Source organism: Photobacterium arenosum, assembly GCF_014841115.1.
Lineage (GTDB): Bacteria > Pseudomonadota > Gammaproteobacteria > Enterobacterales > Vibrionaceae > Photobacterium > Photobacterium arenosum.
This window is the reverse complement of the sequence record NZ_JACYTP010000005.1, coordinates 113,670-229,012: the sequence shown is the minus strand read 5'-3', so window position 1 is coordinate 229,012 and position 115,343 is coordinate 113,670. Positions and strand designations below refer to the sequence as shown.

Sequence of the window (115,343 nt, the reverse complement as noted above, 5' to 3'; positions counted from 1 at the left end):
GAACGACGCAAACTGCCGGCAAAAGGCCACGGGATTCGTATTCAGGCCAATAGCATTGATGCCGACGCATGGGACAGCCTGGTACAAGAGATCATTGACAAGCAGCGGAACAGACCGGCAGCACAAACCGGTATTGAACTGCCATTACCCACGCGGATCAATGCCAGCATCCAGCAGCTTAAGCTGGCTGGGCTCAACTGGCACAATCTGGACTTGGCGGTACGCAAGCAGCCATCGCAGTGGCATGCGGTACTCGGCAGCCGCGAAGTCAGCGGCGAGCTTTTCTGGCCCGACTATAAGCCTCTGACGGTGAACCTGGAGCAGCTTCACCTCAATTTACCGGAAGATAAAAAGCCGCTGGAAACCCTGTCGGCTGAGCATAGGTATGTGCCGCAGCGAGCTATTCCACCTGTCACGGATTTTGACCGTAACATGATGGCTTACCTGCCGCAGATGAATGTCAAGGTTAAAGACTTGTGGCTGCAGGGATACCGGCTGGGCGCATTAAGTGGTCGGTTGCGACGCGATGCCCAAACGCTGATTCTGGAAGAGCTGCAGCTGGATTCCGGCACGACGTCGCTGAGTCTGGATGGCCACTGGACTATGAATCAGTACCAGAATGAAACACAGGTTGCCTTTGATATCGCCGGTGAGGACAGCTCTGAGCTGATGGGGCGGCTGGGGATCTCCGGCGGGATCCAGGATGCCCGCTTTACCAGCTACGCCTCGATTCAGTGGCAGGGGGCGCCATGGTCGATGCACCGTGAAACCCTGACCGGTGAACTCAAAACCGAAACCGGCAAAGGGGTGATCCGTGATGTAGGCGGTGCCGGCCGGATTCTGGGGTTATTCAGTCTCGATTCTATCATGCGCAAGATGCAACTCGACTTTACCGGGGTGTTTGATGACGGGCTGGCTTTTGACTACATCAAAGGGTCCGGGCGGATCGAAAATGGCCGCTTTGAAACGGACGATGTGGAAATGAAAGCACTGGCGGGCGATATGTACATTCAGGGAAGTGCTAATCTGGTTAATGAGACAGTGAATGCCAGAGTGAAATTTATTCCTGATCTGACATCCGGTATCCCGGTGCTGACAGCGTTTGCTGTCGCACCGCAGACGGCCATTGTCGTGTTTGCCATTTCGACCGCCCTGTCGCCTGTGGTGGATGTTTTTACCCAGATTAACTATGTCGTCAGCGGCCCGATAGAGTCACCCACAGTGACAGAACAGTCGCGCTTTACCGGTGAGTTTAAGGTCCCTGCCGCCCTGAAGCAGCAGGTTGAGCAATAATAAGCAAGGTGTTTCCGGCTTTGCCTGAGTGGTGAAGCTGAGGTAATAATAACAAGAAAATCAATTTGTAATGGAGTGCGTGATGGCTAGAGTGGGTGTAGTACAGATGAATTCCGGGCCTGATCCTGAACTGAATCTGCAACAGCTGAAAAAGAAGTTGAAGGGGCTGCAACTGCAGGGAGCGAAACTGATCGTCACTCCTGAAAACTGCCTGATTTTCGGTACACGTGCTGACTACGAACAACATGCCGAACCGCTGGGAGAGGGTGTGCTGCAACGCCAGCTCGCCGCACTGTCCCGCCAGCTGGGCATCTGGTTACTGATAGGATCTATGCCTATCCGGCGTGAAGACGGCAGCATGTCGACCACCGCCTTGCTGTTCGACGATCAGGGCCAGTTGCAGGCCCATTACGATAAATTGCACATGTTCGATGTTGAAGTCGCCGATCGTCACCACAGCTATCGCGAGTCAGACACCTTCCGGCCGGGAGAGGCGGTTAAGGTGGTGGAAACACCTTTCGGCAACATTGGACTGTCGATCTGTTATGATGTCCGCTTCCCACAGCTGTACAGTGCATTGCGGGCACAGGGGGCCGATATCATAGTGGTGCCGGCAGCGTTTACCAAAGTTACCGGCAAAGCACACTGGGATATTCTGCTGCGCGCACGCGCCATTGAAACCCAGTGCTGGATTGTCGCTGCCGCGCAGTGGGGTGAGCATAACCAGGGGCGGGAAACCTGGGGCCACTCGATGATTATCGATTCCTGGGGACAAGTCGTCGCCTGCCAGGAGCAGGGTACAGGTGTGATCACCGCAGATATCGATCTGGGTCTGAGCGCACAGATACGAATGAATATGCCATTGCTGCAACATAGCCGTTTTCAGGTGCAGCAGTGCAACACAGAAGAGTAAGGCAATGATGCTGGAAACCGTAGAACAGACCATGCTGGCCCAATCCGGGCTTGAGCGTGACGATCTCAGCCAGATTCTGGGGCTGATGGCCGCCCGGGACGTAGATTATGGCGATATTTATTTTCAGTCCAGCTGGCACGAATCACTGGTACTGGAAGACAGTATCATCAAAGACGGCTCCTTTAATATCGACCGTGGTGTGGGCGTTCGTGCGGTATCCGGTGAGAAAACCGGTTTTGCCTACTCAGATCAAATCAGTAAGCTGGCACTGACTCAGAGTGCCAAAGCGGCGCGCGGTATTGCCCGCAGTGGCGGCTCTGGTAAGGTACAGGCCTTTGCCTCATCGCCGGTAAAGCCGGTTTATGCCGGGGTCAATCCGCTGGAGAGCCTGGAGCGCCAGGAAAAAATTGCCCTGCTGCAGGAAGTGGATGCCTATATCCGTGCCAAAGAGCCCCTGGTGAAAGAAGTCTCTGTCAGTATTAACGGTGTCTATGAGCAGGTGCTGGTCGCCGCGATAGACGGCACCTATGCGGCAGATATTCGTCCCTTGGTGCGTTTTTCTGTCAGCGTGCTGATCGAGAAGAACGGCAAACGCGAAAGCGGCAGTGCGGGCGGCGGTGGCCGGTTCGGTTATCAGTACTTTATGACTGAAAACGACGGCAAGTCAGTCGCCTTGCAATATGCTGACGAAGCCTTGCGCCAGGCACTGGTCAACATAGATGCCGATCCGGCTCCTGCCGGTACTATGCCAGTGGTACTCGGTGCAGGCTGGCCGGGCGTCTTGCTGCATGAAGCCGTTGGTCATGGTCTGGAAGGCGATTTCAACCGCAAGGGATCTTCTATGTTCTCGGGCCAGATGGGGCAGCAGGTGACCTCAAGCCTGTGTACCATAGTGGATGACGGTACTCTGGCAGATCGGCGCGGCTCGCTGAGCATTGATGATGAAGGCACCCAGGGCCAGTACAATGTGCTGGTGGAAGGCGGCAAGCTCAAAGGCTACATGCAAGATAAGCTCAATGCCCGCCTGATGGGTGTAGCGCCAACCGGTAATGGCCGTCGTGAGTCTTATGCGCACCTGCCTATGCCCCGTATGACCAATACTTACATGCTGCCGGGCGAACATACGCCGGAAGAGATCATCGCCAGTGTTGAGAACGGGATCTACGCCCCGAATTTTGGCGGCGGTCAGGTCGACATTACGTCCGGTAAATTTGTGTTCTCAGCGTCGGAAGCTTACCTGATCGAAAAGGGTAAAATTACCCGTCCGATTAAAGGTGCGACTTTAATCGGCAGCGGCATTGAAGCGATGCAGAAAGTCTCTATGGTGGGTAACGATCTGGAACTTGACCGTGGGGTGGGCGTCTGCGGCAAAGCTGGGCAAAGCGTACCTGTTGGTGTCGGGCAGCCAACCCTGAAGCTGGCGTCGATGACAGTCGGCGGCACTCAGTAAGTGCATCTGTGCTGACTGAGGCCAATAAAAATGCCAGCGTTTGCTGGCATTTTTGATCATTGAGCGCTGATCAGTCTTTGATGTAGAGCGCTTTCAGTACCTGAAAGATTTCGCGGTAGGCTTTGGCCGGCTTGTTGGCGGCTTTTTCTTTAACGGCCATGCGCACCAGCTGACGCAGTTGCTGGCGGTCAGCATCCGGATGGGCCTCCATCACTTCATTGATCACGCTATCGCCGTCATCAATCATGCGGTCACGTAAAGACTCCAGCTTGTGCAGCTGAGCCGTTACCTGGGCATGTTTATTATTCAGCTTGTCCAGTGCAGCCTGAATCGGTTCTAGCTCAATGTTGCGCATCTGTTTACCGATAAACTGCAGCTGGCGGCGGTAAGCTTCCTGCTTAAATCGCTGGGCGTCTTTGATTGCCATACGAAGCTCGTCGCTCAGCGGGATTTTCGCTAATGCACCGGGTTTGAGCTTGACCAGCTCTTCGCCCAGCTTTTGCAGGGCTTCCATGTCACGTTTCATCTCGGATTTACTCACCCAGATGATTTCTTCTTCCTCTTCCCATGGGGCTTTTTTATTTTTACGGCTCATATCAGGCTCATGACAGACTTCAATGTCTCTATTTTATCAGTTTCAAGTTGAATTTGGGCGCATTTTAATTGCCTTGAGTGTTATCCTTAGGGGAAACCGTGTAAATAAAGTATGACTATGGATGTGAAACAACAAGTCGCCCAGCAGCGTAGCGAGCTGGAACAGGCGGTCGCCCGTGCTCTTGAGCTTGCCGGCCAGCAGGCTGATGCTGCCGAAGTGGCGATTAATAAATCCACAGGGATCAGTGTCTCTACCCACTTGTGTGAGGTTGAGAATGTCGAATTTAACAGCGATGGTGCGATGGGGATTACCGTCTACCGCGGCCAGCGCAAGGGCAGTGCGTCAACTTCAGATTTGAGTGAAGCGGCGATTGCACAAACCGTGGCAGCGGCGCTGGAAATCGCACGCCATACCTCGGAAGATCCCTACGGTGGGCCGGGACCGGCTGAGCTGATGGCCAAAAACATCCCGGATCTGGATCTTTTCTACCCGGATGAACCTGAGCCGGATCATGCCGCTTCTATCGCGATTGCCGCCGAGCAGGCTGCGCTGGATGCTGACAGCCGTATCAAGCAGAGTGACGGTGCCAGCTACGACAGTCACTATGGTATCCGGGTATATGGTAATACGCACGGTATGCTGGCCAGCTACCCGAGTAGTCGCCACAGTATCAGCTGTTGCGTGATTGCCGAGGGCAAGAATGGCGACATGGAGCGCGACTACAGTTATACCCTGGCCCGGCGTACCAGCGACTTGTGGACGCCTGAGAAAGTCGGTCAGCTGGCGGCAGAACGGACTGTCAGCCGGATTGACCCGCAGAAGCTATCTACCCGTCAGGCTCCTGTGATGTTTGCCTCTGATGTTGCGACCGGCCTGTTCGGCCATCTGGTGATGGGGATCAGCGGGTCGAATTTATACCGTAAGTCGACTTTCCTGCTGGATATGCTTGATGAGCAGATCTTTCCGTCCTGGCTTAACATCAGCGAGCGTCCGCACCTGCTGCGCGGCCTGGCCAGTACACCATTTGACAGCGAAGGTCTGGCAACCCATGACAGGGAAATCATTCAGGACGGGGTACTGAAAACCTATCTGATGACCAGTTATGCTGCCCGTAAGCTGGGGCGTCAACCAACCGGCCATGCCGGTGGTATCCACAACTGGCAGGTATCCAGTACCGGTGAAGATTTCAATGCCATGCTGCGCAAACTGGGTACCGGGTTCCTGGTCACAGAGCTGATGGGGCAGGGCGTGAATATCGTGACCGGTGATTACTCCCGCGGTGCTGCCGGTTTCTGGGTTGAAAATGGCGTGATCCAATACCCGGTCAGTGAGGTAACCATTGCCGGAAATCTGAAAGACATGATGGCAAACATAGTGGCTATCGGGACAGACACTGAAACCCGCAGCCAGATTCAGACCGGCTCCATGCTGCTGGAATCGATGAAAATTGCCGGTGAGTAATCGCAGGCTCTGAGTAATAAGAAAAGGTCTGGCTCGTGCCAGACCTTTTTTGTTTGTGCCTCATCAGGTGAGAAATACAGTCGCCAAGCCGAGAAACACAGACAGGCCGATGATATCGGTAATGGTCGTTAACGCCATGCCGCCCGCGAGCGCCGGGTCGACATTGAGTTTCTTCAAAATAATAGGCACCCCGACCCCCGCGATACCGGCGATCAGCAGGTTGGTCAGCATAGCACCGGCGATAATCGCGCCGAGCATCAGGTTGCCTTTCCACAGAACCACCACGCCACCAATGATCCCGGCCCACAAGAGGCCATTTATTAAGCCTACCCGGGCTTCTTTGCTGAGCAGCCAGCGGGTGTTGGAATCGCCGATATGACCGACCGCCAGACCGCGAATCACCAGTGCCACAGTCTGGTTGCCGGCAACCCCGCCCATGGAGGGCACTATCGTCATCAGAACGGCGATGGCGGCCATTTTATCGAGCGTGTCTTCAAACATGTTGGAGACAGAGGCGGCGGCCAGCGCGGCCAGGACATTCACACCCAGCCAGATGCTGCGCCGGCGGGCGGATTTCATGACAGGCGCAAAGGTGTCTTCATCGTCGTCCATACCGGCCATACTCATCATGGAGTGTTCGGCATCTTCCCGGATTATATCGACCACATCATCAATGGTGATCCGGCCAACCAGCTGGTTGCCGGCATCGACCACAGGCGCCGAGAGCCAGTTACGGCGCTCAAACAGATTGGCCACTTCACTGTCGTCCATCTCGACATTGATGGCTTCATCCGGATCGTCCATCACCTCATGAATTTGTACGTCAGGCTGAGTGGTGATCAGCGTGGCCAGCGAAAGGTGGCCAATCAGTACATTGTGCTCGTCAACCACATAGAGCGTATCTGTGGCTTCAGGAAGCTCGCCCCGCATGCGCAGATAGCGCAGGACCACATCGGCGGTGACATCGCCGCGGATGGTCACGAAGTCGGTACTCATGATACCGCCAGCGCTTTCCTCCGGATAAGCCATCGCCAGCTCGACGCGATGGCGATCAGCGGCATCCATTTGTGCCAGTACTTCACGGAAACGGCTGTCAGGCAGGCTGCGCAGCACGTAAGCCACGTCATCACTTTCCATGCCTTCAGTGACGGCCGCCAGTTTTTCCGGCGCCATCATGGCCACGATACCGTCTTTTACATCTTCAGACAGTTCGTCGAGGATCTCACCCTGCTCCTCAGGATCGGTCAGTTGCCACAGCACCTGGCGCTCTTTCGGCGGGCAGGCTTCAAGCAGGTGGGCGATATCCTCAGGCTCCATATCCTGCAACATTCGCCGGACGTGAACGAACATCCCTCGATCCAGGGCCTGGTTAACCTGCTGCAGTGTCTGGTGGGTTTGATCTTGCTCGAAAATGTCCGCCATAGAGAGAACTACCTTGCTTCGTGAATACACCCAGCTCTGTTGCGACAGCGGCAGCCGGGAAATGGCGCAATAAGCTGAATATTAACGTAATAGCGCGGTCTTTGTCTCACTGGATCTGAGATCTTGCTAAGATTTCACTTGGCTGTAAGAAAGGGAGGCTGAGGTACAAAAACGGTGATTTATCGTCGGTTGCCGGGTGTTTTGTCGTTGATCGGGACGGATACAGGCAAGATAGGGGCAGATCCTTTCAGCAGGCTGACGATTGAGCACCCGGGCGGGTATCAGTTGTCTTCATCAAAACCGTTTTCGATCAGCGAGGCGACCGCTTCCAGTGCGACGCTGGCGTCGCCCCCTTCGGCGCTGACGATGATCTTCTGGCCTTGTGCAGACTCCAGCATCAATAATCCCATCACACTGTCGGCGGTTGCGGACTTGTCTTGGTTGGTGACAGTGATAATAGCGTCAAAACTCTGTGCCAGTTCGACCAGTTTAATTGCTGCCCTGGCATGCAGACCAAGGCGGTTTTTAATGAATAATTCTCGACTGACAGTATTCATGCTCAATGCTTCAGGTGACCTTGTTTTTCCAGGGTGCGGTGACGAATCTGAACCTGTTGTCCCCGCTGGCGGAAATAATCAGCCAGTTGCTGGGCAACGTACACAGAGCGGTGCTGACCGCCGGTACAGCCGATAGCAACAGTGACGTAACTGCGGTTGTTTTTTTCAAGCAAAGGCAGCCAGCTTTCAAGAAAGTGCCGGATCTGGTAAATCAGTTGGCTGACTTCATGGTGGCTCGCCAGGTAGTCCTGCACTTCAGTGTCAAGACCGGTTTGTGGTTTAAGCTCAGGTACCCAGTGGGGGTTGGGTAAGAAACGGACATCAAAAACGTAATCCGCATCGGTCGGCAAGCCATGTTTGAAGCCAAAGGACTCGAACACCATTACCAGTTCGCGGGCTTGGCGTCCCAGCACTCGTGCACGCACGGTTTCACTGAGATCATGGATAGACAGCTGAGTGGTGTCCAGTACCAGATCGGCGGCTTCTTTCAGATTTGCCAGCCAGGCGCTTTCGGCCTGAATTGCTTCTTCCAGGCTCATATTCTGCCGTGAGAGCGGATGCAATCGCCGGGTTTCGCTGTAGCGTTTGACCAGGGTGTTGTCATCGGCATCAAGAAACAGAAGGTTGACATCAGCCTGCTGACGGACGGCTTCGAGGGCTGAGCTGGTAATGTCATGATCGGCCGGCATGTTACGGACATCAACACTGACCGCCACTTTCTGGGTATGAGGATCCAGGGTTTGGATAAGATCAGAAAGCAGATGTACCGGTAGATTATCGACACAGTAATAGCCGAGATCTTCCAGTACCCTGAGCGCCACTGATTTACCTGAGCCTGAGCGGCCGCTGACTATCATCAATTTCATGACAAACCCTTCCTGATGGCTGTTATGACGGCTCTGAGGTCATGATCTGGTAAAGCTCTTCATCGCTTTTGGCAGCTCTGAGCTGCTTGAGAACCGCTTTATCGCTGAGTTTTTCTGCCATGCCGGACAGCGTCTTCAGGTGTTCTTTGCACTGGGCATCGGGCACCAGAAGCGCAAAAAGCAGATCGACGGGTTGATTGTCAATCGCATCGAACTGGATAGGTTGCTGACACTGGATCAGCACCGCAATCGCTTGTTCGCTGTCGGTGACACGACCATGAGGAATGGCAATACCATTACCAATACCTGTACTCCCCATTTTTTCACGGTTGAGCATACACTCAAACAGTGGTTGAGGGTTCTGGTTTAAATGTTGGCCAGCAATTTCGCTGATGATTTCCAGCGCACGTTTTTTACTGGAGCAGTGGACTGCACTCTTGGTGCAGTCCAGGCTTAATACTCGACTCAGTTGCATGTTAATGACTATTGAGTTTGTCTTTATGTTTGTTCAGTTGACGGACCAGTTTATCAGTTAATTGATCAATTGCCGCATACATATTTTCAGAATCTGCTTTCGCGTGGATTTCTCCAGCGTTAATGTGCAGTGTTGCCTCGGCAATCTGCTGCATTTTTTCTACATTCAGAACAACATGCACGTTATTAATTTTGTCGAAAAAGCGTTCCAGCTTATCGAACTTTGTTGTCACATACTCACGCAGGGCTGGGGTAATTTCAATGTGGTGACCAGTGAGATTAATTTGCATAGACATCTTCCTCCTTAATCGCCGGCAATCAGAGCAGGCGCTTTCTTTGGCTTGACGGCGGGATACCCAGCGATTCACGGTATTTGGCTATTGTGCGTCTAGCCACCATGATGCCTTGATCCGCCAGTAATGTCGCAATTTTGCTATCACTCAAGGGTTTGGCCTGATTTTCGGCCGCAACCAATTTCTTCACCAGCGCGCGAATAGCCGTGGAGGAGCATTCTCCGCCGTTATCCGTACTGACATGGCTTGAGAAGAAGTACTTCAACTCAAAAATACCGCGTGGGGTGTGCATAAACTTCTGGGTGGTCACCCGGGAGATCGTTGATTCGTGCATTTCAACGGCCAGGGCAATATCGTTGAGGACCATAGGCTTCATGGCTTCCTCACCGTATTCAAAAAAATCTTGCTGATGTTCAACAATGCAGCGGGCCACTTTCAGCAGGGTATCATTGCGGCTCTCCAGGCTCTTGATCAGCCATTTAGCATCCTGAAGGTGGCTACGGATAAACTGGCTGTCGGCACTGTTGCGCGTTTGTTTGCTCATCGCGGCGTATTGTTCGTTGACGCGAAGGCGCGGCACACTGTCCGGGTTGATAGTCACCACCCATTTGCCTTTATCTTTGAACACAGAAACGTCAGGAATGACGTACTCGGTTTCCGAGGCCACCACGCGGTTGCCCGGACGGGGCTCAAGCGTGTGAATCAGCGCCATGACATTTTTTAGCTCATCTTCTTTGAGCTTAGTGTCGCGCATCAGCTGGCGATAGTCGCGGTTACCCAGTAAATCCAGGTGCTCAATCAGCACCATTTTCGCTTCACTCAGCCAGGGCGTATCTTCCGGGTAAGTGGCCAGTTGTAGCAGCAGGCACTCGCGCAGATCGCGTGACGCCACGCCCAGAGGATCAAATTGCTGGACGCGTTTGAGGACGGCTTCGACTTCATCGAGTTCGACGTTTTCATCGCCCATGCTTTCCAGAATATCGTCGCAGGTGCTTGTGAGATAGCCTTTCTCGTCAACGGCATCAATGATGGCAAAAGCAATCGCGCGGTCGGTGTCGCTGAACGGTGTCAGCTCCAGCTGCCACATCAGGTAATCCTGCAGGGTTTCTGTGGTTTCGCCCTGATAGACAGGCATGTCGTCATCCGGTGCAATCCCGGCACTGCCGGTACCGGCGCTGTAGACATCATCCCAGGTGGTATCAACGGGCAGCTCGGCCGGCATTTCCCTTTGTTCAATGACATCTGAGGTATCGAAGGAATCGCTGCTGATGTCCTCATATTGCTCTGCGGCATCGTTTTTGCCGTCGGTGTGAACGTCCTCAGCATCAGATGACGGGGTGTCGCCATCCGGGTGGCTTTCGTCAAGCTCCAGCAGGGGGTTGGCATCTAAGGCCTCCTGGATTTCCTGTTGCAGATCCAGGGTAGAAAGTTGCAGCAGACGAATGGCCTGTTGCAGTTGCGGCGTCATTGCCAATTGTTGGCCAAGCTTGAGCTGGAGCGAAGTTTTCATGCGTGTACAGACACCTTGTGATTATTGTATGAATCGCTTGTTTTGGGGTCTTTAGACCAGTCGAATCAAAACCTTCGACCAGCCTTGGCAGCTTACCTCGGTTGTGTCCTTTTATCTATAACTATAGACGGAACTGGTCTCCCAGATAGACGCGTTTCACGTGTTCATCATTGAGAACATCAGACGGTGTACCGTGAGCAATCAGCTGTCCCTGGCTGACGATATATGCGTGCTCGCAAACGTCCAGTGTTTCCCGCACATTGTGGTCTGTGATTAACACGCCAAGACCGCGATCTCTGAGGTGTTCGATGATCTTCTTAATGTCGATCACCGAAATGGGATCGACCCCGGCAAAGGGTTCATCCAGCAAAATAAACTTAGGGTTTGCCGCCAGTGCGCGGGCTATCTCTACCCGGCGCCGCTCACCGCCTGACAATGCCATGCCCTGACTGTTGCGAATATGCTGAATATGGAACTCATCCAGCAGTTCCTCAAGCTTGTCCTGGCGTTCGGCTTTGCTCAGATCGGAGCGGGTCTGCAAAACCGCCATCAGGTTGTCATGTACACTCAGCTTGCGGAAGATAGACGCTTCCTGAGGCAGATAGCCAATCCCCATACGGGCACGGTTATGCATCGGCTGCAGGCTGATGTCGTGGCCGTCAATGGTGATCTGGCCTTCATCACGGGCGACCAGACCGACAATCATATAAAACGACGTGGTTTTGCCGGCACCGTTCGGGCCAAGCAGACCGACAATCTTGCCAGATTCCACTTCCAGGCTGACATCGGAAACGACTTTGCGGCCGTTATAGCTTTTCGCCAGATGGGTTGCGGTTAACTTTGACATTCGTTCTCTTATTTATTGTTTTTGTTTGATCTGGTTCGGCTGCAGTATGGTGGTCACGCGCTGTTGATCACCACTGGTTGCCACCAGCTTCTGCTCATCAATTTTGTAACTGATGGTTTTGCCCTTAATTTCGCTGCCTTCCTGAATCAGCACGGCTTTGTCTGTCATCTTGAGAAATTCGCTTGCCGTTTCATAGCGCATTTGCATGGCAGAGCCGTTGATCGGTTTGCCGTCATCCATCTTCTGATAAAACGTGGCCGGAGAACCATAGGCATCTATGGTTTGCTGATCGCCATTCTGAGTCTGGCGCGTGACAATGATTTTGTCGGCCCGGATATCAATACTGCCCTGACGCAGCGAGACGTTGCCGGTAAAGGTCACCACATTTTTCTGGATGTCCAACTCCTGGCTGTCCGAGTTGATATATATCGGCTGCTCGGTATCGTTGCTTAATGCCCAGCCAGAGGTGCTGACTATCAGGCACAGCAGGGCGCTAATTTTGCAAAGCTTCATATCTACCTTTCACATTATTCATCAGGGTCGCCACACTGCGTTCCATGTTCCCTTTCATCCCAATACCTTCATTCTGAAAGGCACTGCCGGTAATAGTGACCGGATCGGGGGTGTCGAAATCTTTGCTGATTAAATCTAATCGCAGTGTATCTGTTTTTATCGCATTAATGGCGGAGTCAGGTAACAGATTGAAGATCCGCACATTACCAGACATCTGCAGAATGTGTTCTTTATCTAGTGTGGCGTGATTTGCACTGATGCGCCATTCACTTTCTGTACCTTCTTTGTATACCCAAATCACAGGTTGCTGGAATTCGGTATTACCACTGAGGTTGTAATACTCCAGCGTGTCTGATTCGATGCGGTAGCTGCGAATACCCGCTTCGTTGTACGAGGTATTTTTCACCCCGGTACCGGTAAAGATCGGCTTTTCGTTATCGGGTGCGGTCAGCGTGTCCTGCTGCCAGTGCTTTTGCAGCAGGTAGTAACCGGTCCATGCACACAGTATGGCCAGCACCACACAGAATAGCCGGTTTAACGTCATATACTCAGGCCCTTATGCTGATCCAATTCGCCGCGCGCCTCAAGTATCAGATCGCAGACTTCCCGTACCGCGCCATAGCCGCCTTTGATGTGGGTGGTCAGATCGGCACGCTGTGACAGCAGCGGGTGGCCATCGGCGACGCAAACGGACAGCCCTACTTCGGCCATCACTGGCCAGTCAATGAGGTCATCGCCGATATAGGCCGTATGTTCAGCCGCAATACCCAGTTTATTAACGATATCCAGATAGGCTGCCAGTTTGTTGTCCTGGCCCTGATAGATATGCTGGATACCCAGTGCCGACATGCGGTTTTCAACAATCTGCGAGCGGCGACCTGTGATGATGGCGACGTCGACGCCGGCGGCCATCAGAGATTTGATGCCATAGCCGTCCCGGGTATGGAAGGTTTTCAGTTCTTCGCCATTGTTACCCATGTAAATACGGCCATCGGAAAACACGCCATCAACATCGCAGATCAGCAGACGTATGTTTTTTGCCTGCTGAAAAAGATGCTGCGGGACCGGGCCGTACAGGGTGGATTGCATTGCTGTTGTCATTACATTACTCCGGCTCTGAGCAGATCATGCATATTCAGAGCACCTACCAGCCGTTGGTCATCGACAACCAGCAGGCCGTTAATTTTTCTTTCTTCCATCAGTTTAAGCCCTTCAGCGGCCAGTACCTGAGAGGAAATGGTTGCCGGATTCGCAGACATGACTTCACCTATACGCGTCTGATGGATATCAATGCGTTTATCGAGCAAGCGGCGAAGGTCACCATCGGTAAAGATGCCGCTTAACATTTGGTTATCGTCAACGATGGCCGTCATACCCAGTCCCTGGCGGGAGACTTCGAGCAGGGCATCTTTTATGCTGGCATCCTGATGGATAACGGGCAGGCGCTCACCGCTGTGCATCACATCGGCAATACGCAGCAGCAACTTACGACCCAGCGCGCCGCCGGGGTGAGAGAGAGCAAAATCGTCAGCAGTAAAACCGCGCGCTTCCATCAGCGCAATGGCCAGCGCATCCCCCATGGCCAGGGTGGCCGTGGTACTGGAGGTGGGGGCCAGGTTCAGCGGGCAGGCTTCCTGATTGACCGTGATTTGCAAATGCACCTGAGCCAGCCGTGCCATGGTGGATTCGGGTTTGCCTGTCATGCTGATTAAAGCAATGCCCTGGCGTTTAATCACAGGCAATAGCGTCAGAATTTCACCGGCTTCACCGGAATTGGAAATGGCCAGCACGATATCACGCTTATCCAGCATGCCCAGATCACCGTGACTGGCTTCTCCTGGGTGGACAAAAAATGCCGGAGTGCCAGTGCTGGCAAGGGTGGCGGCAATCTTACAGCCGATATGGCCGGATTTTCCCATCCCCATGACGATCACTTTTCCCTGGCAGCGGCTGATGAGCTGACAGGCTTCGCTGAAACTGCCATTGATATATTGCGACAGGCCTTTGAGGGCTTCCGCTTCAATGTCAATCACACGTCGGCCAATCTGGCCGTAGTCAAAGGAATCAGGCATAGTTTCGCTCTCGGTTAAGCCGCCATATTATAAAGCAGATAGCTCTGATAGGCGACAAAGCATAAAATCAGAATCAAGCCTTCCAGGCGGTTGATACGACGGCGTCTGCCCAGTGCCATCAGAACCAGCAGGACAGAGATACCCAGCATCACGTAAAAGTCACGCCCCATTGCCAGCGGACTGATCACTGAAGGGTTGAGCAGGCCAGGCAGCCCCATCACAGCCAGAATATTGAAGACATTAGAACCGATGATGTTACCTACGGCCATGTCGTCTTCGCCTTTGTGGATGCTGGCAATCGACGCCGCCAGTTCCGGCAGGCTGGTACCGACGGCAATGATCGTCAGGCCGATAACCAGATCGCTCATGCCGAAGTATTTGGCAATAGTCACGGCAGAATCAACCAGCATGTTGGCCGCATAAGGCAGTAATAGCAATCCAATCACAATCCATACTGACGCCGCCATATTGCTGACGCCCTGAGGAATTTCAGATTCCTGCTCTTCCAGCAGTATGTCTTGAGCGCCATTATTTCCGCTGCGGCTGATCTTCAGCATTGCCAGAATGAAAATAACAAACAGAACAACCAGTAAGACGCCTTCAAAAAAGCCTAAATAACTGTCCCACAGCAGTACACCGGCAATCAGTGTGACCACCATCATCAGCGGGAGTTCACGGCGAATGATGCCGGAACTGATGGATAAAGGCTTGATAAGGGCGGTTAACCCCAGGATTAACGCAATATTTGCAATGTTTGAACCCAGTACGTTACCGACGGCAGTGTCAGTTTTTCCCGCCAGTGCGGCAGTGGCAGAGACCATCATTTCCGGGGCGGAAGAGCCCATCGCCAATATGGTCATACCGATAATGAGCGGGGCAACCCCTAAATTCCTTGCTAAGGCTGCTGCTCCAAACACAAGTCGATCCGCACTCCATACCAGTAACGTAAGTCCGATACCGAGTAACAAGATGGCTTCAAGCATTATAAACCCTTATAGATTTTTCAATGAGCTGGTTTTTAAGGGGGTAATTTTGACGTTTCACTGACGAAAATGGAAGGAAAAGCCGAGAGTATTTGCTTTTGGGGCTGTGATCTTTATATGGGAAATAGGCCACTGATGCAAAGTGAGTGTGTTTATGGCACTGAATACACAGCGGGATTGGTTTCATTCAGGACTTTTATGTTATAAAAAACAAGATTCATAACCTGAACGGGTCTGTGCTATTCGGGCAACGGCCAAGAACGAAAAATCACAACGAGCTGACAGGTATTACCTTGAGTTGGTCAGGGAATCTACCTATGATCAACCACATGCAATATAACTAATTAATTACATTCAATTATGCTTGTATCGACGTGCATTCCGGATGAATCACTGATGCAAGGGTATTTAGGAAGGTTATGACAGCAACCGAAGCGCTAATTCGAATTAACAACCTGACGTTTTCCCGGGGTGAACGCAAAATCTTCGATGATGTGTCACTGGAGGTGCCGAAAGGCAAGATCACTGCCATCATGGGGCCGTCCGGCATTGGTAAAACGACCTTGCTTCGTCTGATTGGTGGACAGATTATGCCGGATCAGGGGGAGGTTTGGTTTGATGATAAAAATATCCCAGCCTTGTCGCGCAACGACTTGTACCGGGCGCGTAAGCGGATGAGTATGCTCTTTCAGTCTGGTGCGCTGTTTACCGACATGACAGTTTTTGACAATGTGGCGTTTCCTTTACGTGAGCACACAGATCTGCCTGAAGAGTTGCTGCGTACTTTAGTGCTGCTCAAACTCGAAGCTGTCGGGTTACGGGGAGCGGCTAATTTAATGCCTAACGAGCTGTCCGGTGGCATGGCTCGTCGTGCTGCGCTGGCGCGTGCGATAGCACTCGATCCCGACCTCATCATGTATGACGAACCTTTTGTCGGGCAGGATCCCATTACCATGGGAGTACTGGTCAAGCTGATCCATAGCCTGAACGAGGCCCTGAATATTACCTCAGTTATTGTGTCACACGATGTGCCCGAAGTGATGAGTATTGCCGACCATGTGTATTTGTTGTCAGGTGGCAAAATCATTGGCTGCGGCACCCCGGATGAACTGAACGCCAACCCCGATGAGAGAGTTCGCCAGTTTCTTGATGGAAACGCTGACGGTCCTGTGCCGTTCAAATTCCCTGCACAGGCACTGGAGCAGGATCTTTTCAGTCAGCTCTCGTCATAACCGCGCGCTCTATTCAGAGCCAGTGCGTTATCGCGAATAAGAAAGGTAATTCCATATTATGTTAACGGATTTTATCGTGCAGCTGGGCCAGAGTACGCTGTCCAGTTGTCGCACCATGGGACGGGCGACCTTGCTGTTATCCGGCGCACTGGTGAGTAAACCGCAACCTGCCAAAATGTTCCCATTGCTGTTAAAACAGCTTTATTCCGTTGGGGTGCTCTCAGTCGCTATCATTATGGTATCGGGCTTATTTATCGGTATGGTACTGAGTCTGCAAGGGTTTATTGTGCTGGTGGATTTTGGTGCAGAAACCAGCCTGGGCCAGATGGTGGCACTGTCGTTGTTGCGGGAGCTGGGGCCTGTGGTCACCGCCTTGCTGTTTGCCGGCCGGGCCGGCTCGGCCTTAACTGCTGAAATTGGCTTGATGAAAGCCACTGAGCAGATTTCCAGCATGGAAATGATGGCTGTCGATCCGCTTCGCCGTGTGGTCGCGCCGCGTTTCTGGGCGGGTGTTATTTCCATGCCGCTGCTGACAATGCTCTTTATTGCTGTTGGCATCTGGGGCGGCCAGCTGGTGGGTGTGAACTGGAAAGGTATTGATTACGGCAGCTTCTGGTCTGTGATGCAGTCATCGGTAGAGCTGGGCTATGACATAGGCAACAGCCTGATTAAGTCGCTGTGTTTTGCCGTCACCGTCACCTGGATTGCCGTTTTTAATGGTTTTGATGCCGTACCGACATCAGAAGGTATCAGCCGGGCAACTACCCGGACAGTCGTGAATTCTTCATTGGCGGTATTAGGTTTAGATTTTGTGCTGACAGCACTCATGTTTGGGAATTAATCATGCAACAGAACAGGCAACTAGAACTTTGGGTCGGCAGCTTTATATTAGCAGGCATTGTGGCGCTGCTGGTGCTGGTATTTAAAGTGGCGGATGTTAAAAGCTTCGGTAATTCTGAATCTTACGACCTGAAAGCGCGGTTTGAAAATATTGGCGGACTGAAAGTTCGCTCACCGGTCAAAGTGGGTGGTGTGACCATTGGCACAGTGAGTAATATCTCGTTGGATACAGAGTCTTATGTCCCCGTAGTGACACTCGCTATTGATAAGAAATACGGTTACTTTCCAGAAACCAGTTCCGCTGCCATTCTTACATCAGGCTTACTGGGCGAGCAGTACCTCGGGTTGTCTCCGGGCTTTATCGACGAAGGTATTGTGATGCTGGATGACGGTGACTTCATCGAAGACACCAAATCGGCACTGGTGCTGGAAGACATGATTGGCCAGGTACTGTACAGCATAGGCAACGACGGCGATAAATAAGGAAGAGTACAATGAAATTTTTGAAGATTTTATGCCTTACGATAGCGTGTATACCGCTCTTTGCCAGCGCCGCTACCGTAGATAAAACCGACCCCTATAAAATGATGCAGGCCGTGTCGCAACAGACATTTGCCCGTCTTAAGTCTGAGCAGGCTCAGATTCAGCGTAACCCTGACTATTTACGCACTGTAGTCCGTCAGGAACTGCTGCCTTATATCAACACCCGTTATGCCGCTTATAAAGTGCTTGGGCCGCAGTTGAAGCAGACAACCAAAGAGCAGCGCAATAACTTTGTTAATGCATTTACTGATTATCTGGTCGCCTCATATGCTCAGGTGCTGACTCAGTACACGGATCAGGAGATTCGGATGGAGCCGGTTAAGTCGGTGCCGGCCAGCAGCTCTATCGTGTCTATCCGTGTCGATATTCTGGATGCGCAACGTCCGCCTATTCGTCTGGATTTCAAACTGCGTAAGAATAAGCAGACCAATGAATGGCAAGGTTACGACATGGTGGCCGAAGGGGTCAGTATGATTTCAACCAAACAGAGTGAATGGAGTGGGCAACTGCGCACGCAGGGTGTCGACAAGGTCACGCAGGATTTACGTGCTCTGGCGGCTAAGCCAATCAAACCTGAGGAAAAATGACCATGGGGAATCCCGCCGTCCATTGGCAGGTGCAGGAAAATGGCTATTACCGCTTGTCAGGAGTGCTGGAACGTGACACAGTGCCAGCCTTTTGGCAGCAAAGACGTGAATGGATGCCACAAGATGCTAAGGTCACGATCGAACTGTCTGACCTGACTCGGGTAGACTCTGCGGGTATGGTTATGCTGCTGCACTTGCACCGGGAACTCACTCAGGCAGGACGTCATCTGGTGCTGCAAGGCGTGCCGCAACAATTGTTAACCCTGCTCCGCCTTAGTCATGTCGACACTGTGCTGGCTGCCTGTATGGAATGATCAACAGCTCAAGTAGAGGATAGCTTGTGGAAATATCTGAAATTAAACAAATTCTTGAAAATGCGTTGGAGCTGGATGAAGTCATAGTGAATGGCGAAGGCAGCCACTATCAGGTGATTGCTGTCGGTGCAATGTTTGACGGTATGAGCCGTGTGAAAAAACAGCAGGCAGTCTATGCACCTTTGATGTCGCATATTGCCAGTAATGCCATTCATGCCTTGTCAATCAAAGCCTACACTCCTGAAGAGTGGGCGCGTGACAAGAAGCTGATGTCTTTGTAAGAGATAACCAATGCAGAAGTTTCGAATTCAGGGCAATGGCCCACTCCGCGGTGAAGTCGCGATTTCGGGCGCAAAAAATGCTGCCCTGCCAATTTTGTTTGCCTCACTGCTGGCAGAAGAGCCGGTAGAAGTCGGCAATGTTCCAAAGTTGCGTGATATTGACACCACCATGGAACTGCTGAGCCGTTTAGGCGCAAAAGTGGAGCGCAATGGCTCTGTGTATGTCGATGCCAGCAATATCAATGAATATTGTGCCCCTTACGATCTGGTGAAAACCATGCGTGCTTCAATTTGGGCGCTCGGGCCTCTGGTTGCCCGCTTCGGTAAGGGCCAGGTGTCGCTGCCAGGTGGTTGCGCTATCGGTGCCCGTCCGGTTGATTTGCACATTCATGGCCTGGAACAACTGGGGGCAACTATCACCCTGGAAGAAGGCTATGTGAAAGCCGAAGTGGCTGGCCGCCTGCAAGGCGCCCGCATAGTGATGGATAAAGTCAGCGTTGGTGCGACTGTGACCATCATGTCGGCGGCGACGCTGGCACAAGGCAAAACCGTGATTGAGAATGCCGCCCGTGAACCGGAAATTGTCGATACTGCCGATTTCCTCAATACTCTGGGTGCAAAAATCTCGGGTGCCGGTACAGATACGATAGTTATCGAAGGTGTTGAGCGTCTGGGCGGTGGTTATCATGAAGTGCTGCCGGATCGCATTGAAACCGGTACCTTCCTGGTCGCTGCGGCTATTTCTGGCGGAAAAGTGGTGTGTCGTAACACCCGTCCTTCGCTACTCGAAGCCGCCCTGGCGAAGCTGGAAGAATCCGGTGCCCTGATTGAGACCGGTGACGATTGGATCAGTCTGGACATGACGGGTCGCGAGCTGACCGCAGTCAATATCCGCACTGCGCCACACCCTGGTTTCCCGACCGATATGCAGGCACAGTTTTCTTTGCTGAATCTGGTCGCCAAAGGTACCGGCATCATTACCGAAACGATCTTTGAGAACCGTTTCATGCACATTCCTGAGCTCATCCGCATGGGCGCGCATGCTGAAATCGAAGGTAACACTGTGATTTGTGGTGATACTGACGGCCTGAGCGGTGCTCAGGTGATGGCAACCGATCTGCGCGCCTCAGCCAGCCTGGTCATCGCCGGTAACATTGCCAAAGGTGAGACGATTGTTGATCGTATTTATCACATTGACCGTGGCTACGAGCATATCGAAGAGAAGCTGCGTGGTCTGGGAATGAAGATTGAGCGCTTCAGCGAGTAAGCTGCCAAAGTAATCTGGATGTCCAGTCACTGCTTTCAGTGTCTGGACATTGTCTACTGATCCTATCTCGCTATTCTTTTTCTGCTTATCTGTCCGGCTCATCGCCAATCAGCACAGTTAACTTCTTCGGTTTACCGTTGCGTAGCACCGTCATATCGACGTAGGTGCCAGGGCGCAGCTCTGTGACTATATCCAGCACATTGCGCATATCGGTAACCGGCTTGCCGTCAATCTCGACTAGGATGTCCTGAACCTTAAAGCCCGCTTTGGACGCAGGACCATCAGGATCCATGCCCATCACTATAATCCCTCTTACCTGCTCCGCATCATACAATCGAGCCATAACCGGATTGATTTCGCGGCCATCAATACCGATATAGCCACGGATCACCCGACCATCTGCGATGAGTTTATTCATGATCTTTTGTGTGAGCTGATAGGGAATGGCAAAGGAAATACCGTAGGTTTCAATGTCAGTCGCCTGCTGAAAAGAAGCGGTGTTGATACCGACCAGCTCGCCACGGGTGTTGACCAGTGCGCCACCTGAGTTGCCTTCGTTGATCGCTGCATCGGTCTGGAGAAAATCCTGCCGGCCATAGAAACTCATGCCGGAGCGACCGGTGGCAGAGATGATCCCGTAGGTGGTGGTCTGTCCCAGATTATAGGGGTTACCGATGGCCAGAACCACGTCGCCCACAGCAGGGGGATAATCCGGGTTTAGTGGAATGACAGGCAGATTTTCGGCCTGGATCTTCAATACCGCGATATCGGTGCGTCTGTCTTTACCAATCAGCTGGGCCGTAAAAATGCGGCTATCCTGCAGTGCCACGATCACCTGATCCGCTTCGGCAACCACGTGATAGTTGGTCACTATATAGCCTTTATCACTCATGATAACGCCAGATCCAAGGCCCTGAGTACTCAATTGCAGGCGGTCTTCAGCATTGTAGCGGCGGTTATAGATATTAACGACAGCAGGGGAGGCACGGCGGACGGCATAACTGAAGGAAATCTGCTGCGGAACATCAGGCTGGCCATTGAGAGCGGCATCCGGAGAAAACATCTGGCTGCGCAGACTGGGGAAAGCAAGTAGCAAGACTCCAGCCGTCAGCACGCCCATTAAGGCGGATCGACTTAAAAATGCCAGCATTGATGCTCCCCTGATTGGCTCAAGCTTTACCATTAAAGCAAAAGGTTAAAAACCGATTGAGAATAGCATTTACATCCAGTTATCAACAAGTCGAAGCGGGAAGGAGATGACAGAAATGCCGCAGGAAAAACAGTCCGGGCAATTGCCCGGACCAGATTGCGTCAGCGGATAATGAGGTAAAGCTCGTTATTGCCTCGTCTGATTTCCAGCGCCAGCACGGAAGGCTTACTATCGAGGGCTTTGCGCAGCTGCCCAAGATTACCGATAGGCTGGCGGTTGAGACCGATAATGATGTCACCTTCTTTCAGTCCATAGCGGGCCGCCAGTGACTGTGGATCTATTTTGGTGACTTTCACCCCTTTGGTGTTGTCGTCAGCCGTGGTGTTACTGAATTCGGCACCGGTCAGGCTTTCATGCAGGTGATCGGCCTTGAGGTTGCTCATCTCGGCTTCTTGTAAGGTGACGTTGAACTCTTTCTCTTTTCCGTCACGCAGTACGCCTAAGTTGACGTCTTTACCAGCGCCGAGCGTGGCGATTTTGGCGCGTAATTCGCTGAAGGTGCGAATTTCTTTGTCGTTGACTGACACTATGATGTCACCCGCTTTCAGGCCGGCTTTCTCAGCCGCGGAGCCGGGCATGACCTGATTGACGAAGGCACCGTGATTGGTTTCGTAGCCAAAGGCTTCAGCCAGTTCTGATGTCAGCTCACCGCCCTGAACGCCCAGCACGCCTCGTTTCACTTTGCCAAATTCCAGAATCTGGCTGGTCAGGTTTTTCACCATATTGGCCGGAATGGCAAAACCAATACCGACGTTACCGCCGTTGGGGCCCAGAATCGCGGTATTGATACCGATGAGCTCACCATTAAGGTTGACTAACGCCCCCCCCGAGTTACCGCTGTTAATGGCGGCATCTGTCTGAATAAAGTTTTCGAAATTCTCGATGTTCAGTCCGCTGCGGCCCAGCGCTGAAACAATCCCTGAAGTGACTGTCTGACCCAGCCCGAACGGGTTGCCAATGGCCACGGTGAAATCACCGACGCGCAGTTGATCCGAGTCGGCAACGTTGATGGCTTTCAGGTTTTTGGTGTTGTCCAGGCGCAGCAAGGCAATGTCTGACATGCCGTCACTGCCTATCAGCTCGGCTTTTAGTTCGCGACCGTCATGCAGCTGAACCAGGATTTTATCTGCGCCATCAATGACATGGTGGTTGGTAACTACATAGCCTTTATCTGCATCAATAATGACCCCGGATCCCAAGCCGCGGAATGGACGCTCCTGAACCTGTTCGCTGGGGAAGTCAGGGCCGAAGAAATAGCGGAATGCTTCGGGAACTCTTTGCTTGGCAACATGCTTGCCTTCTACTGCGATACTGACCACAGCAGGAGTCACTTGTTCCAGCATGGGGGCAAGGCTGGGAAGTTGCTGATCATTAACAGCCAAAGGAAGCGCAGCGGAAGCAGTGATTGGGGACATCACTGCGCTAATACTTAACGCCAGCGCAGTCATTACAAGTAAAGGTTTTTTCATCATTACTCAACTCCGGTTTAACAAGTGCTAATTGTGACTTGTAAACCGGAGCAAAGTTCCAATAAATGTCAAATTTGTAACAATTCTTAACTGGCTTTGGCTGCTTCTGCCTGCTTCTGTTCAGCTCGCAACAGGCCGGATGCGCCGTTGGCATAATCCCGAGGCTGATGCGTGTCCAGCTCTGGTGTTTCGGTTTCTGGCTCATCAGCGATAGGAGTGAGTGTGCTGATACGCTGAGAGAAGGGGTTATCCTGTTCCGGCAGATTTGGCATCAGCTCTGCGGAGGTTTTTGCCATGTGCTCGTACAATTTACTGTAATCTTTTGCCAGGTTGTCCAGCAGGTCAGAGCTGCGGGCGAAATGATCAACCAATTCCTGGCGATACTGCTCCAGTTGGTATTTGGTTTTATCGAGCTCTTTTTGTAATTCTTTCTGTTGTTTCAGGTTTTTGTTCCCCAAACGGGCGGCAAAGGCACCGACCAGCGCGCCGGCTGCGAAAATCAAAATCGCGTAGATCCAAGCCATGAAAAACTCCTTGTGACTGTGAGTACAACAGGTTGACCTGTTTTGTTATTTCAAAAGCGTTATGTGCTTATTGGGTGGTTATCTAGTTACTATACATGCACATGAAGTGTCGTGGTACTATCTACGACCAAAGATGGACATATTAGAAGCTGTGAGTCCGGCAAGTTTGTCACCGGGTGCACGGCTATCGGTGACTGAGCAGGATGAGGATGACTCCCGAACAACGCTATCAAGAAGATCTGAAAAAACCGGGCTTTTTGCCTGACGCTGCCCAGGCAATGGCAGTTTCTCACCTTAATGATCTTTATCATCGTATGCAGGCTCCGCAACCAGAGCCAGTAAAACCTTCTCTGGTGAGCCGGCTGTTCAAGCGCCAGGCCGCTGAACCGGTTAAACCGGTCAAAGGCTTGTACTTCTGGGGAGGCGTCGGGCGTGGCAAAACCTACCTGGTTGACACCTTTTTCGACTGCCTGCCGACTGAACGAAAAATGCGGATGCATTTTCACCGTTTCATGCACCGCGTCCATAAAGAAATGCAGTCGCTTGGCAGCCAGAGCGATCCGCTGGAAAGAGTGGCGGACAGGTTTAAGCAGGACGCAGACATCATCTGCTTTGATGAGTTTTTTGTGTCAGACATTACCGATGCCATGATACTGGGCACCTTGTTCGAGGCCCTGTTCCGCCGCGGTATTACCCTGGTGGCTACCTCGAATATCCCGCCGGATCAACTGTACCGAAATGGCCTGCAGCGTGCGCGTTTCCTGCCTGCTATTGCGTTAATTCAAGAACACTGTGAGGTGGTGAATGTAGATTCGGGTGTCGACTACCGTCTACGGACACTGGAGCAGGCTGAAATATACCACTGGCCGCTCGATGCCAGCGCAGAAGAGAATATGCACCGCTATTTCATGCAGTTGTCCGCTGATCCCCGGCATGAGGGGCAGGACATACTGATCAATGACAGGCCGATTGCCACCCGCCATGAAGCGGAGGGGGTGGTGCATTTTACCTTTGATGCGCTGTGCCGCGGCGCGCGCAGTCAGTCAGACTATATGGATATCGCGCATACTTATCACAGCGTTCTTTTGTCTGACGTACCTGTGCTGACCGAAAAAGACGATGACGCTGCCCGCCGTTTTATTGCCATGGTCGATGAGTTTTACGAGCGTCATGTCAAGCTGATCATTTCGGCGGAAGCAGAAATGGACAAGCTGTATCAATCCGGTCGCCTGAACTTTGAATTTAAGCGGTGTTGCTCGCGCCTGATTGAAATGCAGAGCCATGAATATCTGGCCAGGCCGCATCTGGCTTAACGGGAGCGCTATTTTAGCTGGAAAATTAGCTGAACTTTTTTGGAAAAAAAGATGATTTTTTCCCCATGCTTCCGTATACTCTCGCGACCCACCGTACCTGTGACGGCGTTATGCCGGGAGTGCCAACCACTCGAAGGGGTGATGACTGGGCTCTATATACAGAGAGAGCGCTTTGCGTTCTTGGAAAGTGAAACTATTTAAAATTGGGTAAGAATTAGCATGAAAACTTTCGTTGCTAAACCAGAAACTGTAAAACGTGACTGGTATGTTGTTGACGCTGAAGGTAAAACACTGGGTCGTCTGGCAACTGAAATCGCATCTCGTCTGCGTGGTAAGCACAAGCCTGAGTACACTCCTCACGTTGACACCGGTGACTACATCGTTGTTATCAACGCTGAGAAAGTAGCAGTTACTGGCGCTAAGCGTACTGATAAGATGTATCACCGTCACACTGGCTACATCGGCGGTCTGAAAACTATCAGCTTCGACAAGCTGCTGGAGAAAAAGCCAGAAGCGATCATCGAAATTGCTGTTAAAGGCATGCTTCCTAAAGGTCCTCTAGGCCGTGCTATGTACCGTAAACTGAAAGTTTACGCAGGTAGCGAGCACAACCACGCTGCACAGCAGCCACAAGTTCTAGACATCTAATTGGGGAACATGACAATGGCAGAGAATCAATACTACGGCACTGGCCGCCGCAAAAGCTCAGCTGCTCGCGTTTTCGTAAAACCGGGTACTGGCAACATCGTAATCAACAAGCGCAGCATCGAAGAGTACTTCGGCCGCGAAACAGCTCGCATGGTTGTTCGTCAACCTCTTGAGCTGGTTGATATGACTGAGAAACTGGATCTGTACATCACTGTTAAAGGTGGTGGTATCACTGGTCAGTCTGGTGCGATCCGTCACGGTATCACTCGCGCTCTTATGGAGTACGATGAGACTTTACGTCCTGCTCTGCGTGCCGCTGGCTACGTTACTCGTGACGCACGTCGCGTTGAACGTAAGAAAGTTGGTCTGCGTAAAGCACGTCGTCGTCCACAGTTCTCTAAGCGTTAATTCAACGCACCAGAGATTTCTCTGGTTACTGTGTACATCAAAGCCCAGCCATTGTGCTGGGCTTTTTGCGTTTACTCGCAAAGAGAAATTGCAGAGTGCCGGTGTGCTGTCAGCGTGCAAGTAGTGCTATGGGCACCAGCCAGGCTAGGGGTGATTTATCCTGAACGGGAGCCTTTGTTAAGGCGCTTAATGCTGTTTTGTCGGCGACATTCAGGGATCTTGTCAAAAAAAATTGAATAATTGACACCATAGTTTGCATTTTTTCATCTTGACGACCAAGGAAATTAACCCCACAAATCTCTCACATTTGCGGTGTTTACCTTGTCTTAAAGTGGGGTTTTCTTTATCATTTGCCGCGATAAATAGCAGCATGAAAATTCTTAATCAATAAGCTGTTGAGTCTTTCCGTAGAAAGTTAGCCGTAAGCTCCAGGGACGCAGATGGAAAGAATAATCCTGAGCGGGAGCACATGGGAGAATGTTGGATGAGCAAAGCGCCAGTAAGTAACGGCCGACGCCGCTTCCTGACTGCGACGACCTCGGTTGTTGGAGGCTTAGGTGCAGTCGCTGTCGCCGTACCCTTTATCAAATCCTGGAATCCTAGCGCCAAAGCCAAGGCTGCGGGCGCGCCAGTTGAAGTTGATATCAGTAAATTAGAAGAAGGCCAGATGATCCGCGTAGAGTGGCGAGGCAAACCTGTATGGGTTGTACGCCGTAGCCAGGCTATTTTGGATGAACTGCCGACACACGATGATCGACTGCGTGATCCGCAGGCCACTGAACCTCAGCAGCCTGCTTACGCACAAAACCAATACCGTTCAGTTAAACCTGAAATCTTTCTTGCCGTCGGGATCTGTACCCACCTTGGCTGTTCTCCAACTTACCTGCCAGATAGTTTCAATGAGCAGGTCAGTGGCGTACCAGCAGGCTTTTTCTGTCCTTGTCACGGCTCTAAGTTTGATATGGCTGGTCGGGTTTTCCAAGGGGTGCCAGCACCGCTTAACCTGGTGATACCGCCTCATATGTTCCTGAACGACAACACGATTTTAGTGGGTCAAGATGAGGAGACGGCATAATGGAAGGCTTGCTGGGTTGGATTGAAAAACGTCTGCCAGTGATGAATGCTTATAAAAAGCATATGTCTGAGTACCCGATGCCGAAGAACTTTAACTTCTGGTATCTGTTTGGCTCACTGGCCATGCTGGTCCTGGTTAACCAAATCCTGACAGGGATCTGGCTGACCATGAACTATGTCCCATCAGGTGATGGGGCATTTGCTTCTGTTGAATACATCATGCGTGATGTGGATTACGGCTGGTTGTTGCGTTATATGCACTCCACAGGCGCTTCGGCGTTCTTTGTTGTGGTATACCTGCACATGTTCCGTGGTCTGATTTACGGCTCTTACAAGAAGCCGCGTGAATTGCTGTGGCTGTTCGGCATGCTGATTTTCCTGGTACTGATGGCTGAAGCCTTTATGGGTTACCTGCTGCCGTGGGGTCAGATGTCTTACTGGGGTGCGCAGGTCATCATTTCTCTGTTTGGTGCTATTCCTGTCATCGGTGATGATCTGACGCTGTGGATTCGTGGTGACTACGTGATCTCCGGTGCAACACTGAACCGTTTCTTTGCATTGCACGTTATCGCACTGCCAATTGTCCTGCTGCTGCTGATTGTTCTGCACATTCTGGCGCTGCACGAAGTGGGCTCTAATAACCCGGATGGTATTGAAACCAAACTGCCGAAAGGCGAGAAAGGTGGCAACTCCCAGTCTCGGTTCAAGTTCCACGAGTACTACAGCAATAAGTACGACATCATTGATTCAGTGCCGTTCCATCCTTACGGTACGGTAAAAGATCTTGTTGGTGTGGCTATCTTCGCTTTCTTGTTCAGTTATGTGATTTTCTTTAACCCTGAGATGGGCGGCTATTTCCTTGAGCCACCTAACTTTGAAGCGGCTAACCCGCTGAAGACACCGGAACACATTGCACCTGTATGGTATTTCACGCCTTTCTATGCGATTTTGCGTGCGGTTCCTGACAAACTGCTGGGTGTAATTGCGATGGGCCTGTCAATTGTAATGCTGTTTTTGCTGCCTTGGTTGGATCGCTGCAAAGTGCGTTCTTACCGTTACCGCAGCAAGCTGCACCTGGCTAACATCGCTCAGTTCACTGTCTGCTTCATTGCATTGGGTATTCTGGGTGCGCTTCCAGCCACTGCGGTATACACCTTGATGGCGCAGATCTTCAGTCTCGGTTACTTCATGTTCTTCGTGCTGCTGTATGTCTACAGCAAGAATGAGGCGACGAAACCGCTACCAGAGAGGGTCACATTCAAATGAAAAAGCTGATGGTTATGCTGCTGGCTCTGTTGCCGTCTCTGGCAATGGCTGCGGGTGGTAATGTTCACCTTGATGCGGCAAACAATGATTTGTCGGACGAAGCTTCACTGCAGCGCGGTGCACGTACTTTTGTTAACTATTGTTTTGGTTGTCATGCCACTCAGTATCAGCGTTACCAGCGTGTAGCGGAAGATCTGGATATCCCGGCAGACCTGATGATGGAAAACCTGATCTTTGATGAAAATGCTAAGATCGGCGATCTGATGACCAATGCGATCTCAGAAGATTACGCCGCGACCTCATTTGGTGCCCCGGCGCCGGATTTGACTCTGGTAGCCCGTGTACGTGGTGCTGACTGGTTGTATACCTATCTGCGTTCTTTTTATGCAGATCCAAGCCGTCCGTTTGGTGTGAATAACCTGGTCTTCCCAAGTGTGGGTATGCCACACGTGCTGGAGGAGCTGCAGGGTACACCACGTAAAGTGTTTGAGACACGCACCATTGATGGTCAGGAAGTACAGGAGTTTGTTGGCCTGGAAACTGAAGGTAATGGTGAACTGAACCCTGAAGAATATGACGCAGTGGTTCGTGATTTGGTTAACTTCCTTGAATATTCGGCAGAACCTATGAAGCTGGAACGTCAGCGTCTGGGTCTGTGGGTGATGGGCTTTATCGTTATCTTCTTTGTTCTGGCCTTGCTGCTGAAGAAAGAATATTGGCGCGATGTCCATTGATCGGGTAATCTAGTGCGTTAAGAAACTCGCAATGGGGGCAAGAGCCCCCGTTGCTTTTTTGTGTATATGAGTATACTGGAGGGGTTGATGGCTGTAGCTGCCAATAAACGCTCTGTGATGACGCTGTATTCTGATGCTTCGGATATGTATAGCCATCAGGTGCGTATTGTACTTGCAGAAAAAGGTGTAAGTGTTGAGATCGAGCTGGTTGAGCCAGACAACCTTCCTGAGGATCTGCTTGACCTGAATCCATACAATTCTGTTCCAACTCTGGTGGATCGTGAACTGGCTCTGTATCAGGCCGGCATTATTATGGAATACCTGGATGAGCGTTTTCCTCACCCACCTCTGATGCCTGTGTATCCGGTTGCTCGTGGTAATAGCCGCCTGATGATGTATCGCATTGAGCGTAACTGGTATTCATTGGCGGAAAAAGTGCAGAAAGGCACAGCTGATGAAGCGGAAAAAGCGCGTAAACAACTGCGTGAAGAGCTGCTGGCTCTGTCACCGGTATTCGCTGAGTTCCCTTACTTCATGAGCGAAGAGTTCAGCCTGGTCGACTGTTACCTGGCTCCATTACTGTGGCGTTTACCTTCAATGGGTATTGAGCTTAACGGTGCTGGTTCGAAAGAAGTGAAGGCTTACATGACGCGCGTTTTCGAACGTGATTCATTCCTTGCATCACTAACAGAAGCTGAGCGCGAAATGCGTCTGGCTGGTCAGTGATGGAGATGGCCGAGATGACCCCGCGCCGACCCTATTTGGTGCGGGCTTTCTATGACTGGCTTGTGGATAATAATCTGACTCCACATCTGGTCGTTGATGCAACACTGCCTGATGTGCAGGTTCCGCAAGAATTTGTCAGCAACGGACAAATTGTGCTGAACCTTGCGCCACGTGCTGTGGGTAACCTTGAACTGGGAAATGATGCTGTTCGCTTCAGTGCCCGTTTTGGTGGACGTCCACATGCCGTGTCAGTGCCTCTTGCGGCTGTTTTGGCACTTTATGCACGGGAAAATGGAGCAGGCACTATGTTTGAACCAGAACCCGGCTATGAATTGGCAAACGGTGAACAAGAGGGGATTTTTGACGCAGCAGATGCTGTCGGCGATGAAGAGCATTTATCACCGGTCAGCCTGACTGATGCTGTCGAAGAGTTTGCCTCAGAGGAAGAACCACCTCGTCCACGCGGTCGTCCAAGCCTCACAGTGGTGAAGTAATCCACTTTGACGGACATAACAAAACGCAGTGTTTCTTTCGAAGCACTGCGTTTTTCTTTATCTGATGTTTCCTGAATACTGATGAAGTGGCTCAGTCCGTGTATTCAAACGCTTTGATCACGTGTTTAACCCCTTCCACATTGCGTGCGACATCCGCAGCAATATTGCCTTGCTCTCTGGTTACAAAGCCGAGCAGGTAAACCCGCTGGTTTTCCGTTGCCACCTGTACCGCTGAATCACGCAACTTTTTACTGGCGATCAGCTGTGCTTTCACTTTGGTGGTTAACCAACTGTCCAGACCGACATCTGAGAGTGTAGGGAGCGGACCAATCTGAAGCTGGTTATAGACTTCTTTTACGCTAGCCAGTTCTTGTACAGCGCCAGCTAATTGCCCGGCAGTCGTTTGATCCACTGCTTGGCCAACCAACAAAACCCGGCCTTCGGTCGATATCGCATTGACCCTGACTTTACCCAGATAAGGTGGCTTGTTGACTAAACCACCAACTTGCATGGCAATATGTTGATCTTGCCATTGTTGCTGCCCGCTGCGGGGATCGGTTTGCAGTATCGTACCGCAACCCGGCATCGACAAAGACAGAATCAAGATGAGAAGCAAGCGTTGCATGATCACCCTTCGTGTTGCGGGAAAAGAATCTGATCAATCAGATCACACAGGCAATGTACCGTCAGCAGATGGCCTTCCTGAATGCGGGCGGTTCGCTGCGACGGAATTCTGATCTCGACATCCTGCACACCCAGCAGCCCGGCCATTACGCCGCCGTCTTTACCCGTCATGGCTATGATGTTCATGTCGCGGGTCAGGGCGGCTTCCATCGCTTTGATGATGTTTTTGCTGTTTCCGCTGGTAGAGAACACCAGCAGTATGTCACCCGGCTGACCCAGGGCGCGAATCTGCTTGGAGAAAATTTCGTCCTGATGATAGTCGTTTGCGACAGCCGTCAGGGTGGTGGTGTCTGCGGTGAGTGCGAGTGCCGGCAGACTGGGACGTTCGGTTTCAAAGCGGTTAATCAGGCAGGAAGCGAAATGCTGGGCATTAGAGGCGGACCCCCCGTTACCACAACATAGGATCTTGTTGCCGTTTAGCAGGCTTTGCACCATCACCTGGGCAGAGCGGGAAATGGCATCAGGCAATGCTTCAGCCGCTGCAATTTGTGTCTGGATGCTTTCGGTAAAGTTTTCTTTAATGCTCTCTAGCATGTTTTACTCTTCAACTAAAGTGTTGGTCAGCCACGAGATTGCGTGGTCAGTCCCTTCTATGGTGACAACATCGAAACGCAGCAGGCTGTGTTCGGTGGAAATGCCTTTTGAATGCAGCCAGTACAGTGCGGCACGCTTGAGGCGTTGCAGCTTGCGCCAATTGACGGCCTCAGCCGCAGAACCGAAACGGTTATGGGCACGGTACTTTACCTCGACAAATACCCAGCAATCACCGTCTTTCATGATGAGATCAAGCTCACCACCCCGGCAGTGAACATTGCGGGCAATGGCAGATAGCCCCTGGCGTTGCAGATACTGCTCGGCCAGCGACTCGTAATGGTACCCCTGACGGCGCTTATTGAACAGGTGCAATGCCATTGGGTGTGAATACCGCCCAGTCTAACTGACGCTGAACAACACAATGATCATCTATGCTCAGCTGGCCGGTTTTACCTTGGGTGCTGTAATGCTCAACCACTTTCATCTGAGGCAGCTCAGTGATCATCCGGTACGCATCCATCCCAAAAGCATGAAGCCGGATGGCACTGTTCTTTTGCCCCGGCCACAGCTGTTCAAATTGCTCTGTGAAGGACTGATCCGGCGCTGCGAGCAGAGGGATATCACTAAATTCAATCCCGGACAGTTCACTGACGTTGGCGTTGTTGTCCGGGTTAGTCCGTGAACTGGCATACAGTTTTGGCGGAGTGACATCTGGATTGATCGCCACTTCGATAAATGGCTTGAGCAGGGTCACTTCATTCCGGTTGGCAATCAGGTACACCGCATCGGTATCGCGACGGCTGCGGGCCTGGGTTTCCAGTGACATACCCAGTACCTGCTCCATTTGCTGGCTGCGGGTCCGGCTGTCGGTTAAGCCAAACACTGCCGCCATCTGGTTCTGAATTTCACGACTGGAGCCAAAGGTCTGACGTTCTGCTTTAGTACCGGTCAGCGTTTCCCATTTCGTCATGAACGCCTGGCTGACCCGTCGGCCAAAGTCATTGGCCGGTGCCATGACCATGGGGCTACGGTGACCTTTGGCATATAAATGCTGCGCGGCTTGCTCGGCTTCCTGCTCGGGAGATAAGGAGAAATAACAAGTATTGGGCTGGCTTAAATCCAGGTTCTGCGGCTCATTAAGCGCCAGCTCTGTGATATTACCGCCTTCGGTGGACTGGAATTCGGTGATTTTTTCTTTCTGAAGCGGGCCAATCACCAGCTGAATGCCATCTTGCTGAAGTTTGTTGACAATACTGAACATAGGTTCGGATTCAGTATCGTAAATCGACAGTTCGGTATTCGGGTTACGCTCGGTATCTTCCAGCATGGCATTGAGGAAGCCATCGCGAACGGCTTTGCCCTGACTTTCAAACTTGCCTGACAAAGGCAGCAGGAGTGCGACTTTTTCCAGCTCTATCATTTCCAGACTCATGATAGCCTGCAGCTCTTTCGGCAGGTAGCTGTTGGCCGGGTGCTCCGGATGGTTTTGCAGCCATTGCTCGACCTCGGATTTCAGCCTGACAGGGCGCTGAGCTGAGGTGTTTTTAATCATGCTGAGTTCCACCCAGCCTTGCAGTACGGTTTCATCGGCACTGATGCTGGCGGCTTTAAGCTGGTGGTTATTATACTGAGACAAGTCTTGCCACAGATTCTGCCAGTTGACCTCTCTCTCACTGCTGTTGAGATACTGTGACAGTGAGGTGCGCTCTCTGGCGGCGGCAAAGTGTTGTTCCGTCTGCGTTAACAGCTCGGCACGCAGCAGGTGATAGCGTCGGTACTGACTGTCGGCCAGGGTCCACCAGGGCAGGAAGTTAAGCGTTTCCAGCGCGGTTTTGGGCTGACCTTGCTGGTAGCGCAGGGTTGCACGCGCTAGCTGCCATTCAGCCATTTGCACCGTAGACAGGTTCATGCCAGCCAGTTTATTGGCTTGCTGATCCGCCTGCGGCCAGCGGCCCTCTTTGATCAGTGCTTTAAGAGCCAGTATATGCCAGTCAATGCTAGCTGCACCTTCAGACGACTCTGCTTTGAGCAGGTAGCTGGCAGCGGAGTCAGAAGCAGGCGCCGTGATATCCGCAGAGTAAGACGTTGTCTGAGTGCCTGGCGCTGAACAGCCGGCCAGAATCACGGCAAGGGCTACAGGGGCCAGAATACGTGTTACACTTTTGCGCTTATGGGTAAAATTAAGCATTGAATTCATTCAACTGTGACAAATTACTCTCTATATTAATTGCAGATGAGATCATAGACAAATGAGTGAGACCAATTCGTGCTCGGTGGATGTCGCAACTTTGTACATCGTTCCGACCCCGATCGGCAATTTAGCAGACATTACCCACCGCGCGCTGGATGTTCTGGCCAATGTGGATTTAATTGCTGCTGAGGACACACGCCATACCTCACGCCTGCTGTCCCACTTTGCCATCTCTACCCGCACCTTTGCCCTGCATGATCATAATGAACAGCAGAAAGCGGATGTGCTGATTGAAAAATTGCGTCAGGGCAGCAGTATCGCACTGGTCTCTGATGCCGGTACACCTCTCATCAGCGATCCAGGATACCACCTGGTGACTCGCTGTCGTCAGGCGGGTGTTAAAGTTGTGCCACTGCCGGGGGCGTGTGCTGTGATCACCGCGCTGAGTGCCTCGGGCCTGCCGTCGGACCGCTTCAGTTTTGAAGGCTTTCTGCCTGCCAAAAGCAAAGGGCGGCAGGATACCTTCCGTCTGCTGATTGAAGATCCGCGTACCCTGATATTTTATGAATCACCGCATCGTATTCTCGACTCGCTGGCGGACATGCAGGCCGTACTGGGCCCTGATCGCCACGTGGTGCTGGCTCGCGAGCTGACCAAAACCTTTGAAACCATTCATGGCGCACCGTTAGGTGAGCTGATCCCCTGGCTGGGTGAGGACAGCAATCGTATCCGGGGGGAAATGGTGCTCTTGGTAGCAGGGCACAGGGCCGATAAAGATGCCTTGCCTGCTGAAGCGCTGCGAACGGTAAAGATTCTGGTTGCTGAGTTGCCGTTGAAAAAGGCCGCGGCCATGGCAGCAGAGATTCACGGTGTGAAGAAAAATGCGCTCTATAAATGGGGCCTGGACAATCTGGAATAAGCACAGAGCCGTTCAGCGCTGGCCGTTTTCTCGCCAGAGAAAGTAAGAAGTCTAACTTTCTCTGGTAACTCGGCCGGGAGTTTTATACAATCCGCCGCCTGAGTTGACCAGGTAACCGCTGCTTCGTTGATGTCCTTTGGGAGACTGACGGGGGGGAGGAAAGTCCGGGCTCCACAGGACAGGGTGCCAGATAACGTCTGGGGGGCGTGAGCCTACGACCAGTGCAGCAGAGAGCAAACCGCCGATGACTCGCTTGCGAGAACAGGTAAGGGTGAAAGGGTGCGGTAAGAGCGCACCGCGCGACTGGCAACAGTTCGTGGCACGGTAAACTCCACCCGGAGCAAGACCAAATAGGTCCCTAATGGCGTGGTCCGCGCTGGGGACGGGTAGGTTGCTTGAGCCTGCGAGCGATTTCAGGCCTAGAGGAATGGTTACCACCGCGCAAGCGGTACAGAACCCGGCTTATCGGTTAACTCACTTATTTTGGAAAGGTGGTGTTCGCAACATATGCGGGCATCACCTTTTATCGTTTCAGGGCCTGGGAACCAGAAAGTACGGCTGCATCAATTGTTTGTCAGAATCGCAGTATCTGTCTTGACAACTTTTTTGCTGCCTTCGTACACTTCGTGTTGGTTTTTTGTGGGAAAAAATGACGATTTTGTGGCAAAAATTGCAATTTCCCTGTTGCTTGCCCGACAAGGGCAGGTATAAATGAAAGAGGTGCACATGCATCGAAATCCGACGATTTCGGTGTGTTGCCACTGCTGCCTGTAGCGCAACAGGCAGAGCAGCGGAAAACCAACGACCCAGTAATCTCTGGTGGAGGCATCCGGCCGGTGTCTTCAGTTCGCTTATTATTCAGCTGAATCAATTATTATGTCCGAACAATTTGCTCACGTTTCCGTGCTGCTCCATGAGTCTGTCGATGGTCTAGCCATCAAACCAGACGGTATTTACATCGACGGTACCTTTGGCCGTGGAGGCCACAGCCGTCTGATCCTTTCCCACCTTGGCGAACATGGCCGTTTGTACGGTATTGACCGCGATCCCCAGGCGATTGCAGAAGCCGCCAAGATCAACGACCCGCGTTTCTCTATTATCCATGGCCCGTTTTCCGGTATGGCCGGGTACATGGAAGAGCTGGGCCTGACCGGCAAGATCGACGGTGTGCTGCTGGATCTGGGGGTCTCTTCTCCTCAGCTGGATGATGCCGAGCGTGGCTTCAGCTTTATGCGCGACGGCCCGCTGGATATGCGTATGGATCCGACATCCGGTATTTCTGCTTCTGAGTGGCTGGCCAGCGCCGAGGCGGACGATATTGCCTGGGTCCTGAAAGAGTTTGGCGAAGAGCGTTTTGCCAAGCGTATCGCCCGCGGCATAGTGGAATACCGCAGCAATCCGGACAATGTGCCGCTGGAGCGAACCACCCAGTTGGCTAAACTGATCGCTGACGTTTCACCATTCAGAGACAAGCATAAACATCCGGCCACCCGCAGCTTTCAGGCGATACGCATTTATATCAACAGTGAGCTTGAAGAGATAGATACCGCCTTACACGGCGCGCTGGAAGTACTGGCTCCTGGTGGCCGTCTGTCAGTGATCAGTTTTCACTCACTTGAAGATCGCATGGTGAAGCGTTTTATTCGTAAGCAGAGTAAAGGGCCTGACGTACCTGCCGGCTTGCCCCTGACCGAAGATCAGATCAAAGCGCTGGGCAGTGCCGATCTGAAAGCCGTAGGTAAAGCCATTAAGCCGACGGCTGCGGAGACTCAGCATAACCCGAGAGCGCGCAGTTCTGTGTTGCGTCTGGCTGAGCGCCTATGAGTACCCAGCCAGCAGCTGCGGACAGCCTGATTCGTCAGATCGGCCATGATCTGTTATCCGTCGGCCGTGTGCCTTTGGTGTTGCTGGTGCTGGTTCTCATTTCTGCCTTGGGGGTGGTATATATCACCCACCAATCCCGCCAACTGGTCGCGCAACAGGAGCAACTGCTCATTGAGCGGGACGATCTGGATATCGAATGGCGTAATCAGCTGCTGGAAGAAAACTCGCTGGCTGAGCATAGTCGAATTGAAACCCAGGCTGAGAAGGAGCTTGATATGAAGCGTCCTAATGCAGCGAATGAAATTGTTGTCCCGTAATGAAAAAAGCCGCCTCTTCACCTGAACCGCAGACGCCGCGCCCTTCGGCATCCACACCTGCGTTTATTCCCTGGCGTTTCGCCCTGATCTGTAGCTTGGTTGGTTTGGCACTGGTGGGTCTGATAGCCAGAGCCGCTTATATTCAGGTACTGGAACCCGGCAAGTTGATCCAGGAAGGGGATCTGCGCTCGTTGCGTGTGAAAGCCATGCCGTCGGCACGGGGCATTATTTCCGATCGCAATGATGAACAGCTGGCCGTCAGTGTGCCTGTTCAGGCCGTTTGGGCTGATCCGGTGGATATTTATAAGCATGGTGGTCTCTCGGAGCCGGCTCGCTGGCATGCGCTGGCAGATGTCTTGGGGTTGGATCGTCAGGACATGCTTGCCCGGCTGGAAGAGAATAAATCCCGTCGATTCATTTATCTGCAGCGTCAGGTCAGCCCGGCGATGGCGGCCTATGTCGGTAAGCTGAAATTACCCGGCATTGGCCTGAAAGATGAATCCCGCCGCTTTTACCCGGCGGGTGAAGTGAGTGCTCACCTGATTGGGGTCACGGGCATTGATGGTCGCGGACTGGAAGGTGTCGAGCGGACCTATGATGGCTGGCTGACCGGTGAGCCGGGCAGACGCACAGTACGTAAAGACAGGTACGGCCGTGTGGTTGAAAACATTTCGCTCAAGCAGCGCGAGCCGGGCAAACCGCTGGCGCTGAGTATTGACCAGCGATTGCAGGCGGTGGCTTACCGGGCCGTGAAGCAAGCGGTGGTAGATTACAACGCCACCTCAGCAACCATTGTCATGGCCGATGTGCGGACCGGCGAGATACTGGCCATGGTCAATGCGCCCTCGTATAACCCCAATAACCGCGATCAGCTGCAAAGTTTCCGCATGCGTAACCGTGCTATCACAGATGCGATGGAGCCAGGCTCCACCATCAAACCTTTTATCGTATTGGCTGCGCTGGAGAATGGCGTTGCCGATGAGAACACAGTCATCGATACCGGCAACGGGATTATGCAGGTAGGTGGCAGCCGGGTGCGGGATGTGTCACAGGTCGGCAAGGCCGATTTGGCGAGAATCCTGAAAAAGTCCAGTAATATAGGTGTCAGTAAATTATCTTTGTCTATGCCTGTTGATGCGGTGCTGGGTATGTACAGCGGTGTGGGTTTGGGTGAAGCGTCGGGCATTAACCTGATTGGCGAAGCGCTGGGATTGTTCCCGGATCGCCGTCGCTGGTCTGATTTTGAGCGGGCTACCCTGGCCTTCGGTTACGGTATTTCAGTCACCCCCATTCAGTTAGTACGTGCTTACGCTACCTTGGGGGGCTTAGGTATCAACCGGCCGCTGTCGATTTTGAAAACCGAAGCTGTGGTGCCGGGGCGGCAGGTGGTGTCGGCAGAAAACACCCGTAAAGTGCTGAACATGCTTGAAGGTGTTACGCAACCTGATGGCAGCGCCAAGCACGCGGCTGTATCTGGTTACCGGGTGGGCGCTAAAACCGGTACTGCTAAGAAAGCGGCGGCCGGTGGCTATAGTGATGAATATATCGCCATGACCGCAGGGCTGGCACCTATCAGTGATCCTCGTCTGGCTATGGTGGTGGTGATCAATGAACCTCAGGGTGATGCTTATTATGGTGGTCAGGTCGCCGCCCCTATTTTTGCAGAAGTGATGGGCAGTGCCCTGCAAATTCTCAATGTCAAACCTGATGCCGGAAAAGGCGATCAGTTGAATATCGTCCATAACAGAGGCAAGTCTGATGCCGGAACCTGATGTTTCAATTTCTTTGGGGGAGCTGTTAGCTTCCTGGTTTGCGCCTGAGGTCTTAGCCGCTTCAGTCTCTGCAGTGCAGGTCAAAGATCTGACCCTCGACAGCCGCGTTGTGGTGCCGGGCAGTATCTTTATTGCCATTAAGGGCCATGCGGTCGATGGTCGCCAGTATATTGATGCCGCGATCCAGGCCGGTGCGTCGGCTGTGCTGGCTCAGGCTGAAGATAACCAGCCAGATGGCGAGATACATTATCACAGTGGTATTCCTGTGATTGCGGTGTGTGATTTGCCGGCAAGGCTGTCCGCTCTGGCCGGTGCAGCTTACGGCCAGCCCGATCAACAGCTGCAGCTGGTGTCGGTCACAGGCACCAACGGCAAAACAACAGTCAGCCAGCTGCTGGCACAATGGGCTGGGTTGCTCGGCCGTACCGCCGGGGTGATGGGTACTACGGGCAATGGCCTGCTGTCCAGGCTGACACCGGCCATGAACACCACTGGCAGCGCCATTGATATTCAGAAAACCCTGGCTGAGCTGGTCAATCAGGGCGCAGATTTTGCGGCGATGGAAGTTTCCTCGCACGGTCTGGTGCAGGGGCGGGTGAAAGCCCTGCATTTTGCGGCCAGTATTTTCACCAATCTTAGCCGGGATCATCTTGATTACCATGGTGATATGGCAAGTTATGCGGCAGCTAAGCAAAGTTTGTTCACGGAACATAGCGCAGGTATTGCTGTCATTAATGCTGATGATGATGTTGGCAGACGCTGGCTGAACGAGTTGCATGACGCGGTTGCCGTCACGACAGAGTCATCGCATCTGTCCGGGCACAGCGGTAAGGCGTTGTGGCTGACGGCTGTCAGCTATTCCACTCAGGGGGTGACTGTATCTTTTGATTCCAGCTGGGGGCAAGGCGATTTTACCGCTCCGCTGGTTGGTGCTTTCAATGTCTCTAATCTGTTGTTGTCGCTGGCGACGTTACTGGCGCTGGGTTACCCCCTGAGTGTCTTGCTGGCCACGGCTCCCCGCCTGCAGGCGGTGATAGGTCGGATGGAAGTTTTTCAGGCCGCTGACAAACCTATGATGGTGGTTGATTATGCTCACACCCCGGATGCGCTGGAGAAAGCACTGGCAGCGTTACGCCTGCACTGTGAAGGCAAGCTCTGGTGTCTGGTCGGCTGTGGTGGTGAGCGTGATCGCGGTAAGCGGCCTATGATGGCTGCCGTGGCTGAGCAGTTAGCCGATTATGTGATCCTGACGGACGATAATCCGCGCAGTGAATCACCCCGGGAGATAGTGAATGATATGCTGGCCGGACTGGCACAGCCGGAACGCGTTCAGGTTATTCATGACCGGGCCGAAGCCTGCCAGCGGGCATTCAGTCAGGCGAAGGCGCAAGATATTGTACTGGTGGCCGGTAAAGGTCATGAGGATTATCAGGTACTGGCGGGGAAAACCATTCACTATTCAGATCGTGAAACCGTACAGGCCTTGTTGGAGACACATTAAATGATTCAGGTGACACTGAGCGAACTGGCAGCGGCGCTTAACGCCCGCTTGATTGGCCAGGATGTCAGTATCGATGCAGTTTCAACGGATACCCGGACAATAGTGCCGGGTACCTTATTTCTTGCGCTGAAAGGTGAGCGCTTTGATGCCCATGACTTTGCTGCGGATGCAAAGGCCAAGGGAGCATCCGCCTTGTTGGTGAGCCGTGAGCTGGATGTGGCTTTACCACAACTGCTGGTTAACGATACCCGCCAGGCTCTGGGCCAGCTGGGCTGCTGGCTGAAAGCAAAAATGACGCGCGAACATGGTCTCAAAACAGTGGCACTGACCGGAAGCTGTGGTAAAACCACGGTCAAGGAGATGGTGGCAGCAATTCTTTCACAATGTGGCCGTGTGCTGGCCACTGCCGGTAACTTTAACAATGATATCGGTGTTCCCCTGACGCTGCTGCGACTGACTCCGGCACATGAGTTTGCGGTGATTGAGCTGGGGGCCAATCATGAAAAAGAAATCGCTTACACCTCTGCACTGGTGAAACCCGATGCGGCACTGGTCAATAATCTGGCGGCGGCGCATTTAGAAGGTTTCGGTTCGCTGGAGGGAGTTGCAAGAGCCAAAGGCGAAATTTTCGAAGGGCTGATTCCCGGTGGCACGGCTGTGATCAATCTGGACTCACATGCCCTGGAGCGTTGGCAACCATTGCTGACCGACAAGCAGCTGGTAGGTTTTATTGCGGCGGACAAGGTACCTTTAGCTGCTGATGATTCTGACAGCAATTCTGTCGCAGGGTTCTCAGCCAGCGAGATTAGCGTTAACGGCCACGGCTGCCCTTGTTTTACAATGCACACACCTGCTGGTGATATTTCACTCACTTTGCCTCTGGCTGGCCGTCATAATGTAGCCAATGCGCTGGCTGCGGCGGCGTTGACTATGGCGATGGGAGCCACGTTGGCGCAAGTGGCGTCGGGATTAGCGCAGATGGAAGCCGTTAAAGGACGTGCTTTGGTACTGGAACCCAGGCAGGGATTGCGTCTGATTGACGATACCTACAACGCCAGTGTGGCCTCAGTGAAAGCCGCTATCGACTTGCTGGCGGATTTCAATGGGCAGCGCTGGCTGGTATTTGGCGATATGGCCGAAATGGGGCAAGAAAGTGAGCGGATGCATCGCGAGATAGCCGATTACGCTCAGCAAAAACAGCTGGATCGCGTCCTGACAGTAGGTAAAGCCAGTGCTATCGTGAGTGAAGTGAACCAGGGACAACACTTCAGTGATAATTTGGCATTGAAGGCCGCGTTGATCGCTCAGGTACAGCAATTTCATCATGAATCCGCACAGGATTCTCAACAACAACAAGAAATAACAGTGTTGGCAAAAGGGGCACGCAGCGCCCGTATGGAAGAAATTATTGCCGCACTGCAGGACTTATAACAATGATTTTTTGGTTAGCAGACTTATTAGAGTCGACTTTTCCTTTTTTCCGTCTGTTTGAATACTTGACGTTTCGCGCCATTATCAGCGTGTTGACAGCTTTGTTTATTTCATTATGGATGGGGCCTCGCCTGATTGCCCGTTTGCAGATGATGCAGATTGGCCAAGTGGTGCGCCATGACGGACCCGAGTCTCATTTCAGTAAGCGTGGCACGCCGACCATGGGCGGTGTCATGATTCTGGCGGCGATCACCATCACAGTACTGCTGTGGTCTGATATCAGCAACCCTTATGTCTGGGCTGTGCTGACCGTTATGCTCGGCTACGGTATCGTCGGCTTTATTGATGATTACCGCAAAGTGGTTCGTAAGAATACCGATGGTTTGATCGCCCGTTGGAAATATTTCTGGCAGTCGGTGATTGCCCTGGTTGTTGCCTTTGCCCTGTATGCCTACGGGAAAGACACGGCAGCGACCCAGCTGGTGGTGCCTTTCTTTAAAGATGTCATGCCCCAGCTTGGCGCGCTGTACATAGTGCTCACTTATTTTGTCATTGTCGGCACCAGTAACGCGGTGAACCTGACTGACGGCCTTGACGGTCTGGCCATTATGCCAACTGTGATGGTGGCGGCCGGTATGGCCTTTATTGCCTGGGCGACCGGTAATGTGAACTTTGCCAGCTACCTCAATATTCCGTATATCAGTAACGCCAGTGAACTGGTGGTGGTGTGTGCGGCCATAGTTGGTGCCGGTCTGGGCTTTTTGTGGTTTAACACCTATCCGGCACAGGTCTTCATGGGCGATGTCGGCTCGCTGGCGCTGGGTGGCGCTCTGGGGACGATTGCGGTACTGGTTCGTCAGGAGCTGTTGCTGGTGATCATGGGCGGTGTTTTTGTCATGGAAACTGTGTCTGTGATCCTGCAGGTGGGCTCTTACAAGCTGCGAGGCCAGCGAATCTTCCGTATGGCGCCGATTCATCATCACTATGAGCTGAAAGGTTGGCCCGAGCCACGTGTGATAGTGCGCTTTTGGATCATCACCCTGATGCTGGTGCTGTTTGCGCTGGCAACACTGAAGGTGCGCTAAATGAATCACTTGGCACAGGCAGGTAACGTTGTGGTCGTGGGTCTGGGTGTAACCGGACTGTCGGTGGTGAACTACCTGACAAGGCAGCCGTCACCGCCGGCAATTCAGGTGATTGATACCCGGGCCCATCCCCCGGGAGAGGATCAATTGCCAGACGGTGTCAGCCTGAGTGCCGGTCAGTGGCAGATGGACTGGCTGCTGGCGGCGGATCTGATCGTCGCTAATCCGGGGGTCGCCCTGAGTACGCCTGAGTTGCAAACCGCCATCGCGGCTGGCATTCCTGTGATTGGTGATATTGAATTGTTTGCCCTGGCAGCCGATAAGCCGGTGCTGGCGATTACCGGTTCAAACGGTAAAAGCACAGTCACCAGCCTGGTCGGTGCCATGGCCGCTGAAGCGGGTATCAAAGCGGGAGTAGGCGGCAACATCGGCCTGGCTGCCCTGGATATGTTAGAACAAGGTAATGAACTGTATGTGCTGGAGCTGTCGAGTTTTCAGCTCGAGACCACAGCTTCGCTCGAACTGGCTGCAGCGGCCTACCTGAACCTGTCTGAAGATCATATGGACAGGTACGACAGCCTTGCCGACTATGGTCAGGCCAAGCAACGTATTTACCGTCATGCCCGGCTGGCCATTAGCAATCGTGACGATGCGGCGACATTGCCGGATGGCTCATGGCAAGGTATGCGAACCAGTTTTGGCTTTGATGGGCAAGACTACGGACTGATTCAGCACCAGGGTGAAGAGTACCTGGCGGTGCATGGCATGCCTGTGATGCCAAGCCGGGACATTGCCCTGGTCGGCCGCCATAATGTGGCTAACAGCCTGGCAGCGCTGGCGCTGGCAGACGCGGCGGGTATTGACCGTGACGCTGCCTGCCGGACACTGCGCCGTTATACTGGTTTGCCGCACCGTTGTCAGCGTGTGGTACAGGCGCACGGTGTTGACTGGGTCAATGACTCGAAAGCCACCAATCTCGCCAGTACGCTGGCTGCGCTGAATGGTCTGTCCATTCCGGGCAAAGTGCATTTACTGGTGGGCGGTGACAGCAAGGGGGCGGACTTTACGCCGCTCAAACCTGTGCTGGAGACCCTCAACGTTCAGCTGTACTGTTTTGGCCGTGACGGTCACCGGTTCCTGACCTTGTCAAATGCCCCGGTCGTGGTGGAAACCTTAGATCAGGCGATGGCACTGGCAGCGTCGGAAGCGAGATCCGGCGACATGATATTACTGTCTCCGGCCTGTGCCAGCCTGGACCAGTATTCTAATTTTATGGCACGTGGCGACGCTTTTGCTGAGCTGGCTCACAGCCTGAAAGATCAGGTGCAGGGAGTGCAGGCATGCTGAAAGGGGTAAAAGATACCCTGTTTGAAATCAGCCAGTGGTTTAGCCGGCCGGCCCCGCCTTGTCAGTATGACAGACAACTGGTGTGGATCAGTCTGTCCCTGATGGTGACCGGTCTGGTTGTGGTCAGCTCCGCCTCTGTGCCTGTGGCCACACGCCTGACAGACATGCCGTTTTATTTTGCGCTGCGCCATGCCTTTTTTCTGTTCTGTGCCCTGATTATTGCCGCTTTCATGGTCCAGGTGCCGCTGGAGCGCTGGCGTCAGCTGAGTGTGCCTATGTTGCTGGTATCGCTGGCCTTGCTGGTGATTGTGCTGGTCGTTGGCCGTTCGGTTAACGGTGCGGTTCGTTGGATTCCGCTGGGGATCTTTAACCTGCAGCCAGCGGAAGTGGCTAAACTCTCGCTCTTTGTGTTTCTGTCCGGGTATCTGGTGCGCCAGTATCATCAGGTCAGACAAAGTTTTTACGGCTTTATCAAACCGCTGGCCGTGCTGGCGCTCATGGCTATTTTACTGCTGCAACAGCCGGATCTGGGTTCCTTTGTCGTGATGTTTGTCACTACAGTCGGCATGCTGTTTATTGCCGGGGCTAAGTTGTGGCAGTTCCTGGCCATGCTCTCGATGGCGTTACTGGGCATAGTAATGCTGATTGTGTTCGAGCCTTACCGCATGCGCCGGATCACCGCTTTTTTGGATCCCTGGGAAGATCCCTTTGGCAGTGGTTACCAGCTGACACAATCTTTGATGGCATTCGGTCGGGGTGACTGGATGGGACAAGGCCTGGGCAATTCCATTCAGAAACTGGAATATTTACCCGAAGCTCATACTGATTTCGTGTTCGCTGTACTGGCCGAAGAGCTGGGGCTGCTGGGGGTGACTCTGGTGCTTTTGCTTATCTTTACCTTGGTGTTCAAGGCACTGTTCATCGGAAAGAAAAGTCTGGAGTCTGGCCAGTTGTTCGGCGGTTTTCTGGCATTCGGCATCGGGTTCTGGTTTGCTTTCCAGACCTTGGTCAATGTCGGGGCGGCGGCCGGTATAGTACCGACCAAAGGGTTAACTCTGCCTTTGATCAGTTACGGCGGATCGAGCTTGTTCATTATGTCGACGGCCGTGGCCATTTTGCTGCGCATTGATCATGAACAACGGCATCAGGCTCGTTTCGGATCAGCGCAATCAAGTGATGAAAATGACAATGAAGAAAAATAAGCGTTTGCTGGTGATGGCTGGCGGCACGGGCGGCCATGTATTTCCTGCGTTAGCCGTGGCCCGTAAGCTGCAGCAGCAAGGCTGGGAAATTCGCTGGCTGGGTACGGCAGATCGCATGGAAGCCGACCTGGTGCCTAAACACGGGATTGAAATAGACTTTATTAAAGTGAAAGGATTACGCGGCCAGGGGATCAAAAAACTGCTGGCGGCGCCTTTTCAGATTGTGGGCGCGATATTGCAGGCCCGCCGCTATATCCAAGCCTGGCAACCGGATGCGGTGCTTGGCATGGGCGGTTATGTCAGCGGTCCGGGTGGCGTAGCAGCCTGGTTCAGCGGTATTCCGGTAATTCTTCACGAGCAAAACGCGGTTGCGGGCCTGACAAACCGCTGGTTATCGCGCATTGCGGCCAGCGTGTTACAGGCTTTCCCCGGCGCGTTTCCAGGCAAACCTGTGGTTGGCAATCCGGTTCGCCGCGATGTGACTGAGCTGGCAGCGCCAGCGCAGCGACTGGCTGAGCGAGAGGGTCCGGTACGGATCCTGGTAATGGGTGGCAGCCAGGGCGCACGAATACTGAACCAGACTGTACCGGCCGCCGCTGCGCAACTGGGCGGAGATGTCGACATCTGGCATCAGGCAGGTAAAGGAAATCAGGCCAGCACTGAGCAGCTATACAATAAGTGTGGTGTGCAGGGATATAACGTCACTGAATTTATTGATGATGTTGCGGCGGCTTATGACTGGGCCGACCTGGTGGTTTGCCGATCTGGGGCGCTGACCGTCTCTGAGTTGTCGGCGGCTGGCGTCGGAGCGATATTCGTGCCTTTCATGCATAAAGACCGCCAGCAGGCCCTGAATGCGGATCATCTGGTGGAGTGCGGCGCCGCACACATGATAGAGCAGCCGGATCTGACAGCCGATCGTCTGGCACAGCTAATTACAACCTTAGATCGCCCGGCTTTGCTGAGCATGGCCGAGGCGGCGAGACAGGCTGCGATCCTTGATGCGGATGTCCGAGTGGCTGATGTGATTAAGGCGCAGGCTAAGTAAAGAAGAGAACAGAGTGATGAGTAAACTGGATAACCAGCAAATAGCCAAAATCAGAACCATGGTGCCAGAGATGCGCCGCGTTGAGCGTATTCACTTTGTTGGTATCGGCGGGGCCGGAATGAGTGGCATCGCCGAAGTATTATTGAATGAAGGCTACCGTATCAGTGGTTCGGACATTACCCCGAACTCAGTCACTGAGCGTCTTGGCGAGCGTGGTGCAGAGCTGTTTTTTGGTCACGCGAGTACGAATGTTGAAGGGGCCAGCGTGGTGGTGGCCTCGACCGCAATATCGGCGGAAAACCCCGAGCTGAAAGCGGCTCGTGAGTTACGTATTCCCGTGGTCCGCCGTGCGGAAATGCTGGCCGAGCTGATGCGCTATCGCCATGGCATTGCGATTGCCGGTACGCACGGTAAGACAACCACAACAGCACTAACTACACAGATTTATTCCGAAGCCGGACTGGATCCGACCTTTGTTAATGGCGGCCTGGTGAAGAGTGCCGGTACCAATGCACGCCTGGGTTGCAGCCGCTATCTGATCGCTGAAGCCGATGAGAGTGATGCCTCTTTTATCCACCTGCAGCCCATGGTGTGTGTGGTTACTAACATTGAAGCTGACCATATGGAAACTTATGGCGGTAACTTTGAAAACCTGAAGCAAACCTTTATTGATTTCCTTCATAACCTGCCGTTTTACGGGCTGGCCGTGATGTGTATTGATGATCCTGTGGTACGGGAATTGCTGCCACGTGTGGGGCGTCAGGTCATTACCTACGGTTTTGCCGAGGATGCCGATGTCCGGTTGGTGAATTATCGTCAGCAGGGCCAGCAAGGACATTTCTCGATTCTGCGAAAAGGGAAACCGGAGCTGTCAGTCACACTCAATATTCCGGGACAGCACAATGCCCTCAATGCCGCCGCGGCCGTTGCTGTGGCGACGGAAGAAGGCGTAGAGGATGACGCTATCCAGCGCGCGCTGGTTGAATTTGAAGGAACCGGCCGCCGTTTTGATCACCTGGGTGAATTTGACAGCGGCAACGGCAACGTGATGCTGGTGGATGACTATGGTCATCACCCGAGTGAAGTGGATGTCACCATTAAAGCCGCTCGTGCTGGCTGGCCGGGTAAACGTCTGGTGATGGTATTCCAGCCTCACCGTTATACCCGCACCCGCGACCTGTATGATGATTTTGCCAATGTGCTGGAGCAAGTGGATGTACTGCTGATGCTGGATGTGTACAGCGCAGGTGAAGTCGCGATCCCCGGTGCTGACGGACGTTCACTGTGCCGTACCATTCGCGGACGGGGTAAGCTCGATCCGATTTTTGTGCCCAGCACAGCGGCATTACCGGGAGCTTTGGCCAATGTTATTCAAGAGAATGACCTTGTTCTGACGCAAGGTGCTGGTGACGTTGGTAAAATTGCCCGACAGCTGGCCGCGATGGCGCTCAGCGTGCATGAAATGAAGAAATAATATGCCGGTGTGGCATTTAAACGCTAAAATCTGGATTATTTTGTGTCACTTTCTTGCACTTCTTCGCTAAGCTTGAAGAGAAAGCCAGAATAATCCTGCTTTTGCATGCACTTTGATGTCTAAGCACAGGAAATTGCGAACAATGGTTGGAGAGCATCGAGTTGGTCGGTATAATCGGCCAGCTTTGTTGTTATATCCTGATTCTGGTGAAATTTTGTGGCTGATAAGTCATCACTTGTCTTGTCTGGTCCATAAAATAACGGCAGACTGACATGATTCAGGAAATAAAGTGTTAAACCATGACAGAAACAGCCTTGAAACAGAGTAACTTGATTGGCAGTACTTTGTCCCAGTGGCGGGGTTTAAGCTTTCTGGTGCTGGTCATAACCGCTATGGCTTGGTTGTTTGTCGCGGTAGTGCACTGGATGACAGATGCAAACCGATTGCCGTTATCCCAATTGATTATTCAGGGTGAGCTGCATCATCTGACCACAAATCAGGTCAGACAGGGCATTCTTGAAATGGGCTCACTGGGCAGTTTTATGCTTCAGGATGTGGACGAGCTTCAGCATGCCCTGGAGTCTTTACCCTGGGTTGCCCAGGCATCGGTACGAAAGCAATGGCCGGATACCGTAAAAGTGTATCTGGTTGAGCATCAACCAGCTGCTGTCTGGAATGACAAGTATCTGGTTAACCTGCAAGGGCAGGTGTTTCATGCCCCGTCTTCCGATGTGTCGGGCGAGCCTATGGTAACGCTGGAAGGACCGGATGGCAGCAGTGAGGAAATGCTCAAAACCTGGCGTGAAATGCAACCCGAGTTGCAGCGCGGCGGTTTAGAAATTGTCAGGCTGTCGTTAAATGAGCGGCGGTCATGGCGAATCTGGCTAAGCAATGGAATCCGGCTGGAGTTGGGTCGGGAAGCCAGAATTGAGCGTATCAAACGGTTTTTATGGTTATACCCGGATCTGGAACAGCAGGGTAAAGCCGTTGATTATGTTGACCTCCGCTACGACACAGGTGTTGCTGTTGGATGGCAACAGAATAATGAATAAGTGGTTCAGGAAAAGAGCGTGCGCTAATGACGAAGGCTACAGATAAAAAACTCATTGTTGGCCTTGATATCGGTACTTCCAAAGTATGCGCTTTGGTCGGCGAAGCATTACCTGACGGCCAGGTGAATGTCATTGGTGTGGGCAGCAGTCCGTCTAAAGGCATGGACAAAGGCGGCGTCAATGATCTGGAATCTGTCGTCAAATCTGTGCAAAGGGCGGTTGACCAGGCAGAATTAATGGCCGACTGCCAAATTGCCTCTGTTTATTTGTCGCTGTCTGGTAAACATATTCGTTGCCAGACCGAAAAAGGCATGGTGCCGATTTCTGATAAAGAAGTGACTCAGGATGACGTGGATAACGTCATTCATACTGCCAAATCGGTGAAAATCAGCGATGAGCATCGCACTCTGCATGTGATTCCGCAAGAGTTCGCCATTGACTACCAGGAAGGTATCAAGAACCCTGTGGGTTTGTCCGGCGTCCGGATGGAGGCCAGCGTTCATATGATCACTTGCCATAATGATATGGCACGTAACATAGTGAAAGCCGTAGAGCGTTGCGGCCTGAAAGTGGATCAACTGATCTTCTCCGGGCTGGCTGCCAGTTATGCTGTACTGACGGCAGATGAGCGTGAACTGGGTGTGTGCGTGATAGATATTGGTGGTGGCACCATGGACATGGCTGTCTGGACAGGTGGTGCATTGCGGCATGCGGAAGTGATTCCTTACGCAGGCAATGTGGTCACCAGCGATATCGCTTATGCCTTTGGCACACCGCCAGGTGATGCTGAGGAAATCAAAGTGAAGTACGGTTGTGCACTGAGCGAGCTGGTCAGTAAAGATGCCAAAGTCGACGTACCGAGTGTGGGAGGTCGGCCATCGCGCAGCCTGCAAAGCCAGACATTGGCCGAAGTCATTGAACCGAGATACAGCGAGTTGCTGGGTCTGGTTAATCAAAAGTTGGTGGAAATACAAGAACAATTGCGTAATACGGGTGTTAAACACCAGCTGGCCGCTGGGATAGTGTTAACCGGTGGAGCCTCACAGATGGAAGGGCTGGTCGAATGTGCTGAGCGGGTATTCCGTAATCAGGTACGTTTAGGCCGACCGCTGGCATTGAGTGGTTTAACGGACTATGTCCAGGCCCCGCATTACGCGACAGCAGTAGGCTTACTGCATTACGGAAAGGACAGTCAGACATTTGAAGATGGTGAACTTGAACCAAAACGGTCAGTTGCAGGTCTGTTCACTAAAATTAGTGGTTGGCTAAGAAAAGAATTTTAAACCTGATGCGAACAGGAAGAACGGAGAGAACACATGTTTGAACCGATGATGGAATTGTCTGATGAAGCGGTAATTAAGGTCATTGGCGTTGGCGGTGGTGGTGGTAACGCTGTCGATCACATGGTTCGTGAATCGATCGAAGGCGTACACTTTATCAGTGTTAACACTGATGCGCAGGCTTTGCGTAAGAGTAACGTCGGCACAGTGATCCAGATTGGTGGTGATATCACCAAAGGTTTGGGCGCAGGCGCTAACCCTCAGGTTGGTCGTGATTCAGCCCTGGAAGATCGTGAAGCGATCAGGGAAGCATTAGAAGGTTCTGATATGGTCTTCATCGCTGCAGGCATGGGGGGCGGCACAGGTACAGGTGCGGCGCCTATCATTGCTGAAGTAGCGAAAGAACTGGGAATTCTAACGGTTGCTGTTGTCACTAAGCCATTCAGCTTTGAGGGCAAAAAACGTTTGGCGTTTGCGGAACAGGGCATTGAAGAGCTGTCCAAACACGTTGATTCGTTGATTACGATTCCAAACGAGAAGCTGCTGAAAGTGCTGGGGCGTGGTATCACGCTGTTAGACGCTTTTGCAAAAGCAAACGACGTACTGAAAAACGCCGTTCAGGGTATTGCTGAGCTGATTACCCGCCCGGGTATGATCAATGTCGACTTTGCAGACGTACGTACTGTGATGTCCGAAATGGGTCATGCCATGATGGGTAGCGGTGTTGCGACAGGTGAAGACCGAGCGGAAGAAGCAGCAGAAATGGCGATTTCCAGCCCGCTGCTGGAAGACATCGATCTGGCTGGTGCCCGTGGTGTTCTGGTGAACATTACTGCCGGTCTGGATATGCGTCTGGACGAGTTTGAAACTGTCGGTAATACAGTGAAAGCTTTTGCTTCTGATAACGCAACTGTGGTGATCGGTACGTCTCTGGATCCGGATATGACCGATGAGCTGCGTGTGACAGTTGTGGCAACCGGTATTGGTAAAGAGTCTCGTCCGGATATTACTCTGGTCACCAGCTCAGCCAAGCCTGCAGCACAGGAAAAGCCTGTGATCCAGGAGAAGGAAGAACCGATCGCAGCTAAAACGCCGGCACAACCCGCTGTTGCTGAGAAAAGTGTTCAGTCAGGGTCAGCCGCTACGGCCGCTAAGCCTAAGCAGCAAGCCGATCATGACTATCTGGATATCCCAGCATTTTTGCGCAAGCAGGCAGACTAAGTTTAAAAAATTTGGGTTAGGTCACGTTTGGTGGTAATATGAGCGCCTGGCCGCCCTCAAGTTTGCAGATTGGTGGCCGATAAATAGTCATCAGTCAGTTGAGACGAGTAAGCAGATGATCAGACAACGTACACTAAAAAGCATCGTTAAAACGATTGGAGTGGGTTTGCATTCCGGGCGTAAAGTGACGCTTATTCTGCGGCCTGCTGCCGCAAATACTGGTGTAATCTATCGTCGTACGGATCTAAATCCGCCGGTGGATTTCCCGGCTAATGCAGATTCTGTGCGAGATACTATGTTGTGCACCGCACTGGTGAATGATCAGGGCGTACGCATCTCAACTGTCGAGCACCTGAATGCTGCCCTTGCTGGTATGGGTATTGATAACGTTATTGTGGAAGTGGACGCACCGGAAATTCCTATTATGGACGGTAGCGCCAGCCCCTTTATTTATCTGTTGCAATCTGCCGGCATTGAAACGCTGAATGCGCCTAAGCGTTTTCTGCGTTTGAAAAAAACTGTTCGCGTTGAAGATGGCGATAAATGGGCGGAGCTGCGACCGTATAACGGTTTCCGTCTGGATTTCGCGATTGAATTTAATCATCCGGCGATTGATTCCGAGCAGCAGCGTCTGGTACTGGATTTTTCCAGCCAGTCGTTTGTGAAAGATATCAGTCGTGCCCGTACTTTCGGTTTTATGCGTGATATTGAGTATCTGCAGTCTCAGAACCTGTGTCTGGGTGGCAGCTTCGATAATGCTATCGTGCTTGATGATTATCGCATTCTGAACGATGAAGGTCTGCGTTTCGACAATGAGTTGGTGACGCACAAAGTACTCGACGCTATCGGCGACCTGTATATGTGTGGTCACAACATTATTGGTGAAATGGTGGCTTATAAATCCGGTCATGCCCTGAACAACATGCTACTGCGCGCTGTACTTGCTGATCAGGAAGCCTTTGAATGGTCGACATTCCAGGACGAAGCCGAAGTACCGGTAACCTTTGCCCAGCCTGGCATGGTACTGGCGTAAAGCTAAGCAATTAAAGAAAAACGTCAGACTCTGTCTGGCGTTTTTTTTCACCTGTAGTGCCGGTTACTGGTTGTTTTGTTTGGCGAGAGCAGCCAGTCGCTCCAGACGGGCTTTGACTTTGGCTGGGGCATCCTGAGCGGTTTCCATCAGAGACTGCGCAGCTTTTTGTGAAATGGGCTTACGTTTCAGCACAGAGGTGCTGTTGGTTTTCACTGTCGTTGCCGCCAGAACCGGATTGACACTGACCCTGATATCCTGAAGCTGAGGCAGCATATGTTCACGGAGCCGTTGTATCAACTGGTTCCGTTCATAATTCAGCCGCATTGACCAGGCCGCCGATGCGACTTCAATCACTAATATTCCTTGCCGGTAGTTGCTGACACGGCAGAGTTGCGCGCAATTGAGATGCTGCTGTACCTGCACATTGAGCTTATGCAATGCCATGGCTCTTTGCTGGATATTGCCCAATGCCGTTTCATCATCCAGCAGGCTGGCTGTTGTTTGTGGGCGGTGATCTCTCATTTTGACGCCGTAAAAATGAATTTAATGAATGTAAAGAACGCACCGAACGGAGTGAGATCTAAATTTTACTATCTGATCACTAAGTTATCGCCTTAATGATAGGCGGACCAGAGAATATTTTTTATCATAACAAATTAAGGGAGCGGCCTGCGCTTTTTCTGGCGTTGAGGTGCATGGTTCCAATTCGTAAAGCATGATATTGTGCCTTGATTGCCCTTGAAATTTAGCAAGGGAAACACAATATCTCCATCACAGACATTTGTTTTCAACCCAGCTTGAAGTTAACGAATAGTATTGGGAAGGGCGGAGCATGGAAGGGCTTCGTTTTGATTGCAATTTATTGAGTACTCAGCCTGCGCATGTGCTGGGATCTGACATCACAAAGAGTAAAACGGCATAGCCATGTTATCAAAACTACTGACTAAAGTTATCGGCAGCCGCAACGACCGTACCATTCGACGTTTGCGTAAAATTGTTGATGAGATCAACAAGCTAGAACCACAATTTGAAAGCCTGCAGGATGAAGAGCTGAAGGCTAAGACGGCAGAGTTCCGTCAGCGTCTGGAACAGGGAGAATCGCTGGATCAGCTGCTGCCTGAAGCCTTCGCAACCGTACGCGAAGCCTCTAAGCGTGTGTTCGGTATGCGTCATTTTGATGTGCAGCTTATCGGCGGTATGGTGCTCAATGACTGCCAAATTGCAGAAATGCGCACTGGTGAAGGTAAAACACTGACAGCCACTCTGCCGGCTTATCTCAACGCACTGACGGGCAAAGGCGTTCACATTGTGACAGTGAATGATTACCTGGCCAGCCGTGACGCAGAAACCAATCGGGCACTGTTTGAATTCCTGGGAATGACAGTGGGCGTGAACCTGTCTCAGATGCCGCCACCGGTGAAAAAAGAAGCCTATGCGTGCGATATATTGTACGGCACCAACAACGAGTTTGGCTTCGATTACTTGCGTGACAACATGGCTTTCCGACCGGAAGACCGAGTGCAGCGTGAACGTTTTTTTGCGGTTGTGGATGAAGTGGACTCCATCCTCATCGATGAAGCCCGTACCCCTCTGATTATTTCCGGCCCTGCTGAAGACAGCTCTGAGCTCTATACCCAGATCAACACACTGATCCCTGAGCTTGTCAAAGAGGACAAGGAAGACAGCGAAGAATATCGTGGTGAAGGCCACTACACGGTTGATGAGAAATCAAAGCAGGTTCACCTGACAGAAAATGGTCAGGAGTTTGTCGAAGAATTGCTGAAGCAACGCGAGTTGATGCAAGAAGACGACACCTTATACTCACCTGCCAATATTTCTCTGCTGCACCATGTGAATGCTGCACTGCGTGCGCATGTGTTGTTTGAGCGTGATGTTGACTATATCGTCAAAGATAACGAAGTCATCATTGTTGACGAACACACGGGTCGTACCATGCCGGGCCGTCGCTGGTCTGAAGGTCTGCATCAGGCGGTTGAAGCCAAAGAAGGCGTTAAAATCCAGAATGAAAACCAGACGCTGGCCTCTATCACTTTCCAGAACTATTTCCGCCTGTATGAAAAACTGTCTGGTATGACGGGGACAGCGGATACCGAAGCCTTCGAATTCCAAAGCATTTATGGCCTGGAAACTGTGGTTGTGCCAACTAATAAGCCTATGATCCGTGATGATATGGGTGATTTGGTTTACATGACCGAAAGAGAAAAATTCGTCGCTATCACCGAAGATATTCATGCCCGTGTTGCCAATGGTCAGCCAGTGCTGGTGGGTACGGTCTCGATTGAAAAGTCTGAGCTGCTTTCCAGCCAGCTGAAAAAAGCCGGTATAGCGCATCAGGTTCTGAATGCCAAATTCCACGAAAAAGAAGCGGATATCGTTGCTCAGGCAGGTAAACCTGGCTCGGTGACTATCGCGACCAATATGGCTGGTCGAGGTACCGATATCGTATTGGGTGGCAGTTGGCAGAGTGAAGTCGAAGCCCTGAAAGAGCCGACTGAGGAGCAAATTGCTGCTGTTAAGACGGCATGGAAAGAGCGTCATGCTGCGGTGCTTAACTCGGGTGGCCTGCATATCATAGGCACTGAACGCCATGAATCGCGCCGGATCGACAACCAGCTGCGTGGCCGTGCCGGTCGTCAGGGGGATGCCGGTTCTTCACGTTTCTACCTGTCGATGGAAGATGGCCTGATGCGTATTTTCGCCTCAGACCGGGTGTCCGCGATGATGAAAAAGCTGGGCATGGAAGAAGGTGAAGCTATCGAACACCCATGGGTGACGAAAGCCATCGAGAATGCGCAGCGCAAAGTTGAAGGCCGTAACTTCGATATCCGCAAACAGTTGCTGGAATTTGATGATGTGGCGAACGACCAGCGTAAAGTGGTGTACGAACTGCGTGATGAACTGATGCACGCCGATGATATCAGTGAAATGATTTCGCATAATCGCGAAGATGTGCTGAACAGCGTGATAGATACCTATATTCCACCGCAGTCACTGGATGAAATGTGGGATATCCCTGGCCTGCAAGAGCGCCTGAAAGCAGACTTTGACCTGGATTTACCGGTTCAGCAGTGGCTGGACAGCGATGATAAGTTGTATGAGGAAGCATTACGCGAGCGCATTGTTGCTGAAGCTGTCAGTGTGTACAGCAGCAAAGAAGAAGCTGTTGGCGCCCCAGTGCTGCGTAACTTTGAGAAAACCGTGATGCTGCAGAATCTGGATACACTCTGGAAAGAGCATCTGGCGGCTATGGATCATCTGCGTCAGGGGATTCATCTGCGCGGTTACGCTCAGAAGAACCCGAAACAGGAATATAAGCGTGAGTCTTTCGAACTGTTCCAGGGCATGCTTGAAAACCTGAAAACCGACGTCGTGGCTATCCTGAGCAAGGTACGGGTGCAGCAGCAGGATGAAGTGGAACGTGTCGAAGCGGAACGCCAGCGCATGGCCGAAGAAATGGCCCGTCGCCAGCAATTCAACCATCAGGAAGCAGCCAGTGCCGTGGCCGAAACCAGTCAGGGCGGGGAAGATTCCCCGGCCGGTGAGCGTAAGGTTGGCCGCAACGAGCCGTGTCCTTGCGGTTCTGGCAAGAAATACAAACAATGCCATGGCCGAATTAGCTGATTTGGCAAGGTAATTATTCAAAGGCCGCGAATGCGGCCTTTGTTTTTTTCTGTCAAAGGTTAAAATCAGTCAAGTGCTCTGCTGACAGAGCGAAATAGTATTTGAACAGGTAAGCAGCGTGAATAAAAAACGAGTCTGGATATCGGCGGGCATTATCCTGAACCGCCAGCAGGATAAAGTATTCATCACCCGTCGTGCCGAAACGGCCCATAAAGGCGGCTTCTGGGAATTTGCCGGCGGTAAGGTAGAGCTGGGAGAAACGGCAGAGCAAGCGGTTATTCGTGAACTGAACGAAGAAGTGGGGATTACAGCCACCGAGCTGGAGCACTTTATTGAGTTAGAGCATGACTATCCGGAAAAAGCCTTAAAGTTCGATTTTTTCCTAATCAAGGCCTTTGATGGCGAAGCGTACGGCCGTGAGGGACAACCCGGCCAATGGGTGACATTGGATGCGCTGCGGGAATTCACTTTCCCCGAAGCCAACTATCCGGTTATTGATAAGCTGCTGGCCCGATAAAACCAGCAGATTTGGTAGCGGGCTGTTGACCCGCTATGTTACGCGTTATCTTCTGACCAGCCGTCTGAGTCTGACATGTCAGGGGCGCCGGGTATGGCTTTTTCTTCTGCCGCCCATTCCCCTAAATCGATAAGCTGGCAACGTTTGGAGCAAAAAGGTCGGTACGGACTGACTTCTCCCCATACAACGTCGGCCTGGCAGGTAGGGCATTGGACTATCGTGGGTGTTCTTTGTTGCGACACGGGAACCTCAGCAAATCGCTAGTGTGAATTCAATTCTTTCGCTAACCGGATTACTCGTCGTGCTCTGCCCTTCATCAAAGGGCATGAATCGGATGGCAAACCGGCTGCGGTGACCGGATATCATAGGGTAAACCCCATAGCTGGGGCAAATTTGCAATCGTAGCAGGCTGGCATTTTCCGCCTCATGCTGGAAAAAACCGTTGCGGGCTATCTGAGGTTTAAAGGGGCCGGATTCCCTGGTGACTCTCAGCCATAGCTGAATCGCCTGAGCCATTGGCTTGAGTTGATCTAACCAGTACGCCATATCTGCCTGTTTGCCGTCCTGCGACAGATGTAACCAGTGATGCAGGCTGGGCAAATCGAAACAGCAGCTGCCGCCGGGCAGCGAGAAGCGCTGTTTGATCCCGGCCAGAAAGCGATCTTCACGTAAGATCTGGCCCAAACGCGGAGCTGTGATCAGGTTGTGATGGATGGAAGCCATTTGATCCAGCAGCGACAGCACTGCACTTTGATCTACACCGTCGACATCCAGCCAGAGCTTGAGCTGAGACTGCTGCTTATCCAGATCTTTGGCCAGCTCACTTTTCACCTGGATCTGATCAAGAATATCCAGCACATCAAACAAAGCACGGAAAAAAAGCTGATATTGCCAGGGATCTTCCGATTCACTGGTGTGATTCATTTGGAGCAATAAATACTCCAGTCGCAGGTAAATACGGACTTTTTCGTTTAACGGGTGTTCAAAACGGGTTGTCTGCCGGTTAGTCTGCATAGTGCGGGCCTGTTATTCATCTCTTGATCAGCGCTGTATCAATTGCGATCAGCCTGCTCACTCAGGAGCAGATATTGCTGATGCAGCCGGGCAACTTCACCGCGTAACTGGTGGCTGTCACCATTGTTATCAATCACATCGTCAGCCGCCGCAAGCCGTTGTTCCCGGGTGGCCTGGGCCGCCAGAATTTTACGGACCTGATCGTCGTTGACCTTATCTCGAACCGTGGTACGGGCTATCTGTATGTCTTCCCGAACATCAATCACCAGCAGTCTGTCGGTCATGGCTTGCAGCTGATTCTCCACCATTAAGGGTACAACTAACAGACAATAAGGCGAGGTGGCTTTATTGATATCCTGTTTCATTTGCTGGCGAATCATGGGATGCAGCAGGCTATCCAGCCAGGCTTTTAACGCTGGCTCATTAAAGATAGCCTCTCTGAGTTTACTGCGATTGAGCTGGCCATCTGTCAGCAGGATGTCATTCCCGAGGCGTTCAGTAATGGCTTTCAGGCCTGCTGAGCCTGGTGCCACGACGTCTCTTGCAATCAGATCGGCATCAATAATATCAATGCCATAGTTGGCAAACAGGTTAGCTACTGTGGTCTTACCGCTGCCAATGCCGCCAGTCAGGCCGACTACCAAAGTCATAATGGATATCCTAAATATGTCCCTACATACCAGCTAAGAACGGGGGCACCCCAAAGCAGGGCTATCCACCCGGCCAGAGCAAGATAAGGACCGAATGAAAACGGCGTCTGCATACCCGCTTGGCTGTCACTGTGTTGCATACGCAGCAAAATGATGCCACAGATAGCGCCGAGCAAGGAAGATAGCAGGACAATAAAAGGCAGCAACTGCCATCCGGCCCAGGCTCCCAGTGCGGCCAGGAGTTTGAAATCGCCGTAACCCATGCCTTCCTTGCCGGTGAGCAGCTTGAATACCCAGTACAGGCTCCAGAGCGACAGGTAACCGACCATGGCTCCAATCACGGCAGATTCCAGACTGACCGGGCTGACATTCAGCAGGGCCAGCAGCAAACCTGCCCACATCAGGGGCAGAGTGAGCTGATCCGGCAGCAGCATTTTATCAATATCAATGAAAGTCAGGGCGATCAGGGCACAACCGGCGCCAATCACTGCCAGGCTCCAGGCCGAGAATGGCAGCACCAGTGCGGCGGCCAGCGCTGTGAGTGCCGTCAGAAGCTCGATGGCCGGATACCGGGCACTGATTTTTGTTTTGCAGTTACTGCACCGGCCACGGAGCAAGAGCCAGCTAACGACTGGAATGTTTTCCCAGGCGCGGATCTTATGCTGGCAGTGCGGGCAACTGGAAGCCGGCACACTGAGATTAAAAACGGGCTGGGGGCCAATTTCCGCATGTTCTGAAAAGCACTCGGCGCAATCTGCGCGCCATTGTCTTTCCATCATGACAGGCAGGCGCAGGATGACCACATTCAGAAAGCTGCCGGCGATCAGGCCGAAAATAGTGGCCGCCAGAGGGTAAAGCCAGGGATAGTAGGTCAGTAACGCCATGAGATTACTCATTTTCCATCAAGATATCCGAAGAACCGTTATTTTAGCCTGATTTTGCCGTCAGTAGCGAGCCGCAGACAAATAACTCAACCAACGGCTTTCATCAGATCAAACACGGGCAAGTACATGGCCAGCAGCAAGGTACCGATAATTATCCCTATGACAAGTATCAGCACAGGCTCGAGCAGGGTTGTCAGCGTTTTCAACTGCTGTGACAGTGCGTTGTCATAGTAAGCCGCCAGCTCGAACAGCAGAGTATCTATTTTCCCGGTTTCTTCACCGACCATGATGAGCTGTATCAGACGTTCAGGAACAAGGGCGCGCTGTTTGCCCATCCCTTGCCGGATTGCGGAGTGGAGCGGTTGCCCGCCGGCGACCAGCCGGGCAGCCTGACGGTAGGTGTGCTCCAGCACTCTGTTACCGCAGGTGCTCGCGGCAAGATTCAGCCCGTCCAGCAAAGGGACGCCGGCCTGAAAAGTGGTGCCCAATGTGCGGGTGAATCGCGCTTGCGCTGCCAGATGCAGGCAGGTGCCTGCTAGTGGAAACAGCAGTGCTACGTGGTGAAAACGGTATTGCCAGCGCAGGCTGCGGCGATACTGCCAGCGGCAGAGTCCGGTTATCAGGGCCACGCTGGCCATAAGTTGCAGGCTGTACCGGCCGGCGTAGTCCGACAGCGTCAGCACTGCACGGGTCAACCAGGGGAGCTGGTGGCCCATGGTGGCAAACAATCCGGCAAATTGCGGAATGATCCACACCAACATCAGGGCAGTTACTGCCATGGCCACCACACAAACTGCAGCAGGGTAGAGCAGGGTATGGAACAGGGTACGCTGCAGCTGATGATACTGTTCGCGGTACGAGGCAATCTGTTCGAGAATTTGCGGCAGTTGCCCTGCGAACTCACCGGCTTTGAGCAGGCTGGTGACTATGGCATCGCAACAGGGTGTGTGGCGGGCAACGGCTTCAGAGAGCGGGGTGCCGGATGTGACCTGCTGCTGGATACGGTTCAGTATGGCGGCGGCTTCCATCCGGCTCTGCTCTTTGGTCAGAATGGCCAGCGCTGCGCTCAGCGGCAGAGAAGCACTCAGTAAGCTGGCTAGCTGCCGGAACATGTTGGTCAGATCCTGCTGCCGGAAACGATGACGGCGATAGATTAACCAGCCGGGTCTGATGCGGCGGATGGACTGAGGTGTAATCGATTGAATGCGAAGGGAGTCTTCGATCTCTCCGGGCTGGAAAGCGACACGCACGCCGCTGACGCTGCGACCATTGCTCTGGCGTCCTCGCCACCGAAAGTAACCTAATCGTTCTGCCGGTACCATCAGGCGCTCCCGGCATCCGGCTGCAGATTGTCACATGCCAGCACCCGCTGCAGCTCGCTCAGGCTGGTGAGGCCCTGACAGAGCAAACGGATCCCGGCCTGCTCCAGTGACAAGCCGTCAGCCTGCTCAGTCATAAAATCGTAAAGCGCGGCTTCACTTAACGGGTTTGTCTGGCTGGCTTTGCAAGATACCAGTTCAAACAACCCGGTTCTGCCTAAGTAGCCCTGATTACAGTGCTCACACCCCTGAGGGTTGGCGGCGAACACTGGCGTTGATGCGTCTATGGCCAGTCTTTGGCGTTGGCTGATCGCTAGGTCAGTCTGTTGCTTACAGTGCGGGCACAGGCAGCGGACCAGCCGCTGGGCGATGATCAGACTGAGTGAGGTGCTGAGTTCATAAGGCGCGATCCCCAGGTGCTGTAATCGGTTCAGGGTATCGGCCGCGGAGTTGGTGTGCAGGGTGGACAGAACCAGATGGCCGGTCTGCGCGGCGCGTACCGCCATGGTTGCGGTTTCCTGATCCCGGATCTCACCTATCATGATTACATCGGGATCCTGGCGCAGAAAGGTGCGCAGTGCTGTGGCAAAATCCAGCCCGATGGCGGGGTGAATGTGAAGCTGGTTGATGCCGGGTAATTGAATCTCGACCGGATCTTCCGCGGTACAAATGTTGCGGTGTTCCTTGTTCAGTAAATTCAGGGCGGCATACAGCGACAGTGTTTTTCCGCTGCCGGTCGGGCCGGTCACCAGGATCAGGCCCTGTGGCTTAGTCAGTGCCTGCTCAAAGACATTACGCTGGCCGTCGGTATACCCCAGCCTGTGCAGCGCCAGCGGAATATGGTTGCTGTCGAGTAAGCGCAAGACGACTTTTTCTCCCCACTGCGCAGGCAGCGTCGAGACCCGCATATCTACGGTCAGATCTTGATTGAGCGGCAGCCTGAAGCGGCCGTCCTGAGGCAGGCGCCGCTCTGCTATGTTGAGTCTGGCCAGTATTTTGAGTCTGGCGGCCAGCCGGGCAGCCAAATCTGAAGGGGGAGTGGCATGAATCAGAAGCAGGCCATCGCAGCGAAACCGGATCCGGCACTGTTTTTCTAACGGCTCGATGTGAATATCAGAGGCCTGCCGCCGTACCGCATCCAGCAGCAGGTGGTTGAGATAACGGCTGACAGGGGCGTCGTCGTTGTCGGCTGCTTGTTCGCTCGGCGGAGCCTGGGCGGCTGAGAGCTGCGCTATCTCATTGTCGTTGAGGCTGGCAGTATGCAGCGTGCTGGTAATCGGGTCACCGTAAATCCGCCTGATGGCGTTTTCCAGCTGCCTGAGCGGTAAAATCACCGGTGAAATCTGATAGCCGGAGGCAAAGCGGCATTCGTCCTGACTGCGGGTGTCAAAGGGGTTGGCGATCCCTAAGGTGAGCACATCCTTGTCCAGTGCGAGGGGAAGCACGCTGTGTCTTTCTATCAGGGGTCTGAGGCTCAGCCTTTTACAGACCGACTGGTAATCGTAATGGTGGACATCGTCCATGGGCAGTGCAGCAAGATGGGCCAGTTGTTTGGCCAGATCCCAGTCGCTGAACACCCCAGAGCTGACGATGGCCGCGATATCGTTCAGGTGATGATGGCGCATTTCGGCCAGGATTCGATCGGCTTCAGCCGGATTGATTAGGCTGGATTGCAGCAAAGTGTTGACCAGAGCGCTGCTCATATTATTGCCCCGGACAAAATTGCGACTGGTTATCACCGCTGCAAAGTGTGCGCCAGACAATGCCGTGGGCGTCGCTCTGTGGCTGTAACCGGATTTCCGCATTTGCCGGCAGGCTGCCTTTGCGCTGTCCTTCCGGAATACGCGCTACTATGGCTGCGCCGTCAGTGATGGTTGGTGTGGTCCCTGACAGGCTTGCCGTCACTGTTGAGAAAATTTCAAAACTGTCACCGTTGCTTTTGCTGAAAAGTTGTCTGGCAGGTACACCGTTACTGCCGCTTTGACAGTCGACCAGCTGGGCGGTACCTGATGTTTGCCCTGTCATCAGGCATAAACTGACCGCGGTTTTCATCGCCGAGGAAGCATGCAGCATTTCAGTTGCATGGGCACGCTGGGTGTATCCCTGATAAGCCGGCATGGCAAAAGCCGCCAGTATGCTGATGATAGCCACCACTATCATCAATTCAATCAATGTAAATCCACTGTGTCTGGTCATCATGCTATCCGCCTGAAGAAACTGTGCGAATGAAAATAAGTCATGTTATTCATATGGATAGCAGTGAATCTTGGTTTCTCGGTGCTATTCAACCCCTTAGCTGTAACAGCCAGGGCTTACAACCGATCGCTGGAGGCTGCTCGAAGAAAACGGTGTCGGGCAGGCGGTATCAAGGGCCGGATTGACATTAGTCAGACTGACTTGCTCGAATGTGCTCATGGTGCGAAATGAGCATAAACACAGTGCAATTGCAGTAAATCACTTAAAAACCACTATTTTTGTTGGGTGTCTATCAAGACAATACTCAGATCACAGATAACAAATGAGCACAAACGAAAAGATTTACTTTCATCAGTTTGATGAATACGCTCACTCGCTCATTAAAAAACCATCGCAATAATCATAACAACGAGGTTCCCTCTGAATGTTTGGAATTTTCACTCCCAAAGCGCATCAGCCTCTGCTACCGGCAGACAAGGTTGACAGCACCTACAAACGGCTGCGGTGGCAGCTTTTTATTGGAATTTTTTTCGGGTATGCAGGTTATTACCTGGTACGTAAGAATTTCAGTCTGGCGATGCCATACCTGATTGAGCAGGGCTTTAGCCGTGGTGATCTGGGTGTCGCGCTGGCCGCTGTCTCTATTTCCTATGGCCTGTCGAAGTTTCTGATGGGCAGCGTGTCTGACCGATCCGATCCGCGCTATTTCTTAAGTGCCGGCCTGCTGATGTCGTCGCTGGTGATGTTTTGCTTCGGTTTCATGCCCTGGGCAACGAGCAGCATTACCGCCATGTTTATCCTGCTGTTCCTGAACGGCTGGTTCCAGGGTATGGGCTGGCCAGCGTGCGGCCGGACTATGGTGCACTGGTGGTCCCGTAAAGAGCGGGGCGAAATTGTCTCGGTTTGGAATGTCGCTCATAACGTGGGCGGCGGCCTGATTGGCCCGCTGTTTTTGCTGGGGTTATGGGCTTTCCAGGATGACTGGCGCGCGGCCTTTTATGTACCTGCCTTTTTTGCTGCCCTGGTGGCTGTTTTCATCTGGCTGACGGTGCGTGATACACCTCAGTCTTGCGGCCTGCCGGCGATTGAAGAATACAAAAACGATTACCCGGACGATTACGACAAGTCTCATGAAAATGAGATGTCGGCCAAAGAAATTTTCTTTAAGTACGTATTTTCTAACAAGCTGCTGTGGTCTATCGCGATTGCCAATGCCTTTGTGTACCTGATCCGTTACGGCGTACTCGACTGGGCACCTGTGTACCTGAAAGAAGCCAAGGAATTCACTGTGGATAAATCATCCTGGGCGTATTTCCTGTATGAATGGGCCGGTATTCCGGGCACGCTGCTGTGCGGCTGGATTTCTGACAAACTGTTCAAAGGGCGCCGTGCGCCTGCCGGTATTCTGTTCATGGTGCTGGTTACTGTGGCAGTACTGGTTTACTGGTTTAACCCGGCAGGCAATCCAACTGTTGATATGCTGGCACTGATTGCGATCGGTTTCCTGATTTATGGTCCTGTGATGCTGATTGGTCTGTATGCGCTTGAACTGGCGCCGAAAAAAGCGGCGGGCACAGCGGCGGGTCTGACCGGCCTGTTTGGTTACCTGGGTGGCGCTGTCGCGGCGAATGCGGTACTGGGTTACACAGTGGATCACTTTGGCTGGGATGGCGGTTTCATCGTGCTGGTGGGCTCTTGTATCGCATCCATCATCTTCCTGATGTATGCCTTTGTCGGTGAGCGGGCGCACCATAAACAAAAAGCACGCGAACAAGCACTTGCTTAAATTCATGCTTTAATCTTTATATTATTCGGGCCGTTTCATAACTGTGACGGCCTGACTCTTTTCGGGTGTCTATGTACCAACATATGGATAATAAAATGAAACTGAACGTTATTGGCTTAACCCTGGCTGCACTGACTTACTCTTCCTTCTCTCTGGCGGATCCGCTGGTGATTGCACACCGTGGCGCGTCGGGCTACCTGCCTGAGCACACGCTGGAAGCCAAAGCAATGGCCTATGCCATGAAACCTGACTATATCGAGCAAGACGTGGTGATGACCAAAGACGACCAACTGGTTGTTTTGCATGATCATTATCTTGATCGTGTGACAGACGTGGCGGAGCGTTATCCTGATCGTGCCCGTGCCGACGGCCGTTACTACGCGATCGATTTTACCCTGGCTGAAATTCAAGGTCTGCGTCTGACCGAAGGCTTTAATGTAGATAAAGACGGCAACAAGGTGGCGGGTTTTCCTGACCGTTTCCCGCTGTGGAAGTCGTCCTTTACTGTGCCGACACTGGCGGAAGAAATTGAGCTGATCCAAGGTCTTAACAGCACGTTGGGTTACAACATAGGGATCTACCCTGAGATCAAAGCCCCTTGGTTCCACCGCCACGAAGGCAAGGATATCTCCAAGGCCTTACTGAAAGTGCTGAAAGCCTACGGCTACGACAGCAAAGACGACAAAGCTTTTGTGCAGTGTTTTGATCCGATTGAACTCAAACGCATCAATGATGAACTGATGCCGGCCATGAAGATGGATCTCAATCTGGTACAGCTGATGGCCTACACCGACTGGAACGAGACCATGGTGTATCAAGGCAAGGATGCAACGCCGTACAACTATGACTGGATGTTTGAAAAAGGCGGCATGGCAAAAGTGGCTCAGTATGCCGATGGTATTGGGCCATGGAAACCTATGCTGGTGGATGATAAATCAACCCAGGATAAGCTGATCATCCTGCCGCTGATGAAAGAAGCTAAGTCTGCCGGTTTGGTGGTTCACCCCTACACTTTCCGTGCCGATGAAGGCCGTATTGCCCCTTATGCGGATAACTTTGATGACATGCTGGACGTGTTTTATAACAAAGTGAAAGTGGATGGCGTATTCACTGACTTCCCGGACAAAGCAGTGTCTTTCCTGAACCGCGGCTAACAGGGACTCATCCTTAATAAGAAAAGGGAGCGCTCTGGCGCTCCCTTTCTGTTCTGAGTCATGTGGGTATTTACGTAAAGCGCATCGACAAGTCCATGGCACGCACATGCTTGGTCAGCGCGCCGACCGAGATATAATCGACACCGGTTTCAGCAAAGTCGCGCAGTGTTTCATCGGTGACATTGCCCGACACTTCCAGAGCGACCTGTCCCTGATTTAACGCAACCGCTGCGCGCATCATATCCGTGGTGAAGTTGTCCAGCATCACGATGTCAGCACCGGCATCAATGGCCTGTTTCAGTTCATCCAGACTCTCGGTTTCCACTTCCACCGGCTTGCCCGGATTGAGCTGCCTGGCCGCCTCAACGGCTTGTCTGATCCCGCCACAGGCAATGATGTGGTTTTCTTTGATCAGATAGGCATCGAATACTCCGATACGGTGGTTGAAACCGCCGCCACACGCAACAGCGTACTTCAGTGCGTTGCGCAGGCCGGGTATGGTCTTACGGGTATCGAGCAGACGGGTTGGAGTGCCTTCCAGCAGATCGGCGTAATGTGCCACCTTAGTGGCGCAGCCGGATAAGGTTTGGATGAAGTTCATTGCATTGCGCTCGCCAGTCAGCAGAATACGCGACGGGCCCTGCAGCACGCACAGCACCTGATTGGGCTCAACCGGATCGCCGTCGCTGACCTGCCAGTCTATGGTTACTTGCTCACCCAGTTGACGGAACACTTCGTCGGCCCAGAGCTGGCCGCAGAACACCCCGGATTCACGGGTAATAATGGTGGCCGTTCCCTGGCTGTCCGCCGGGATCAGGCTGGCAGTAATGTCGCGGGCCGCATCAATCTCGCCGCCCAAATCTTCGCGCAGCGCATCGGCCACATTGCGGCGGATATCTTCGGGAAGCTGCTGGCGCAGGTAGGCCAGGCGAGACTGCGTATCATGTTTTTGTTCCGTAGGGCTCATAACTTATATACCGTGTTGGCTGAGGCTGTCGAAATGAAGCCGATCATACTGTGAGATGCTGGCAAGGGGAAGGCATTCTCGGGTTGAGTGAGAGCGTCTACAGGTTTTATCCTTAGTGTCAGGTAAATCAAGCAAACAGGCAGCAGGCATGAATTTCAGAATTAACGACCAACACTGGCTGGACAAAGTGAAACGGGTGCCTTCTCCGTTCTGTGACCGCCGGCAGGATGAAACCGATATCTCTTTGCTGGTGATACACAATATCAGCCTGCCGCCAGGGCAGTTTGGCGGTCCTTATATAGAGCAGCTTTTTACCGGACAACTGGATCCGGACGGGCACCCGTATTTTCGGGAAATTCATCAGTTACGGGTATCCGCCCATTGCCTGATCCGCCGCGATGGCGAAGTGATTCAGTTTGTGCCTTTCAATGCCAGAGCCTGGCATGCCGGTGTGTCTGAATTTGCCGGCAGAGAGAAATGCAATGATTTTTCTATCGGCATTGAACTGGAAGGCACAGATACCCTGCCATATACCCCGGAGCAGTATGACGCTCTGCGCCGACTCACCCGCATTTTGTTAGCCCGTTATCCGCAACTGTCCCGCGCCCGCATCACCGGGCATGAATTTATTGCTCCCGGCCGCAAGACCGACCCTGGACTGGCCTTTGACTGGCGGTGTTATAAAAGCGGGTTAAGTGATTAAAAAAAATTTGAGCTGTTTTACAAAAAGTGACATTTTTGTATGTGACGAAAATGTTAACAAATTGGTCTGACCATTAACTTTCTGTAGGAATCTTGTTCGCAACATGCGGGATTATGGTCTAAAGTTGCGATAATTTTTGGCTTTCATGGTCCGAATTGCGGGGATTTATTGCTCGAAGTACCATGACATGAATCAAGTTGTCGGTAGACATCCTCAATTATTTCTGTAAAATTTCTGTATATAGTTAAATTGGTATGACCAATTAACCGGTCGTAGGGTCGAACTGTAAGATAAAAAAATACAAGAAGCAGATACTAATAAATGACTTATAAGCGTATTCGCCAAGCCAAGCTCTCAGACGTCATAGAGCAAGAACTTGAGCGACTGATCCTGGAGGGGATATGGTCCCCCGGAGACCAACTGCCGCCTGAACGAGAGTTAGCGCGGCAGTTTGACGTTTCGCGTCCTTCGGTACGCGAAGCGATTCAACGCTTAGAAGCCAAACATCTGCTGACCCGTCGTCAGGGCGGGGGCACCTTTGTGTCGGATCAGTTATGGCAAAGCTTTTCTGATCCCCTGCTGGACTTACTGGCAGCCCATCCTGAAACACAGCTCGATTTACTCGAATCCCGCCATGCCCTTGAAGGGCTGGCTGCTTACTATGCCGCTCTTCGCGGCAATGAAGACGATTTCGACCGTATCCGCGCCTGTCACAGCCGGATACAGGAAGCCCAGCAACAGGGTGATCTCAAGTCTGAAGCTGCCGCTGTGATGCAGTATCTGATTGCGGTGACCGAATCCGCTCATAATCTGGTACTGCTGCATATCATCCGCAGTCTCGCCCCCTTGCTGGAACAAAACGTATTACAAAACTTTGAACTCCTGAACCGTCGCCCAGAGGTGGTGGAGAAGGTGAGCAAACACCGAGCCGATATTGTGCATGCGATCGTTTCCGGGCAGCCGGAAATGGCGCGTGAAGCATCGCATGCACATTTGGCTTATATCGAGGAAACATTGTTGGATTTAACGCTTGAAGATAGCAGACGTGAACGCTCTCTTCGCAGGATTCAACAACGCAAGGACGGGCTGGATTAATACTTCCCTCATATAAGCCGAGGTCGGTATCAAACAGTCGCGACATTGTTAGGGGCGATAAAACCCTGGTTTTGTAGAATATCAACGAAAGGATAGATCGCATGTCTGAAGTCATGAAGCATGACGTGGACGCACTGGAGACTCAAGAATGGCTAGCAGCCCTGGAGTCCGTCGTTCGTGAAGAAGGTGTAGAGCGCGCACAGTACCTGCTGGAGCAAGTGCTGGAAAAAGCGCGTCTGGGTGGAGTAGACATGCCAACGGGCATTACCACTAACTACATCAATACCATTCCTGCAGCACAAGAGCCTGCGTATCCTGGTGATACCACTCTGGAACGTCGTATCCGTGCAATTATCCGCTGGAACGCCGTAATGATCGTACTGCGTGCCTCTAAGAAAGATCTGGAACTGGGTGGCCACATGGCTTCGTTCCAATCTTCTGCGGCTTTCTACGAAGTGTGCTTTAACCACTTCTTCCGCGCAGCTAACGAAACAGACGGCGGCGACCTGGTGTACTATCAGGGCCACATCTCTCCGGGTATCTACTCTCGTGCCTTCGTTGAAGGTCGTCTGACTGAAGAGCAACTGGATAACTTCCGTCAGGAAGTCGACGGTAAAGGTATTTCTTCTTATCCGCACCCTAAACTGATGCCTGAATTCTGGCAATTCCCAACCGTGTCTATGGGTCTGGGTCCAATCGCCTCTATCTATCAGGCGCGTTTCCTGAAGTACCTGAATGGCCGCGGTATGAAAGATACCTCTGCTCAGCGTGTGTATGCATTCCTGGGTGATGGCGAGATGGATGAGCCAGAATCACGCGGTGCGATTTCTTTTGCAGCCCGTGAGAAACTGGACAACCTGTGCTTCCTGGTTAACTGTAACCTGCAGCGTCTTGACGGCCCGGTTATGGGTAACGGCAGCATCATCCAGGAACTGGAAGGTCTGTTCAAAGGTGCAGGCTGGAACGTAGTTAAAGTAATCTGGGGTAACAACTGGGATTCTCTGCTGGCAAAAGATACCACAGGTAAACTGCTGCAGCTGATGAACGAAACCATTGACGGTGACTACCAGACGTTCAAATCCAAAGACGGCGCTTACGTGCGTGAGCACTTCTTCGGTAAATACCCTGAAACAGCAGCCCTGGTTGCTGACATGACTGACGACGAAATCTTTGCGCTGAAGCGTGGCGGTCACGAGTCATCAAAACTGTACGCGGCATTCAAAAACGCGCAAGACACCAAAGGCAAGCCAACTGTTATTCTGGCTAAAACCGTTAAAGGTTATGGCATGGGTGAAGCGGCCGAAGGTAAGAACATTGCGCACCAGGTGAAGAAAATGGACATGACCCATGTTCTGCACCTGCGCGATCGCCTGGGTCTGCAAGATCTGGTGTCTGAAGATGACGTGAAGAACCTGCCTTACCTGAAACTGGAAGAAGGTTCGAAAGAGCACGAATACCTGCACGCTCGTCGTAAAGCACTGCACGGTTACACGCCTAAGCGTCTGCCGAACTTCACCCAAGAGTTCATTGTGCCTGAGCTGGCAGAGTTCAAACCGCTGCTGGAAGAGCAGAAGCGTGATATCTCAACCACTATGGGCTTTGTGCGTGCACTGAACGTGCTGCTGAAGAACAAGAACATCGGTAAGAACATCGTTCCTATTATTGCTGACGAAGCGCGTACTTTCGGTATGGAAGGCCTGTTCCGTCAAATCGGTATCTACAACCCAAGCGGTCAGACTTATACCCCTGAAGACCGTGGCGTTGTGTCTTACTACAAAGAAGACACCGCAGGTCAGGTACTGCAGGAAGGTATTAACGAGCTGGGCGCTATGTCTTCGTGGGTAGCTGCGGCGACCTCGTACAGCACCAACGACCTGCCAATGGTTCCTTTCTACATCTACTACTCTATGTTCGGCTTCCAGCGTGTTGGCGACATGGCGTGGATGGCGGGTGACCAGCAAGCACGTGGCTTCCTGCTGGGTGCAACAGCCGGTCGTACAACCCTGAACGGTGAAGGTCTGCAGCACGAAGATGGTCACAGCCACATTCTGGCCAACACTATCCCGAACTGTATCTCTTACGACCCGACGTTCGCGTACGAAGTGGCCGTTATCATGCAAGACGGTATCCGTCGCATGTATGGCGATCAGGAAAATGTGTTCTACTACCTGACGCTGATGAACGAAAACTACGCAATGCCAGCGATGCCGGAAGGCGCTGAAGAAGGTATCCGTAAGGGTATCTACAAGCTGGAAACTTACGCGGGCGATAAAGCGAAAGTTCAGCTGATGAGCTCAGGCACCATCATGACTGAAGTACGTAAAGCCGCTCAAATCCTGAGCGACGATTACGGCATCGCGTCTGACGTCTTCTCTGTAACCTCATTCAACGAACTGGCCCGTGACGGTCAGGACGCAGAGCGTTACAACATGCTGCACCCGGAAGCTGAGCAGAAAGTCACTTATATCGCGGAAGTGATGGGTACTGAACCTGCCATTGCAGCAACTGACTACATGAAGAACTATGCGGATCAGGTGCGTGCCTTCATCCCGGCTGAATCTTATAAAGTGCTGGGTACTGATGGCTTTGGCCGTTCTGACAGCCGTGAGAACCTGCGTCGTCACTTCGAAGTGAACGCTGGCTACGTGGTTGTTGCAGCTCTGAACGAGCTGGCCAAGCGTGGTGATGTTGAGAAATCTGCCGTTGCGGAAGCAATCAAGAAATTCAACATCGATGCCGACAAGATCAACCCGCTATTCGCGTAAGAGGCAATAAATAATGGCAATCGAAATTAATGTACCTGACATCGGTGCTGATGAGGTTGAGGTTACTGAAATCCTGGTCAGCGTTGGCGACAAGGTGGAAGAAGAGCAATCTCTGATCACTGTTGAAGGCGACAAGGCTTCCATGGAAGTACCGGCTTCTCAGGCGGGTATCGTAAAAGAAATCAAAGTAGCGGAAGGCGACAAAGTGTCTACCGGTTCTTTGATCATGATCTTCGAAGCGGAGGGTGCGGCGCAAGCGGCACCTGCTCCAGCTGCAGAAGCCGCGCCTGCTGCAGCCCCTGCCGCTCCAGCCGCCGCTGAACTGAAAGAAGTTCACGTGCCTGATATCGGTGGCGACGAAGTTGAAGTCACTGAAATCATGGTGGCGGTTGGCGACAGTGTTGAAGAAGAGCAGTCTCTGATCACGGTTGAAGGCGACAAGGCTTCGATGGAAGTACCGGCGCCATTCGCGGGCACGGTAAAAGAAATCAAGATCGTATCCGGTGACAAAGTGTCGACGGGTTCTCTGATCATGGTCTTTGAAGTGGCAGGTTCTGGTGCAGCAGCACCGGCTCCAGCGGCTGAAGCAGCTCCTGCTCCGGCAGCAGCACCAGCCGCGGCGGCTGACAAAGAAGTGAACGTACCGGATATCGGTGGTGACGAAGTTGAAGTGACTGAAATCATGGTTGCCGTTGGCGACATGGTGGAAGAAGAGCAATCTCTGATCACAGTGGAAGGCGACAAAGCTTCAATGGAAGTGCCTGCACCATTCGCGGGTAAAGTGAAAGAAATCAAGATCGCGAGCGGCGACAAAGTCTCGACCGGCTCTCTGATCATGGTATTCGAAGTGGCTGGTGCCGCCCCGGCTGCAGCACCTCAGGCCGCAGCACCTGCTCCGGCAGCAGCACCAGCGGCGGCTCCGGCTGCGAAAGCTGAAGCTCCTGCAGCGAGTGGCGATTTCGTTGAAAACAACGAATACGCACACGCTTCTCCGGTTGTTCGTCGTCTGGCTCGCGAGTTTGGTGTTAACCTGGCGAAAGTCAAAGGTACCGGCCGCAAGAACCGCGTTCTGAAAGAAGACGTTCAGAGCTATGTGAAAGACGCGCTGAAACGCCTTGAGTCTGGTACAGCAGCTTCTGCATCCGGTAAAGGTGACGGTGCGGCACTGGGTCTGCTGCCTTGGCCGAAAGTAGATTTCAGCAAGTTCGGCGAAACGGAAGTGAAGCCGCTGTCTCGCATCAAGAAGATCTCTGGCGCCAACCTGCACCGTAACTGGGTGATGATCCCGCATGTTACTCAGTGGGATGACGCAGACATCACAGCGCTGGAAGCTTTCCGTAAAGAGCAGAATGCGATTGAAGCGAAGAAAGACACAGGCATGAAGATCACCCCGCTGGTGTTCATCATGAAAGCTGTTGCCAAGTCTCTGGAAGCCTTCCCGGCGTTCAACTCTTCTCTGTCTGACGACGGTGAGAGCCTGATCCTGAAGAAATACGTTAACATCGGTATCGCGGTAGATACACCAAACGGTCTGGTTGTGCCTGTGTTCAAAGATGTGAACAAGAAAGGCATCTACGAGCTGTCTGAAGAGCTGATGGTGGTCTCTAAGAAAGCCCGTGCCGGTAAACTGACGGCTGCTGACATGCAGGGCGGCTGCTTCACTATCTCAAGCCTGGGTGGCCTGGGTGGTACGGCATTCACTCCAATCGTGAATGCCCCTGAAGTGGGCATCCTGGGTGTGTCTAAGTCTGAGATGAAACCAGTATGGAACGGCAAGGACTTCGAACCACGCCTGATGCTGCCGCTGTCACTGTCTTACGATCACCGTGTGATCGACGGTGCTGAAGGTGCACGCTTCATTACTTACCTGAACGGCATGCTGTCCGACATTCGTCGTCTGGTGCTGTAAAAGGTGTGACCCGAGATTCCTTGCCCGTATGAACGGGCAAGGAATTGTTGCCTGGCTCACAGGGAATGCCATTTTCCTTTTCAGGGTGATAACAGGTCTGTAAACTGTTGCGCGGTCTGAAAATAAAAAAATAACGCATTCTGCCTTACAGCCAGTTAGGGATAGATGACTTACAACGAGGTCAATAATGAGTAAAGAAATTAAAGCCCAGGTCGTAGTTCTAGGCTCAGGTCCTGCCGGTTACTCTGCCGCTTTCCGTTGCGCAGACTTAGGTCTGGAAACGGTTCTGATTGAAAAATACAGCACTCTGGGTGGCGTGTGTCTGAACGTGGGTTGTATCCCATCGAAAGCACTGCTGCACGTGGCGAAAGTCATCGAAGAAGCTAAAGCCATGGCCGATCACGGCGTGGTATTTGGTGAGCCACAAACCGATATCAACAAGATCCGCATCTGGAAAGATAAAGTCATCAACCAGCTGACCGGTGGTCTGGGTGGTATGGCGAAAATGCGTAAAGTGACTGTCGTGAACGGCTACGGTAAATTTACCGATCCGAACACTATCGTTGTAGAAGGCGAAGAAGCCACTACGGTGAAATTTGACAACGCTATCATCGCAGCCGGTTCCCGTCCGATTGAACTGCCTTTCATCCCACATGAAGATCCGCGTATCTGGGACTCAACAGACGCGCTGGAACTGAAAGAAGTACCAGAAAAACTGCTGGTCATGGGCGGCGGTATCATTGGTCTGGAAATGGGTACTGTGTATGACGCACTGGGCTCTCAGATCGACGTCGTTGAAATGTTTGATCAGGTGATCCCTGCGGCAGACAAAGACATCATCAAAGTCTTCACCAAGCGTATCAGCAAGAAGTTCAACCTGATGCTGGAAACCAAAGTGACTGCGGTTGAAGCGAAGGAAGACGGCATTTACGTGTCAATGGAAGGCAAGAAAGCACCGGCTGAGCCTGTTCGTTACGACGCGGTTCTGGTGGCGATCGGCCGTACACCAAACGGTAAGCTGATCGACGCTGAGAAAGCGGGCGTGGCGGTTGATGAGCGTGGTTTCATCAACACCGACAAGCAAATGCGTACCAACGTGCCACACATCTTCGCGATTGGCGATGTGGTGGGTCAGCCAATGCTGGCACACAAAGGTGTGCACGAAGGTCACGTAGCGGCAGAAGTGATTGCCGGTAAGAAGCATTACTTCGACCCGAAAGTGATTCCTTCAATTGCTTATACTGAGCCTGAAGTTGCCTGGGTGGGTAAGACAGAGAAAGAAGCGAAAGCAGAAGGCATCAACTACGAAGTTGCTACTTTCCCATGGGCCGCTTCTGGCCGTGCGATCGCGTCTGACTGTGCTGACGGCATGACCAAGATGATCTTCGACAAAGACACTAACCGTGTTATCGGTGGTGCTATCGTAGGTACTAACGGCGGTGAACTGCTGGGCGAAATCGGTCTGGCTATCGAGATGGGTTGTGATGCCGAAGACATCGCACTGACTATCCATGCTCACCCGACTCTGCACGAGTCTGTGGGTCTGGCTGCGGAAGTGTTCGAAGGTTCGATCACTGACCTGCCAAACGCCAAAGCGAAGAAGAAAAAGTAATTTTTTACCTTTTCTGACTGCATGAAAAAAGCGCCCTTGAGGCGCTTTTTTACGTTTCGAACCAGAGTAATGGCATTCGGTTCCTCCCTCCTCGTAGAGGGAAACGCCAGGAAAAGGAATTCAGGCTCGCTGTTTTTGTTTCTCCCCCTCGTAGAGGGGGAGGTGAGAAGGGAGTGTTCTGGACACGGCGCTTGAAGGCATGCAGATCTGATTACTGTTTAAAGCTGCTGACCATACGCTCCAGACGGAGCGACAAAGCGTGCAGATTCTGACTGGACGTGACCATCTCATTCGCCGTGTCTGAGGTACGCTGGGTATTCTCGTTGATATCTTCGATATTGATGTTGATATCAGACACAACGGTGGACTGCTCCTCGGTTGCGGTGGCGACCTGGGTGTTTAGATCGGAAATCTGCAGGATCTGATCGTTGATGAGCAGCAGTGCTTTGGTGGCATCATCAGCGGCCTGGGTGCCGGCTTCGGTTAATTGCTGGCTGTTCTGCATCGCCTGGACGGCGTGTTGCGCTTCCTGCTGCAGGCGGTTAATCATGGTCTGGATTTCATCGGTTGAGGCCGCAGTGCGGCTGGCCAGGTTACGTACCTCGTCGGCGACCACGGCAAAGCCCCGTCCTTGTTCGCCGGCCCGCGCAGCTTCAATCGCGGCATTGAGTGCCAGCAGGTTGGTCTGCTCGGAGACGCCGCGAATCACTTCCAGAATACCGCCAATAGCGACGGTATTGTCTGCCAGTGTCGCGACCACTTTTGCCATGTTGTGCATATCGCCGGCCAACTGTTCAATACTGTCCTGGGCGCTCTGGACCACTTGCTGACCATTGCTGGTGGCCGAGGTGGCCTGCGAAGCGGATTCCGCCGCATAAGCCGCATTACCGGCAATTTCATTGACGGTGGCGCCCATCTGATTAATGGCTGTGACCACCTGCAGGGTACGATCACGCTGATTCTGGCTGTGATCCAGTGTGGCTTGTGCCTGAGCAGAGACTTGCTCGGCGGCCTCACGGAGCTCTGTGCCCGTGGCAGCGACGTCGACAACCAGTGCATGGATCTTGCTGGCAAAGGCATTGAAACCATTGGCCAGTTCAGCAATTTCGTCTTTACCTGACACAGGAATGCGTCGGCTCAGATCGCCATCACCTTCGCCCAGTTCGCGGAAGGTATCAGCGGCCTGGCGGATCGGCCGGGTGATGGTCTGGCTCAGGTATACCGCCAGGCCAATAAATGCCAGGGTGGTCAGGACAGCCAGAAGCATCACATAATTGCGGGTCTCATTTAACTGGGCAAACACTTCTTGTTCAGGCACCTGAGCAATCACAAACCAGTCCATCGCCGGAATATAGCTGGAAGCCAGCAGCAGCTTCTGACCCTGGTAATGGGCGGTAAACAGATTGAAAGGGCTCTTTTCCAGTAACACCCGGCTGTCGGAACCAAAGCGATCGGTAAAAGGCGTTTTTTCCGGGTTGCGGTTGTTCGGATCAAGCTGCACCACGCCGCGTGCATCCGTCAGTACCACAAAGCCGGTTTGCTCCAGTTTGAACTGCGAGAGCAGATTAGCCATATCATTGAATGAGCGGGAAAAGCCGGACATTCCTGTGCCGTTCAGCTGCTGGTAATTGACAAAAAGTTTCAGCTCACCGTTTGCTTCCCTGAACACCTGGGTCATTCTTGACTTGTTGCTATCACGGAAGTTGTAGAACCAGCTATCCTGAGTACGATTCAGGCGGCGCAGGAATCCGTTCTGGTTCCAGTAATCCCCGGTTTCCCGGTTGGCAATAGAGGCATCGTTCAGACCATACTGGCGCTTGAGGCTGTTGAGCTGGTCAATAAGCTGCTGTTCGTCGTCGGCGCTGACAGGCTGCGCCAGCAGGTTTAGCATGGCCGTATTGTTTGCCAGCTGTTCAGTGGCGTTTTGCAGCAGCCTGACTTCTGATTCCACTTGTCCGCTGAACTGGGCCAGCCGGGTAGGCAGTTCATTGCTGAGCAGTCGCGACTGAATAATGTCCTGCGAGGTGCTGAGACTGAGGTAACTGACTAATGCGCTTGAGGCAATGACGGCTATGCTCATTGCCAGTGTAAGTTTTTGCCTGATGGAAAGCTGCTTGAGGTTCATGCATCAATTCTCTGTTGCTACCGGGATTTCTGCGGTATAAGTGTGCGAATTAATTGTCTTTTTTAGCCGGTGTCACCCACATCGGCTCAGTGATCAACATGGTGTTTTTAAAGGGATGTTTCGTTTTTTTGCATTATTTATTGTGATATCGGCCGTATTTACTTCAGCTTTAGTGAAAGCGGAGCAAAAAAATGCTGATCGCCTGAAGGTCGGACTTGTCCTCGGCGGTGGCGGTGCCAAAGGGGCGGCCCATGTCGGGGTGCTGAAGGCGCTGGAAGAGCTGCAGATCCCGGTGGATTACATTGTGGGGACCAGCATGGGCGCTTATGTCGGGGGCTTGTATGCGTCGGGAATGAGCGCCGATGAGGTTGAAGCCATCCTCAATACCGTGGACTGGGAGTCGGGTTATGAAGACAGGGTGCAGCGCAGTGAGCGGCGGGTTCGTGAAAAGCAGCAAGAGGACAGGTTCCAGATAGTCATGGATCTGGGGTTTAAATTCTGGGAGATCAAAGTGCCGAAAGGGTTTGTACAGGGACAAACCATGGGCGAGATACTGCGTACCACATCCGGCAATTTGCCCTGGATGGCCAGCTTTGATGCCTTGCCTGTACCATACCGTGCGGTTGCCACTGATATTGAAAATCTTAAACCCGTTGTGTTGTCCGGTGGCGATCTGGCTGAGGCGATGCAGGCGAGTATGTCTGTTCCCGGTTTGCTGCCACCTGTGATGCTGGAAGGCAAATTGCTGGTGGATGGCGGCATCACCAATAATCTGCCCATTTCTGTGGTGAAGGAGATGGGCGCCGATCTGGTGATCGCGGTTGATATCAGTAACGATTTCAAAACTGCCGATGAGCTGAGCGACTACCTGGTGGTCATGGATCAGCTGACCGATTTTATGGTGCGGGATAATTCTGCCCGGCAGGAAGCACAGTTGTCCGATACCGACCTGTTGCTGCGTCCTGATGTCCGGGGCATCAGCACCACAGACTTTCACCGCATGCCGGAAGCCTTTGACAGCGGTTATCACAGTGTTCAGGCTGTGCGCTTCCAGCTGTCAGAACTCGGCAACGCCAGTATTTATCAGACATATATTGATTACAAACAGACTGCCCGGCGCGAGCTGGAATTTTTGGAAGAAGGCCGGATCGACGAAATTGAATTGCTCAACAACAGTCCTTATGCCGATGAAGTCCTGTTAGAGCGGCTGCAACTGAAACCCGGCATGAAGGTAAATACCGAGCAGCTGGAGCAAAGTGTGCGCGATCTGTATGCGCTGGACAGGTTTGAACGGGTAGATTACAGGTTTGAGCGTTTAGGCAATCGCCATATATTGATCTTTGAAGTGAAGGCCAAAAGCTGGGGGCCCAACTTTATCGACATGCGCTTCGCCTTAGAAGATGATTTTGCCAATAATACCGACTTCTCCATTGGGTTGGGGTTAACGGCGACCGGCCTGTCAAAGAAAGGGGCTGAATGGCGCAACGAGCTCGAATATGGCTCTGATAAGCGTATCGCCAGTGAACTGTATGTGCCTTTTACCAGCGATCAGGAATGGTTCGCCGTGATGGGTATCGACTACGATGTAACCAATACCCATGTCGCTGTTTCGGGGGAAGAACCGAGCCTGAAGAACATTGATGATTTTCTCGCTGCGCGCTTCATTGATGTGAGTATCGACAGCTCACTGGGGTGGCAGCCTGCCCTTTGGCAAGAGTTCAGGCTGGGTTATCTGTTTGGCAACGGAGAGACACAATTTCCCGGTATTCTGAATTTGGGCGATCAGGATCGCAGCAGCCGGCGTCTTTATCTGAGGTACAACCTTGATACCCTGGACGATTTCACCCTGCCGAACAACGGCCACTTTTTTCTCGCCGAGATTGCCTCTTCGGATGACAGTGTGCGTTTTCAGGGTGAGCACAGTGCAGACACATCTTTGCATTTCGATTTGGGCTGGAAGGGAGCGTACACTTTTGGCCGCCATACCTTGATGGGCAAGGCGGAATACGGCAACGTGCATTCCGATGAGGATTTACGGCTAGATCCCAAAGAGCTGGGTGGTTTCCTGAATCTGTCCGGCATACCGAAAAACAGTTTGTCGGGTAACAATAAAGTATTTTCTGCCCTGGTGTACCGATACCATCTGCTGGATAACGACTTTGGCCTGTTTAACTCAGCGGTGTATCTGGGCGGCTCTGTCGAATGGGGCGGCGTGTTCAATAATCCCAATCTTTCTGTCTCAGAAATACCAGGATACTATGCAGGTAGCATATTCACTGGTATTACTACGCCATTTGGGCCATTCATTCTGGCTTATGGCAGGACGGAAGAAGATTTAAGTTCTTTCTATCTGTTTTTTGGAGGAGCCCTGTAATACTGGGATTTTTCCTGTTTTGTGAATGTTGTAAAAGTCCGCCTGATTTTAATGTTTAGTTAAAAATGGTATGCTCCGTAACCGGTTTTGGTCTCTCCTGCACGTCAAAAAGGTCTGAATCAAGTCAAGCATAATGCGTGCGTGAAAACCGGAGAGGGCAATCACTTCCAAGGATGTTTAGCCGGTTGGCTAAACCGAAAAATGAGGAATATGTCGTGCTTGAAGCCTACCGTAAACACGTCGAAGAGCGTGCTGCTGAAGGGATTGTCCCTAAGCCTCTGGATGCCGAGCAAACTGCTGCTCTGGTTGAACTTCTGAAAAATCCACCTGCAGGCGAAGAAGCCTTCCTGGTCGACCTGCTGGAAAACCGCATCCCGCCAGGTGTTGATGAAGCTGCATACGTGAAAGCGGGCTTTCTGGCCGCGATTACCACAGGTGAAGCGACTTCTCCCATTGTCAGCAAAGAAAAAGCGGCTGAACTGCTGGGCACCATGCAAGGTGGTTATAACATTGAGCCCCTGATCAGCCTGTTAGACAATGCCGAACTGGCACAGATTGCGGTGAAAGCCCTGTCTCATACGCTGCTGATGTTCGATGCTTTCTATGATGTCGAAGAAAAAGCAAAAGCCGGCAATGAATTCGCCAAGCAAGTGCTGCAATCCTGGGCGGATGCCGAGTGGTTCCTGTCTAAGCCTGAACTGGCTGAAAAAATTACCCTGACTGTTTTTAAAGTCACCGGTGAAACCAATACCGATGACCTGTCGCCGGCGCCTGATGCCTGGTCTCGTCCGGATATTCCTCTGCACGCGCTGGCGATGCTGAAAAATGAACGTGACGGCATTGAACCGGATCAAGCCGGTTCAGTTGGCCCGGTGAAACAAATTGAAGCCCTGAAAGAGAAAGGGCATCAGCTGGTTTACGTCGGTGATGTGGTCGGTACGGGTTCATCCCGTAAATCGGCGACTAACTCCGTACTCTGGTTCATGGGCGATGATATTCCGAATGTCCCCAATAAGCGCGCTGGCGGTTATGTGCTGGGCGGTAAGATTGCGCCTATCTTCTTTAATACTATGGAAGATGCCGGTGCACTGCCGATTGAAGTGGATGTGACGGCGCTGAACATGGGTGATGTGATCGACGTTTACCCATTCAAAGGTGAAGTGCGTCGTCACGGCAGTGATGAAGTGGTCTCTACCTTCTCGCTGAAAACCGACGTGCTGATTGATGAAGTGCGTGCCGGCGGCCGTATTCCGCTGATCATCGGCCGTGGTCTGACTGACCGTGCCCGTGAGTGTCTGGGCCTGGAAGCGTCGACGGTATTCCGTCGTCCGCAGCCAGTGGCAGATTCTGGTAAAGGGTTTACCCTGGCTCAGAAAATGGTTGGTAAAGCCTGTGGCGTTGAAGGTATCCGTCCGGGCACCTACTGTGAGCCTAAGATGACCACAGTGGGCTCTCAGGACACCACAGGTCCTATGACCCGTGATGAGCTGAAAGACTTGGCCTGCCTGGGCTTCTCTGCTGAGCTGACCATGCAGTCATTCTGTCACACCTCGGCTTATCCTAAGCCAGTTGATGTCAACACCCACCATACGCTGCCTGACTTCATCATGAACCGTGGCGGTGTCTCGCTGCGCCCTGGCGACGGTGTGATCCACTCCTGGCTGAACCGCATGCTGCTGCCTGATACTGTCGGTACCGGCGGTGACTCGCACACCCGTTTCCCTCTGGGAATTTCGTTCCCGGCCGGTTCTGGTCTGGTGGCGTTCGCTGCGGCAACCGGTGTGATGCCGCTGGATATGCCAGAGTCTATCCTGGTGCGCTTTAAGGGCGAAATGCAAGAAGGTATCACGCTGCGTGATCTGGTGCATGCCATCCCTTACTACGGTATCAAACATGGTCTGCTGACCGTAGAGAAAGCCGGTAAGATCAACGAATTCTCCGGCCGCGTGCTGGAAATTGAAGGTGTTGAGCACCTGACGGTTGAGCAGGCTTTTGAGCTGTCTGATGCCTCGGCAGAGCGCAGTGCGGCGGGTTGTACAGTAAAACTGTCGCAGGAGTCTGTGGCTGAGTATCTTGAATCCAACATTGTGATGCTGAAGTGGATGATCGCCGAAGGTTATGGTGATCGTCGAACCATTGAACGCCGTATTACTGCGATGCAGGAATGGCTGGATAATCCGTCTCTGATGGAAGCAGACAAAGACGCCGAATATGCTCACGTGATCGAAATCGATCTGGCTGAGATCAAAGAGCCAATTCTGTGTGCGCCAAATGATCCGGACGATGCACGCCTGCTGTCTGATGTGCAGGGTACGGAAATCGACGAGGTCTTCATCGGCTCCTGTATGACTAACATCGGCCATTTCCGTGCCGCCGGTAAGCTGCTGGATAAATTTGGTGGCCAGCTGAACACGCGTTTGTGGGTGGCACCACCCACTAAGATGGACCGTGATCAACTGACTGAGGAAGGTTATTACGGTATCTTCGGTCGTGCCGGTGTTCGTATTGAAACGCCGGGATGTTCGCTGTGTATGGGTAACCAGGCGCGTGTGGCTGATAAAGCAACTGTGATGTCGACCTCTACCCGTAACTTCCCGAACCGTCTGGGGACAGGTGCCAATGTGTACCTTTCTTCAGCTGAGCTGGCAGCGGTGGGTGCTATCCTGGGTCGTATCCCGACTGTGGAAGAGTACATGGAGTACGCCAAGCAGATTAATGCAACGGCAGCAGATACTTACCGTTATCTGAACTTCCACCGTATGGGTCAGTACACTAAGCGTGCGGATGAAGTGATTATCCAGGCTGCGGTGTAATCATACCCGACCAGAATAGATACTCGTGAATAAGACAGGGAGCCAGTGGCTCCCTGTCTTTTTTTGTCTTTTTATCCTTATGTCTTTTGTGTTGCGCTACGTTTCGCCGTGTGCCTTCTAAGCCTGTGGCTCGGCAAGGTTGTGAGACTTCCCACACACGCCTTATAGGCAGTTCATAGCGGCTTCAGGTTGCATTTTTACCGGGTTCCTGACAAGGTGCGCGGCGGAATTATTCCGTCTTCCTTCACTGAATGCAGTATGCGGACAATAGTTAAGTAAGATGGCGCCTGACGGCAGACACCAATCACTAATCACAATAATAAAGGGCAGGTATGGACTACGAATTTAAGAAAAACATGCTGGATGGCAGCTATCATGTGGTTTTTTCTATGGGACATGAAGCGCTTGGCCGCTGGCTGGTGGAAGAAGTGCAGGCTGATGAGGCAAAGATAGCCTTGATTCTGAATCAACTTGGTGCATTAAAGGGTACGACGAGCGAGTGGCGGTTAAGCGGGGAAGAAATGACACTGATCCTGGAGGATAACGAAGCCATTGTTCAGGCTAATTATTTGTTTTTTCAAGATGAAGAGCAGCTTGATGAAGACATGAGCCATTATGACGATGAAGCGGTTTCTTTGTGTGGATTTGAGGATCTTGAGCAAGTCTTGCATGCTTGGCGTGCATTCACTCGCGGACGATAGGTGTCAGATTCAGTGTAAATTCCTGCTTTGCTTCTTTTCGGGGAATTAACCGCACCACTATGGTGCGGTTTTTTTGTGCAATTTTTATGTTTATTAATTAAGTTAATGTTTATTAAGGCTTTTTAAAGTTGGCACGAAGCTTGTTTATTAATCTGTGTATGTTAGGGATGCACAGGTTTAAGGAGCAAGGTTAATGAAACTCATCAATGCAATAATCAAACCTTTTAAGTTGGATGATGTGCGTGAAGCGCTGGCGGACGTTGGGGTTGAGGGGATGACCGTTTCTGAGGTCAAGGGATTTGGCCGTCAGAAAGGGCACACTGAACTGTACCGCGGTGCGGAATATCAGGTTGATTTTCTGCCTAAGGTCAAGCTGGAAATCGCCACTCAGGCGGAGAACCTGGAAATCATTCTTGAGGCGATTACCAAGGCAGCACACACCGGCAAAATCGGTGACGGTAAGATTTTTGTTTACGATCTGGACCATGCGGTACGTATCCGTACCGGTGAGACAGACGCAGAAGCATTATAACAACGAGATGTGATAAGAGGACGACAACCATGGAATTATCAACAACGGTGACAGAGCTGCGTTACGCGCTCGACACATTCTTTTTCCTGATCTCAGGTGCCCTGGTCATGTGGATGGCAGCGGGTTTTGCCATGCTGGAAGCCGGTCTGGTACGCTCAAAAAACACCACAGAAATTTTAACTAAAAACTTTTGTCTGTACGCCATTGCCTGCACCATGTACCTGATTGTGGGTTATAACATCATGTATGTGGATAACGGCGAAGGTGGCTGGCTACCTTCATTTGGTACCTTATTCGGTACTCAGGCGGAAGGGGCTGACCACTCGCTGGAATCTGACTTCTTCTTCCAGGTGGTCTTTGTCGCGACAGCCATGTCTGTGGTCTCAGGGGCTGTGGCCGAACGCATGAAGTTGTGGGCATTCCTGGTATTCTCAGTCGTTCTGACAGCTGTTATCTATCCGGTTGAAGGCTACTGGACTTGGGGCGGCGGCTTCCTGTCAGCTGCTGGCTTTAGTGACTTTGCCGGCTCAGGAATTGTGCATATGGCGGGTGCGTCTGCGGCACTGGCTGGTGTGTTGCTGCTGGGAGCCCGTAAAGGCAAATACGGCAAAAATGGAGAAATCCTGCCAATTCCCGGTTCAAACATGCCGCTGGCGACCCTGGGTACTTTTATCCTGTGGTTTGGCTGGTTCGGTTTCAACGGCGGTTCGCAACTGATGATTTCCGACTTCGAGAATGCGACGGCTGTGGGTAAAATCTTCCTCAACACCAATGCAGCAGCGGCTGCAGGTGCTATCGCCGCACTGGCAGTGTGTAAAACCACCTGGGGTAAAGCTGATTTGACCATGATTCTCAATGGTGCACTGGCGGGCCTGGTGGCGATCACCGCTGATCCGCTGTCTCCATCACCTATGTCAGCGGTTATTATCGGTGTGATTGCCGGTGCACTGGTTGTCTTTAGTATCATCGGTCTGGACAAGCTGAAAATCGATGATCCTGTCGGTGCGATTTCAGTGCACGGCGTGTGCGGTTTCTTCGGCCTGATGGTGGTACCGTTCAGCAACACAGGTGCCAGCTTTGGTGCTCAGTTACTGGGTGCGGTTGTTATCTTCGCCTGGGTATTTGGTGCGAGTCTGGCCGTATGGGCCATCCTGAAAGCTACCATGGGGATCCGTGTCAGCGAAGAGGAAGAAATGGCCGGTATGGATTTACACGACTGTGGCATAGATGCTTACCCTGAGTTTGTCAGCGTGAAGTAATTGCTTTAAAGTTGAGCTAATTCACATAATTATCAAAAACGCTGCCAGCAGGCAGCGTTTTTTTGTGTTCATTTGTTTCAACACATTGTTGACTGAAGCAGCTACAGTATAATTGAGCGATACTGATAAACGTTATCATTCATTTTTGTATTAAGGGAATGCTCAATGAAAAAACTGTTAGCTTCTGCTGTATTACTGGGGTTGTCGGCACCTCAAATGGTTCTGGCTGCCGAAGAAGTCAACGTCTACTCTCTGCGCCAGTCGTTTTTAATTGAGCCGATGCTGAAAGAATTCACAGATGAAACTGGCATTAAGGTCAACGTAAAATTTGCCAAAGATGGCATTGCTGAAAAACTGGCTCAGGAAGGCGAATACAGCCCGGCCGATGTGATTCTGACCGTTGACATCAGCCGTCTGGCAGAATTGAGTGATAAAGGCCTGGTTCAGGCCGTTGACAGTGAAGTGATCGACAAGAATGTCCCGGCTCAGTACCGCGACTCTGACGATGAGTGGTTTGGCTTGACGTTACGTACCCGCAGTGTGTACTCGTCCAGGGAGCGTGTCGGCCGTCTGCCAGCGAGTTTTGATTATCTGGATCTGGCGAAACCTGAGTGGAAAGGCAAAATCTGCACCCGTTCAGGTAAGCACCCTTACAATATTTCTCTGGTTTCTTCGATGATTGCGCATTACGGGGAAGCAGAAACCAAAACCTGGCTTGAAGGGGTAAAAGCGAACCTGGCTCGCAAACCTCAGGGTAACGACCGAGGCCAGGTGAAAGCGGTTAAAGAAGGCCTGTGTGATCTGGCAATCGGCAATAGTTACTATCTGGGTAAAATGTTAAGCGATGAAAACCAGAAAGCGTGGGCAGAAGCGGTTTACATCAATTTCCCGGGTCAGCAGGCTAACGGTACCCATGTCAATATCAGTGGTATGGCGATGGCTAAGCATGCGCCTAATAAAGCCAATGCTCAGAAACTGATGGAATTCCTGACATCAGACAAAGCTCAGCACATGTACGCTGATGTGAACTTTGAATACCCGGTTAAAGCGGGTGTCGAGCGCTCTGAGCTGGTGGCGTCCTGGGGAGATTTCAGTGCTGATACTCTGCCTCTGGAAAAGATCGCCGATTATCACAATGCAGCAACCAAATTGCTCGATGAAGTACAGTTTGATCTGTAAGTAGAAGAAAAACAGGGGTCGGTAGGCCCCTTTTTATCGATTGTCTGGTATCTTTGGGGGCGTTTTTTTTCGCGAACCGCTTGGACGCATGTGTTGCCCCTTCGTTGGGCAAGGCTTCTCTCGTGTCAGCTCAAGGATACTAAGTTGTCGGCAATGAAAGACAGATACCCTATTTGGAAAACCAGCGGCTGGACGTTTGGTGTTTTACTGGTTTTACCCATTTTAGCCATTTTCTATACGGCACTGGGGGAATCGGATCAGGTGTTTGCGCACCTGATGAGCACAGTGATGGGGACCTATACCCTCAATACACTGGTGCTGGTCACCGGCACCGCGTTACTGGCGGCTTTGTTTGGCTTGCCCGCCGCCTGGTTTATGGCCATGTGCCGGCTGCCCGGTGAAAAGTGGCTGCAATGGGCCTTAGTACTGCCACTGGCGATGCCGGGTTACATCATAGGCTACATCTACACTGACTGGTTCGACTATGCCGGACCGGTACAAATTCTGCTGCGCGATTGGTTTGGCTGGCAGAGTTATCAGGATTACTGGTTTCCGGATATCCGAACCTTAGGCGGTGCGTGTCTGGTACTGGCTTTGGTGCTATATCCTTATATCTACCTGCTGGCCCGCACGGCTTTTATGGAGCAGAGTGCCAGTTTACTGCAATCTGCGCGTTTGCTGCGCTGTTCGCCGCTGGAAAGCTTCCGGCGCATTTCTTTGCCTCTGGCTCGGCCTTCCATTGCCGTCGGCCTGTCTTTGATTGCTATGGAAACCCTGGGCGATTTCGGCACTGTCAGTTACTTTGCCGTCCATTCGCTGACAACAGCGGTATACGACACCTGGCTGGGCTATTCCAATCTTAACGCGGCGGCAAAAATTTCAGCCATGATGCTGCTGGCTATTTTTTTGCTGATCAGCGCAGAGCGATTCAGTCGTCGCCGGCAAAAACTGTTTCAGCAGCACAGTGAGCCGAATGAAGATGTCCGTTACCGTTTGTCCGGCTGGAAGAAGGTGCTGGCACTGAGCTGGTGTTGGGGGCTGATTGGACTGGCTTTCATCCTGCCGCTGCTGCAACTGCTCTATTATGCCTGGCAGTATTTTGCCCAGAGCTGGAACTCTGAGTTCAGACAGTTCAGCATGAACAGCCTGATGGTTGCTGTGAGTGCTGCTTTACTGGCTGTTGCTGTCGCACTGCTGGTCAATTTTTATCATCGTCTGGATGGCCGCCGTACCAGTATCGCGCCGATGCGTTTAAGTGTGATGGGCTATGCCGTGCCGGGTACTGTGCTGGCAATCGGCGTGATGATCCCACTGACCACAGCCGATCACTGGCTTAATGACTTCACTCAGTTCATGGGATGGGGACGGCCCGGACTCTTTTTCTCCGGCTCTGTGTTTGCGATGATTTTTGCCTTTGTGGTGCGTTTTGGTGCAGTAGCCGTTGGCAGTATTGAAAGCAGCCTGGCCAAAATACCTCCGTCACTGGACATGGCTGCCAAGACCATGGGATGCGCGCCCATGTCTATGCTGAGGCGTGTACATTTGCCGCTCATCCGGCGGGGCTGCCTGATAGCGGGTCTGCTGGTCTTCATCGAGTCCATGAAGGAGCTGAACGCCGCGCTGTTACTGCGGCCATTTAACTTTGAAACTCTGGCAACCTATGTCTTCAACTATGCCTCTGATGAGCAGTTGGAGCTGGCCGCAATGCCAGCCATTCTGCTGGTGCTTGTCGGCTTGGTGCCTTTGGTTGTTGTAAACCGTTCATTGGAGCAATCACACTGATGAGTCATGCGTTATCTGTCCATAATCTGACCTGTCGTTATAACGGTCATGCTGTACTGGAAAATCTGTCTCTGGTGGTGGAAGACAATGAAATCATCTGTTTGTTAGGAGCTAGCGGCTGCGGGAAAACAACCTTGCTTAAAGCCATTGCCGGCTTATTACCGCAAGAGCAGGGTGAGTTGCGGATTAATGGCCGTACTGTGGTGGATAAAGTGAACTGGGTACCGCCGGAGAATCGCAATATAGGGATGATCTTCCAGGATTATGCGCTGTTCCCCCATCTGACTGTGGCGGAAAATATAGCCTTTGGCCTGCGAGACTGGGAAAAAAACAATGCGCAGACCAAAGTGGAAGAAATGCTGTCGCTGGTCAGGCTGGAAAACCTTGGCCAGCGTTATCCGCACCAGCTATCTGGCGGTCAGCAACAGCGTGTTGCGATTGCGCGGGCTCTGGCTTGCGAGCCTGATCTGATATTGCTGGATGAACCGTTTTCGAATATCGACACTCAGGTTCGCCATGGGCTGATTCGGGAAATACGACGAATCTTCAAGGCGCAAGGGGTAACGGCTATCTTTGTGACTCATAGCCGGGAGGAAGCCTTTGCTTTCGCGGACAAGCTGGCAGTGATGCACAATGGCGTGATAGAACAGTTTGGTACCGCAGCGGAGCTTTACTATCAACCTTGTAGCCGTTTTGTCGCTGATTTTCTGGGGGCGGGGTCTTATTTGCCGGCCACTATCGGGCAGGATGGCTTACTGACACCCTTTGGCTGTGTTGATCTGGCAAAAGCCGTCACATTTGGCGAAGGCAGGCATGTTGAGTGGCTTGTCAGGCCACAGAACCTAAAGCTGGCACCGACCGAAGACGGTGATGGGATTATTCTGGAACAGCAGTTCATGGGCGACAGCTGCCGCTATACGGTAGACTACGAGGGGCACCACTTGATAGTGAATACCCCTATGATCCTGCAAACTGGTCAACGCGTATCCGTAGAGTTGGACTTGTACCAGCCCAGAGTACTTGCTGCTGCCAGTTAACGGCAGCAGTTATACCTGCGGGAACATTAGGCTGATGTAAGCGTCGGCCTGTGTTTGCATGCTGTTTTTATCTGGCTCAATGTTGGCGCGTAAATACAGCACGTAACATAAACCATGAAGCAGCCAGGTCAGATCATAAGAGGTGATCTCCGTACTTAGCTGACCATCCTGTTTACCCTGCTCAAAGATATTGGTCAGTTGTTTCAGGTTCGGACGGTTTGCATCAAGAAACTGCGGCCAGGTTTCAGTCCTGACAGAAGTACTCCATTCAAACCATACCTTTAACCAGTCCTGCTGTTCGATAACCGCATCAATCATATAGCCTGTGATGCAGCTCAGGTGACTATGAAGGGTATCGTGCTCTTCTCCCAGGCACAGATTCAGCAGTTCATTAAAATTTCTTTCCACCTGTGACAGAACTTGCTCAACAAGTGCCTCACGGGTAGGAAAATAATTGAAAACCGTTGCCACTGAGACATTAGCCATATCAGCAATGTCGGCATGTCCTGCTCGTCCGATACCTCGGCGGGCAAACACTTCCAGCGCACACTTGAGAAGTTGTTGTTTTCGTTTCTCAGGTGAGAGACGCGTCCTCGTTTTTTTAACTATGGTGTCCATGCTACAAATTCCCTAGCCAATCGATTTATATGCACTTTGCTTAATAACTCTACCTCAGCAATGGATTTGGTTCAATCTGATTTATACCCGTTGTGTCATATGGCTCGAATAATTGAAGCAATAACTTTTCTTGTTCAAGGATGGTAGAATAGCTTTTTAGTAATCACTGAGACCCATGTGCATGCCAAATGCGCATATGGAGAGATAAATGAAGCATACCATTGAAGTCATGATTTCTGAGCAGGATGTTCAGGCAAGGATTAAAGAGCTCGGAGAGCAGATCACCGCCTATTATCAAGGCTCAGAAAACCTTGTCATGGTGGGATTGCTGCGAGGTTCCTTTGTCTTTATGGCTGACCTGGCCCGTGCGGTTGATCTGCCGCACGAAGTGGATTTTATGACGGCTTCCAGTTACGGAAACGCGATGGAAAGCAGCCGTGATGTCCGTATTCTGAAAGATCTGGATGATGAAATCGAAGGCAAAGACGTGCTGCTGGTTGAAGATATTATTGATACCGGCAACACGCTGAATAAAGTCCGGGAAATACTGGCCCTGCGTAATCCGAATTCCATCCGTATCTGTACTTTGCTGGACAAGCCTGAGCGCCGTGAAGTCGCCGTGGATGCCGAGTGGATTGGTTTTGAAATTCCCGATGAGTTTGTGGTCGGTGTCGGCATAGATTATGCGCAGAAATACCGCCATCTGCGATTTATCGGAAAAGTGATTCCGCTGGAAGACTGATAACTTTCAGTTTTTAGCTGCGTGATGCAAGTAAAAGCGACCGGATGGTCGCTTTTACTTTATGGGTTATTCTTTGGGCAAAATCGTTGCCATTGCGCTTTGGTAGGAAACTTCCAGAGACTCCCGGCTGGTGGCGGTAACGCCCAAATCCGTCAGTTTGCCGTCACCAATACCGTACACCCAGCCATGAATTTTAACTTTCTGGCCGCGTTCCCAGGCTTGTTGCATGATGGTCGAGTTGCCCAGGTTGTATACTTGCGAAGCCACGTTGATTTCACATAGCTTATCGGCCCAGGCCTCACGGGGCAGAGTCCCCAGATCGCTGCGGTGCTTAAGGTACAGATCGCGAATATGAAGCAGCCAGTTATTGATGAGCCCTAAGGGCGGATTATCAATTGAGGCTGCCACACCGCCGCAACCATAGTGGCCGCAGATAATGATGTGTTTGACCTTGAGCACATCGACAGCATACTGCACCACTGACAGGCAGTTCAGATCAGTATGGATGACCTGGTTAGCCACGTTTCGGTGCACGAAAAGCTCGCCAGAGTCCAGGCCAGTCAGGCGTTCTGCCGGAACCCGGCTGTCGGAGCAGCCGATCCAGAGATATTCTGGGTGCTGTGCTTTCGCTAGATGTGAAAAGAATTCCGGGTTTTCTGCTTTAATCTTTTCCGACCAGGAAAAGTTATTTGCAAATAGCTGTTTAATTTCTGCCATGACAACACCTTAGTTTGCTACATTGGGTTGTTTATCTTTGGTCAGGCTATGGCTGCTATGATGCGCTTGCAAAGCCAAAGATAAACAGGTCATTACTATACACTTGCGAGGCGGCTTGCAAATCCGATTTGTTGATTTTTTTACTCTTTATACCAAATAAAAAAGCGTATTGTATGAATGCATTAGAAATTACTGATTTAAACAAGGCTTATCCAGGGGTGCAGGCCCTTAAGGATATGAGCCTGACAGTCGAAGAAGGGGACTTTTTCGCTCTGCTGGGGCCTAATGGTGCCGGTAAATCGACCACGATTGGTGTGATCAGCTCCCTGGTCAATAAAACCTCCGGTCAGGTGAAAGTGTTTGGCTATGACATCGATAAGCAGTTGGTTGAAGCGAAAAATCAGCTCGGTCTGGTGCCGCAGGAGTTTAACTTCAATCAGTTCGAGACTGTCGAGCAGATAGTGATTAATCAGGCCGGTTTTTATGGCGTCCCCAAGGCGCTGGCCAAAGAGCGGGCAAAGAAGTACCTGACACAGCTGGATTTGTGGAACAAGCGCAATGAGCGTGCCCGTAGTTTGTCTGGCGGTATGAAGCGTCGCCTGATGATTGCCCGTGCCCTGATGCACGAACCCAGGCTGTTAATTCTCGATGAACCGACTGCAGGGGTGGATATCGAGCTGCGCCGTTCGATGTGGACTTTTTTACGAGAAATTAACCGCCAGGGCGTCACTATCATTTTGACTACGCATTACCTGGAAGAAGCCGAAATGCTGTGCCGTAATATCGGCATCATTAATCATGGTGAGCTGATTGAACACACTAGCATGAAATCTCTGCTGGCCAAGCTGGAGGTGGAAACCTTCATTCTTGATGTTGTCCTCAATGGCAGTAAACCTGAACTTGATGGTGTGGCATGGAAAATGCCGGATAATCACACGCTGGAAATCGACATTCACAAGGGAACAGGTCTGAACTCTGTATTCAGCCAGCTGAGTGCTCAGGGGATAGAGGTACTGTCTATGCGTAATAAAGCCAACCGTCTTGAGGAGTTGTTCGTGACACTTGTAGCTCAGAGCCAAGGAGAGCAGTCTGCATGAGATACCAGTATTGGATTGCTTTTCAAAGTTTAATCAGTAAAGAAGTGAACCGTTTTGCTCGTATCTGGGTACAGACACTGGTGCCGCCAGCCATCACCATGACGTTATACTTCATCATTTTCGGTAGCCTGATCGGCAGTCGGATCGGTGAGATGGGCGGTTTTACCTATATGGAATACATAGTGCCCGGTTTGATCATGATGTCAGTGATCACTAACTCATATTCAAATGTGGCGTCTTCTTTCTTTAGTGCTAAGTTTCAGCACAATATTGAAGAATTGCTGGTTGCGCCTGTGCCCAACTTTGTCATTATCGCCGGCTATATTGGTGGTGGTGTACTGCGCGGACTGGGTGTCGGGGTGATAGTGACGGCTGTGTCGCTACTGTTTGTCGATTTGCAGATAGCGCACCTGGGGGTGATTATTGCCACTGTCATCATGACCTCCATCGTTTTCTCTCTGGGGGGACTGATCAACGCGGTGTTCGCCAAAACCTTTGATGACATCAGCATTATTCCCACTTTCGTACTGACGCCTTTGACCTACTTAGGCGGGGTGTTTTATTCCCTCAATCTGTTGCCTGAATTCTGGCAGTGGGTGTCCAAACTCAACCCTATCGTCTACATGGTCAATGCTTTTCGTTATGGCTTCCTCGGGGTATCCGATGTCGGTATAGGCACAGCGTTTAGCGTGCTTCTGGCCTTTGTGCTTGCTTTGTACGGCCTGGCCCACTATCTGATATCAAAAGGGATAGGCTTACGCTCCTGAGTCGATACAGCGGGTTTAATGCCCAATAAAAACGCCCGGTTACCGCTAAGTAACTGGGCGTTTTAGTCAGATGCTTATCGCAGATGTCTGTCTGGTTTTGTTAGTGAGTGGTGTCTGCTGAGACAGAGGCCAGCTCAATGACCTGATTATCAATCAGACGCGCTTTCCCCAGGAAAGCAGACATCAGGATCACCGCCTGTGTGGTCTCTTCGCCGACAACCTGCAGCGTACGGGCATCACGGATGTAAATTTCATCCGGTTCCAGACCGGCAGCACGCAATTGATCATTGGCATCCAGCACCACTTCATCAAAATCACGGCGTCCGCCGCGGATCTGGCTGCTGATCCAGCGCATGGTTTTGGCCAGTACCGGTGCGCGCTGACGCTCATCTACGGTGAGGTATCCATTACGAGAGCTCATAGCCAGGCCATCCATTTCACGCACTGTCGGTACACCAATGATCTCAATCGGCATCGCGAGATCGTTGACCATTTGACGGATCAACGCCAGTTGCTGATAGTCTTTTTCACCAAAGCAGGCCACATCTGGCTGCACAATATTAAACAGCTTGGCCACTATGGTGGCGACGCCACGAAAATGACTTGGGCGCAACGCCCCTTCCAGCATGTGAGACAGGCCCGGCACTTCGACAAAGGTTTGTCGGTCCATGCCATTGGGGTAAATGATATCCGGGGTCGGTGTGAAAACCAGTTCGACGCCCTCACCATTCAATTTGGCCAGATCCTCTTCCAGAGTACGAGGATAGCTATTCAGATCGTCAGCTTTATCGAACTGCATTGGGTTAACGAAAATACTGACAATAATGATATCGGCTTGTTCGCGTGCTTTGCGAACCAGAGTCAGGTGCCCCTGATGCAGATTTCCCATGGTCGGAACAAAGGCGATACGGCGGCCTTCACGGCGCCAGGCCCGAACCTGTTCACGAACAGGGGAAATGTCAGCAAAAGTCTGCATGGTGGGTTTTCCTTACTCAAAGGTATGCTCTGGACCCGGGAATGTTCCCGTTTCCACTTCTTTCAGATACTGTGAAACCGCTTTGCGGATATCGCCAGTCTGAGCAAGATAGTTTTTAGAAAAACGCGGCATATAGTTGGCAGAAATGCCTAACATGTCGTGCATGACTAAAATCTGGCCGTCAGTCACGTTACCGGCTCCGATGCCGATAACAGGAATATCTAAGGCTTCGGTGATGCGTTTGGCCAGTGAGGCAGGGACACACTCCAGCACGACAATTTGTGCGCCTGCCTTTTGCAGCGCAATGGCGTCGGCCAGCATCTGGTCAGCGCGTTCTTTATCGCGTCCCTGAACTTTGTAGCCACCAAAGATATTGACCGATTGAGGTGTCAGGCCCAGATGGGCGCACACAGGTATGGCACGTTCGGTCAATGTTCTGACTGTGTCGGCCAGCCAGTTGCCCCCTTCCAGTTTTACCATGTTGGCACCGGCGCGCATCAGCTTGGCGGCATTGTCACAGGCCTGCTCAGGGGTGCCATAGGTCATGAAAGGCAAGTCCGCCAGAAGCAGAGCATTGGGGCTGCCGGCACGCACACAGCGGGTGTGGTAAGCCATTTCATCAATAGTCACAGGCAGGGTATCTGTCTGGCCTTGCAGTACCATACCCAGGGAGTCACCGACCAGAAGGACAGGCACTTCCTGTTGCTCAAACAACTGGGCAAAACTCGCATCATAAGAGGTGAGTGAGGCAAACTTACGACCTTCCTGCTTCCACTTCATCAGGTCGTTAATAGTGATTTTCTTCATTGTTATCTCCCTTCTCCCGGATGTGTCAGGATGACCACACACGCAGGCCGTTTCGGTCCACCTCGGGTAGCAGGTCAGTCAGCGCTGTACCGTCAGGCAGGACGAGTTCAGGGGCAATTTCAGCCAGTGGATAAAGCACAAACTCACGGGCTTTCATGCCATAGTGCGGAATAGTTAAACGTTCACAGTGATGCTGCAAATTGCCATAAAGCAGGATATCCAAATCCAGAGTGCGCGGCCCCCAGCGTTCTGCTTTGCGGACTCTTCCATGCAACTGTTCAATCTTCTGCGTCAGATCGAGCAGCGCCAGTGGTGTCAGTTCAGTATCAACGGCAACCACAGCATTGATGTAATCGGGCTGATCCTGCGGCCCCATAGGGGTACTGCAGTACAGCGAGGACTCAGCGACCACGCTTAGGTCACAGGCCTGACGTAACGCCGTCAGTGCCTGGTAAGCCTGGTTCACCGGATCATTCAAATTGCTGCCGATGGCAATATAGGCACGAATCATGAGGCCGATTTTGCCTGTGGTTTCTTTCGTCGTTGCGGACGACGGCGACGACGCTGATTACCGCCACCCAGTTCCTGAACCATTTTATTGCGTTCATCACGTTCAGCAAACTGGAACTTGTGCCACCAGGTTGCCAGTTCAGCCACATCTTTCCCTTCAAACTGGCCACGCATTTCGAGAAAATCGTAGGCTGCCCGGAATTTAGGGTGTTCCAGCATGGCAAAGGCGCGTTTACCGAAACGGCGGCTGAAGCGGTGCTGTTGCTGCCAGATATCACGCACAGTCGTGGTCAGGCGGCGAGGGATGGCAATGTTTTTCACCTGCTCATCCAAAATGTCATTGGCCGCTATCATGAAAGCATCGTAGTCGCTCAGACCACTGGTGCTGGCAATTTCTTCTGCCCGGACATTCATCGGATACCAGAGCATGGCCGCAAACATAAAGGCTGGATTGACGCGCTTACCTTCGGTGATTCTGACGTCAGTGGCAGCCAGGATGTGCTCAAGCATCTTCTCGGTCAGGCTGCTGTGATCTTCGGTAAAATGCTCGGCCAGAATCGGGAACAGCTGCTGGAACAGATTGTATTCGCGCAGCATTTTGTAAGTCTCAAGCCCTTTACCGGCCTGCAGCAGTTTGAGGCTCTCTTCAAACAGACGTGCGGCAGGAATGTCTTTCAGCAGGGTCGACAGTTCCAGAATCGGGGCTGCAGTGCGGGCTTCAATCTGCATATCCAGCTTGACGGCAAAGCGTACGGCACGCAGCATCCGCACCGGATCTTCACGATAGCGGGTTTCTGGATCGCCGATCAGGCGGACCAGGCGGTTTTGCAGATCAACCACACCGTTCGCGTAATCACTGACTGTGAAATCTTTGATGCTGTAATACAGGGCGTTAATCGAGAAGTCACGGCGTTCTGCGTCTTCATCAATGGTGCCATAGACATTGTCACGCAGCAGCATGCCTTCATGGTTGCGTGAGGCAATGGCCTGCTTGCCGGCTGGCAGCTTAACGGCGCCTGCATCATGGTGGCCGCGGAAAGTGGCCACTTCAATCACGTCACGGCCAAAAAGTATATGGGCGAGACGGAAGCGGCGGCCGATCAGGCGGCAATTGCGGAACAGCGCCTTAATTTCTTCCGGCGTTGCATTGGTCGCAATATCAAAATCTTTGGGTTCTTTGTCCAGCAGCAAATCCCGAACACCACCGCCGACCAAATAGGCGTCAAAACCGGCTTTATTGAGGCGGTAGAGTACCTTCAGCGCATTTTCGCTGATGTCTTTGCGGGAGATACCGTGCTCCTGGCGTTGATAAACTTGCAAGCTTGGCTCCTTGTTACCCAGAGCTTTTTGCTCTCGGGTCAATACTTTACGGCAAAAGCTGGCGACTCGACTAAAGATAACACACCTCGTAATTGTGATAAGGCCGGACTGAACAGCCGCATATCATATACCCAAGTCACCTCTAGATGCTAGGTTCAGCGTGATCGCTGTTGTTGGCGGCAGGTTCGCGACATCCCAATGCGCGATCCCCCAACGGAGAATGTCGTCGCGATCAGCGCACTGCAATTCTGCCGGCGGGCACATCCCCAGAAACCTCATAGCGTGCCACAGCTGCGGGCCTGGCCGACGCGTGTCGATAGCCGGCGCGTGATTTTGTTTGGACAGTTTATTGCCGTTTTCCGTTACGGCAAGCGGCAGATGTAAATAGCTTACCTCGGGTTGTCCTAATCGGTGATACAGGCCTATCTGGCGTCCTGTCGGTTCAATCAGATCGGCTCCTCTGACGACCTCTGTGACGCCTTGCGCTATATCATCCAGCACGACCGCCAGGTTGTAGGCATACAGGCCGTCACGGCGGCGGATGATGAAATCTTCGCTGGCCAGCGCTTCGGGTATTGCGATCCAGCCGTGCAGCTGGTCATGAAAACCTGTGATGGCCTGGTCGACTTTCAACCTTACCGCACTGTGAGCGGCATCCAGGCCGGCATTGCGGCAAGTGCCGGGATAAAAGCCACCGGCTTCTTTGATCGCTTTGCGGCTGCAACGACAATAATAGGCGTCGCCCTGAGCCAGCCAGTGTTCTATCTGAGCCTGGTATAGGGCGTGGCGCTGACTCTGGTAAATGACACTGCCATCCCAGGTCATGCCAAAGGCGTCCAAGGTGCGCAGTATGTCGTCTGCGGCACCGGGCATTTCACGCGGGGGATCCAGGTCTTCGATTCTGACCAGCCATTGACCTTGCCGGGAGCGCGCCTGCAAATAGCTGCCCAATGCCGCCACCAGTGAGCCGAAGTGCAGCGGACCGGAAGGTGAGGGGGCGAATCGTCCAGTATACGGAGATAATCTTGTCATGGTGTTGGATAGCAGACAGTCAATAACAATAAAAAAGGGAGCCTTGGCTCCCTTTTGTCAGATTATGGTTACAAAGGGCAGTTTAGCCAGCCATTTGCTTTTCTTTGATCTCTGCCAGTGTCTTACAGTCGATGCACAGGTCGGCTGTCGGACGGGCTTCCAGGCGGCGAATACCAATTTCCACGCCACATGAATCACAGAAACCAAAATCGTCATCTTCGATACGTTGCAGCGTTTTTTCGATTTTCTTGATCAGTTTACGCTCACGATCTCGGTTACGCAGTTCCAGGCTGAATTCTTCTTCCTGTGCTGCACGGTCAACCGGATCCGGAAAGTTAGCCGCTTCATCCTGCATATGGTTAACGGTACGGTCAACTTCTTCACGCAATTGGTTGCGCCAGGCTCCGAGAATTTTGCGGAAGTGCTCTAACTGCGCTTCACCCATATATTCTTCGCCGGCTTTTTCCTGATACGGGTCAACCCCAGCAATAGCCAGGATGCCTAACGATTTTTTAACCTTGCTCTCTGGCATATAGCATCTCCTAACATATACCGAATAACCGTCACTGGTTAATTTTGGCGGGTATCTATAGCAGAAAGGATATAACGTGGCAATTACTGCATATCTTCAATTTTATACCATTGTGAAGAAAGCATCATTTTTCCGCGTTACTGAGCAAATTCTATCCGCTGGCTCAAAGTCAGAGCCGTCGGGCTGATTTCTGCACGGTAACAGAGGACTTCCACCCCTGCTTTTTCTGCCTGTTCCAGTAACTCATCATAGACCGGGTCTATATGGCGTGCCGCGGCGACATTTTCAATCCCAGAGTGCAGGACTGCGAAAAATAACACAGCGCGCTGACCCGTGGCGGCGACCTCTGCCAGCTCCCTTAAATGTTTTTGTCCCCGGGTGGTAACAGCATCCGGGAAATACCCGCGGCCATCATCTTCCAGCAAAGTGACACTTTTTACTTCAATGAAACAAGATGGCAGCGAGGGATCATCCAGAACAATATCTACCCGGCTGTTTTCAGTACCATACTTCACTTCTGTGCGCAATGAAGCATAGCCGGATAATTCCGGAATGTGGTTATTTTTGAGTGCTTCGACCACAATTTGATTCGCTCTGGCAGTATTGATGCAAATCCAGTGTCCGTCCTGCGTTTGTGTTAATTCCCAGCTGTGGGCGTATTTCCGCTTAGGGTTGTCCGAGGTGGAATACCAGATGGTGGAGCCGGGATCGGCGCACCCTGTCATGGCACCCGTGTTGGCACAGTGAATGGTCGTGGTGGTGCCATCGGGCAACGCGATATCGGCCAGAAAGCGTTTATAGCGTTTAATGAGTGTGGCTGACTGCAGGGAAGGTGTGTAATTCATTCGCTGTCCTGTACGGCGATCTCCGGTTGAATAAGTGGCCACTGGTTCGCGAGCCGGTAACGGACGCCTGGCCCGTCGGGCTCAGAAATATACAGACCAAAGCGCTGAAAGTGAAAAAGAAAATCCGGTTGTTCGTCAGGAATAACAGGGCGCTGACGCAGGTTTTTCCTGAGCGTGATGTGCGGGGTATAGCGTCTGGCATCCTGTATCAGCCCAAGATCAAGGGCCAGCTGGTTCAGTTGCTCGGCGAGCCGGCCTAAAGGCTCGGGGCAGATATCGCCGCCCAGCCAGAGTACGCGACTGCGTTTCCAGTAACGCAGCAGGTTGAAATGCATCGAGAAAGCCGGGATGGTGAGCTGGTTGACAGCAGCGACGAGCTGGCGGGTTTGCTCATCGGTGATCTGCCCGAGGAAGGCCAGCGTCAGATGCAGGTTGGCATCCGGTATGGTACGCCCTTTGCCGGGTAAGGCGTCTTTCAGCTGACACAAGCCTTGGTACGGCGCCAGATTCGCCGCGGGGGGGACCGTCAGCGGCAGCGCAAAAAACATCCGTTGGCTGCCTGGCTGCGGTGGAAAATCAGGCTGCCTGAAGTGATGTGACATAATGACCTCCTGCCGGTTGGATAGCACCGTTATCCCTGTTTGAGTACAATAAGTCCGATTGTTTCTGAGCGTTCTGTATTATCTGCAACACAGGCGCCTTCATAGAAGATGACACAAGGTAAAGATATTGTCACAACTCCCCATTGATGCGGTGCTGCCTGATTTGCACCAGGCGCTTGAGCGCAGTGAACAGATCATCCTCAAGGCACCGCCAGGTGCGGGTAAGTCTACCCGGTTGCCGCTGTCACTGCTGGCTGCGGGCTCAGTGGCCGGTAAAATTGTCCTGCTGGAGCCGCGCCGGCTGGCTGCCCGTAATATTGCCTCCTATCTGGCGGCTCAGCTGGGCGAGGAAGTCGGACAGACCATAGGGCTCAGGGTGCGGGGCGAAACTCGGGTCAGTGGCAGGACCCGGCTGGAGATAGTGACTGAAGGGGTAATGACCCGGATGTTGCAGCAAGATCCTGAGTTATCCGGCATAGAACTGCTGATTTTCGACGAATTTCATGAACGAAGTCTGCATGCCGATACAGCGTTAGCACTGGCGCTGGAAGTGCAGGAAGCCTTACGTGACGATCTGAAATTACTGGTGATGTCGGCCACCCTGGATCATCAGGCTTTGCAATCTTTACTGCCTGATGCCGAATACCTGGTATCAGCCGGTCGCAGCTATCCGGTGGACTACAGATACCAGACTCAGGCCACCAGCGTCCAGCAGGGCAATGGTGTTTCGATTGAATGGACCGGGCGCGAGATCCTCCGGCTGATGACGGCTGAGCCAGGCTCTGTGCTGGTCTTTCTGCCCGGTGCCGGAGAAATTCGCCGGCTTGCCGAGTGGTTGCAAGCGGCTGTCAGCCCGGATGTTATTATTGCGCCACTGTATGGCCAAATGGACAGTAAAGCCCAGCAGCAGGCCATACAGCCTGCCATCAAGGGCAAACGGAAAATTGTACTGGCAACCAATATCGCAGAAACCAGCCTGACCATTGAAGGTATTCGTTTGGTGGTGGATTGCGGTTTAGAGCGGATTGCCCGCTGGGACGCCAGAACCGGTATCAGCCGTCTGGAGTTAGTGCGTATTGCCCGTTCCTCGGCGGAACAGCGAGCCGGACGTGCCGGGCGGCTTGAGCCAGGTATTTGCCTGCGGCTGTACAGCGAAGAATTACTGGCCCGTCAGCCCGCCGTGCCCGAGCCGGAAATCCTGCGTACCGATCTGAGCCATCTGGCGATGGAGCTGGCCCAGTGGGGATGTGCTTCCGCCGGTGAACTGCGTTGGCTGGATGTGCCGCCTGAGGGCGCGCTGCAGCAGGCTCAGGCATTACTGATCGCGCTGGGGGCGATGGACACACGCCATCAGCTCACCGGCAAAGGACAGGCCATCCAGCAACTGGGTACTGAGCCCAGGCTGGCGGCGATTCTGGCGCATGCCAGCTCGCTTGAGGTGAGTGTGCGCGTGACCGCCGCTATGCTGGTGGCGCTGTTAGAAGAGCCGGTCAGAGGGATGAACAATCCAGATCTGGCATTTCAGCTGCACCTGCTGGAGTCGGATCAGCTTCCCCGCAGTGCGTACTACAGGCAGCGAGCCAGACAGCATTTTTCAAAACACGGGACGACGGATCAGGATAAGACGCTCGGATGGCGAACTGACAGTCGCTGGCTGCCTGTGCTGATGGCGGCGGGCTTTCCCGATCGTGTTGCCGTGTCCCGGGGGCAGGATGGCCGCTTTCAGCTGGCTAACGGTCAGGGCGTGGTTATCGATGATGACCATCCGCTGGCCGGGGAGTCTGCGCTGGTGGTGGCTGATGTGGTGAAAACCAGGCAGGGTGACAGCCGGGTATTTTCCGCTGTGGCGGCCGATATCGGGCAATTGCAGCAGGCGATGCCGCAATTGTTCCATGAGAAGGAATGGCTCGACTGGGATGACAAAAAAGGCCGTCTGGTCGCTGAGAAGCAATATTGCTGTGGCAAGCTGATTATCAAACGTACCGCGCTGGCAGAGCCGGATCCGGCCCGTGCCGGGGAAGCCTTGCTAAATGCCATTCGTCGTCAGGGGCTGGATGTACTGCCCTGGAATACGCGCAGTGAAGGTTTGCTGACTCGCGCCCGTTGCGCGGCCAGCTGGCTGCCGGCGATGGCACTGCCAGCCATGGATGAAGAGAGTTTGCTGCTGACACTGGAAGACTGGCTGCTGCCTTTCATGACAGGGATCCATAGCATGAAGGCGCTGGTGAAACTGGATCTGACCGCCGCTCTGGAAGCGTATCTGGGCTGGGAGCAGGCCAAAGCTCTGGATGCGGCACTGCCAACCCATTATCAGGTGCCGACCGGGTCACGTTACCCGATACGGTATCAGCCTGGGCAGGCCCCTGTACTGGCGGTACGTATGCAGGAAATGTTCGGTGAGCAGGTCTCACCCAGAATAGCCCAGGGAAAGGTTGCGCTGGTACTTGAGCTGCTTTCCCCGGCCCAGCGTCCGTTACAGATTACTTCGGATCTGGCCGCATTCTGGCAAGGTGCCTACAAAGAGGTACAAAAAGAAATGAAGGGCCGTTACCCTAAGCATGTTTGGCCTGATGATCCCGCCAGTCATGCCCCGACACGAAAAACCAAGAAATATATGTAGTCGGCCAGCATGTGCTGCGCTGAAACTGACAGCCTGATAGCGAAGACATCACTAAGACATCATGATGATCAAAGAGTCCAAGCACCGCCTGGCCGCGCCCAAAAAGCCAACGGAAAAACAGCCAAGAGCCACCAGGAAAGCCGCTCCGGCCAGCAAAAAAGCCAAAACTCAGCCGCGCAAAAAAGCGGTTAAGACACCGCCTAAACGCACCCCACCGAAAAGCCGCCTCGCCCGCATAGGGCGCTGGGTCCTGTTCTCCGGCCTTAAGCTGGGGCTGGCGGTTCTGGCCGTGGTGGTGGTAGTGGGTATCTATCTGGACACCCTGGTGCGGGACAAATTTGAAGGCCAGCTCTGGGACTTACCCGCCGTTGTGTACGGCCGGGTGCTGGATTTGCAACCCGGTCAGGCCATCACCCTGAGCGAAGTGAAACGTGAGCTGGACGCCTTGCAGTATCACAAAGTCCGTACCCCGCAGCGTGCCGGGGAGTATTCTGCCTCGTCGACCCGCATCGAGCTGGTGCGCCGTCCGTTTGAATTCGATGACGGTTATGAAAGTCAGCGCCACGTAATGCTGACATTCGGTGACAGCGGGCTGAGCAAGATTGACGATCTCGGGCGGGAAAAGACGCTGGGGTATCTTCGTGTCGAACCCAAAATGCTGGGGATGCTGGGTACTAAAGAAGGGGAGCAGCGGATCTTCACGCCACGGGAAGAGTTTCCTGAAGTGCTGATTGATGCCCTGCTGGCGACTGAAGATCGGGATTTCTATCACCACGGCGGGGTGTCACCACTGGCTATCCTGCGTGCGGCGCTGGTGAACCTTAAAGCCGGACGTACCGTGCAGGGCGGCAGTACCTTAACTCAGCAGCTGGCAAAAAATATCTTCCTGACCCGCGAACGCTCGCTGTGGCGCAAGATCCAGGAAGCCTATATTGCGATCATTATCGATTATCGCTACAGCAAAGATCGTATCCTGGAAGCGTATCTGAATGAGGTGTATCTCGGCCAGAGCGGCAGCCGGGAAATTCATGGTTTTGGCCTGGGCGCACGCTTGTACTTTGGCCGGCCTTTACAGGAACTGCGCATTGATCAGCTGGCGATGCTGGTGGGCATGGTCAAAGGCCCGTCGTACTACAACCCGTGGCGACATAACGATCGCGCCAGAGACAGGCGGGATCTGGTGCTCAGACTGATGCTGGATCAAAATATCCTGACTGGCGCTGAGTATGAGCAGGCCGCGTCAAGAAAGCTGGATGTGCAAAAGCAGCCGGTGATCGCCAGCCGCCAGCCTGCGTACTTCCAGCTTCTGCAACGGGAACTGAAAGAGAAAGTCGGTAACCGTTTCACTCCCGGGGTCGGTTTGCGGATCTTCAGCACTCTGGATCCTGTGTCGCAGCAAGAAGCAGAAAATGCGGTTGCTCAGTGGATCCCGCTACTGGAGAAAAAAGCCGGAAGTCCGATTGAAACGGCTATGGTGGCGGTGGACCGTCACAGTGGTGAGATCCGGGCCATGATAGGCGGCAGCCGTCCGGGTTATGCCGGATTCAACCGGGCACTCGACAGTCGCCGGCAGATTGGTTCGCTGGTGAAACCTGCCGTTTATCTGAGCGCCCTGCGCCAGCCTGATAAGTTCAGTCTGGCAACGACACTGGACGACAAGCCGATTTTGCTCAAAGGCAATCAGGGCAGTGAGTGGCGCCCGCAAAACTATGATCGTAAATATCGCGGCCAGGTGCCTTTGTATGACGCCTTATCACGTTCGCTGAATGTCCCTACGGTGAATCTGGGCCTGCAGGTCGGGCTGGACAATGTGATAGCCACTCTGGCTGAACTTGGCGTCGCCAAAGAAGCCGTGCCACGCCTGCCTTCAATTTTGCTGGGCGCCTTTACCCTGTCGCCGTTTGACGTCAGTCAGATGTACCAGAGCCTGACCAGCGGGGGACGCCGCGCCGACCAGACGGCTTTGCGCGCTGTGGTCGAGCGTCAGGGCAAAGTGCTTTACCGTCATCTTCCTTCCGGCCGTCAGGTGGTGCCTGAGCAGGCGGCCTGGCTGACGACTTATGCGATGAAGCGGGTTGTCAGTCAGGGGACAGGGCGTTATCTGCAACCCAGATTTGGCTGGGCAGCACTGGCTGGCAAAACCGGTACCACAGATGATACCCGCGACAGCTGGTTTGTCGGGGCCGACGGCAGGGAAGTGGTCACTGTGTGGATTGGCAGGGATGACAATAAACCGGTGAAGCTGACCGGATCCAGCGGCGCATTACGCCTCTACAGTGGCTATCTGGAGCGCCGCCAGCCTGAGCGGCTGCAGCTTAGCTGGCCGCAGAAACTCAGTACGCTTAAGTATCACAGATTGCAGAACGGCACTCTGGGCCTGGATTGCCAGGGCGAGCAGTCACTGCCTGCCTGGGATCCGACCGGTTCGTTGTCTGCACATTGCCGGAAGGGTAAGCCTGAAGGCTGGATCAAAGACATGTTCAGCTGGTAAAGCGCATCGGCGGAAGGGCTGAATGTCAGCCCTTATCCGTTTTCCGGTTCGAAGTAGTAAGAAATACGGGCTCTGGGATTGAGGTACTGGCGTATAGGTTCGGGCAGTTTCTGCGGATGCAGCGCCCGTTCTATCGTCAGTTCACTTTGTTCCAGATCAAGCACTGGTGCTTCATTGGATGGTACGCTCGGATCGTAAATCAAAATGTTGGGGTAAAGCAGGCGTTTGGCATTCACGGAAATGACCATGCCGACCTGCTGATTGGAAAGCTGCACGACACTGCCCGGCGGATAGACGCCCATCATACGCACCATTAACGCGATGAATTCCTCACTGTATTGCCCCTTCTTGTGTTTAAACAGATAGGAAAGCGCACTGTAGGGGATTTTGGCTTTGCCGGGATCCATAGGATGGCACAAGTTGTCGTAGGCGTTAACGACAGCAACCAATTGTGCAAAGCGATTTATTTGATGGCCCTGTAAGCCCAGCGGATAGCCACTGCCGTCCATCAGCTCATGGTGCTGACTGAGAATAGGTTTGGCAGCATCCGGGAAGTTTTCACCCAGCTCTGCCAGTTCAAGGCTGTACTTCGGGTGCAGTTTGAGGAAATTCGTTTCTGGCTCTGTCAGAGCAGTTATTTTGCGCAGAATGTGCGTCGGTATTTTTTGTTTACCTATGTCGTGAAACAGGGCGCCAAGGGCAATGGTTTTGATATCGCTGGCTGGCATACCGTTTGACTTGGCCAGCAACATGGAAAGTACGGCCACATTCAGCGAATGGTAGTAAATATCTTCCGATTCTTTCGCATCGCTCATCAGATGCAGTACCAGATTGTCGTTGTCCAGTAAGGCTTCTACCATATCGTTGACAAGTTCTTTTGCATCGGCAAACGCCGTCACAGGACGGTTTTTTATTTTTTGCGAAATAGCGCGTAACTTGGACAAAGAACGCTGAAAGCTTTTCTCGCAACGGTTGAGGTTGCGTTTGTAATTCTTCAGATACTCAATTCGCCGTTGCTTTTCTTTCCACAACTTATCGGCTTGTTTATGGATAAAGCGGGCTTCTTGCTCTGAGATGTCATCCTGTTCGGTATTGAGCGTATTTTTCGGAAGAGGGTGGGTATCACTTTTATCCGGATAGAGAATGACAAATTTAAGCCCGAGGTTTTTTATCAGACGGATCTGCTGGTTATCTTTAATCTTGAAGTGATTAAGCATGAACGGATGCTCCGTCCACTGTAACGGCAGTTTGATATACAGACCTGGAGTTAAACACTCGGTAGGAAGTTCTATGCTTGTCATTACCTTTTTCTATGCATTTACTATTTCAGGCAGGCAATGCACGGTGTGTCCTGTGCCTGTCATGTTTTGACAGTCGGGTAAGGGAGAGGTTATTCCGTGCTGTGTGAAATGTGTATCACAATAGCGTTCTGAAATCGATTATTAAGAATACCGTTAATAAAAAATGGGCTTAATGTCGTGAAAAATGTGCAAGAGGAATAGATAAAAAAAACCTCGCAATTGCGAGGTTTAAAAGATGGTGCCGACTACCGGAATCGAACTGGTGACCTACTGATTACAAGTCAGTTGCTCTACCTACTGAGCTAAGTCGGCTTTATTATTGTTAAGTTATTTTCAAATAACAAAACTGGCTCCCCCTGCTGGACTTAATGTGGCCGACTAGGTGCGGCCGGCCAGGCCAGCGACATTTAAGCACACAGTGCTTACCAGTTTGGAGGAGATACACTGCAATTAAACAATGTATTTAATTGGCTCCCCCTGCTGGACTTGAACCAGCGACATACGGATTAACAGTCCGCCGTTCTACCAACTGAACTAAGGGGGAATTGTTCTGCATTATGACGTTACCAGAACACCATAAAGAAATATGGTGCCTCGAGGCGGAATCTACCGCGCCCGGCTAGGGACCGACACGTTGTCGCATCGCGACAAACAAATATCGTTGCTGCTTAGTAGCACCATAATATTTAATAATGGTGCCTCGAGGCGGAATCGAACCACCGACACGAGGATTTTCAATCCTCTGCTCTACCGACTGAGCTATCGAGGCAACGGGGCGCATTAAAAAGGTTTTGCGTTTTTCCGTCAATGGTTTTTTGAAAAAAAACGAACAAGATCCCTTTTTTTGTACGGATTGCGTGGATTTTAATCTTCCCTGCCCGCTGAATAATGAAAATCACCAGATTTATACATCGTCATGCTGGGACTCACCCGGCGATTACTATGGTTCAATTTTTATTATCCCGCGCTTTCTTCTGTTTGTTCTTCTTTATTCGGTATGTTTTTTGGTCAGCATCTTGTTGCCTAGATGATTTAGTGTGATCTGAATCACTCCCTGTCTGTTTTTATAAATACAAATGAAACTGATAATTGATCTCATTACTGTTTGTGTGCATGATGTGCGCCCTGTTTAATGGGCGGAAAATGACTTTCCCAGATGAAGTTGTAAGTAGGTTGTGGTGTCGAGATGAAAAGTTGCTTGGTGGGTATCACTTTGTGCGGTATAGCGAGCCTGCTTTCGGCTTGGCTGGTATTCGCTGTTGATGTGAAGGCGAGCTCCGAACCGGCCCCGTCTTACGGCTGGCTGCGGGATGATTCCCGTCAATCGGCACAGGTACTGGCTTTTCTGCGGGACCAAAATCAGCAGACAGAGCAGGCATTACAGCAACAGGCCTCGGTGGAACAGTCATTGCTGGATGAGTGGCAGGCCCGTCAGGCCAGCGTGGCCGATCGGCCATGGCAGCTTGCCGGGTCATACAATTATCGTCTCAGCACAGCGGATCAGTCCCGGTTGTTGCTGCGTCAGGATGCCCGGACAGGTGAAGTGAGCACAGCTGTTGATCTGACACCGCGCAGCCAACAGGCGGACTACTATCAGCTCGGCAGCTGGCAGGTGAGTCCGGATCACCGTTATGTGGCCGTCACTGAAGATCGCCGGGGCGATCGTAATTACCGGCTGAGCGTTATTGAGCAGTCCAGCGGGCAGACTGTTGCAACGCTTTCAGAGTACGCCGCGACGGATCTTGTGTGGAGTGCTGACAGCCAGAGCCTGTATTTCGTCGAAAATGAAGGCGGGACTTACCGTCCGTATCAAGTGGTGCGCTGGTCGCTGCCGCAGGCACACAAAGCGATGCTGTTTCGGGAGCACAATCCGGCGTGGCTGGTATCTGTCTATGCAGCGACAGATGATCAGTATGTGATCATTCAGTCGAATAACCATGACAGCAGTGAACAGATGCTGGTGGACAGTAACAGCGGCATGCGTCTGGCTACACTGCGGCCTCGCGAATCTGGTATCGAATATTATGCCGATGTGCGCCACGCCTCCCTGTTTCTGGCCAGCAACCGTGACGGTGACCTTCGTCTTTTTCGCGCAGCATTGAACGAGGGTGATGCCACGAACTGGCAGCCATTCTGGCAGCCAGCAGCCAACCAGCACATCAAGAACTGGTTGCTGTTTCCCGAACACATAGTGCTGGAAGTAACCGAGAAGAGTACCAGTCGGGTGATCGTCCTTGATTATCAGGGCCAGAGCCTGTTTGACACCATCATCACTCCGGCAGGCGGTGTGGCCTGGCTGTCTGGTAACAGCAACCGCTATGGCCGCTCTGTGATGATCCGCAGCATGTCGCTGACCCAGCCACCGCGGTGGCTGGCGCTGGATCTTACCCGAATGCGCATTGCGACTCTGACGGAAGATCGTTATCGCGGTATAGATACGGCCGCGTATCAGACTGAACAGATTCAGGTGCGTCACGGCGGCGTTTCCGTTCCTGTGACACTGGCTTACCGTACTGACCGGATCAATGAAAAATCCCCGGTTTTTCTTTATGGCTACGGTGCTTATGGCACTCCGGTGCGTCCTTATTTCATGCCACAAATCATCAGCCTGCTGGATCGCGGAGTGATATATGCGATCGCCCATGTCAGAGGCGGTGGGTATCTTGGCCCGCAATGGTATGCGCAGGGCAAAGGGCACAGTAAACCCCACAGCTTCGACGATTATCTGGCCGTGGCGCAAGTGATCAAAGCCTACCGCCAGGGTCGCGACAGGCCCATTCTGGCTTTGGGCGGCAGTGCAGGCGGTACCCTGATCGCCGGTGCGCTGAACCGGCAGCCGGAATTGTTTGCCGGTGCCGTACTGCAGGTTCCTTTTGTTGATGTGATAGCCACCATGTCGGATCCAAGCCTGCCGCTGACCCGGCAGGAGTATGCCGAATGGGGCGACCCCCGTGATCCGGCGCAACTGGCGGTGATGAAAACATACAGCCCGAATGACAACATTTCGCCGCAGGCTTACCCGCCCATGCTGGTGACCGCCGGACTGTACGACACTCAGGTGCCTTACTGGGAACCTGCCCGCTGGGTGATGGCAATCCGCGACAACAGCCTCAGCCAGGGCCCTTATCTGCTGCAGACCGACCTGTCAGGCGGTCACCGCCAGGATGCCCGGCAGGCGATGCGGCAGCAGGCCAGAGAGTATGCCTTCCTGCTGCATCTGGCACCCACAGCAACACAGTCACCTTAAACTGTTTTGCTATTACAGCCTGTCTGGCTTCGCTGGAAGCCGGAGGGGCTGCTATTACCTGATAAAAACTTAACCGTTCATTTTAATAACAAATTTTCATAACAATTTTTTATAACAACCGGAGTGTGCAACATGCAGTTGAAGCCTGTCCCCCTGGCTTTGTGTGCCCTGTCCAGTAGCGCAGGCCTGATGAGTTTTCACAGCCTGGCCGTCCAGCAGGCGGAAGCCGAAAAAATGACGACTGTGGTAGTCACGGCGACCTGCATCGAGCAGCCGCTGTCTGAAACCAATGGCTCAGTGGCGGTGATCACCAGCGAGGATATTGCACGTGAGGGATCGACCGAGCTGTATGACGTACTGTCTCATGAACCCGGTGTCAGTGTCAGCGGTGGTGCCGGACGTCCGCAAACCATCACGATCCGTGGTATGAGCGGTAACCGGATTGCGGTGATCAAAGACGGCGTCAAAGTTGCGGACGGCTATGGGGCCAGCGATCTGAACGATGTGGCCGGCCATAACAGTTTCGATCTGGGCGATGTTAAGCAGATTGAAGTGGTCAAAGGGGCGGACTCGTCGCTGTACGGCTCCGGTGCCATTGGCGGCGTGGTGGTGCTGACCTCGAAAACAGCGAGTGATTATCTGGGCAGCGAGGATCACTATGCCGGTCTGGAAGGCGGTTATTCGGGGATCAGTGATAAGTACACTTCGACACTGACCACGGCGGCACGGCTGGGCGACACGGCGCATCTGGTGCGGGTCAGTTACTGGCAGGGCAGTGAGAGCAAAAACCATGATCAGTCGCTCTATCTCAGGAATATTGACGGCTTCAATGCGGCTCTGACCAGTGAATGGTTTTTGAATGACAGCTGGACGCTCAAGGGCAAGGCAGATTATTACCAGCAGCAGGTGAGGCGGGAGCAGGGAATACCCCCGACTCAGCCGGACGGCGGCGGCTGGCAAGCCAGCTCGTTTCTGGAAGAAGGGGAGACGAGCACCTTGTCTGTCCGCGCAGGGGCTGAATGGGAAGGGGAAGCCCTGCTGGCCGAGCAGGCCGATATCAATCTGTACTACCGCCAGACAGACACCTTGAGCGATAAAGATATTGCGATGCAGCGGACACAGGAAGGGCTGGTGTTCAAACGGCGTCAGTCTGAAAGCCGTGCATTTAATGATCATCTGATCGGCTTGTCAGCCGATTTGCAGCAGCGGGCTGCTCATGGCGAGGTTGAGCACGCCATCGCCTGGGGGATGGAGCTGGAATCTATGTTGCATGAGCGCCCGGTCAGCAAGCGGATTGCCGACTGGAGCGGGGACACGCAGCAAGACTCTGCGCCTTTTGCCTCGGCCCGAACCCACAATCTGGGGGTGTATCTGCATGATGATATTCGCTGGGGTAAATGGAACCTGGCGCCGGGCCTGCGTTTTGATTATCAGCAAATGTCGTCTGAGGTGGAGGAAACCATTGGCGGTTATCCACTGCATGATCTGAGCAGCGGTGAGCTGTCACCCAGTCTGTCGCTGGCCTACCAATGGACGCCAGCCCTGAATTCCTACCTGAGTTACAGCCATGGTTTTCTCGCGCCCTCCTATGCCAAGGCCTACGGTTTTGTCCCGCACTTGTCGAGCGATCTGGGCAATTTTGTGATCCGGCCGAATGCCGATCTGGAGGCGGAAACCAGTGACAACCTGGAACTGGGAGCCAAATACGATGACGGCCAGCTCGCTGTGTACGGCGCGGTGTTCTATTCGGTGTTCGACAATTTTATCAGCGAAAAAACCATTGGCTGGAACGAAGCCGCTAAGTACGCCGAAGTGCAGTATCAGAATCTGGACGGCGTGAAAACCTACGGTGCCGAGATGAGCGTCAGCTACTGGTTCAGCGAGCGCCTGAACCTTGTCAGCAAGCTGGGCATCGTTGACGGCGAGGATGAGCACGGCGAGCCGATCCGCACCCTGACGCCGCTGGAAGGCAACAGCATGCTGCTGTATCTGCAGGACAACTGGCAGAGCTTCGTACGGGTCAATTATGCCGGTGCGATGGACAAAGTGCCTAGCTGTCAGGATGAGCTGGGGATCAGCCAGCGCTGTGCCACCACGTCAGGCTGGATGACGTTTGATGCCGGCGCGGGATTTAATCTGACCCAGGATTTCCGCATCAATGCCTCGGTGCATAACCTGTTCGATCATCAGTACACCCGGTATCAGGACGTGGCGGGTGTGAGCGAAGCCCAAACCACCTTTTCAACTGAGCCGGGCCGCTATTTCAGCGTCAACGCCAAGTACAGCTTTTAAGGAAAGCCGCAATGAGACGATATTTTCTGACGACGGCCGCGCTGCTCTGCAGCCAGGCTCAGGCTCAGCATCTGCTCTATCCGATTGATACTGTTGCGATTCATGACAGTGATGCGGCGCTGGCGTATGTGCAGTCTCGCTATCTGCACACAGAGTCGCTGGCGCTGCGTTACACCCGCCAGAGCCTGCTGGGCAGCCATTACAATTTTGTTCAGCAAGACGCTCTGGACCGGCCCTGTGAAGGTGCGATTGTGGTGACCACAGATCAGCACGGCCAGTTGTACCGTGTTTTCAACACCTTGCTGGATGAAACGGCAAACTGCGCTCTGAACCAGCCGCTGCCACCCCGGCCGCACACCTTGCTGACGCCGCCGGAGGGCGAGAGGGTTCAGACGGCCATGACAGTGTTTGATCCGGATCCGCGCACCGCAACGGGGCGGGCGCTTGAAGCCGGCCATGCCAATGTCGATGAGGTTGTGATTCCGGCAGAAGCCTATCAAAGGGTCACAGGTGTCGAGGTGACCCGCAAGGATGGTCAGCTGTATCTGGCCAACGACAGGGTGATGGCGGTCGATATTACCGACATCACAGATCTGGCGCTCGGGCCGCAGCAGGGGCTGGTGTCAGTGGCTGATAGCGAAGGTTTTGCTTTTACTCGCCAGGACGCGGCGTTTCGGGATGTCAATGCGTTTTACCACCTGGATCATTCGCTGCAGTACCTCGAAAGCCTGGGTTTTCGCGGTGAGTTGGCCGTGTTTCACGCCCCGCTGAAAATCGATGCGCAGGGCCAGAGTACCAATAACTCCACTTACCTGACAGATGCCGGGATCCTGGCGATGGGAGTTGGTGGTGTCCCGGACAGTGAGGATGCCGACGTGGTGCTGCATGAATTCGGGCATGCCATTAACTATCAACTGGTTCCGGACTGGAAAGGCGGAGACAGCGAAGCCATAGGTGAAGGTTTTGGCGATTACTGGGCCGGAGCTTACAGCTTCTGGGGGCAGCGGGATCGCAGCGAACGCTTTGAGCTGGATGTGTTTGCCAACTGGGACGGCGCGGTCGGTGCGCTGAAATCGCGGCGCTCGCTCAATGATCAGGAAGCGCGCTATTACCCTGAAATGGAATACCGGGCGCATGTTTCTGTGTTCGGCACCCTGGGGGATCAGCTGTGGTCGACGCCTTTGTTTCAGACTCTGAAACAGGCCGAAGCCGTCTATGGCGAAGCGGCGTTTGATGAATTTAACCGCGTGGTGCTCGAAGGGATGGCCGGGATGGGCTTTGGCATGAAGATGAACGATCTGGCCCGGTCCACTGTTGACGCAGCGCAGCGCCTCTATCCGCAGAAAAGCTATGCCAGCTGGCTGGCCGGCAGATTCAGGCATCATGGCATTTTGCGCGATGCCGTGGTGCTGGATCAGGCCGCTTCGGCGCTGGCGGTGACAGACAATAATCAGACTCAGCTGTCTGTTGCTCTGGTTAACGCCAGCGAGCAGACACTGGCGGCGTTTCGTGCTGAACTGGCGATACCTGCACTGAACTGGCATCAGGTAGTTGCTGCTGATCACCTGGCTGCCGGTGCGATCAGCCGGGTCAATGAGCTGATCCGTATCCCGCAGGCGCTGCAGTGCGGGGAAAGCATTGCGCTGACGGCGGACATCAGTGTCACCGCCGATCCGGCACAACAAACGCAAAGCAGCCAGCAGCAGCTGAGTTTCAGCTATGGCGTGCCTGTCTTGTCGCAACCCCTGCAGCAACTGAATCAGGCGCTGCCGGATGCCCGTCAGATCAACGGAGGCGGTAAGATACTGCTGGGAGAAGCGCTGTTCGCGCTCAGCGTGCCTGAAGACGCCGCCAGTGTCTCTCATGATTTCGGTATTCAGCTGTCTGTTTCTCATACCCGTTTTTCCGATCTGAAGGTGGTGATCCGTACGCCTTCAGGCCGGAGTTTTTCTCTGCTGGACTACCAGGCTTATCCGCTGACGGACAAAAGCTACACCTTCACGCTCAGCAATACGCCGGCACTGGCGCAGTTGCAGGGCGAACCTATGGCGGGTAACTGGGTGCTGGAAGTGACTGACAGAGTCACGGGACAGAGCGGCCAGCTCAGATCCTGGGGAATCGGGGCAGTAACTGGGTTTGACTGCGGTGAAACCGACAGCGCAGCGAAACCGGAGGATAAACCAACCGCAGACAACACAACGCAGCCTGACAAGCCAAGTGCGTCCGGTGGTGGCTCGCTTGGGCTGTTCAGTCTGTTGTTTGGTGCTGTGATGGCGTTGCTGAGACGCCGTCAATCGAATGTCGATAATAAGTGAGAGTCAGATGAAATCTTTACAACTAGCAGCATTGCCGGTTGCGCTGACCATGGCCCTGAGCGGATGTAATGGCTCAGGTTCTGGCAGCAGCAAGGCCGATGATCAGGATTTGCCGCTTTATGACGTCAGCGGGCGCGTATCGTCGTCAAATCTTGGCCTGCCGATGACGGTGTGTGCCGATATCAACCGCGACTGGGCGTGCGGATCCGATGAACCTTCGGTCAGCTCCAATCAGTATAACTTCACCCTGACCAGCGCTGATATCCGGGTGAAAACTTCCCCTTTGCTGGTTCAGACCGGTCCGGCGGTCTCGGCCCGCTCCTCGGTATCGTCACCTCTGAGTCTGGCGGCACCGGCAGCCCGTGAGAATGCTTTCATCCTGATCAATGGAGTGACTACGCTGGTCATGGGTGAAATGCTGGCTGGCGCCAGTCTGGATGCCGCCGTTGCAGCGGTCAGCCATAAGCTCAAAGCTCTGGGGATAACCCCGCCGACGGATCTGCTGGCCAGCAGTGATGTTGTGGCTCTGGCTGAGCTGGACACTCAGATGGTGGCGCTGTTCGGGCTACTGGGTGCCGGCAGTGACGATTATGCTGCCGCGGTTGCCGGGGCAGCCAAAGGCCTGGTGACTTACGGCCCGGATCTGCTGGCCGGCACGCTGAGTGCCAGCCAGATCCAGGAAATAGTGGCGCTGGGCCGGATGTCCGGCAAAGCGCTCAATGATACCGGCATGGTGCAGCACCTCAATCTGTCGAGCGGGCAAATGTCCGATCAGCCTGACAGCGGTACACCGGGTCAGGATGCCAGCTTCGGCCTGGATGTGACTGACGGCGGTTTTAAATTCACCAAGCTGGACGAGAAGGGGCAGCCGCTGCCGCCAGACAGTGCCCGCTGGCACTGTGTCAAAGATGAGCGAACCGGGCTGATCTGGGAAGTCAAAGCCGATGACAAAACCTCGTTCCGTGACAAGCATCGTGTGTTTGCACTGGAAACCGAGACTATTACTCCCCATGCCAATGAAATTGCACTGGCTTCGTGCAGCGCAGATCATCTGGCAGCCTGTACCACGCAGGCGTACAGCGAGAAACTGAATACCTCCGGCTACTGCGGCCAAACCAGCTGGCGGTTGCCGACCATGAATGAGCAGTATGATCTGCTGGATTTCGGTGAAACGGCGACGGATGCGGCAGGCAACACCTATGGTCTGAAGGTGCGGTTCTTCAACGATCAGACTATCGGCAGCGACGATCTGCCCTATGGTTTCTACTGGTCTTCGACTCTGCTGCGGACTGATCCGGGTTACACCGCCGGCAAAGCGATTACTTACCTGACTCAGATGAGCGGTGCTGACGGTGGAACAGGACTGGGTGAGTTAACGGCATATCAGGCACTCTGTGTGCCGGGTGAAGAGTGTCTGTCACCGAATGTGATGGCCGTTCGTATGGTCGCAGAATAAGGAATCAAACCATGTTGAAAAAAATTGTTGGTGCGCTGTTGTGTACTCTGTGCTCCGCCAATGCGATGGCAGCATTTCAGTCCTGCTATCAGGATATCCCGGGCAGTGCGCCGGATATCCGCTTTAAAGAGAATGGCACTGGCACAGTGACGGATTTGCAAACCAATCTGGTTTGGCGCCGCTGCCTGCTGGGGACCCGCTGGGATCAGCAAACGCAAACCTGTGAGGGCACACCGGAAGCCTACAGCTGGAAGAAAGCTTTGTTCCAGATTGATCTTAATGAGAAAGGCGCTGTGATTGATGGCGTGTCAGGCTGGCGGATGCCCAACATCAAAGAGCTGGCCAGTCTGCGCGAAGTGGCCTGTCTGGCTCCTGCGGTGAATCTGAAGGCGTTTCCGGGACTGATCCGTACTGAAGATGAGCAGTGGGCCATGACTGCGACTGTCTGGTCGTCGACACCCCATGCGCAAAGCCAGACCATACTGACCTTTGGTATCAGCGATGGCACTGTGGTGCATTACGGCTATCAGGATTTTGAGTTCGGGGTCTTGCTGGTGAGTGATAACGCGCAGTAATTCACTCTGTGATGTCGCAAAACATCCAAACCCCACTGTAGGTGGGGTTCGGTGTGTTCAGGGCTGGCGGGTCAGGATTTTAAAGTAAACTTCTGTGTCCACTGCTCCAGTTCCTGATACAGACTGGTGAGCGAGCGGGTACTGCTATGGCTTTGATTAACCACGTCAGACAGCTGGTTGCCGTTTTCTTCAATCATATTGATGCGCGCTGAGATATCGTCACTAACCTGCGTCTGCTCGGCGGCTGCGGCGGCAATCTGATGACTCATTTCGGTAATGCTTTCCAGGGCTGCGACTATCTGGTTCAGTGCATCTGAGGCTTCCTGGGATTGCAGCACCGTGGACTGGCTGGTCTCGGCACAGGTTTCCATG

103 protein-coding genes, 3 tRNA genes and 1 other RNA gene (2 of these 107 cut by a window edge) are annotated in these 115,343 nt (G+C 52.7%); 62 read left to right on the top strand and 45 right to left on the bottom strand.

Annotated features, from left to right (window positions below):
- From IFO68_RS10600 to tldD, 3 genes are all read left to right on the top strand, one after another.
- A protein-coding gene (locus IFO68_RS10600) for a YhdP family protein (protein WP_336510270.1) crosses the window boundary here: on the top strand, nucleotides 1-1,293 show its end. 2,616 nt of this gene lie to the left of the window's left edge; the window shows 1,293 of its 3,909 coding nt (coding positions 2,617-3,909); its start codon lies off the left edge, out of view; it ends in the stop codon at nucleotides 1,291-1,293.
- A gap of 82 nt (nucleotides 1,294-1,375) precedes the next feature.
- A complete protein-coding gene (locus IFO68_RS10595; RefSeq protein WP_192015856.1) occupies nucleotides 1,376-2,206 on the top strand; it encodes a carbon-nitrogen hydrolase family protein in 831 nt (276 codons plus the stop codon).
- A gap of 4 nt (nucleotides 2,207-2,210) precedes the next feature.
- Nucleotides 2,211-3,656 (top strand): metalloprotease TldD, encoded by a 1,446-nt coding sequence (gene tldD / locus IFO68_RS10590; RefSeq protein ID WP_192015855.1) that lies wholly within the window; start codon nucleotides 2,211-2,213, stop codon nucleotides 3,654-3,656.
- Nucleotides 3,657-3,726: 70 nt separating this feature from the next.
- Here the strand turns inward: tldD and yjgA are convergent, their stop codons facing one another.
- On the bottom strand, nucleotides 3,727-4,251 hold the full coding sequence (gene yjgA, locus IFO68_RS10585; protein ID WP_192015854.1) for a ribosome biogenesis factor YjgA: 525 nt from the start codon (nucleotides 4,249-4,251) through the stop codon (nucleotides 3,727-3,729).
- Nucleotides 4,252-4,368: 117 nt separating this feature from the next.
- On the opposite strand from yjgA, the gene pmbA reads away from it, so the two are divergent.
- Nucleotides 4,369-5,712 (top strand): metalloprotease PmbA, encoded by a 1,344-nt coding sequence (gene pmbA, locus IFO68_RS10580; RefSeq protein WP_192015853.1) that lies wholly within the window; start codon nucleotides 4,369-4,371, stop codon nucleotides 5,710-5,712.
- Between the two features lie 63 nt (nucleotides 5,713-5,775).
- Here pmbA and mgtE read toward each other — a convergent pair whose 3' ends face one another.
- From mgtE to IFO68_RS10520, 12 genes are all read right to left on the bottom strand, one after another.
- Nucleotides 5,776-7,134: a magnesium transporter gene (gene mgtE, locus IFO68_RS10575; RefSeq protein WP_192015852.1), complete on the bottom strand. Its 1,359-nt coding sequence runs from the start codon at nucleotides 7,132-7,134 to the stop codon at nucleotides 5,776-5,778.
- Between the two features lie 281 nt (nucleotides 7,135-7,415).
- On the bottom strand, nucleotides 7,416-7,691 hold the full coding sequence (locus IFO68_RS10570) for an HPr family phosphocarrier protein (protein ID WP_192015851.1): 276 nt from the start codon (nucleotides 7,689-7,691) through the stop codon (nucleotides 7,416-7,418).
- A gap of 2 nt (nucleotides 7,692-7,693) precedes the next feature.
- Complete coding sequence (gene rapZ / locus IFO68_RS10565; protein ID WP_192015850.1) at nucleotides 7,694-8,557, bottom strand: RNase adapter RapZ; 864 nt, start codon at nucleotides 8,555-8,557, stop codon at nucleotides 7,694-7,696.
- Nucleotides 8,558-8,579: 22 nt separating this feature from the next.
- Nucleotides 8,580-9,032 carry a PTS IIA-like nitrogen regulatory protein PtsN gene (gene ptsN, locus IFO68_RS10560; RefSeq protein ID WP_192015849.1) on the bottom strand — a complete coding sequence of 151 codons (453 nt, stop codon included), beginning with the start codon at nucleotides 9,030-9,032 and terminating at the stop codon, nucleotides 8,580-8,582.
- 1 nt (nucleotide 9,033) lies between these two features.
- Nucleotides 9,034-9,321: a ribosome hibernation promoting factor gene (gene hpf, locus IFO68_RS10555; protein WP_027253714.1), complete on the bottom strand. Its 288-nt coding sequence runs from the start codon at nucleotides 9,319-9,321 to the stop codon at nucleotides 9,034-9,036.
- A 28-nt stretch (nucleotides 9,322-9,349) separates the two neighbouring features.
- Nucleotides 9,350-10,792: an RNA polymerase factor sigma-54 gene (locus IFO68_RS10550; protein ID WP_370630676.1), complete on the bottom strand. Its 1,443-nt coding sequence runs from the start codon at nucleotides 10,790-10,792 to the stop codon at nucleotides 9,350-9,352.
- Between the two features lie 163 nt (nucleotides 10,793-10,955).
- Nucleotides 10,956-11,681 carry an LPS export ABC transporter ATP-binding protein gene (gene lptB, locus IFO68_RS10545; protein ID WP_027253712.1) on the bottom strand — a complete coding sequence of 242 codons (726 nt, stop codon included), beginning with the start codon at nucleotides 11,679-11,681 and terminating at the stop codon, nucleotides 10,956-10,958.
- Between the two features lie 12 nt (nucleotides 11,682-11,693).
- Nucleotides 11,694-12,194 carry a lipopolysaccharide transport periplasmic protein LptA gene (lptA, locus tag IFO68_RS10540; protein WP_192015847.1) on the bottom strand — a complete coding sequence of 167 codons (501 nt, stop codon included), beginning with the start codon at nucleotides 12,192-12,194 and terminating at the stop codon, nucleotides 11,694-11,696.
- A complete protein-coding gene (lptC, locus tag IFO68_RS10535; protein ID WP_192015846.1) occupies nucleotides 12,175-12,738 on the bottom strand; it encodes an LPS export ABC transporter periplasmic protein LptC in 564 nt (187 codons plus the stop codon). The genes lptA and lptC overlap by 20 nt, the downstream gene beginning before the upstream one ends.
- Complete coding sequence (gene kdsC, locus IFO68_RS10530; RefSeq protein WP_192015845.1) at nucleotides 12,735-13,295, bottom strand: 3-deoxy-manno-octulosonate-8-phosphatase KdsC; 561 nt, start codon at nucleotides 13,293-13,295, stop codon at nucleotides 12,735-12,737. The genes lptC and kdsC overlap by 4 nt, the downstream gene beginning before the upstream one ends.
- Nucleotides 13,295-14,266 (bottom strand): arabinose-5-phosphate isomerase KdsD, encoded by a 972-nt coding sequence (gene kdsD, locus IFO68_RS10525; protein ID WP_192015844.1) that lies wholly within the window; start codon nucleotides 14,264-14,266, stop codon nucleotides 13,295-13,297. The genes kdsC and kdsD overlap by 1 nt, the downstream gene beginning before the upstream one ends.
- A gap of 14 nt (nucleotides 14,267-14,280) precedes the next feature.
- Nucleotides 14,281-15,249: a calcium/sodium antiporter gene (locus tag IFO68_RS10520; protein WP_192015843.1), complete on the bottom strand. Its 969-nt coding sequence runs from the start codon at nucleotides 15,247-15,249 to the stop codon at nucleotides 14,281-14,283.
- A 419-nt stretch (nucleotides 15,250-15,668) separates the two neighbouring features.
- On the opposite strand from IFO68_RS10520, the gene mlaF reads away from it, so the two are divergent.
- From mlaF to murA, 7 genes are read left to right on the top strand one after another with little or no spacing between them, the layout of a single operon-like run.
- Complete coding sequence (gene mlaF, locus IFO68_RS10515; protein WP_192015842.1) at nucleotides 15,669-16,481, top strand: phospholipid ABC transporter ATP-binding protein MlaF; 813 nt, start codon at nucleotides 15,669-15,671, stop codon at nucleotides 16,479-16,481.
- A gap of 58 nt (nucleotides 16,482-16,539) precedes the next feature.
- Nucleotides 16,540-17,322 (top strand): lipid asymmetry maintenance ABC transporter permease subunit MlaE, encoded by a 783-nt coding sequence (gene mlaE / locus IFO68_RS10510; RefSeq protein WP_046220587.1) that lies wholly within the window; start codon nucleotides 16,540-16,542, stop codon nucleotides 17,320-17,322.
- A 2-nt stretch (nucleotides 17,323-17,324) separates the two neighbouring features.
- Nucleotides 17,325-17,804: an outer membrane lipid asymmetry maintenance protein MlaD gene (gene mlaD / locus IFO68_RS10505; protein ID WP_192015841.1), complete on the top strand. Its 480-nt coding sequence runs from the start codon at nucleotides 17,325-17,327 to the stop codon at nucleotides 17,802-17,804.
- Nucleotides 17,805-17,815: 11 nt separating this feature from the next.
- Nucleotides 17,816-18,451 (top strand): phospholipid-binding protein MlaC, encoded by a 636-nt coding sequence (mlaC, locus tag IFO68_RS10500; protein ID WP_192015840.1) that lies wholly within the window; start codon nucleotides 17,816-17,818, stop codon nucleotides 18,449-18,451.
- 2 nt (nucleotides 18,452-18,453) lie between these two features.
- Complete coding sequence (locus IFO68_RS10495; RefSeq protein ID WP_192015839.1) at nucleotides 18,454-18,765, top strand: STAS domain-containing protein; 312 nt, start codon at nucleotides 18,454-18,456, stop codon at nucleotides 18,763-18,765.
- Nucleotides 18,766-18,791: 26 nt separating this feature from the next.
- Nucleotides 18,792-19,046, top strand: a complete 255-nt coding sequence (gene ibaG / locus IFO68_RS10490; RefSeq protein WP_027253701.1) for a BolA family iron metabolism protein IbaG — start codon at nucleotides 18,792-18,794, stop codon at nucleotides 19,044-19,046.
- A gap of 10 nt (nucleotides 19,047-19,056) precedes the next feature.
- A complete protein-coding gene (gene murA, locus IFO68_RS10485; protein WP_192015838.1) occupies nucleotides 19,057-20,313 on the top strand; it encodes a UDP-N-acetylglucosamine 1-carboxyvinyltransferase in 1,257 nt (418 codons plus the stop codon).
- An 85-nt stretch (nucleotides 20,314-20,398) separates the two neighbouring features.
- On the opposite strand, the gene degS is transcribed toward murA, so the two are convergent.
- From degS to zapG, 3 genes are all read right to left on the bottom strand, one after another.
- Nucleotides 20,399-21,463 (bottom strand): outer membrane-stress sensor serine endopeptidase DegS, encoded by a 1,065-nt coding sequence (degS, locus tag IFO68_RS10480; RefSeq protein WP_192015837.1) that lies wholly within the window; start codon nucleotides 21,461-21,463, stop codon nucleotides 20,399-20,401.
- Nucleotides 21,464-21,624: 161 nt separating this feature from the next.
- Entirely contained in the window at nucleotides 21,625-22,995 is a 1,371-nt protein-coding gene (locus tag IFO68_RS10475; protein WP_192015836.1) for a Do family serine endopeptidase, read from the bottom strand.
- An 83-nt stretch (nucleotides 22,996-23,078) separates the two neighbouring features.
- Nucleotides 23,079-23,516 carry a Z-ring associated protein ZapG gene (gene zapG, locus IFO68_RS10470; RefSeq protein WP_192015835.1) on the bottom strand — a complete coding sequence of 146 codons (438 nt, stop codon included), beginning with the start codon at nucleotides 23,514-23,516 and terminating at the stop codon, nucleotides 23,079-23,081.
- A 209-nt stretch (nucleotides 23,517-23,725) separates the two neighbouring features.
- On the opposite strand from zapG, the gene zapE reads away from it, so the two are divergent.
- The 8 genes from zapE to sspB all read left to right on the top strand — a co-directional run bounded on the left by zapE (nucleotide 23,726) and on the right by sspB (nucleotide 30,179).
- Nucleotides 23,726-24,829: a cell division protein ZapE gene (zapE, locus tag IFO68_RS10465; RefSeq protein ID WP_192015834.1), complete on the top strand. Its 1,104-nt coding sequence runs from the start codon at nucleotides 23,726-23,728 to the stop codon at nucleotides 24,827-24,829.
- A gap of 219 nt (nucleotides 24,830-25,048) precedes the next feature.
- The gene (gene rplM, locus IFO68_RS10460; protein WP_027253695.1) at nucleotides 25,049-25,477 is read left to right on the top strand and encodes a 50S ribosomal protein L13; all 429 of its coding nucleotides are present in this window, start codon (nucleotides 25,049-25,051) and stop codon (nucleotides 25,475-25,477) included.
- A 15-nt stretch (nucleotides 25,478-25,492) separates the two neighbouring features.
- Nucleotides 25,493-25,885, top strand: coding sequence for a 30S ribosomal protein S9 (gene rpsI, locus IFO68_RS10455; protein WP_027253694.1), 393 nt, complete (start codon nucleotides 25,493-25,495; stop codon nucleotides 25,883-25,885).
- 484 nt (nucleotides 25,886-26,369) lie between these two features.
- Nucleotides 26,370-26,960: a ubiquinol-cytochrome c reductase iron-sulfur subunit gene (gene petA / locus IFO68_RS10450; protein WP_120513397.1), complete on the top strand. Its 591-nt coding sequence runs from the start codon at nucleotides 26,370-26,372 to the stop codon at nucleotides 26,958-26,960.
- Nucleotides 26,960-28,225, top strand: a complete 1,266-nt coding sequence (locus IFO68_RS10445) for a cytochrome b (RefSeq protein ID WP_192015833.1) — start codon at nucleotides 26,960-26,962, stop codon at nucleotides 28,223-28,225. The genes petA and IFO68_RS10445 overlap by 1 nt, the downstream gene beginning before the upstream one ends.
- Complete coding sequence (locus IFO68_RS10440; protein WP_192015832.1) at nucleotides 28,222-28,959, top strand: cytochrome c1; 738 nt, start codon at nucleotides 28,222-28,224, stop codon at nucleotides 28,957-28,959. Before IFO68_RS10445 ends, IFO68_RS10440 begins: the two co-directional genes overlap by 4 nt.
- A gap of 87 nt (nucleotides 28,960-29,046) precedes the next feature.
- A complete protein-coding gene (gene sspA, locus IFO68_RS10435) occupies nucleotides 29,047-29,685 on the top strand; it encodes a stringent starvation protein SspA (RefSeq protein ID WP_192015831.1) in 639 nt (212 codons plus the stop codon).
- Complete coding sequence (gene sspB / locus IFO68_RS10430) at nucleotides 29,685-30,179, top strand: ClpXP protease specificity-enhancing factor (RefSeq protein WP_192015907.1); 495 nt, start codon at nucleotides 29,685-29,687, stop codon at nucleotides 30,177-30,179. Before sspA ends, sspB begins: the two co-directional genes overlap by 1 nt.
- Nucleotides 30,180-30,270: 91 nt before the next feature.
- Here sspB and IFO68_RS10425 read toward each other — a convergent pair whose 3' ends face one another.
- Genes IFO68_RS10425 through IFO68_RS10410 form a run of 4 tightly spaced genes read right to left on the bottom strand, consistent with a single transcriptional unit; the run spans nucleotide 30,271 to nucleotide 33,585 of the window.
- Nucleotides 30,271-30,804, bottom strand: coding sequence for a BON domain-containing protein (locus IFO68_RS10425; protein WP_225445169.1), 534 nt, complete (start codon nucleotides 30,802-30,804; stop codon nucleotides 30,271-30,273).
- Between the two features lie 2 nt (nucleotides 30,805-30,806).
- Entirely contained in the window at nucleotides 30,807-31,397 is a 591-nt protein-coding gene (locus IFO68_RS10420) for a phosphoheptose isomerase (RefSeq protein WP_027253687.1), read from the bottom strand.
- Between the two features lie 3 nt (nucleotides 31,398-31,400).
- The gene (locus tag IFO68_RS10415) at nucleotides 31,401-31,775 is read right to left on the bottom strand and encodes a YraN family protein (protein ID WP_192015829.1); all 375 of its coding nucleotides are present in this window, start codon (nucleotides 31,773-31,775) and stop codon (nucleotides 31,401-31,403) included.
- Nucleotides 31,753-33,585 (bottom strand): penicillin-binding protein activator, encoded by a 1,833-nt coding sequence (locus IFO68_RS10410; protein WP_192015828.1) that lies wholly within the window; start codon nucleotides 33,583-33,585, stop codon nucleotides 31,753-31,755. Before IFO68_RS10410 ends, IFO68_RS10415 begins: the two co-directional genes overlap by 23 nt.
- Before the next feature lie 61 nt (nucleotides 33,586-33,646).
- Between IFO68_RS10410 and rsmI the strand changes: the two genes are divergently transcribed.
- The 16 genes from rsmI to lpxC all read left to right on the top strand — a co-directional run bounded on the left by rsmI (nucleotide 33,647) and on the right by lpxC (nucleotide 52,094).
- Nucleotides 33,647-34,507, top strand: coding sequence for a 16S rRNA (cytidine(1402)-2'-O)-methyltransferase (gene rsmI / locus IFO68_RS10405; protein WP_192015827.1), 861 nt, complete (start codon nucleotides 33,647-33,649; stop codon nucleotides 34,505-34,507).
- A 99-nt stretch (nucleotides 34,508-34,606) separates the two neighbouring features.
- Nucleotides 34,607-34,988, top strand: an RNA gene (gene rnpB, locus IFO68_RS10400) — RNase P RNA component class A.
- 395 nt (nucleotides 34,989-35,383) lie between these two features.
- The gene (rsmH, locus tag IFO68_RS10395) at nucleotides 35,384-36,331 is read left to right on the top strand and encodes a 16S rRNA (cytosine(1402)-N(4))-methyltransferase RsmH (protein ID WP_192015826.1); all 948 of its coding nucleotides are present in this window, start codon (nucleotides 35,384-35,386) and stop codon (nucleotides 36,329-36,331) included.
- Nucleotides 36,328-36,648, top strand: a complete 321-nt coding sequence (ftsL, locus tag IFO68_RS10390) for a cell division protein FtsL (protein ID WP_192015825.1) — start codon at nucleotides 36,328-36,330, stop codon at nucleotides 36,646-36,648. The genes rsmH and ftsL overlap by 4 nt, the downstream gene beginning before the upstream one ends.
- On the top strand, nucleotides 36,648-38,420 hold the full coding sequence (locus IFO68_RS10385) for a penicillin-binding transpeptidase domain-containing protein (RefSeq protein ID WP_192015824.1): 1,773 nt from the start codon (nucleotides 36,648-36,650) through the stop codon (nucleotides 38,418-38,420). Before ftsL ends, IFO68_RS10385 begins: the two co-directional genes overlap by 1 nt.
- The gene (gene murE, locus IFO68_RS10380; protein WP_192015823.1) at nucleotides 38,407-39,921 is read left to right on the top strand and encodes a UDP-N-acetylmuramoyl-L-alanyl-D-glutamate--2,6-diaminopimelate ligase; all 1,515 of its coding nucleotides are present in this window, start codon (nucleotides 38,407-38,409) and stop codon (nucleotides 39,919-39,921) included. The genes IFO68_RS10385 and murE overlap by 14 nt, the downstream gene beginning before the upstream one ends.
- Entirely contained in the window at nucleotides 39,922-41,352 is a 1,431-nt protein-coding gene (murF, locus tag IFO68_RS10375; protein ID WP_192015822.1) for a UDP-N-acetylmuramoyl-tripeptide--D-alanyl-D-alanine ligase, read from the top strand. It abuts the gene before it with no gap.
- Nucleotides 41,353-41,354: 2 nt separating this feature from the next.
- Nucleotides 41,355-42,437: a phospho-N-acetylmuramoyl-pentapeptide-transferase gene (mraY, locus tag IFO68_RS10370; protein WP_027253679.1), complete on the top strand. Its 1,083-nt coding sequence runs from the start codon at nucleotides 41,355-41,357 to the stop codon at nucleotides 42,435-42,437.
- The gene (gene murD / locus IFO68_RS10365; protein WP_192015821.1) at nucleotides 42,438-43,784 is read left to right on the top strand and encodes a UDP-N-acetylmuramoyl-L-alanine--D-glutamate ligase; all 1,347 of its coding nucleotides are present in this window, start codon (nucleotides 42,438-42,440) and stop codon (nucleotides 43,782-43,784) included.
- Nucleotides 43,778-44,986, top strand: coding sequence for a cell division protein FtsW (gene ftsW / locus IFO68_RS10360; RefSeq protein ID WP_192015820.1), 1,209 nt, complete (start codon nucleotides 43,778-43,780; stop codon nucleotides 44,984-44,986). The genes murD and ftsW overlap by 7 nt, the downstream gene beginning before the upstream one ends.
- Complete coding sequence (murG, locus tag IFO68_RS10355) at nucleotides 44,973-46,034, top strand: undecaprenyldiphospho-muramoylpentapeptide beta-N-acetylglucosaminyltransferase (RefSeq protein ID WP_192015819.1); 1,062 nt, start codon at nucleotides 44,973-44,975, stop codon at nucleotides 46,032-46,034. Before ftsW ends, murG begins: the two co-directional genes overlap by 14 nt.
- A 16-nt stretch (nucleotides 46,035-46,050) precedes the next feature.
- Nucleotides 46,051-47,508, top strand: a complete 1,458-nt coding sequence (gene murC / locus IFO68_RS10350) for a UDP-N-acetylmuramate--L-alanine ligase (RefSeq protein WP_192015818.1) — start codon at nucleotides 46,051-46,053, stop codon at nucleotides 47,506-47,508.
- A gap of 299 nt (nucleotides 47,509-47,807) precedes the next feature.
- Complete coding sequence (locus IFO68_RS10345) at nucleotides 47,808-48,560, top strand: cell division protein FtsQ/DivIB (protein ID WP_192015817.1); 753 nt, start codon at nucleotides 47,808-47,810, stop codon at nucleotides 48,558-48,560.
- A 26-nt stretch (nucleotides 48,561-48,586) separates the two neighbouring features.
- Nucleotides 48,587-49,843: a cell division protein FtsA gene (gene ftsA, locus IFO68_RS10340; protein ID WP_027253673.1), complete on the top strand. Its 1,257-nt coding sequence runs from the start codon at nucleotides 48,587-48,589 to the stop codon at nucleotides 49,841-49,843.
- Nucleotides 49,844-49,876: 33 nt separating this feature from the next.
- Complete coding sequence (ftsZ, locus tag IFO68_RS10335; protein ID WP_027253672.1) at nucleotides 49,877-51,061, top strand: cell division protein FtsZ; 1,185 nt, start codon at nucleotides 49,877-49,879, stop codon at nucleotides 51,059-51,061.
- A gap of 115 nt (nucleotides 51,062-51,176) precedes the next feature.
- The gene (lpxC, locus tag IFO68_RS10330) at nucleotides 51,177-52,094 is read left to right on the top strand and encodes a UDP-3-O-acyl-N-acetylglucosamine deacetylase (RefSeq protein WP_192015816.1); all 918 of its coding nucleotides are present in this window, start codon (nucleotides 51,177-51,179) and stop codon (nucleotides 52,092-52,094) included.
- Between the two features lie 63 nt (nucleotides 52,095-52,157).
- On the opposite strand, the gene IFO68_RS10325 is transcribed toward lpxC, so the two are convergent.
- Nucleotides 52,158-52,616 (bottom strand): DUF721 domain-containing protein, encoded by a 459-nt coding sequence (locus tag IFO68_RS10325; RefSeq protein ID WP_192015815.1) that lies wholly within the window; start codon nucleotides 52,614-52,616, stop codon nucleotides 52,158-52,160.
- 402 nt (nucleotides 52,617-53,018) lie between these two features.
- Here IFO68_RS10325 and secA point away from each other — a divergent pair, with 402 nt between their 5' ends.
- A complete protein-coding gene (gene secA, locus IFO68_RS10320) occupies nucleotides 53,019-55,736 on the top strand; it encodes a preprotein translocase subunit SecA (RefSeq protein WP_192015814.1) in 2,718 nt (905 codons plus the stop codon).
- Nucleotides 55,737-55,854: 118 nt separating this feature from the next.
- Nucleotides 55,855-56,253: an 8-oxo-dGTP diphosphatase MutT gene (gene mutT / locus IFO68_RS10315; RefSeq protein ID WP_192015813.1), complete on the top strand. Its 399-nt coding sequence runs from the start codon at nucleotides 55,855-55,857 to the stop codon at nucleotides 56,251-56,253.
- Between the two features lie 38 nt (nucleotides 56,254-56,291).
- Here mutT and yacG read toward each other — a convergent pair whose 3' ends face one another.
- The 7 genes from yacG to IFO68_RS10280 form a co-directional block, all read right to left on the bottom strand.
- Entirely contained in the window at nucleotides 56,292-56,495 is a 204-nt protein-coding gene (gene yacG, locus IFO68_RS10310; protein ID WP_192015812.1) for a DNA gyrase inhibitor YacG, read from the bottom strand.
- A gap of 7 nt (nucleotides 56,496-56,502) precedes the next feature.
- Nucleotides 56,503-57,267 (bottom strand): cell division protein ZapD, encoded by a 765-nt coding sequence (gene zapD / locus IFO68_RS10305; protein WP_192015811.1) that lies wholly within the window; start codon nucleotides 57,265-57,267, stop codon nucleotides 56,503-56,505.
- A 38-nt stretch (nucleotides 57,268-57,305) separates the two neighbouring features.
- Nucleotides 57,306-57,917 carry a dephospho-CoA kinase gene (gene coaE, locus IFO68_RS10300; RefSeq protein WP_192015810.1) on the bottom strand — a complete coding sequence of 204 codons (612 nt, stop codon included), beginning with the start codon at nucleotides 57,915-57,917 and terminating at the stop codon, nucleotides 57,306-57,308.
- Nucleotides 57,914-58,801: a prepilin peptidase gene (locus tag IFO68_RS10295; RefSeq protein ID WP_192015809.1), complete on the bottom strand. Its 888-nt coding sequence runs from the start codon at nucleotides 58,799-58,801 to the stop codon at nucleotides 57,914-57,916. The genes coaE and IFO68_RS10295 overlap by 4 nt, the downstream gene beginning before the upstream one ends.
- A gap of 86 nt (nucleotides 58,802-58,887) precedes the next feature.
- On the bottom strand, nucleotides 58,888-60,123 hold the full coding sequence (locus tag IFO68_RS10290; protein ID WP_192015808.1) for a type II secretion system F family protein: 1,236 nt from the start codon (nucleotides 60,121-60,123) through the stop codon (nucleotides 58,888-58,890).
- Nucleotides 60,123-61,823, bottom strand: a complete 1,701-nt coding sequence (locus tag IFO68_RS10285; RefSeq protein ID WP_192015807.1) for a GspE/PulE family protein — start codon at nucleotides 61,821-61,823, stop codon at nucleotides 60,123-60,125. Before IFO68_RS10285 ends, IFO68_RS10290 begins: the two co-directional genes overlap by 1 nt.
- A gap of 1 nt (nucleotide 61,824) precedes the next feature.
- On the bottom strand, nucleotides 61,825-62,319 hold the full coding sequence (locus IFO68_RS10280) for a pilin (protein WP_272872727.1): 495 nt from the start codon (nucleotides 62,317-62,319) through the stop codon (nucleotides 61,825-61,827).
- A 421-nt stretch (nucleotides 62,320-62,740) separates the two neighbouring features.
- Here IFO68_RS10280 and glpT point away from each other — a divergent pair, with 421 nt between their 5' ends.
- Both glpT and glpQ read left to right on the top strand, forming a co-directional pair.
- Entirely contained in the window at nucleotides 62,741-64,102 is a 1,362-nt protein-coding gene (glpT, locus tag IFO68_RS10275) for a glycerol-3-phosphate transporter (protein ID WP_192015806.1), read from the top strand.
- Between the two features lie 95 nt (nucleotides 64,103-64,197).
- Complete coding sequence (gene glpQ / locus IFO68_RS10270; protein ID WP_225445168.1) at nucleotides 64,198-65,256, top strand: glycerophosphodiester phosphodiesterase; 1,059 nt, start codon at nucleotides 64,198-64,200, stop codon at nucleotides 65,254-65,256.
- 70 nt (nucleotides 65,257-65,326) lie between these two features.
- Here glpQ and nadC read toward each other — a convergent pair whose 3' ends face one another.
- Entirely contained in the window at nucleotides 65,327-66,223 is an 897-nt protein-coding gene (gene nadC / locus IFO68_RS10265; protein WP_192015804.1) for a carboxylating nicotinate-nucleotide diphosphorylase, read from the bottom strand.
- A 148-nt stretch (nucleotides 66,224-66,371) separates the two neighbouring features.
- Here nadC and ampD point away from each other — a divergent pair, with 148 nt between their 5' ends.
- From ampD to lpdA, 5 genes are all read left to right on the top strand, one after another.
- Nucleotides 66,372-66,926, top strand: a complete 555-nt coding sequence (gene ampD / locus IFO68_RS10260) for a 1,6-anhydro-N-acetylmuramyl-L-alanine amidase AmpD (RefSeq protein ID WP_192015803.1) — start codon at nucleotides 66,372-66,374, stop codon at nucleotides 66,924-66,926.
- Nucleotides 66,927-67,247: 321 nt separating this feature from the next.
- Nucleotides 67,248-68,021, top strand: a complete 774-nt coding sequence (pdhR, locus tag IFO68_RS10255; RefSeq protein WP_027253657.1) for a pyruvate dehydrogenase complex transcriptional repressor PdhR — start codon at nucleotides 67,248-67,250, stop codon at nucleotides 68,019-68,021.
- A 101-nt stretch (nucleotides 68,022-68,122) separates the two neighbouring features.
- A complete protein-coding gene (gene aceE, locus IFO68_RS10250) occupies nucleotides 68,123-70,786 on the top strand; it encodes a pyruvate dehydrogenase (acetyl-transferring), homodimeric type (RefSeq protein WP_192015802.1) in 2,664 nt (887 codons plus the stop codon).
- A 13-nt stretch (nucleotides 70,787-70,799) separates the two neighbouring features.
- Complete coding sequence (aceF, locus tag IFO68_RS10245; RefSeq protein ID WP_192015801.1) at nucleotides 70,800-72,695, top strand: pyruvate dehydrogenase complex dihydrolipoyllysine-residue acetyltransferase; 1,896 nt, start codon at nucleotides 70,800-70,802, stop codon at nucleotides 72,693-72,695.
- Nucleotides 72,696-72,882: 187 nt separating this feature from the next.
- Complete coding sequence (gene lpdA / locus IFO68_RS10240; RefSeq protein ID WP_192015800.1) at nucleotides 72,883-74,307, top strand: dihydrolipoyl dehydrogenase; 1,425 nt, start codon at nucleotides 72,883-72,885, stop codon at nucleotides 74,305-74,307.
- A gap of 211 nt (nucleotides 74,308-74,518) precedes the next feature.
- On the opposite strand, the gene IFO68_RS10235 is transcribed toward lpdA, so the two are convergent.
- Nucleotides 74,519-76,432, bottom strand: coding sequence for a methyl-accepting chemotaxis protein (locus IFO68_RS10235; protein WP_192015799.1), 1,914 nt, complete (start codon nucleotides 76,430-76,432; stop codon nucleotides 74,519-74,521).
- 115 nt (nucleotides 76,433-76,547) lie between these two features.
- On the opposite strand from IFO68_RS10235, the gene IFO68_RS10230 reads away from it, so the two are divergent.
- The 8 genes from IFO68_RS10230 to IFO68_RS10195 all read left to right on the top strand — a co-directional run bounded on the left by IFO68_RS10230 (nucleotide 76,548) and on the right by IFO68_RS10195 (nucleotide 88,109).
- The gene (locus IFO68_RS10230) at nucleotides 76,548-78,806 is read left to right on the top strand and encodes a patatin-like phospholipase family protein (RefSeq protein ID WP_192015798.1); all 2,259 of its coding nucleotides are present in this window, start codon (nucleotides 76,548-76,550) and stop codon (nucleotides 78,804-78,806) included.
- A 215-nt stretch (nucleotides 78,807-79,021) separates the two neighbouring features.
- Nucleotides 79,022-81,619, top strand: a complete 2,598-nt coding sequence (gene acnB / locus IFO68_RS10225) for a bifunctional aconitate hydratase 2/2-methylisocitrate dehydratase (RefSeq protein ID WP_192015905.1) — start codon at nucleotides 79,022-79,024, stop codon at nucleotides 81,617-81,619.
- Nucleotides 81,620-81,951: 332 nt separating this feature from the next.
- A complete protein-coding gene (locus IFO68_RS10220) occupies nucleotides 81,952-82,320 on the top strand; it encodes a YacL family protein (RefSeq protein ID WP_192015797.1) in 369 nt (122 codons plus the stop codon).
- Between the two features lie 193 nt (nucleotides 82,321-82,513).
- A complete protein-coding gene (locus IFO68_RS10215) occupies nucleotides 82,514-82,852 on the top strand; it encodes a P-II family nitrogen regulator (RefSeq protein WP_120513354.1) in 339 nt (112 codons plus the stop codon).
- A 29-nt stretch (nucleotides 82,853-82,881) separates the two neighbouring features.
- Nucleotides 82,882-84,111: an ammonium transporter gene (locus IFO68_RS10210; RefSeq protein WP_192015796.1), complete on the top strand. Its 1,230-nt coding sequence runs from the start codon at nucleotides 82,882-82,884 to the stop codon at nucleotides 84,109-84,111.
- A gap of 165 nt (nucleotides 84,112-84,276) precedes the next feature.
- Nucleotides 84,277-85,290: a Fe(3+) ABC transporter substrate-binding protein gene (locus IFO68_RS10205; protein WP_192015795.1), complete on the top strand. Its 1,014-nt coding sequence runs from the start codon at nucleotides 84,277-84,279 to the stop codon at nucleotides 85,288-85,290.
- 153 nt (nucleotides 85,291-85,443) lie between these two features.
- Nucleotides 85,444-87,072 carry an ABC transporter permease gene (locus tag IFO68_RS10200; RefSeq protein WP_192015794.1) on the top strand — a complete coding sequence of 543 codons (1,629 nt, stop codon included), beginning with the start codon at nucleotides 85,444-85,446 and terminating at the stop codon, nucleotides 87,070-87,072.
- Nucleotides 87,072-88,109: an ABC transporter ATP-binding protein gene (locus IFO68_RS10195; protein WP_192015793.1), complete on the top strand. Its 1,038-nt coding sequence runs from the start codon at nucleotides 87,072-87,074 to the stop codon at nucleotides 88,107-88,109. The genes IFO68_RS10200 and IFO68_RS10195 overlap by 1 nt, the downstream gene beginning before the upstream one ends.
- Nucleotides 88,110-88,118: 9 nt before the next feature.
- Here the strand turns inward: IFO68_RS10195 and IFO68_RS10190 are convergent, their stop codons facing one another.
- Nucleotides 88,119-88,727 (bottom strand): TetR/AcrR family transcriptional regulator, encoded by a 609-nt coding sequence (locus IFO68_RS10190; RefSeq protein ID WP_192015792.1) that lies wholly within the window; start codon nucleotides 88,725-88,727, stop codon nucleotides 88,119-88,121.
- 208 nt (nucleotides 88,728-88,935) lie between these two features.
- Here IFO68_RS10190 and hpt point away from each other — a divergent pair, with 208 nt between their 5' ends.
- Nucleotides 88,936-89,469 (top strand): hypoxanthine phosphoribosyltransferase, encoded by a 534-nt coding sequence (hpt, locus tag IFO68_RS10185; RefSeq protein WP_192015791.1) that lies wholly within the window; start codon nucleotides 88,936-88,938, stop codon nucleotides 89,467-89,469.
- Nucleotides 89,470-89,535: 66 nt separating this feature from the next.
- Here hpt and can read toward each other — a convergent pair whose 3' ends face one another.
- Nucleotides 89,536-90,186, bottom strand: coding sequence for a carbonate dehydratase (gene can / locus IFO68_RS10180; protein ID WP_192015790.1), 651 nt, complete (start codon nucleotides 90,184-90,186; stop codon nucleotides 89,536-89,538).
- A 173-nt stretch (nucleotides 90,187-90,359) separates the two neighbouring features.
- On the opposite strand from can, the gene IFO68_RS10175 reads away from it, so the two are divergent.
- The gene (locus IFO68_RS10175; protein WP_192015789.1) at nucleotides 90,360-91,283 is read left to right on the top strand and encodes an ABC transporter ATP-binding protein; all 924 of its coding nucleotides are present in this window, start codon (nucleotides 90,360-90,362) and stop codon (nucleotides 91,281-91,283) included.
- Nucleotides 91,280-92,050: an ABC transporter permease gene (locus tag IFO68_RS10170; RefSeq protein ID WP_192015788.1), complete on the top strand. Its 771-nt coding sequence runs from the start codon at nucleotides 91,280-91,282 to the stop codon at nucleotides 92,048-92,050. The genes IFO68_RS10175 and IFO68_RS10170 overlap by 4 nt, the downstream gene beginning before the upstream one ends.
- Nucleotides 92,051-92,150: 100 nt before the next feature.
- Here the strand turns inward: IFO68_RS10170 and panC are convergent, their stop codons facing one another.
- From panC to thpR, 8 genes are all read right to left on the bottom strand, one after another.
- Nucleotides 92,151-93,026, bottom strand: a complete 876-nt coding sequence (gene panC / locus IFO68_RS10165) for a pantoate--beta-alanine ligase (protein ID WP_192015787.1) — start codon at nucleotides 93,024-93,026, stop codon at nucleotides 92,151-92,153.
- A gap of 12 nt (nucleotides 93,027-93,038) precedes the next feature.
- Nucleotides 93,039-93,833 carry a 3-methyl-2-oxobutanoate hydroxymethyltransferase gene (panB, locus tag IFO68_RS10160; protein ID WP_192015786.1) on the bottom strand — a complete coding sequence of 265 codons (795 nt, stop codon included), beginning with the start codon at nucleotides 93,831-93,833 and terminating at the stop codon, nucleotides 93,039-93,041.
- A gap of 25 nt (nucleotides 93,834-93,858) precedes the next feature.
- Nucleotides 93,859-94,344, bottom strand: a complete 486-nt coding sequence (folK, locus tag IFO68_RS10155) for a 2-amino-4-hydroxy-6-hydroxymethyldihydropteridine diphosphokinase (protein ID WP_192015785.1) — start codon at nucleotides 94,342-94,344, stop codon at nucleotides 93,859-93,861.
- Nucleotides 94,341-95,705 (bottom strand): polynucleotide adenylyltransferase PcnB, encoded by a 1,365-nt coding sequence (gene pcnB / locus IFO68_RS10150; protein ID WP_225445166.1) that lies wholly within the window; start codon nucleotides 95,703-95,705, stop codon nucleotides 94,341-94,343. Before pcnB ends, folK begins: the two co-directional genes overlap by 4 nt.
- A gap of 81 nt (nucleotides 95,706-95,786) precedes the next feature.
- A complete protein-coding gene (gluQRS, locus tag IFO68_RS10145; RefSeq protein ID WP_192015784.1) occupies nucleotides 95,787-96,695 on the bottom strand; it encodes a tRNA glutamyl-Q(34) synthetase GluQRS in 909 nt (302 codons plus the stop codon).
- An 82-nt stretch (nucleotides 96,696-96,777) separates the two neighbouring features.
- A complete protein-coding gene (gene dksA, locus IFO68_RS10140; RefSeq protein ID WP_027253634.1) occupies nucleotides 96,778-97,227 on the bottom strand; it encodes an RNA polymerase-binding protein DksA in 450 nt (149 codons plus the stop codon).
- A gap of 137 nt (nucleotides 97,228-97,364) precedes the next feature.
- Nucleotides 97,365-98,072 carry a DNA/RNA nuclease SfsA gene (gene sfsA, locus IFO68_RS10135; protein WP_192015783.1) on the bottom strand — a complete coding sequence of 236 codons (708 nt, stop codon included), beginning with the start codon at nucleotides 98,070-98,072 and terminating at the stop codon, nucleotides 97,365-97,367.
- Entirely contained in the window at nucleotides 98,069-98,674 is a 606-nt protein-coding gene (thpR, locus tag IFO68_RS10130) for an RNA 2',3'-cyclic phosphodiesterase (protein ID WP_192015782.1), read from the bottom strand. Before thpR ends, sfsA begins: the two co-directional genes overlap by 4 nt.
- Nucleotides 98,675-98,801: 127 nt before the next feature.
- Here thpR and hrpB point away from each other — a divergent pair, with 127 nt between their 5' ends.
- Nucleotides 98,802-101,294 carry an ATP-dependent helicase HrpB gene (gene hrpB / locus IFO68_RS10125; protein ID WP_192015781.1) on the top strand — a complete coding sequence of 831 codons (2,493 nt, stop codon included), beginning with the start codon at nucleotides 98,802-98,804 and terminating at the stop codon, nucleotides 101,292-101,294.
- Nucleotides 101,295-101,355: 61 nt separating this feature from the next.
- Complete coding sequence (gene mrcB / locus IFO68_RS10120; RefSeq protein WP_192015780.1) at nucleotides 101,356-103,785, top strand: penicillin-binding protein 1B; 2,430 nt, start codon at nucleotides 101,356-101,358, stop codon at nucleotides 103,783-103,785.
- A gap of 32 nt (nucleotides 103,786-103,817) precedes the next feature.
- On the opposite strand, the gene IFO68_RS10115 is transcribed toward mrcB, so the two are convergent.
- From IFO68_RS10115 to IFO68_RS10100, 4 genes are all read right to left on the bottom strand, one after another.
- The gene (locus tag IFO68_RS10115; RefSeq protein ID WP_192015779.1) at nucleotides 103,818-105,086 is read right to left on the bottom strand and encodes a cyclic di-GMP phosphodiesterase; all 1,269 of its coding nucleotides are present in this window, start codon (nucleotides 105,084-105,086) and stop codon (nucleotides 103,818-103,820) included.
- Between the two features lie 236 nt (nucleotides 105,087-105,322).
- Nucleotides 105,323-105,398: transfer RNA gene (locus IFO68_RS10110), tRNA-Thr, on the bottom strand.
- A 156-nt stretch (nucleotides 105,399-105,554) separates the two neighbouring features.
- Nucleotides 105,555-105,630: transfer RNA gene (locus tag IFO68_RS10105), tRNA-Asn, on the bottom strand.
- A 149-nt stretch (nucleotides 105,631-105,779) separates the two neighbouring features.
- A tRNA-Phe gene (locus IFO68_RS10100) sits at nucleotides 105,780-105,855 on the bottom strand.
- A 417-nt stretch (nucleotides 105,856-106,272) separates the two neighbouring features.
- Between IFO68_RS10100 and IFO68_RS10095 the strand changes: the two genes are divergently transcribed.
- The 5 genes from IFO68_RS10095 (at nucleotide 106,273) to IFO68_RS10075 (ending at nucleotide 114,971) form a co-directional block, all read left to right on the top strand.
- A complete protein-coding gene (locus IFO68_RS10095; RefSeq protein ID WP_192015778.1) occupies nucleotides 106,273-108,333 on the top strand; it encodes a prolyl oligopeptidase family serine peptidase in 2,061 nt (686 codons plus the stop codon).
- Between the two features lie 132 nt (nucleotides 108,334-108,465).
- Nucleotides 108,466-110,625 carry a TonB-dependent hemoglobin/transferrin/lactoferrin family receptor gene (locus IFO68_RS10090; protein WP_192015777.1) on the top strand — a complete coding sequence of 720 codons (2,160 nt, stop codon included), beginning with the start codon at nucleotides 108,466-108,468 and terminating at the stop codon, nucleotides 110,623-110,625.
- A gap of 11 nt (nucleotides 110,626-110,636) precedes the next feature.
- Nucleotides 110,637-112,940 (top strand): proprotein convertase P-domain-containing protein, encoded by a 2,304-nt coding sequence (locus IFO68_RS10085; RefSeq protein WP_192015776.1) that lies wholly within the window; start codon nucleotides 110,637-110,639, stop codon nucleotides 112,938-112,940.
- A 7-nt stretch (nucleotides 112,941-112,947) separates the two neighbouring features.
- The gene (locus IFO68_RS10080) at nucleotides 112,948-114,396 is read left to right on the top strand and encodes an Lcl C-terminal domain-containing protein (RefSeq protein ID WP_192015775.1); all 1,449 of its coding nucleotides are present in this window, start codon (nucleotides 112,948-112,950) and stop codon (nucleotides 114,394-114,396) included.
- Between the two features lie 11 nt (nucleotides 114,397-114,407).
- A complete protein-coding gene (locus tag IFO68_RS10075; protein ID WP_192015774.1) occupies nucleotides 114,408-114,971 on the top strand; it encodes an Lcl C-terminal domain-containing protein in 564 nt (187 codons plus the stop codon).
- A gap of 71 nt (nucleotides 114,972-115,042) precedes the next feature.
- On the opposite strand, the gene IFO68_RS10070 is transcribed toward IFO68_RS10075, so the two are convergent.
- Nucleotides 115,043-115,343, bottom strand: the 3' portion of a protein-coding gene (locus IFO68_RS10070; protein WP_192015773.1) for a methyl-accepting chemotaxis protein. The gene runs 1,325 nt beyond the window's last position; 301 of the gene's 1,626 nt are visible here — the last part of the coding sequence; its start codon lies beyond the right edge, outside the window; its stop codon occupies nucleotides 115,043-115,045.

Bases quoted from the DNA above. Each gene is read 5' to 3' on its own strand.
- zapG (WP_192015835.1), bottom strand. From the start codon at position 23,516: ATGGCTTGGATCTACGCGATTTTGATTTTCGCAGCCGGCGCGCTGGTC.
- hpf (WP_027253714.1), bottom strand. From the start codon at position 9,321: ATGCAAATTAATCTCACTGGTCACCACATTGAAATTACCCCAGCCCTG.
- IFO68_RS10345 (WP_192015817.1), top strand. From the start codon at position 47,808: ATGACAGAAACAGCCTTGAAACAGAGTAACTTGATTGGCAGTACTTTG.
- thpR (WP_192015782.1), bottom strand. From the start codon at position 98,674: ATGTCACATCACTTCAGGCAGCCTGATTTTCCACCGCAGCCAGGCAGC.
- rpsI (WP_027253694.1), top strand. From the start codon at position 25,493: ATGGCAGAGAATCAATACTACGGCACTGGCCGCCGCAAAAGCTCAGCT.
- mlaE (WP_046220587.1), top strand. From the start codon at position 16,540: ATGTTAACGGATTTTATCGTGCAGCTGGGCCAGAGTACGCTGTCCAGT.
- IFO68_RS10090 (WP_192015777.1), top strand. From the start codon at position 108,466: ATGCAGTTGAAGCCTGTCCCCCTGGCTTTGTGTGCCCTGTCCAGTAGC.
- ftsL (WP_192015825.1), top strand. From the start codon at position 36,328: ATGAGTACCCAGCCAGCAGCTGCGGACAGCCTGATTCGTCAGATCGGC.
- IFO68_RS10075 (WP_192015774.1), top strand. From the start codon at position 114,408: ATGTTGAAAAAAATTGTTGGTGCGCTGTTGTGTACTCTGTGCTCCGCC.
- pdhR (WP_027253657.1), top strand. From the start codon at position 67,248: ATGACTTATAAGCGTATTCGCCAAGCCAAGCTCTCAGACGTCATAGAG.
- IFO68_RS10325 (WP_192015815.1), bottom strand. From the start codon at position 52,616: ATGAGAGATCACCGCCCACAAACAACAGCCAGCCTGCTGGATGATGAA.
- ftsZ (WP_027253672.1), top strand. From the start codon at position 49,877: ATGTTTGAACCGATGATGGAATTGTCTGATGAAGCGGTAATTAAGGTC.
- IFO68_RS10220 (WP_192015797.1), top strand. From the start codon at position 81,952: ATGGACTACGAATTTAAGAAAAACATGCTGGATGGCAGCTATCATGTG.
- IFO68_RS10175 (WP_192015789.1), top strand. From the start codon at position 90,360: ATGAATGCATTAGAAATTACTGATTTAAACAAGGCTTATCCAGGGGTG.
- hpt (WP_192015791.1), top strand. From the start codon at position 88,936: ATGAAGCATACCATTGAAGTCATGATTTCTGAGCAGGATGTTCAGGCA.
- IFO68_RS10190 (WP_192015792.1), bottom strand. From the start codon at position 88,727: ATGGACACCATAGTTAAAAAAACGAGGACGCGTCTCTCACCTGAGAAA.
- IFO68_RS10205 (WP_192015795.1), top strand. From the start codon at position 84,277: ATGAAAAAACTGTTAGCTTCTGCTGTATTACTGGGGTTGTCGGCACCT.
- IFO68_RS10210 (WP_192015796.1), top strand. From the start codon at position 82,882: ATGGAATTATCAACAACGGTGACAGAGCTGCGTTACGCGCTCGACACA.
- coaE (WP_192015810.1), bottom strand. From the start codon at position 57,917: ATGACTTTGGTAGTCGGCCTGACTGGCGGCATTGGCAGCGGTAAGACC.
- degS (WP_192015837.1), bottom strand. From the start codon at position 21,463: ATGCTGGCATTTTTAAGTCGATCCGCCTTAATGGGCGTGCTGACGGCT.
- mlaC (WP_192015840.1), top strand. From the start codon at position 17,816: ATGAAATTTTTGAAGATTTTATGCCTTACGATAGCGTGTATACCGCTC.
- lpdA (WP_192015800.1), top strand. From the start codon at position 72,883: ATGAGTAAAGAAATTAAAGCCCAGGTCGTAGTTCTAGGCTCAGGTCCT.
- IFO68_RS10170 (WP_192015788.1), top strand. From the start codon at position 91,280: ATGAGATACCAGTATTGGATTGCTTTTCAAAGTTTAATCAGTAAAGAA.
- IFO68_RS10195 (WP_192015793.1), top strand. From the start codon at position 87,072: ATGAGTCATGCGTTATCTGTCCATAATCTGACCTGTCGTTATAACGGT.
- secA (WP_192015814.1), top strand. From the start codon at position 53,019: ATGTTATCAAAACTACTGACTAAAGTTATCGGCAGCCGCAACGACCGT.
- IFO68_RS10475 (WP_192015836.1), bottom strand. From the start codon at position 22,995: ATGATGAAAAAACCTTTACTTGTAATGACTGCGCTGGCGTTAAGTATT.
- kdsC (WP_192015845.1), bottom strand. From the start codon at position 13,295: ATGACAACAGCAATGCAATCCACCCTGTACGGCCCGGTCCCGCAGCAT.
- mraY (WP_027253679.1), top strand. From the start codon at position 41,355: ATGATTTTTTGGTTAGCAGACTTATTAGAGTCGACTTTTCCTTTTTTC.
- sspB (WP_192015907.1), top strand. From the start codon at position 29,685: ATGGAGATGGCCGAGATGACCCCGCGCCGACCCTATTTGGTGCGGGCT.
- petA (WP_120513397.1), top strand. From the start codon at position 26,370: ATGAGCAAAGCGCCAGTAAGTAACGGCCGACGCCGCTTCCTGACTGCG.
- mlaF (WP_192015842.1), top strand. From the start codon at position 15,669: ATGACAGCAACCGAAGCGCTAATTCGAATTAACAACCTGACGTTTTCC.
- yjgA (WP_192015854.1), bottom strand. From the start codon at position 4,251: ATGAGCCGTAAAAATAAAAAAGCCCCATGGGAAGAGGAAGAAGAAATC.
- rsmI (WP_192015827.1), top strand. From the start codon at position 33,647: ATGAGTGAGACCAATTCGTGCTCGGTGGATGTCGCAACTTTGTACATC.
- IFO68_RS10415 (WP_192015829.1), bottom strand. From the start codon at position 31,775: ATGGCATTGCACCTGTTCAATAAGCGCCGTCAGGGGTACCATTACGAG.
- IFO68_RS10495 (WP_192015839.1), top strand. From the start codon at position 18,454: ATGGGGAATCCCGCCGTCCATTGGCAGGTGCAGGAAAATGGCTATTAC.
- IFO68_RS10440 (WP_192015832.1), top strand. From the start codon at position 28,222: ATGAAAAAGCTGATGGTTATGCTGCTGGCTCTGTTGCCGTCTCTGGCA.
- IFO68_RS10095 (WP_192015778.1), top strand. From the start codon at position 106,273: ATGAAAAGTTGCTTGGTGGGTATCACTTTGTGCGGTATAGCGAGCCTG.
- sspA (WP_192015831.1), top strand. From the start codon at position 29,047: ATGGCTGTAGCTGCCAATAAACGCTCTGTGATGACGCTGTATTCTGAT.
- sfsA (WP_192015783.1), bottom strand. From the start codon at position 98,072: ATGAATTACACACCTTCCCTGCAGTCAGCCACACTCATTAAACGCTAT.
- zapE (WP_192015834.1), top strand. From the start codon at position 23,726: ATGACTCCCGAACAACGCTATCAAGAAGATCTGAAAAAACCGGGCTTT.
- aceF (WP_192015801.1), top strand. From the start codon at position 70,800: ATGGCAATCGAAATTAATGTACCTGACATCGGTGCTGATGAGGTTGAG.
- lptA (WP_192015847.1), bottom strand. From the start codon at position 12,194: ATGAAGCTTTGCAAAATTAGCGCCCTGCTGTGCCTGATAGTCAGCACC.
- lptC (WP_192015846.1), bottom strand. From the start codon at position 12,738: ATGACGTTAAACCGGCTATTCTGTGTGGTGCTGGCCATACTGTGTGCA.
- IFO68_RS10295 (WP_192015809.1), bottom strand. From the start codon at position 58,801: ATGGCGTTACTGACCTACTATCCCTGGCTTTACCCTCTGGCGGCCACT.
- murD (WP_192015821.1), top strand. From the start codon at position 42,438: ATGAATCACTTGGCACAGGCAGGTAACGTTGTGGTCGTGGGTCTGGGT.
- IFO68_RS10420 (WP_027253687.1), bottom strand. From the start codon at position 31,397: ATGCTAGAGAGCATTAAAGAAAACTTTACCGAAAGCATCCAGACACAA.
- rsmH (WP_192015826.1), top strand. From the start codon at position 35,384: ATGTCCGAACAATTTGCTCACGTTTCCGTGCTGCTCCATGAGTCTGTC.
- IFO68_RS10410 (WP_192015828.1), bottom strand. From the start codon at position 33,585: ATGCTTAATTTTACCCATAAGCGCAAAAGTGTAACACGTATTCTGGCC.
- lpxC (WP_192015816.1), top strand. From the start codon at position 51,177: ATGATCAGACAACGTACACTAAAAAGCATCGTTAAAACGATTGGAGTG.
- folK (WP_192015785.1), bottom strand. From the start codon at position 94,344: ATGATTCGTGCCTATATTGCCATCGGCAGCAATTTGAATGATCCGGTG.
- ftsA (WP_027253673.1), top strand. From the start codon at position 48,587: ATGACGAAGGCTACAGATAAAAAACTCATTGTTGGCCTTGATATCGGT.
- murE (WP_192015823.1), top strand. From the start codon at position 38,407: ATGCCGGAACCTGATGTTTCAATTTCTTTGGGGGAGCTGTTAGCTTCC.
- IFO68_RS10445 (WP_192015833.1), top strand. From the start codon at position 26,960: ATGGAAGGCTTGCTGGGTTGGATTGAAAAACGTCTGCCAGTGATGAAT.
- panB (WP_192015786.1), bottom strand. From the start codon at position 93,833: ATGAAGAAAATCACTATTAACGACCTGATGAAGTGGAAGCAGGAAGGT.
- pmbA (WP_192015853.1), top strand. From the start codon at position 4,369: ATGGATGTGAAACAACAAGTCGCCCAGCAGCGTAGCGAGCTGGAACAG.
- tldD (WP_192015855.1), top strand. From the start codon at position 2,211: ATGATGCTGGAAACCGTAGAACAGACCATGCTGGCCCAATCCGGGCTT.
- IFO68_RS10550 (WP_370630676.1), bottom strand. From the start codon at position 10,792: ATGACGCCGCAACTGCAACAGGCCATTCGTCTGCTGCAACTTTCTACC.
- ptsN (WP_192015849.1), bottom strand. From the start codon at position 9,032: ATGCAACTGAGTCGAGTATTAAGCCTGGACTGCACCAAGAGTGCAGTC.
- IFO68_RS10285 (WP_192015807.1), bottom strand. From the start codon at position 61,823: ATGAGCAGCGCTCTGGTCAACACTTTGCTGCAATCCAGCCTAATCAAT.
- ampD (WP_192015803.1), top strand. From the start codon at position 66,372: ATGAATTTCAGAATTAACGACCAACACTGGCTGGACAAAGTGAAACGG.
- mrcB (WP_192015780.1), top strand. From the start codon at position 101,356: ATGATGATCAAAGAGTCCAAGCACCGCCTGGCCGCGCCCAAAAAGCCA.
- can (WP_192015790.1), bottom strand. From the start codon at position 90,186: ATGGCAGAAATTAAACAGCTATTTGCAAATAACTTTTCCTGGTCGGAA.
- IFO68_RS10290 (WP_192015808.1), bottom strand. From the start codon at position 60,123: ATGGTACCGGCAGAACGATTAGGTTACTTTCGGTGGCGAGGACGCCAG.
- IFO68_RS10215 (WP_120513354.1), top strand. From the start codon at position 82,514: ATGAAACTCATCAATGCAATAATCAAACCTTTTAAGTTGGATGATGTG.
- IFO68_RS10115 (WP_192015779.1), bottom strand. From the start codon at position 105,086: ATGACAAGCATAGAACTTCCTACCGAGTGTTTAACTCCAGGTCTGTAT.
- glpQ (WP_225445168.1), top strand. From the start codon at position 64,198: ATGAAACTGAACGTTATTGGCTTAACCCTGGCTGCACTGACTTACTCT.
- lptB (WP_027253712.1), bottom strand. From the start codon at position 11,681: ATGTCAAAGTTAACCGCAACCCATCTGGCGAAAAGCTATAACGGCCGC.
- panC (WP_192015787.1), bottom strand. From the start codon at position 93,026: ATGCAGACTTTTGCTGACATTTCCCCTGTTCGTGAACAGGTTCGGGCC.
- IFO68_RS10080 (WP_192015775.1), top strand. From the start codon at position 112,948: ATGAAATCTTTACAACTAGCAGCATTGCCGGTTGCGCTGACCATGGCC.
- murF (WP_192015822.1), top strand. From the start codon at position 39,922: ATGATTCAGGTGACACTGAGCGAACTGGCAGCGGCGCTTAACGCCCGC.
- gluQRS (WP_192015784.1), bottom strand. From the start codon at position 96,695: ATGACAAGATTATCTCCGTATACTGGACGATTCGCCCCCTCACCTTCC.
- IFO68_RS10570 (WP_192015851.1), bottom strand. From the start codon at position 7,691: ATGAATACTGTCAGTCGAGAATTATTCATTAAAAACCGCCTTGGTCTG.
- IFO68_RS10235 (WP_192015799.1), bottom strand. From the start codon at position 76,432: ATGAACCTCAAGCAGCTTTCCATCAGGCAAAAACTTACACTGGCAATG.
- murC (WP_192015818.1), top strand. From the start codon at position 46,051: ATGAGTAAACTGGATAACCAGCAAATAGCCAAAATCAGAACCATGGTG.
- murG (WP_192015819.1), top strand. From the start codon at position 44,973: ATGAAGAAAAATAAGCGTTTGCTGGTGATGGCTGGCGGCACGGGCGGC.
- IFO68_RS10595 (WP_192015856.1), top strand. From the start codon at position 1,376: ATGGCTAGAGTGGGTGTAGTACAGATGAATTCCGGGCCTGATCCTGAA.
- nadC (WP_192015804.1), bottom strand. From the start codon at position 66,223: ATGAGCCCTACGGAACAAAAACATGATACGCAGTCTCGCCTGGCCTAC.
- IFO68_RS10385 (WP_192015824.1), top strand. From the start codon at position 36,648: ATGAAAAAAGCCGCCTCTTCACCTGAACCGCAGACGCCGCGCCCTTCG.
- IFO68_RS10280 (WP_272872727.1), bottom strand. From the start codon at position 62,319: ATGATGACCAGACACAGTGGATTTACATTGATTGAATTGATGATAGTG.
- IFO68_RS10520 (WP_192015843.1), bottom strand. From the start codon at position 15,249: ATGCTTGAAGCCATCTTGTTACTCGGTATCGGACTTACGTTACTGGTA.
- ftsW (WP_192015820.1), top strand. From the start codon at position 43,778: ATGCTGAAAGGGGTAAAAGATACCCTGTTTGAAATCAGCCAGTGGTTT.
- IFO68_RS10200 (WP_192015794.1), top strand. From the start codon at position 85,444: ATGAAAGACAGATACCCTATTTGGAAAACCAGCGGCTGGACGTTTGGT.
- rplM (WP_027253695.1), top strand. From the start codon at position 25,049: ATGAAAACTTTCGTTGCTAAACCAGAAACTGTAAAACGTGACTGGTAT.
- dksA (WP_027253634.1), bottom strand. From the start codon at position 97,227: ATGCCAGAGAGCAAGGTTAAAAAATCGTTAGGCATCCTGGCTATTGCT.
- IFO68_RS10425 (WP_225445169.1), bottom strand. From the start codon at position 30,804: ATGCAACGCTTGCTTCTCATCTTGATTCTGTCTTTGTCGATGCCGGGT.
- zapD (WP_192015811.1), bottom strand. From the start codon at position 57,267: ATGCAGACTAACCGGCAGACAACCCGTTTTGAACACCCGTTAAACGAA.
- kdsD (WP_192015844.1), bottom strand. From the start codon at position 14,266: ATGCCTGATTCCTTTGACTACGGCCAGATTGGCCGACGTGTGATTGAC.
- mlaD (WP_192015841.1), top strand. From the start codon at position 17,325: ATGCAACAGAACAGGCAACTAGAACTTTGGGTCGGCAGCTTTATATTA.
- IFO68_RS10085 (WP_192015776.1), top strand. From the start codon at position 110,637: ATGAGACGATATTTTCTGACGACGGCCGCGCTGCTCTGCAGCCAGGCT.
- aceE (WP_192015802.1), top strand. From the start codon at position 68,123: ATGTCTGAAGTCATGAAGCATGACGTGGACGCACTGGAGACTCAAGAA.
- murA (WP_192015838.1), top strand. From the start codon at position 19,057: ATGCAGAAGTTTCGAATTCAGGGCAATGGCCCACTCCGCGGTGAAGTC.
- glpT (WP_192015806.1), top strand. From the start codon at position 62,741: ATGTTTGGAATTTTCACTCCCAAAGCGCATCAGCCTCTGCTACCGGCA.
- mgtE (WP_192015852.1), bottom strand. From the start codon at position 7,134: ATGGCGGACATTTTCGAGCAAGATCAAACCCACCAGACACTGCAGCAG.
- IFO68_RS10230 (WP_192015798.1), top strand. From the start codon at position 76,548: ATGTTTCGTTTTTTTGCATTATTTATTGTGATATCGGCCGTATTTACT.
- rapZ (WP_192015850.1), bottom strand. From the start codon at position 8,557: ATGAAATTGATGATAGTCAGCGGCCGCTCAGGCTCAGGTAAATCAGTG.